This window comes from Zhihengliuella flava (assembly GCF_015751895.1).
Taxonomy (GTDB): Bacteria; Actinomycetota; Actinomycetes; order Actinomycetales; family Micrococcaceae; genus Zhihengliuella; species Zhihengliuella flava.
In genome coordinates, this window is sequence record NZ_JADOTZ010000001.1 from 2283788 (window position 1) to 2399130 (window position 115343).

The following is a 115343-nucleotide window of genomic DNA, read 5'->3' on the forward strand; positions in this document are numbered from 1 at the left end:
TCCTGCCGGGCGCCTCCGAGGGCCTGAACGCGTTCTTCACCCCGAACTGGGAGGCTCTGGGGGATCCCACCGTGTGGGCTGCCGCGTATGGTCACATCTTCTTCTCGCTCTCCATCGCGTTCGGCATCATGGTCACCTACTCGTCCTACCTGAAGCGCAAGACGGACCTGACCGGCTCCGGCATGGTGGTGGCATTCTCCAACTCGGCGTTTGAGATCCTCGCCGGCATTGGCGTCTTCGCGGCGATCGGCTTCATGGCCGTTGCCGCGGGAACCTCCGTGGAGGATTCCGCCGCTGGCGGTGTGGGTCTGGCCTTCATGGCCTTCCCGACCATCATTTCCGAGGCGCCGTTTGGCGCCATCTTGGGCGTGCTGTTCTTCGGTTCGCTCGTGTTCGCGGGCCTGACCTCGTTGACCTCCATCGTGGAAGTCATTATCTCGGCGGTAAAGGACAAGATGGGCTGGGGTCGCCGCGCTGCGGCGCTGGCGGTGACGCTGCCGCTGGCCGTCGTGTCCATTCTGCTGTTTGGTACGACCACCGGCCTGCACGTGCTGGACATCGCGGACGCCTTCGTGAACCAGTTCGGCATCCTCTTCGGCGCGTTCGTGACCGTGGTGATCGTGGCCTGGTTCGCCCGCAAGCTGCCGGTGCTCTCCGACCACCTGAACCTCTACGGATCGATCAAGATGCGCAAGGTCTGGATCGGCCTGGTCGGCATTGTGGCCCCGATTGTATTGGGCTACATCTCCTACCAGCAGTTCGACGCGTTCCTGTCCGAGCCGTATGGCGGCTACCCGGAGTGGATGCTGAACACCTTCGGTTGGGGCATGGCGGCCGGCTTGGTGATCGTCGCGATCCTCCTGACGCTCATTCCATGGTCCAAGCGGTCCATGCTGCATGACGATTCCGAGTACGAGGCCATCAAGGCGCATGAGGATCAGCTCACCGGTCAGATCCCGGTGGCCGATTCGGCACAGAAGGAGAACTGAGATGACTGCAACCGCGATTATCGTCATGATCATCGCCCTCGTGGTGGTGTGGGGTGGCCTCGTGGCCGCACTGGTTAACCTGTCCAAGCACCCGGAGGAAGAGGACGATCTGCCCGTAGCGGTCGCCCCCGAAAACTCGTGAGCCCGGCCCGGGCGGCACCGCCCGGGCACGTCGGGTCACCTGCAGGGTAGACGACGGCGCGGTTCCCCGTGATGCGTCACGGGGAACCGCGCCGTTGTCGTTTCTTGAAGCCCGGCCCACGAGGCCAACATCGGCCCCCTAGGTGCGGCTCCGTGGGCGTCGGCGGAAGAGATCCACGGTGAGGATGCCGATGGCCACCCAGACGAGCGCGAAGCCGGCCCACCGCTCCGGCGGCATTGGTTCATGGAAGACCAGCAGGGCGATGAGAAATTGGGCGGTCGGCGCGATGTACTGCAGGCTTCCGACGACGGAGAGGGGCAGGCGCGTTGCGGCGGCGCCGAAGAACAACAGCGGCGTCGCGGTGATGACGCCGAGGCCCAGCAGCAGCCAGAAGTGGCCAGGACCGAGGCTGAACGCCGTCGCCTGTCCGGTCGAGCCCAGGACGGCCAAGGTGATGAGAGCGGGGACCACGAGGACGGCGGTTTCCACGGTCAGCGACGCCACCGCCGTCGTGCCCCGACCGACGCGGTTCTTGGCGTAGCCGTACAGTGCGAACGTGGTGGCCAGCAGGAGCGATACCCACGGCACGGAGCCGTAGGCGATGGCCATGATGAGCACCGCCGCGATGGCGGCGCCGATGGCGGCGAACTGGAGGCGAGAGAGTTTCTCGCCCAGGATCAGGACGCCGAGGGCGATGGAGAGCAGCGGGTTGATGTAGTACCCCAGCGAGGCTTCGAGCGCATGACCGCTCAGCACGGCGAACGCGAACGTCAGCCAGTTGACGCCGATGAGCAGGGACGCAGCGGCCAACCACGCCAGCGCCCGGGGGCGGCGTACCAACGCGCCGAGCACGCGCCACTGCTTCAACAGGGTCACCAACAGCAGGCACACCACGAGGGACCACACGATGCGGTGGGCTAAGATCTCCACGGCGCCGGCGGCCGCCACGAGAGCGAAGTACAGGGGCAGCACGCCCCACAGCCCGTAGGCGGTGACCCCATACCAGAGGCCTTGGGTTCGCTCGTGGGGCGCGGACTGCATCGATGAACTCACCAGCGCATCATACGCCCTAGTCAGCGTCGGCCGTGCCGGGGTTTCGGTAGGTCTGTACCGTCTGGAGCGGCTTGCCCGTCTGGACCAGTTGGCCGCGCCCCGGGGGCAAGGACCGTGCGCGCACGCTGTTGACCAGCGCGCCCTCGGACCGGTCTCCGGACATGATCAGCGCTGCGGTTCCGGAGTCCTTCAGAGTCGAGAAGAAGGACTCGTACATCCCCCGGCTGGCGCCGCGCACCTTGCGCGTGATGATCACGTTGAAGTTGAGCTCCGCAGCCATGGGCAGGTAGTTCACCAAGCGGCTCATGGGGGAGTTGTTGCCCGCCGTCAGCACGTCGTAATCGTCGGCGAGGACCACGAGCCGGGCCGTGCCCGGCCGTTCCTTCTCCGTCCCACCCGTGGACCGCAGCTCCAGTTCCTTCACCAGCGCCGCGGTCAGCTGCTCGCCGACCGCTGCGCTGCCCGCGTATCCGCCCAAGTAGTCGTCTGGCACGACGTCGTCGAGATCCTTGCGGGGGTCGTACACGGCGAAGAGGAGCTCGTCGGGGCTGTGCTGGTCCACAAACGTGCTGATGAGGTTCCGCAGGACGTTGGACTTTCCGCAGCCCTCGTCTCCCATCACGATCAGATGGCGGTCCTTGGCCGTCATGTCCAGCACGTGATGCCCCAGATCGACCTCCCGCAGACCGATCGGGAAATGCCCCTGTACCGCGGAGGCCGGGGCGTCGCGCTGGGAGATTTCGGCCGGCAGGACGCGTACCTTCATGGCCGTCTCGCTGGTGGCCGCCGCCACCGCCTCCACGAGGTCCCGGAGGCCGTCCGAGAGCGTCTCCGGATTGTCCTCGCCGTCGATGCGCGGCAGGGCCACGTGGCCAATGAGCTTTTTGTCCGAGAGTCCGCGCCCCGGCACATCCGCGTTGACGCCAGCGGCCACCTTGCGGTCAATCGTTGAATCGCCCGGATCGGAGAGGGCCAACTCCACCTTGTTGCCAAAAAAGCCCTGCTGTGCCATGCGGATTTCCCCGCTGCGGTTCAGGGTGGTGACCACGTGGATGCCGTACCCGCCACCGCGCATGATGAGCGTGGTGACGGCATCTTGGATGTCCTCAAAGTCGTCGCTGATTTGCGCGTACCCATCGATGAACAGGAAAACGTCCGCGCTGGGCAACTCGGGCAGGTCCCCGGCGGCGTGCAAGCGCCGCATGGTGGTCAGCGAGTCGATCTGGCGCAGTTCGAACAACTGCTCGCGGTGCAGCAGCATGCCGAGGAGTTCCTCCACGGTGCGCCGCACGACCTCGCGGTTGGTGCGGATCGCGATGCCGCCCACGTGCGGAAGCCCGCCGAGGGGAAGCAGGGACGACCCCAGCAGGTCGAGGCCGTAGATGCCGACCTCGCTGGGCCGGTGGGTAAGCGAGAGCGAAGTGATGATGGTGCGCAACAGGGTGGACCGCCCGGACTGTGGCCCGCCGATCACCATGAGGTTGCCGCCGCCGGAGGCGAAATCGATCTCCCAGACGCCCTGCCACTGCTTGGCCGGGTCATCGAGGAGGCCGATCGGCACGCGCAACCGGCCGCCTTGTTCCAGACGGAGCCCGTGCTCGCTGGGGTGAATCTGGCCCACGCTCGCGTCCAGCGTGATGGCGGCCGGAAGCGGCGGCAACCAGATTTCCTGCACGGAACGGGGGAACGTCCGCAGCGTGTCCATGAGGGTGGACATCACCGTGGGGCCCGTCGTTCGCTTCGGGGCGGACTTCTTCGCCGGCGCGCCGCCGTCGTCCTGGCCCTGGTGGGCCGCCGCGGCGTCCGCGGCGTAGAAGCGCAGCGGGACGACGTCGGCGCTGACGTGAGCGACGGGGGCGTCGTCGCCACGCCGCTCGTCCTCCACCGGACCGGAGACGTAGCCGGACTTGAAACGGGTATAGACGGTGGTATCCACCTTCAAGTAGCCGTAACCGGGCACCGGGGGCAGGTGGAAGGCGTCGCCGGTGTCCAACACCGTGCGGGATTCTGCCTCGGAGAGGGTGCGCAGGCCGATGCGGTAGGACAGGTAGGTTTCGAGGCCCTTGAGTTTTCCCCCCTCGACGCGCTGGGAGGAGAGGAGCAAATGCACGCCGATGGAGCGGCCGATGCGCCCGATGGAGAGGAAGAGGTCGATGAAGTCCGGGCGCGCGGTCAGGAGCTCGCCGAACTCATCGATGATGATGACCAGATGCGGCAGCGGGTCCATGTGCTCCCCGCGGGCCAGCTTCTCCGCGCGGTGGACCTGATAGTCGGTGATGTTGGCGATGTTCCCCGCGGCCTTGAGGACTTCCTGGCGCCGGAGGATCTCCCCGTTGAGGGAGGCGTAGACGCGCTCGACGAGGGAGAGATCGTCGGAGAGATTGGTGATGATGCCCGTCACTTGGGGCGCGCCTTCGAACGGCGCAAACGTGGCACCACCCTTGAAGTCCACGAGGACCATCGAGAGCAGGTCGGGTGAGTGCGTAGCGAGTAGGCCAAAGACCATCGAACGCAGCATCTCGGACTTGCCGGAACCCGTGGCCCCCACACAGAGACCATGCGGGCCCATGCCGAACTGGGCCGCTTCCTTGAGGTCGAGGGTAGTGGGCTTGCCGCGATCGTCGGGGCCTAGCGGAACGCGCAGGAAATCGGCCTCCGAGCGAGGTTTCCACGTGCGTTCGATGTCCGCTCGGCTGAGCGCGGGAGTCAGGCCCAGCATCTCCAGGAAGGACTCGCCGGACTCGTTGCCGCCGCCGTGCTCCAGCGAATCAGCGGCGAGCCGCAAGGGCGCCATTTCGCGGGACACCGCGGACGCTGTGGCCACCGTCAGCGGATCGAGCACACCGTTGCGGGTCACCGGCGCTGCCGGGTCTTGACGGTAGTCCTCCAGCAGGAACCCGTCCTCGGTCTCCGTGATGCGCAGGGAGACCTCGGAGGGCTCGTCGCCGCGGGTCGCCACCAGATGTATGACCGAGAGCCCCAGCGAGGCGGCGTCGAGGTAACGGTCAACCAGCGGAAAGTCCTCAGCGGCGGTCCCGTACACATCGTTGATGATGACCAGCCGTGACATGACGGACAGCGCTCCGCCGTCCGACTTGCGGGCCTCGGCGGCGATTTTCGTGCGGTGCTGGATGTCTGCGGCCATGAGATCGGCGAGGTCATCGAGGCTGCCGGCGATCCGCCGCGCCGGCCCCGTCTCGGTGGCCTGCTGCTGGTCTGCCACGTGAGGCAGCCACTGTGCCCAGACGAAGTCCTCCTCCGCCTCGCGCGGGATGGCGAGGCCGAGCCCCACGTCCTCGGGGGAGTGGAGCGCGGCGGCGGAGACCACCACGTTTCGGGACACGGCGAGGGCAAACTCCCGCGAGCCGACGACGGAGACGTTGCCGACGGCGTTCAGGGGCACCGTTAAAGGCATGGACGGGCTCGTCGCGTAGCGGCGGCGGAGGATTTCCGCCTCGGCCGCCATGAAAGCATCCTCGAGCTGACCAGGCGAGCCGGCGTCGGCGACGGTCACGCTTCGTACCGGGCGCTCGCCCGTGCCGAGCCGGACGTGGAGGAAGTCCTCGCTGCTGCGCCGACGCTCCCACAGCCGGAGCGGGTTACGGACCACGTCGAACAGGGCGTCGGGATCTGGGCTGGCCACGCGGGCCGTCGCGAGAGCGTCCTGTTCGTCGGCGCGCAGCTTCACCCGCGTGCGCTCGAGGTAGCGCAGGTACTGATCCCGGGCTTGCCGGCGCTGCTTCTGTTGCTTGCCGCGCTGCGAAAACATCATGACGATGCCCATCACCACGGTCAGCACCATCATCATGGCTCCCACGGCGGCGAAGGGGGAATTACGGAACATCATCATGACCGTCATCGACACCGCGCCGCCGAGCATGGGCACGATCGCCATGAGGTTCATGCCGCCGGCCTCGCCCTCGACGGGCGGTGGCGCATCGATGGAAAAGGGGCGGAACTCGCGCAGCGGCGGCGTCGTGCGCGCCGGGCGGTGGATGATGCGCTGGCTCACGGGCGGCGCCCCGCCTTCAGCGAGGTCTGCGCCGCGTTGGCGTTGGTGACGAGCCGTCCAGCCAGCTGGGCCAGTGCCATGCGGCGCTCAGCACCCAAGAGATTCAAGCTCAGCCGCGCGCCCGCGGCCAAGTGGGCGTCGTAGTCGAGGGCGTGGGCCTCGTACCCCAGCGCGTGGAGCCGCTGCGCTTGGGCCGCCGCGGTGACGGGCGCCTTGCGGTCCAACTGCGTCACCAGCACGACGACGCGGCCTGCCGCGACGAGCTGACGCAGGTACGGGCCGGACAACTGGGCGAGCGCGTCTTCGACCCCGCTCATCGTCGCGGGGACGACCCAGAGGACGGCATGCGCGTCGGCCAAGGCGGAGGCGGTGGTGGATTGATTGATGCCGGCGGGGCAGTCCAACAACGTCAGGGGGAAGTACCGGGAGACGTTGGCACACGTTTCCCGGACCAGCGACCCGGCGGGAGGCGGCCCGGCAGCGGCCGGAGCGCTCGCCGTCGCGAGGAGGTTGTCCGTGATGGGAACCAACATCGCGTGGAGCTCGGCGGCCGTGGGCAGGCGTCCGCCCGTGGTGTCCGGCACCAGCTGGGCGAAGGAGCGTCCCGCTGCCGGATCCGCCCCCAACCGCAAGCCCAAGCTGCCGTGACCCAGCGAGAGGTCGAGCGCCGCCGTCGTATCCTGCCGCACGGCGGCAAAGACGCGGGCGAGCGCCGCCGTCGCCGTCGTGGTACCGGCGCCGCCGCGGGTGGAAAAGACGGCGATGCGGCGTCCGGTGGTGACCGCGGCCTGGGCCTCGTGGGCCGCGGCGGCGAGGTCCCCCGCGGAGGTGTCCGAGCCGAACATGGAGCGCAGCAAGCGGCCGAAACCACCGGAGGCACCGGAGACGTTCGACAGGCGGAGCAGCTCGTACGCCAGCGGCGCGCCAGCGCCGGGGTCCACGCGGGGAGCCGAAGCCGCGTTGCGCGAGGCCGGGGACTCCCGCCGAGCCTGCTGCCGCTGCGCGCGACGCGACGTCTGCGGGGCCCAGGGGTCAACGATCTGGCCGTACGGGGCGGAGTCGTCCTCGGGCCGCGGAGTGCTAGTCGGCATCACGAATCACTTTCGTCAAGGTCAAGGCATCCTGAACAACAACATAAGGGTCAGAAAGAGGACAGGAGGAGCGAAAACACGCCGCAGTAGCCGACGATCAGTGGGATCGACGCCACGATGGCGAGGGACTCGATCCGGCCCGCGATCTGCCGAAGCCGCGCCTGCACGTGATCCGCCAAACGCACCACCAGGCCCAAGCCGGCGCCGAGGGCGGCGGCCAGCAGGCCCACTGCGACGATCCAGGCCAAGGAACCGGCCAATTGCGTGAGCGTCAGCGAGAGGGACACCACGCCGAGGCCCGCCGCCGCATAGAGCGCGTAGCGCTCCACCGCCAAGGGGAAGGACCGGGCGCGCAGGGTGATCGCCAGCGCCAAGCAGGCCGTGAGCGGCAACGTCCACTGTGGTTGGTCCGTCTCCGGGATCAACCACAGCCCCACCCCCGCGGACAGAGCGGTGGCGACGGTACCGAAGCGCAAGGCGGCGTGGGCGCTGTGGACGGCCGCCACGGCGTCGTACCGCATGATCGCGGCCCCCTCCGCCCGTGCGTCGTCGAGCTTGGCCAACCCCGAGGCGTTGAGCGCAATCGAGGGCAGGAGGCCGAGGATGACCGCAGAGCCGAGCGTGCCGATGCCAGCGATGGCCGCGGCCGGATCGACGTCGTCCGCCGTTGCCCACTGTGCCAACGGGTAGGCGCCGGCCCAGAGGGCCGTCAAAGCGCCGGCGATGCCCGCCGTGGTGAGCACCGCGGACGGGCGCCTCGCCACGCCAGCCAGTGCAGCGATGAGGGCGACGACGACGGCGGCGGTGAGCAGCGCGAATCCGTAGCCCGGCAGCCACTCCCACTGGGCGAGCCCGAGGACGGCCAGTGCTGCGCCCGTGACCTGCAACGTGGCGGCGATGGGACGGGAGGCCGCAACCAGTGAGGCGCCGGCCGCCAGCAGTCCGCCGCCGCAGGCGAGCAGGATCCACCAGGCGGACTGCGGTGCGTAGTGGCCGGTGAGGAGCCAGAGGCCCAGCACCGCGGCGGCCCCGGCCGCGACGCCGGAGCCGATGATGACGTGGCGGGTCTGCCACGTGCCCCGAACGGACTCAGCCTCCGCGACGACGGCATCGGTGACGTCGTAGACCACGGCAGGTGGTGGCGCCTCGTGATTGTTCAGCAGACTCAGCGTGGCGCCGTCCACGATGCCCGCCTCGGCGAGTGTGGTGTTGGTGGGTAGGGGCTCGCCGGTATCCGTGAGCAACACCTTCGATGCGACGCGCTCGCCGGGAGTGTCTCCGAGTAGCCGCAAAATCTGCGGCATCAGCGTGCCGACCTCCGCCGTCGACGGCAGCAGCAGGTCGAGGCGGCGGCGGTCACCGGCCAGCGTGACGCGGGTGTACGGGTGGGTCACTGTCTCGCTCACGCGAAGACCTCCCCGGGGGCGCGCTGGTCCACGACGACGAGAACGGCGCTGGAGCGCAGTTCTTCCTGTTCGGCGGCGCGCTGTTCAAAAATATTCTTCACGAAGGAGACTCCCACGCAGACGGCCGCGATGAGGGCGGCGACGACGATGCTGATCAGAAACTGTTTGAGCGGTGAGGCCCAGCGGCGCTCGGTGGGGTTGGTGCCGTAGAGCAGGCCATCGGTCAGGCGAGCGCGGCGCACGGTCACCGATTCGATGAGCTGTGCGTCGAACTCTGATGACATCGTGGTCCCCTCTGGATTGATTTGGGAGGCAGCGGCCCCATGCCGCTGCCTCCCATCATGGCAGGTTGCGGCGCGAAGTGCCGCAGATTTCGCCTCCGATGGGGAGTTCTACCCATCGGGCGGCCTTGACCGGAGACCCGTTGCGCCGTTGGATGGATATATGCCCGTTGAGTGGGCAGCGGCGGCCGACGGCCGGCCGAAGACCAAGCGAAAGGAATCACGCCATGAGCGGTGAGTTCAAGGGCAAGATGAGCATTGGCGCCGTCTCTGACGCCTCGAAGCAGTCGGAAAACTCGGGTCTCGAGCTGGTGAAGCTCGTCGAGGAGATGCTCGACGGCGTGGAGGAATTGCAAAACACCTTCAAGGGGTCGGCCGCCAACGAGTTCGTCGCCGTGATTAACGAGGGCACGCGCGTGCAGGGCGAATTGATCGCCGCACTGGCCTCCATCTCCTCCGGTCAGGCGGACGCGGCGAAGGCCTACTTGGACATGGATTCCGAGATGGAGGGCGAGGGCCGCGATGCCAAGTCGGTGGCCGCAGCAGCCTCCGGCAACACCGGCTTCAACCTCGGCGGCCGCTAAGCCGTTTCCCCACGAGAACACAGGACCTAAAGGAGAACACCATGGGTAAGGGCAATAGCGACGTCATTCAGTTCGATGTCAACTCGGCGAGCCAGATGGAGGGCACGGTCCTTCGCATCGCGGGCCGGATCGAGCAGATCATTGGCGACCGCGAACAGCAGGCCAAGTTCGTCGCCGACAACTGGGAAGATGCCAACAACCGTGAGGGCTATGACGCCAAGGAAGCGGCCTGGGTGAGTGCCGGGCAGGACACCCTGGCCCTGGTCCAGCGCGTGCGGCGCCTTCTAGAACAGAATCAGGTCACCGCCGGCAATACGGGGCGCAAAGTCGGGAACATCATCGACTCCATTTGATCCGAGGCAGCAGTGCCCGGGTGTCCACGCGGCATCCGGGCCGGGGTGTGGACGCGGGCGCACACCGGAACGGGGACGGCGCCGCGCGGCCTGGCCGAGGAACGTGCCGAGGTGATGGACGGCGTCGTACAGGCAATTAGACTAGTGTGCTGTGCGCTAAATCCTCCGCGCCCACGCGAACTCTTCCGGAAGGAATCCCCGTGCCCCATTCTGCCGAGGTCGACACCGGCGCGGCTGCTGCCGCGCCGAACCGCCCGCTGCGCGTTGCCATCATCGGCGCAGGCCCCGCCGGCGTCTATGCCGCGGACATCCTGACCAAAGCCGAACGCGACTTCGAGGTATCGATCGACTTGTTCGACGCCTACCCGGCACCGTACGGGCTGATTCGCTACGGCGTGGCGCCCGATCATCCGCGCATCAAAGGCATCGTCAAGGCCCTGCACAAGGTCCTTGATCGCGGCGACATCAGGTTCCTCGGCAACGTCACCTACGGCCGGGACCTCCTCCTGTCGGACATCCGAGCCATGTACGACGCCGTGATCTTCGCCACGGGCGCCATCAAGGATGCCGCCATGAACATCCCGGGGATTGAGCTCGACGGCTCCCACGGCGCCGCCGACTTCGTCTCCTGGTACGACGGCCACCCGGACGTGCCGCGCGAGTGGCCGCTGGACGCCAAGGAAGTGGCCGTGCTGGGCAATGGCAACGTGGCCCTCGACGTGGCCCGCGTCCTCTCTAAGCACGCCGACGACCTGCTGACCACGGAAATTCCCGACAATGTCTATGCCGGTTTGAAGAGCTCTCCCGTCACGGACGTGCACGTGTTCGGCCGCCGTGGGCCGGCGCAGGTGAAGTTCACGCCCTTGGAATTGCGCGAGCTCTCCCACAGCCGCGACGTCGACATCGTGCTCTACCCGGAAGACTTTGAGTTCGACGAAGCCTCCGACGAGGCCATCAAGACCAACAACCAGGTCAAGACCATGGTCAACACGCTGGCCAACTGGATGGTGGAGCAGGACGAGCGTGAGGAAGACCCGAACTTCACGCCGGCCTCCCGCCGCCTGCACCTGCACTTCCTGCACTCCCCGGTAGAGATCACCGGCGAGGACGGCCGGGTCACGGGGATGACCTTCGAACGCCAAGAGCTGGATGGCACGGGCAACGTGCGCGGCACCGGCGAACTCGTCGAGTATCCGCTGCAGGCCGTGTACCGGGCCATTGGCTACTTTGGCTCCGAGCTGGCCGAGCTGGAATTTGATGCCCAGCGCGGCGTCCTGGTCAACGACGGCGGCCGCGTGCTGGACGCTGACGGCGCCGCGGTGCCGGGCATCTACACCACCGGATGGATCAAGCGCGGCCCCGTGGGCCTCATCGGCCACACCAAGGGAGATGCGCTGGAGACCATCGGCAACCTGCTGGAGGACCGCACCGAGTTGCCTCCGGCGACGGAGCCGTCCGAGTCCGCGATCCTTGATTTCCTCGAGGCTCGTGGCGTCGAATACACCACGTGGAATGGGTGGCTGAACCTCGACGCGCATGAGCGCGGTCTCGGCGAGGCCGCCGGCGAGCTCACCACGGAAGCCGGGGCCATCACCCGCGAACGCATCAAGGTGGTTGAGCGCGAGGATATGGTGCGCATCTCTCGCGGCACAGAAGCTGGCGCCGAGTGAGCGCGCCCGCACGCCGGCCGCTTTTTGAGGTCGTCGTCAACGTCTTGCGCGGCGGTCTGATCGGCGCCGTGGAGACCATGCCGGGCGTCAGCGGCGGCACGGTCGCGCTCGTGGTGATGGTCTACGAGCGCCTCATTGCCTCGGCCTCGGCCGCCATCTCTGGGGCCTTCTTGATGCTGACCGGCCTCTTTCGCGGCGCGGAGGTGCGCTCCCGGGGCGTGGCGAAGTGGCGCGAGGTCGAATGGCTGCTCATCATCCCGCTGGTGATCGGCATGGGGGCGGCCATTCTCACCATGTCCCGGGTTATGGAAAACCTCGTCGAAAACCACCCCGTGCAGATGCGGGCGGCCTTCTTTGGCATGGTGCTCGTCTCCTTGCTGATCCCCATCCGCCTCGCGGGGGCCTGGCGCGTGCGCGACGCGGCGTACGCCATCGTGGCGGCCGCGGCGACCGCCTTCGCGGTGTCTCTGCCGTCATCTCCGCTGGCGGTCACGCCGGTCACCATCATGGTGTGTGCGGCGATCGCCGTGTGTGCCTTGGCTCTGCCGGGGCTCTCCGGGTCGTTTCTCCTGCTCACGCTGGGCCTCTATGAGCCGACGTTGGGCGCGGTCAACAATCTTGACTTCGGCTACCTGGGGCTCTTCGTCGTCGGCGCGGCCACGGGTGGCGTGCTCATCATCCTCGGGCTGCGGCGCCTGCTGCGCACGCACCATCACGTCACGATGGTGGTTATTACCGGCCTCATGGCCGGCGGGCTCCGCGCGCTCTGGCCCTGGCAGGATGAGGCCCGCAACATCGTCCCGATCGAGGACGGGACCCTGGGTGGAGTGATGGCCTTGGCGGTGGCGGGCGCCGTCGTCGTTGGCATCGGTGTGTGGGCGGAGCGGCGCCTGACCGAGAAGTGAGCCGCTTCCTCGCGGACTTGACCCCGCTGCGTGTTAGCAGTGATTTCCGGCGCTTATGGGCCGGCAATGCCTTGTCCGCGGTGGGTAGCCAACTCACCCTCGTGGCGGTCAGCCTCGAGGTCTATCAGCTCACGCAATCCAGCCTGCATGTGGGCCTGCTCGGACTGTTTGCGGTAGTCCCGCTGATCGTGGCCGGGCTCTACGGCGGTGCGGTGGCCGATCACTTTGATCGGCGCAAGGTGGCGTTGGCCTCCTCCGCTCTCCTGTGGGGGACGACGGCGGTCATCGCCATTCAAGCGTGGGCTGGCGTAGAAAATGTCTGGGTTCTCTATGCGCTGATCGCGGTGCACTCCGGAGCCGGCGGGATCAATCAGCCCACCCGTGGCGCCATCATTCCGGCACTGGTGGGAGTCAAACTGCTCCCGGCAGCCAATGCGCTGAACATGGTCACCTTTGGCGTCGCCATGATGGTGGGTCCTTTGCTCGGCGGTGTGCTCGTCGCCACGGTCGGCTACGCGTGGACCTACACCATCGACGTCGTGACGTACGTTGCGGCACTGTGGGCGATCTACAAGCTGCCGCCGCTTCCCGTTGAGGGTGCGCCAGCGGGAACTGGTGGTCGCCGCCGGGTCGGCCTGTCCTCAGTGTGGGAGGGGTTCGCCTTCCTCGCCACCAGAGGCAACGTGCGCATGACCTTCGAGATCGACCTCGTGGCCATGGTGACGGCCGCGCCGCGGGCCCTCTTGCCCGCCATTGGTGCGGTCATGATCGGCGGGGGAGAGGCCACTGTGGGCATCCTTCTGGCCGCCAGCGCTCTCGGAGCCTTCTTGACCGGCCTGTTCTCGGGCCCACTGACGACGATCCACCGGCACGGGCTCGCCGTGTATGCGGCGGTCGTGGCATGGGGCGTTTTCATCGCTGGTTTTGGCGTGGTGGTGTTCTTGGCGCGTGGCCACATGCCGGCTGACGGGTCGGCGAGTGGGTGGATTTGGCCAGCTGCGGCCTTCATGGCGTTGGCTGGCGTGGCAGATTCTGTGAGTGGGGTCTTTCGAAACACGATTCTGCAATCCGCCACCCCGGATCGGCTGAGGGGCCGCCTCCAAGGGGTTTTCATCGTCGTCGTCGCCGGCGGACCGCGCGTGGGGGAAATGGTCTCCGGCGGCGCCGCAGCCGTGTTGACCGAACCGGTGACACTGGTGCTCGGCGGCATCCTCTGCGTCGTGCTGGCGACCGTTCTGCTGCGTCTTCGCCCCTCGTTCGTGAGCTACGACGCACGGAACCCGACCCCGTAGCCCGTAAGCTAGAGACGTGCATCATCACAACAATGGACTGAAAACCGCGCTGCTCCTGGGAGCCTTGTTTGGGCTGCTGGTGCTCTTGGGCTCGTTGATCGCTGCCGGCACGGGCCAATCGATGTTTATCTGGCTTTTCGCCCTGCTCGGCGTGGGGACGACGGCGTATGGCTACTGGAATTCGGACAAGCTGGCCATTCGTTCCATGCAGGCCTATCCGGTCACCGAGGAACAACAACCGCAGATGTACCGGATTGTGCGCGAGCTCTCCCATGCAGCGCAGAAGCCGATGCCCCGGCTCTACGTCTCTCCGACGCTCGCACCCAACGCCTTTGCCACGGGGCGCAACCCGGAGAACGCGGCGGTGTGTTGCACCGAGGGCATCCTGCAACTGCTCAATGAACGGGAGTTGCGCGGCGTCCTAGGGCACGAGCTCATGCACGTCTATAACCGGGACATTTTGACCTCGTCGGTGGCCGCCGCCGTGGCGGGCGTGGTGACGTCGGTGGGGCAGTTCTTGCTCTTCTTCGGCGGCGGTGGTGACCGGCGGCAGGTCAACCCCTTGGCCATGATCGCGATTGCGTTGCTGGCCCCGATCGCCGCGTCCCTGATTCAGATGGCCGTGAGCCGGACGCGCGAGTACGACGCCGACGAGGACGGTGCGCGGCTGACCAACGACCCGCTGGCCTTGGCGTCGGCGCTTCGCAAGCTGGAATCGGGTGTTCAAGCGGCGCCTTTGCCGGCCCATGATCAGCGCCTCGTCAACTCATCCCACTTGATGATTGCCAATCCCTTCCTCGGCGGAGCCAAGAAGCTCTTTGCCACGCACCCGCCGATGGCGGATCGGATTGCTCGGCTCGAGCGCATGGCGGGCCGCTAGCGACGACATGCAGCGGGGGCCGACACCGTGAGGTGTCGGCCCCCGCTGCATGTGGACCGCTTAGCGGAAATTCACGAATTGCAGGTCGGCGTCCTCGAAGTCTTTCAGCAGGGCGATGACCGTCTGCAGGTCGTCGCGAGACTTCGAGGAGACGCGCAGTTCGTCGCCCTGAATCGTCGCCTTGACGGACTTCGGGCCTTCGGCCCGGATGAGCTTAGTGATCTTCTTCGCCGTGTCTTGGGCGATGCCCTCCTTGATGGAGGCCTCGAGGCGGTACTCCTTGCCGGAGGCAAAGGGTTCACCAGCGTCGAGGGACTTCAGGGAGATATTGCGCTTGACCAACTTGGATTGGAAGACGTCCAGTACGGTCTTGACGCGCTCCTCGGTAGAGGCCTTCATGAGGATGTTTTCGCCGCTGAAGTCGATCTCTGCACCCACACCCTTAAAGTCGTAGCGCTGGGCGATCTCCTTCTGCGCCTGATTCAGCGCGTTGGAGACTTCCTGCTTGTCGACCTTGCTGACCACGTCGAACGTCGAGTCGCTTGCCATCGATATACCTCCGTTGCTGGTTTACGTCGGTGACCAGACTACCGGGAGCTGTCGATTCGATTCTTGCGGAAAAGTTCTGTAGAGTCTTTTCTCGTTCCGTTACGGAGCGTTCGGCAGATTACCCGAGCGGCCAAAGGGGGCTGACTGTAAATCAGCTGGCAATGCCTACGGGGGTTCGAATCCCTCATCTGCCACCAAACCAAGGGCCCGCATCACTGGATGCGGGCCCTTCTTTTATGCCGCGGATTCCTCGGCGACGCCCAGATCCCAGAGCGCCACGTAGCCGCCGCTAGGGCCCTGCTGGAGGGCTCGATAATGCGCCCATTGCCACGGGGTGGCGCCCCGGTGATCCGGCGGGGCGGCCGGGCAAGTGCCCGGCGTCAGCCACCGGCCCGCATCCCAGATGGCATGGATCGGGCCGTACTCCGTCGCGGCGGGATCATGCGAATTCAACGGTCGCGGCGGGCGCAGCGTCTTGCGTAGTCGCGAGACGCTGCTCACGGCATAGAGTTCTTGGTGCTCGATGTCGAGGTCACCAAAGGTGTCGACGTACTCGGCGGCGTGCTCGAGCACCCTCCCCATCGCGGTGTCGAGCACAGGTTCGTTGACGATGATGAGCAGTGAGCGGCGGGCCATGGTTTCCTCCGGGTTGTGGTCTCCACGACGCTAGGAGCAGCCGCCCGCCACTGTCCGGAGCCGGCGTCGTGCTGTGGAAAACCACTGGTTGTCCACCGAGAGCGGACGTGCCACCACGGATGCCGGGCCGTGGTTATCGTGGACGAATGGCTACTATCGACATCACTGAATCCGAACTGTCCCAGGTCCTAGCCGACAACGAGATCGTCCTGCTGGATTTTTGGGCCGATTGGTGCGGCCCGTGCAAGCAGTTCGCCCCGGTGTACGAGCAAACCTCCGAGCAGCACGACGACGTCGTCTTCGGCAAGGTGGACACGGAGGCTGAGCAGCAGTTGGCCGCAGCCGCCGGCATTACGTCCATCCCGACGCTCATGGCCTTCCGCGAGCAGGTTCTGGTCTACTCGCAGCCGGGAGCCGTGGGCGGCGCGCAGCTGAACCAGCTGGTCGATGCCGTGAAGGCCCTGGATATGGAGGAAGTCCATGCCAAGGTTGCTGAGCAGGCGCAGCAGGAGGGTTCGGCTTCCGACTAGCCCTGGCTCGGGGGCTTGGCGCGCCCTCTCGGGGCGCGGAAGATGCGCCGCCGTCGTTTCTGTGACTACTATCACGTTAATGAGCATTCACGCCGCGGTCGCGGTGTGTGGTTCGTCGCCGAACGACTAGCAGCTTCAGGAGCCCCAGATGCAGACTGACTCGTTGAGCCACCCCACAGCCCGCCCGGCCGATTCCTACACGGCCGGAGCAGGTGCGGGGATCGACGTCCTCGAGCAGACCATCGGCGAGAACTTTCGGGCGGTCGCTGCGCGAACGCCCGGTGCCCTCGCGATCGAGGAGGCCGCAACCGGGCGTTCGTGGACCTTCGCCGAGATGGACCGGGCCACCGACGATGTGGGCCGCGCCCTGATGGCCGCGGGCATTGCTCCCGGCGACCGGGTGGGCATCTGGAGCCCCAACTGTGCGGAGTGGACCCTGCTGCAGTACGCCACCAGCAAGATCGGCGCCATCCTCGTCAACATCAACCCGGCCTACCGCAGTCATGAGCTGGAGTACGTCATCCAGCAGTGCGGGATGAGCATGCTGGTGGCCGCTCCGAGCGACGAACGCAGCGATTACCGCGGCATGGCGCGCAAGGCCCTTGAAGCCTGCGGCCCACTGAGCCAGGTGGTCTTCTTGGAGGAGCCCGGGGAGGGGCCGGGCGCTGGCGAGCTTCGTCCAGGCGAGCTCGCGTGGACCGGCCTGATCGCCTTGGCCGACGACGTCTCTCACGCTGCACTCGAGCAGCGCCTCGCCTCGCTGCACCCCGATGATCCGATCAACCTTCAGTACACCTCGGGGACCACGGGATTCCCCAAGGGCGCCACGTTGACGCACAAGAACATTCTCAACAACGGGTTTCATATCGGCTCGCTCCTGTCCTATCGGGGAGCCGAGAGCGCGCAGGGTCAGGACAAGGTGGTCATCGCCGTTCCGTTCTTCCACTGCTTCGGGATGGTGATCGGCAATCTTGCGGCCCTCTCCCACGGGGCGAGCACGGTGATCCCGTCCCGCGTTTTCGCTCCCGATCAGGCCCTTGCCGCCGTCCAGCGGTACCGCGGTACCAGCCTCTATGGTGTGCCGACCATGTTCATCGCCGAGCTGAACCTGCCGGACTTCGATGACTATGACCTCTCCACCCTGCGGACCGGTGTCATGGCGGGGTCCCCGTGCCCCGAGGAGGTCATGAAGCAGGTCATCGGCCGGATGAACATGCGTGAGGTGGCGATTTGCTACGGCATGACGGAGACTTCTCCGGTGTCCACGATGACGCGAGTCGATGACTCCCTCGAGCGCCGCACGCGCACCGTTGGCCGGACCATGCCCCACGTCGAGTCCAAGATCATCGATCCCGCAACCGGCGACGTCGTGCCTCGGGGCGAGCGGGGCGAGCTCTGCACCCGCGGTTACGTCGTCATGCAAGGCTACTGGGATGACCCTGAGAAGACGGACGCCGCCATCGACGCTGAGGGCTGGATGCACACCGGTGACCTCGCCTCCATGGATGCGGACGGGTATGTGATGATCGAGGGCCGTATTAAGGACCTCATCATCCGCGGCGGCGAGAACGTCTCCCCGCGGGAAATCGAGGAGTTTCTGTACCAGCATCCGAGCGTTCAAGACGTTCAGGTCATTGGCGTCCCGGACCCGAAGTACGGGGAGGAAATCATGGCCTGCCTCATCCTTAAAGACGACGCCGAGGAACTCGACGTGGAGGCCGTGCGGGCCTACTGCCACGGCCGGATCGCCCACTATAAGATTCCCCGCTACGTCCAGATCCGCGGGAGCTTCCCCATGACGGTCTCCGGCAAAGTGCGCAAAGTGGAGATGCGGCAGGAAGCCGAGCAGCTGATCTCCCAGCAGGCGTAGCGCACGCCACGGGCTAGAAGCGGCGGTAGTCTCGCGGCGCCAAGCGGGGCCCGCGCGCTTGATGGCGGAAACCCGTGGCCGTGATGAGGCGGACCACGCGTTGGCGATGGCCAGTCCACGGCGCGAGCACCTCGAGCATGCCGGCGTCGTCCGTGCGGCGGCCCGTCAGGGCCTCGCCAATGAGGTGGGGCAGGTGATAGTCGCCCACGGAGACGCGGTCCGGGTCACCGTGGGTGCGCTGCAGGACTTCGGCGGCCGTCCACGGGCCGATTCCGGGCAGGCTCATCATGGCCTCGGCGGCTTCCTGCGTGCCCCGCACGCTGCCGAGTCGGTTCAGCCCGGAGGCCGATTCTGCGGCGCGCAACAGCGTCCTGCTCCGCGCCGCATCGACGCGCGCCTGGTGCCACCGCCACGAGGGGACGCGCCGCAGTTGCTGTGGGGTGGGCGCCAGCCGCATCTCGGCGGGCAGGTCCGGGTGCGCAGGCGCGGCGTCGCCGAAGTTCCTCACGAGGTACCGCCACGCAAAGCGGGCCTCGTCCGTGGTGACTTTTTGCTCGAGGACCGCCGGCATGAGCGCGTCGAAGACGCGGCCGGTCGCTGGCAGGCGCAGTCCGGGGCGCTCGCGGCGGGAGCGGCGCACCAGCGTCGGCAGGTCGAGCGCGTCGAAACCGTCCCAATCATCCTCGGCACCGAGGAGGCGTTCGACGGCGGCGGCGAGCCCGGGCGCCCTCGCCCCCTCGCCCCACGCGTGCCACGTGACGACGTCGTCTCTGACACTCACCCGCAGGGTGACGCCAGCCTCGCCATAGCGGAAGACGGCCCACGCGCCCGCCGGCGTGACGCGAAGCGTCGGATCGTGACGTCCGCGCTGCAGCACCCCGAGGGTTTGTGACAGCGAGTACGGCCCCGAGGGACGCCACTGCCCCTGGGCGATGGGAGCCGGTTCGCCACGTGTCATACCTCCCATTGTTCCCCTCTAGCCCCGAGAAATCAGGCCGCCCGTCCTCACGGACACGGCCCACATGACCGCAAGTTAACACTGCTTCATGAGGCGTAACGTTACGCCGGTAGAGTCGGGGCCATGAAATACGCCAACTCCGTCCTCGACCTGATCGGCGACACCCCGCTGGTCAAGCTGAACCGGGTCACCGAAGGCCTGAAGCCGACCATCCTCGTCAAACTCGAATATCTCAATCCGGGCGGCTCCATTAAGGACCGGATCTCCCTGAAGATGATCGAGGAAGCCGAGGCCTCGGGGCAGCTCGGCCCCGGCGGCACGGTGGTGGAACCGACGAGCGGCAATACCGGTGTGGGCCTGGCGATGGTGGCCCAGCAGAAGGGGTACCAGACCGTCTTCGTCACGCCGGACAAGGTGGGCGAGGAGAAGCGGGACGTGCTGCGGGCCTATGGTGCCCGCGTGGTTGTGACCAAAACGTCAGTGGCGCCCGATTCCCCCGAGTCCTATTACGGCGTCTCCGACCGCCTGACCCGCGAAATCGATGGTGCCTACAAGCCGGACCAGTTTTCCAACCCGGCCGCGCCGGCCAGTCACTACGAGTCCACGGGACCGGAAATCTGGCGCGACACCGACGGTCGGATCACGCATGCCGTCATCGGGGCGGGCACGGGCGGCACCATCACGGGCACGGGCCGCTACCTCAAGGACGTCTCGGCGGATCGGGCCAGCGGGCCGGTCCGGATCATCGGCGCCGATCCGGATGGGTCGGTCTATTCCGGCGGCACCGGGCGGCCGTACTTTGTCGAGGGGGTCGGCGAAGATATGTGGCCCGGGAACTATGACCAAACCGTTGCGGACGAGGTCCTGCCCGTCACGGACGCCGAGTCCTTCGCCATGACGCGGCGGCTGGCCCAAGAAGAGGGCCTGTTAGTGGGCGGATCCTCCGGCATGGCCGTGGTGGCGGCCTTGCGTGCCGCTGAGGGGCTCACCGAGGACGATGTCATGGTGGTCATCCTCCCGGACGGTGGCCGCGGCTACCTCGCCAAGATCTTCAACGATGGGTGGATGACCGAGCACGGCTTCCTGCCCGAGGCAGCCGACGCGACCGCCGCCGACGAGGCCGCGCGCGTGGGGAGCCTCTTGCACGACGCCGCCGGGAAGCGCCGGCCGATCGCGCACTTGTCGCCGGAGGCCACGGTTGGTCAAGCGCTCGCGGCACTGCAGGAGTCCGGTACGCCTGTGCTTCCCGTCCTCGCGGCGTCCAGCGAGACCGTGCACGCGGTCCGGCTCGGTGAGGTCAAGGGCGTGGTCACCGACCACGGGCTGGCCGAGGCCATCTTGACGGGGGCCGCCACGCAGGACGCCCCGGTCGCCGATCACGTGCACGAGTGGCCCGTGAAGCTCGGCGCGCGCCAGTCAATCGACGCTGCCCGCGAGGCCCTCGCCGATGCGCCAGCCGCCGTCGTCACTGAGGACGGCGACGTCGTCGGACTCATCACCCGTGCCGATCTGCTCGCCGCAGCGCGCCGAGCCTGAACTGCCAAGGAGACTCATGACTGACACCCAGAACACCGGATTCAATACACGCGCAATCCACGCCGGGCAGGCTTTCGAGCCGCATACCGGCGCCGTCGTGCCGCCCGTGCACTTCTCCACCACGTACGCCCAGGATGGCATCAGCGGTCTGCGCAACGGCTACGAGTATGGGCGCGGCACGAATCCCACGCGCGACTCCTTGCAGCAGCAGCTCGCCGCCCTCGAAGGGGGAAGCACGGGACTGACGTTTGGCTCCGGCCTCGCCGCCGAGGATGCCCTGATCCGCGCCGTGTTGCGACCGGGCGACCACATCGTGCTCGGCAATGACGCGTACGGCGGGACCTACCGCCTCATCAGCCGGATCTTCGGCGACTGGGGGATCGGCCACACGGCCGTTGACATGTCCGACGTCGGCGCGGTCCGCGACGCCGTGGCGGCCACGGGCGCCAAGCTCGTCTGGTTGGAGACGCCCTCCAACCCGATGATGAAGATTACGGACATTGCCGCGATCGCTGAGGTGGCCCACGCTGCCGGTGCCACCCTGGTGGTGGACAACACCTTCGCGACCCCGTACCTGCAGCAGCCGCTGGCGCTCGGCGCGGATGTGGTGGTCCATTCCACCACCAAGTACATCGGCGGCCACTCCGACGTCGTCGGCGGCGCCGTGGTGACGGCCGACGACGAACTCGCCGAAAAGATCGGCTTCATGCAGTTCGCCGCCGGCGCCGTGAACGGGCCGATGGACGCGTTCCTCACGACGCGGGGCTTGAAGACCCTTGGCGTGCGCATGGACCGGCACTCGGACAACGCCGAGCGCGTCGCCGAGTGGCTCCTGGGCCGCCCGGAAGTGGAGAAGGTGCTGTACCCGGGCCTGCCGGAGCACCCGGGGCACGAGCTTGCGGCCCAGCAGATGAAGCGCTTTGGCGGGATGGTATCCGTGCAGTTCGTCGGCGGCGAGCCGGCCGCGCGCGCCGTCGCGGAGGCCACCCGGGTGTTCACCTTGGCCGAGTCGCTCGGCGGCATTGAGTCCCTGATGAACTACCCGTCGGAGATGACCCACGCGTCGGTGAAGGGAACCGAGCTGGCGGTCCCGGAGAACCTGCTGCGCTTGTCCGTAGGCATCGAAGACGTCGAGGATCAGCTGGCCGACCTCGAACAGGCCTTCTCCCGCTTGGCCTAGGGGCTAAATGCGCTCCGCGACGCGCGCAGCACGCGCGACGTCGTCGTACTCCATGACCGTGCGCCCGCCGATCAACACACGGCGGGCGCGCTGCATGACGTCCAGCGGGTCGCCGGACCACAGCACGAGGTCCGCGTCCTTGCCCGGCTCGATGGAGCCGATCCGGTCGTCGAGCCCCAGGACGCGGGCCGGGTTGATGGTGAGGGCGCGCAGCGCGATCTCGGGGTCGAGGCCTTCCTTGACCGAGAGCGTCGCTTGGTGGACCAAGAAATTAATGGGAACCACCGGATGGTCCGTAATCAGCGAGATCTCCACGCCAGCGCGAGCCAGCTTGCCAGGGTTCGCCAACGAACGGGCGCGCAATTCGACCTTGGACTTGGTGGTGAAGAGGGGGCCGATCAGGACGGGGATCTCGCGTTCGGCGATGCGCTCGCCATGGACGTGGGCCTCGGTGCCGTGATCCAGCACCAGGTCGTAGCCGAACTCCTCAGCGAGGCGCAGCGCAGTGGCGATGTCGTCGGCGCGATGCGCGTGCTGCCGCCACGGAATTTCGCGCTGAAGCACTAGGGCGAGAGCTTCCAGCGTCGGGTCCACGTCCACGCGCTCACCGGCGGCTTGCTTAGCCAGATAGTTTTGAGCGTCCGTGAACGCCTGCCGGATGACCATCGCCGTGCCCAAGCGGGTCGACGGCGTCTGCTTTTTGTCCCCGTAGACGCGCTTGGGATTCTCTCCGAGCGCGGACTTCAGCCCACTGGGCGAGCGCAACACCATGTCGTCAATCAGTGCGCCGTGCGTGTGCAGGGCCACCGCGAGGCCACCGATGGGATTTCCCGAGCCGGGGTTGACGTTGACGGTGGTGATGCCCCCGGCCAGGGCGTCGTCGAAGCCCGGGTCGAACGGGTCCACCGCGTCGATCGCGCGCACGGCGGCCGTGACCGGGTCAGTCGTCTCATTAACGTCGGCGGTAGAGCCGACCTCACCCTCCGGGTGCATGCCCAAATGGACGTGCGCATCAATGAAGCCGGGCAGCAACCACTGGCCCTCGGCGTCCAGAATGGTCCCGCGCGGTGTCGCCTCCGGCCCCGCCTCCGCGATGCGACCCTTCTCGATGACGACGGCGCCGTCGAAGGGGGCGCCCTCGATCGGGACGACGTGGGCGTTGACGATGGTCAGCGTGCTCATGCAACAGTCCTTTCAGATCGGTTCTGTTGCTCAGCCTACTCTCCGAGTGGCACCGGTCACGGCCGGTGCGTCAGCGCAGCCCTTTCCGCCGCGCTGCGGCCGCCTTCGCCTGTGGCTTGAAGTAGCGGTAGGACGCCGGAAGCCACAACAAGACGACGCCGATGAGCAATCCGAGGGCCGGCAGAGCCAGCCGGGGGCCGCGCAGTAAGAGGGGTAACCCGCCGATAAGCCCGAAGGTCGTCAACAGCGTGCGGCCGGCCACATGCCCCAGCCACAGCCGTCCGGTGCCCCAACCGATGAGCAGCGTCAGCGCGGCCAGCAGCGCACCCAACAAGAGGAGGCCGCTGCGGTCGAGCGAGGTGGAAATGAAGGCGAAGTTGCCGAAGGCGGCGATCGCGAAGACCGCGACGATCGCTGTCATGGCACCCCACCACCAGATGCCGGCCTTCACGGTGCCGGGGAGCTGCTGCCACGCGCCGAGCTGTCTTTTCTGAGATGCCACGGCACGAGACTACCGCCGTTGGTAGCCTTGCCGTATGACAGCCAGTATCACGCGTGGCGGGACCCTCGAGGCCGTGTGCCGCGTGCACCAGTTGCTGCCGGATCCCGGAGTGTTTGGGGTGACGGCGATCGACAAGCGTCCCACCGACGCGACGGTCAAGGTCACCCCGTGGGGTCTCTACGCTGATGTGCAGGCTGATCGAGAGCACCACGGCGGCCGGGAGCAAGCGGTCTATGCGTACTCCCAAGAAGAAGCCGACGCGTGGTCCCAGCGCCTCGGGCGGGACATCCCGCCGGGTCTCTTCGGCGAGAACTTGAGGGTCAGTGGCGTTGCCGTGACGGACGCCCTCATCGGGGAGCAATGGAAGATCGGCTCCGCCCTGCTGGAGGCCACGATCCCGCGGCAACCGTGCGCCATTTTTGCCCGGCGCATGGGCGAGCAGTCGTGGGTGCGCCGGTTTACCGAGCAGGCAGATACCGGCGCCTACTTCCGTGTGCTACGCAAGGGGGCTGTCACCGCCGGCGACGCGGTGGAGGTGGTGCACCGGCCCAGTCACGGCATCAGCATCCGGGACCTCTTTGTGGGGCCCACGCCGGAGCAAGCGCGCACCCTGCTGGCCGGCCGTGAGGCCAGGGACTGGGAGTTGACCCCCAAGGTGGTGCGGGAGGTCGAGCGGGTCCTCGCGCCGTCGTCCCGGCCCAGCTCGTAGAGCTGTGCCGAAGGGCACAGGACTCGGGGAGGCGCAGGTCGGGGTGCAGCAGCTACAATGGAGTGTTCACTGATTCCGGTTTCCCTCGCATTCTGCCCAATATTTGAGGCAGAAGCCTTTCCGTGTCGTATGTGTCATCCGCTCGCTGCTTGAGATGTGTCTCGCGCGTTGCAGCCTCGCGGATCAGTGCCATAGGGGAGTCGCCGGGCCGAGGTGTTCGTGTCCCACTGTGCCGTGACGCTCGATCAATGCGTCACCTCCCCTATCTGAAGAGGTTTTACTCAGTGTCTTCTGAGCAGTCTTCCGTCATGCCCACCCACCAGTCCACCGAGAACTCCGCCGAGGATGCGGTGCCCACGTTCGCCGAGCTCGGTATCGACGGCCGCGTCCTCGCGGCCCTGACCGACGTCGGCTACGAGAAGCCGTCCCCGATCCAGGCCGCCACGATCCCGCTGTTGCTCGATGGGCACGACGTCGTCGGCGTCGCCCAAACCGGCACCGGCAAGACGGCCGCGTTCGCCGTCCCGGCCCTGTCCCGCCTCGCCGAATTGGCTGACCTGAATGGCCCGAGCAAGGCCACCCAGGTGCTCGTCCTCGCGCCGACGCGTGAGCTCGCCCTGCAGGTGGCCGAGGCGTTCAACTCCTACACCAAGCACATGGACGGCGTGACCGTGTTGCCGGTCTACGGTGGTTCGCCGTACGGCCCCCAGCTCAATGGCCTGCGCCGCGGAGCCCAGGTCGTCGTCGGCACGCCGGGCCGCGTGATCGACCACATCAACAAGGGGGCGTTGGACCTGTCCGACCTGCAGTACATGGTCCTCGACGAGGCCGATGAGATGCTGCGCATGGGCTTCGCCGAAGAGGTGGACCGTATCCTCGAGGCGACGCCGGAGACCAAGCAGGTGGTGCTGTTCTCGGCTACGATGCCGGGCTCCATTCGCCGCATCTCGAAGCAGTACTTGCGGGACCCGCAGGAAGTCACCGTGAAGTCCCAGTCCACGACGGGCAAGAACATCCGCCAGCGCTACGTGCAGGTCATGGGCGCCCACAAGCTGGACGCCATGACGCGCATCCTCGAGTCCGAGGAGCACGACGGCGTCATCACCTTTGTGCGCACCAAGATGGCCACCGAGGACCTCACGGACAAGCTCATTGCGCGCGGATTTACCGCGGCGGCGATCAATGGCGACATTCCGCAGCAGCAGCGCGAGCGCACCGTGGAGAATCTGCGCGCGGGCAAGATCGACATCCTGGTGGCCACCGACGTGGCCGCCCGCGGTCTCGACGTGGAACGCATTAGCCACGTCATTAACTACGACATCCCGCATGACACGGAGTCCTACGTCCACCGCATCGGCCGCACCGGCCGCGCCGGGCGCACGGGAGATGCCATTCTGTTCATGACCCCGCGCGAGAAGTACTTGTTGCGCGCCATCGAGAAGGCCACGCGCCAGCAGGTGGAGCTCATGCAACTGCCGAGCGTGGACATGGTGAACAACAAGCGTTTGGACAAGTTCGCCGGCCGCATCACCACCACGCTCGAGTCGGAGGACCTGACGGTGTTCCGCAACCTCGTCGAAAAGTACGTTGAGGAGCACAGCGTCACGGCCGTTGAGGCGGCGGCGGCGCTGGCCCACATGGCCCAGGGTGGCCGCCCACTGCTGATGGAGGAGCTGCCGACCCCGCCGGCCAAGCAGGCACGCATGTCTAAGGGCGCCAAGGATGGGTTCGGCTCGCGCGGCCCGTCCCGTCCGCTGACCGAGGGCAACGCCACGTATCGCATCGCCGTCGGGCGTCGCCAGCGCGTCATGCCCGGATCGATCGTCGGAGCCCTCGCCAATGAGGGCGGCTTCTCCGCGAATCAGATCGGCGGAATCGATATCCGCAGCGATCACTCGCTGGTGGAACTGCCGGCCGACCTCTCCAAGGACCAGTGGCGTTCCCTCTCCAAGACGCGTATCGGTGGCGAACTGATTCAGCTGGAACTGGACACGGGCCGCAAGCCGCGCCGCGACCGCGACGGCGGCGCTGGCGGTTTCAAGGGCAAGTCCGGCGGTTTCCGCAAGGGCGGCCGCAAGGACGGCTTCCGCAAGCCGCGCACCCCGCGGGGCTAGGCCCGCGGCTGGAGGTGGGTGCGTGGCGCGTTCATCGCGCACCCACCGGCCCGTGAGCCGCGGTGGCACAATAGCGGCATGAGCCTTGAACATGCTGCCGATTCCCATGACGTCATCCGCGTCCGCGGCGGACGCGAGAACAACCTCCGCGGCGTCGACATCGATCTGCCCAAGCGCCGGCTGACCGTCTTCACCGGGGTGTCCGGGTCCGGGAAGTCCTCCCTCGTCTTCGGCACCATCGCGGCCGAATCGCAGCGGATGATCAATGAAACCTACAGTGCGTTTGTCCAAGGCTTCATGCCGTCCGTCCCGCGCCCGGACGTGGACGTTCTGGAGGGGCTGACGACGGCGATCACCGTGGGCCAAGAACGGCTCGGCGCCAACCCGCGCTCCACGGTCGGGACCGTCACGGATGCCGATGCCATGCTGCGGATTCTCTTCAGCCGTTGCGGCGATCCGCACATCGGTGGGCCCACGGCCTTCTCCTTCAATATCCCCACGCAAAAAGCCAGCGGCGTCATGACCGGGGTCAAAGGCCAAAAGAAGATCGTCAAGGACATGGTGTACCTCGGCGGAATGTGCCCCGAATGTGAGGGCCGTGGCACCGTCTCTGACCTCGACTTGGCCGAAGTGATTGATGAGTCCAAGTCCTTGCTCGACGGCGCCATCAAGGTTCCGGGCTACACGCCCGACGGCTGGATGGTGAAGGGGTTCGCCGCCTCGGGCTTTTTCCCGGCGGATGAGCCGGTCTCCACGTTCACGGATCAGCAGCGGCACGACTTTCTGTACAAGGACGCGACGAAGATCCGTGCCCTCGACATGAACATGACCTATGAGGGCCTGATCCCGAAGATCACCAAGTCGATGCTCTCCAAGGACGTGGACTCGCTCCAACCACACATCCGTAGGTTCGTGGAACGCGTTGCCGTTTTTGTTCCCTGCCCGGCCTGCGCTGGCACGCGCCTGACGGAGGCGGCGCGGACCTCGATGATCGATGGCGTTTCTATCGCCGATGCCTCCGCGATGCAGGTTTCCGACCTCGCCGCTTGGGTGGGACAACTCGACCTTCCGCAAGCTGGCCCACTCCTGACGGGCCTGACGGACATGTTCGACTCCTTTGTGACCTTGGGGCTGGGCTACCTGAGTCTGAACCGGCCATCCGGCACGCTGTCCGGCGGCGAAGCCCAGCGCATCAAGATGCTGCGCCATCTGGGATCACCGCTGACGGATGTCACCTACGTCTTTGACGAGCCGACGACTGGCCTGCATCCGCACGACATCGAACGAATGAACACCCTGCTGCAGCAACTGCGGGACAAGGGCAACACGGTCCTCGTCGTTGAGCACAAGCCGGAAGTGATGGCCATCGCTGACCACCTCGTGGATCTCGGCCCGCGCGCTGGGCGGGACGGCGGCGAGATTTGCTTCGAGGGGGACCTAGCCGGCCTGAAGTCCAGCGACACCATCACCGGCCAGCACTTGGAGTACCGCGCGCAGCTGAAGGAGTCGCTCCGCACGGGCAGCGGGTCCCTGCAGATCCGGGATGCCCAAGCGAATAACTTGCAGGGCATCGACGTCGACATTCCGCGCGGCGTGCTGACCGCGGTGACGGGCGTCGCGGGATCCGGCAAGAGTTCGCTGATCCACCACTACGTTTCCACCCAGGACGGCGTGGTCGCGATCGATCAGAAGCCCATCAAGGGCTCCCGCCGCTCCAACCCGGCCACGTACACCGGGCTGCTGGAACCTATCCGGAAGGCTTTCGCCAAGGCCAACGGCGTCAAGCCGGCGCTGTTCAGTGCGAACTCGGCCGGGGCCTGCCCGTCGTGTAAGGGTGCCGGCGTGATCGTCACCGAGCTCGGGTTCATGGACACCGTGGAAACGCCCTGCGAGGACTGTGGCGGCAAACGGTTCATGGCCGAGGTCCTGCAATACACGCTCGGCGGTCAGGATATTACCGACGTTTTGGGCATGTCCGTCGAGACGGCCCGTGACTTCTTTGCCGCAGCGGAGACCAAGCTGCCGGCCGCGAAGAAGATCCTTGACCGGCTGCACGACGTCGGGCTGGGCTACCTGACGCTGGGGCAGCCGCTGTCGACGCTCTCGGGGGGTGAGCGCCAGCGCATTCGCCTCGCCAATCAGATGGGCGAGCAGGGCGAGGTCTACGTGCTGGACGAGCCCACCACCGGGCTGCATCTCGCCGATGTGGAAAACCTCCTCCGCCTCCTCGACCGGCTGGTCGATGCCGGGCGCACGGTGATCGTCATTGAGCACCACCTGGCCGTCGTCGCGCACGCCGACTGGGTCATTGATCTGGGCCCGGGGGCCGGGCACGACGGCGGTCGGGTGGTCTTCGAGGGCACCCCGGCGGCGTTGGCTGCAGCGACGGACACCCTGACGGGGGAGTATTTGGCGCGCTACGTCTCGGCGTAGCTGCACCACGTCAGAGGGGCCGGACGCCGCGCGGCGCCCGGCCCCTCTGTCTTGTCCGAGACCCTAGATGAGAGGGTTCTCATGTCGACCTCATGGTGACCTCATGGTGTTCATCCACGATGAATCCCAGAGGGACGACGAAAGGGAGACATCATGGCGATCGACGCTCATCAGCCCGGATTGCGGATCGTGTTGTATTCGCACGACTCGGTGGGGCTCGGACATACGCGCCGGAATCTGGCGATTGCCCACGCGCTCTCCGCCGCGCTGCCAGCGCTGACGGGACGCCGGGTTTCCGGCCTGCTCATCACCGGTGAGCGCACGGCCACGAGTTACGCGTGTCCCGAGGGGTGGGATTGGGTGGTGATGCCCGGGATCGCCAAGGGCGATGCCGGGTATACGCCCCGGACGCTGAATGTCGGGATGAGCCGCCTGATGGGCGTGCGTTCCGCGGTGATCGACGCGGCCCTGCGGACGTTCCGCCCGCACGTGATGCTGGTGGACCGCCATGCGTTCGGAGTCGATGGTGAGTTGCGCGGCCCCTTGGAGCGGCTCAAGAGCGAGCGGCCGCAGTGCCAGCTGGTCTTGGGTCTGCGGGACGTCTTGGACGCGCCGGAGGTGGCCCAGCGCGAGTGGGCCGGCGTCGGACTTGAGCGCGTCACAGCCTTGTTTGATCAGGTGTGGGTGTACGGGGACCCGGCGGTGCACGACGGCGTGAAAGCCGGCGAGCTGCCCGTGGAGCTGATCGAGAAAATCCGCTTCACCGGGTACCTCGCGCAGGGCCGTCAGGCGAGGACCACTCGGCGGTTGCAAGCCCTCGAACCGTACGTGGTCACGATGGCCGGCGGCGGCGCGGATGGCTTCGAGCTGACGGCCCGGGCGGCGCAGGCGCCCGTGCCGACCGGGTATCGGCACCTCATCGTCACGGGACCGCAGATGCCAGCTGAGAGCCGAGCCGAAGTGCGAGCGTTAGCCGGTGAGCGGACCGAGGTCCGCACGACGGTGCCGGACGGGCTGGCGTGCCTGCGCGCGGCGTCGGCCGCCGTCGTGATGGGCGGTTACAACACGGTATGTGAGGCTCTGAGCACGGGGACGCCGACCCTCGTCGTCCCGCGTGAAGTGCCGCGCACCGAGCAGTTGATCCGCGCCCGCTCGCTGCATCGCCGCGGCGCCATCGACCTGCTCCGCCAGGGCGAGGCGTCCCCGGAGCGGCTTGGTGCCTGGCTGGAGGCCGCCGTCGTGCGGGAGCCCGCCGCGGTCCGCACTCCTCGCGAAGGCCTCGACACCGGCGGGTTAGCCCGCGTCGTCGACTACGCGCAGAACCTCACCAGCCAGCCTCACCGAGAGGAGCTCAACCGTGTTAGCGCCTGAGCTGATGACGGGCCGCCGGACGGGCTACGTCGTGAAGGTCTACCCGCGATTTTCGGAGACGTTCATTGTCACCGAGATCCTGGCCCGCGAGGACGCCGGCGAGGAGCTGACGATTTTTGCGCTCCGTCCCACGACGGATACCAGATTCCACCCGGAGATCGCCCGGGTGCAGGCGCCCGTGCACTTCGTTCCGCGGTCCGTGAAGCTGAGCGAGGCGTGGTCCCAGATCGCGGAGGCGACGGCGGAGATCGATGGGTTTGCCGCGCGCTACGGGCGGTTGCTGCCGGAGCTGGCGGGCCTCGATCCGAGCGAGGCGCAACAGGCGGTGGCGCTCGCGATCGGCGCCCGCCGCGCGGGGTTGACCCATTTGCACGCTCACTTCGGGTCGATGGCCGGCCGGGTGGCGTGGATGGCTGCAGAATTGGCGGGTCTCGAGTTTTCCGTGACCACCCACGCGAAGGACCTCTTCCACGAGTCGGTCGACCGAGAGCGGCTGGGCCGGATGCTGGAGCGGGCCCACCACATGGTGACCATCAGCGAATTCAACCTTGAGTACTTGCGCGCTGCCTATCCGCGGCTCGCGCACAAGGTCCACCTGCTCTATAACGGGCTGGAGTTGGCGCGTTTTCCGTACCGGGACCCGGCCCCCACCGTGGGGCGGCTGCGCGTGGCCGCCGTCGGACGCCTCGTGGAGAAGAAGGGTTTTGCGCATCTGATCCGGGTGGCGGCACTCTTGCGCGCCCAGGGTTGCGATCTCGAGGTGCGGATCGCCGGCGACGGCGAGTTGGCCCATGACTTGCAGGCCCGGATCGAGCAGACCGGTGCGCCGGTGGCGTTGCTCGGGGCCCGCACGCAGGCTGAGGTTCGCGAGTTGCTCGACTGGGCCGACGTCTTTGCCGCCCCGTGCGTGGTGGGGGCGGACGGTAACGCGGATGGTTTGCCCACGGTCCTCTTGGAGGCCATGGCCATGGGTGTGCCGTGCGTCGCCACGGCGGTCACCGGTATTCCGGAGGCCATCATCGACGGGCACACGGGCGTTCTGCTGGAACCCGGGGACGACGACGGGCTCGCTGCGGCCCTGCGTTCTTTCGCTGCGCCCGCCGCCGCCGAACGGTCCGTGCGGCTAGCCCGTTCAGCCCGGGCCCTGATCGAGGAGAGATTCAACGCCGCGCGTCAGGGGCGGGCGCTGGCCGCGTTGGAAAGTCACCCGGAGGACGATCTGGCCGGACGCCGCGTGGCCTACGTGTGCGTCGATCCGGGGATCCCCGTCTTCGGCTCCAAAGGCGCCTCGGTCCACGTGCAGGAAATCATCAGAGCCCTGCGCGCTCGCGGAGCCGACGTGCGGCTGTATTGCACGCGGCGCGGCGACACCCGCGATGGCGGCGCACCCGCGGATCTTGCGGAGATCGACGTGACCGAAGTTCCCGTGGAACGGGCCGAGGCCGCGGGCGGACGCGAGCTCGCCCAGCGCGCCGCGGCGGCCACGCTGGCCACCGCGATCCGGCAAGATGGCGCGGATGTGGTGCTGGAGCGCTATAGCCTCTTCAGCACGGTGCTTGAGGATCTGGCGGCCGACGGCGTTCCCGGCATCCTCGAGGTGAACGCCCCGCTGATCGACGAACAACGCACGCACCGCGAGCTCATTCACGAGTCGCTGGCCCGTCAGACCCTCATCCGCCAGGTCCGCGCCGCGCGCCGCACCGTGTGTGTTTCCGAGCCGGTGGCTGCCTGGGTGAACGCGTCGGTGGAGGCTGCTGGCGACGTCCGCGTCGTCTCTAACGGCGTCAACACGGACCGTATCCGCCCCGCGGCAGACCGGGGCAGCCGTGCGCAGGTCGGTGCCGACGTCGAGGCGGTCTTCGTGGGGACTCTGAAGCCGTGGCACGGCGTCGAATCACTCATTGATGCCGTCGCGCGGTCGGCAGGCCAGTGGCGCCTGCGCATCGTCGGCGACGGCCCGCAGGCGCCGGCGCTGCGCGAACGCGCGGCAGCCCACGGCCCCGCCACCGCGGCGAGGATCACCTTCGTCGGCGCGGTACCGCCGTCGGACATGTGCGAGCAGCTCGCGGCCGCGGACCTGGCCGTGGCGCCCTATCCGGAGGCCGGCAGCGCTGAGTCCTACTTCTCCCCGCTGAAGATTTATGAGTACCTCGCGGCTGGCCTGCCGGTCGTTGGCAGCCGGGTGGGTCAGGTGCCCAACATTGTGGACGACGGCGTCACCGGCACCTTGGTGCCGCCCTCTGACGCCGACGCGCTCGCCGAGGCCCTCGACGCGCTCGCCGCGGATCCCGTGCGACGGGCAGCCATGGGCCGCGCGGGGCGCGCCCGTGCCGTGGCTGAACATGACTGGTCCCGGGTGCTGGATTCCGTGCTCTCCGGCGTCGACTTGCCGCGGCGGGAACTCTCGGGAATGGGTGAGCGGCGATGAGCGCGCCATCCGCTCCGGCCCGCGGCGCGCTGCGCCGCACGCTGGGGATCTTGCGCCCCCACGTTGGTGGCCAGCGCATGCTCATGTCCGGCGGCGTGACCGCGCTCTTGTTGGAGGTGGCCTTTCGGGTGGCCGAGCCGTGGCCGGTGAAGTTTGTCGTCGACGCCGTCACCGCGAGCCTCGGAGCCCAAGTCGAGGGCGCGGCGGCCGCGAGCATCCAGTTGCTCATAGCGTGCGGCGCGGCGGTCATCCTCATTGTGACCCTCCGCGCGGTGTCCAACTATCTGGCGACCGTCGCGTTCGCGCTCGCCGGCTCCCGGGTGGCCACGAAGCTGCGGCAGCACGTGTTTACCCACGTCCAGTCCCTGCCGAGGAGTTATCACTTCAACAGCCGCTCAGGAGACCTCGTCCAGCGCCTCGTGGGCGACGTGGGCAAGCTCCAGGACGTGGCGGTCACGGCCGGTCTCCCGTTGCTGGCAAATGTCATCACGCTCGTGGCCATGGCTGGCGTCATGCTGTGGCTGGATCCGCTGCTGACCATCATTGTGGTCCTCGCCATGGTGGCCTATGGGATGGTGTCCTCCGGGAGCCCCGGGGAAATCACCTCGGCCGCGCGGAAGACCCGACGTGGCGAGGGACAGCTGGCCAACATCGCCCAGGAAAGCATCGGGGCCATCGGGGTGGTGCAGGCCTATGGGCTGCAGCAGGAGCTGGAGGGCCGCTTCGGCTCCAGCAACCAGAAGACGCTCAAGGATGGGGTCAAGGCAAAGCGTCTGGCAGCCGGACTCGAGCGGCGCACGGACGTGCTCGTGGGCACCGCGACGGCGATGGTGCTGTTCGCCGGCGGTTGGCGCGTGATGCAAGCAGAGATGACGCCGGGGGACTTGGTGATTTTCTTGACCTATCTCAAGACGGCCATGAAGCCCTTGCGGGACATGGCCAAGTACACCGGGCGTATCGCTCGTGCCGCCGCGTCGGGCGAGCGCGTCGCCGACGTGCTCGACGTCGTTCCGGCCATTCGCGACGCCGAGGACGCCCGTGAGCTCACGCACGTGTGCGGCACGGTGGAGCTGGCCCGCGTGCGGGCCGGGTACGGGCAGTCCGCGCCGGTGTTGCAGGACTTCTCGCTCCGCATCCCGGCCGGGCAACGGGTCGCGCTCGTGGGGCCGTCCGGCTCGGGAAAATCGACGGTCTCGTTGCTGGTGGCCCGACTCCTCGACCCGGATCAGGGGCAGGTCCTCATGGATGGCCACGATGTGCGGTTTGTGACCCTCGCGTCACTGCGCGCCCACATTGCGTATGTGCCGCAGGAATCGGTGTTATTTACGGGCACGATCCGGGACAACATCCGCTTCGGCCGGCTGGAGGCGACCGACGCTGAGATCGAGGACGCGGCCCGCCGGGCCCAAGCCCACGACTTCATCATGGGCTTCGAACAGGGGTATGAAACGCCCGTGGGCGAGCGCGGCGGGACGTTATCCGGCGGCCAGCGCCAACGCATCGCGATCGCCCGTGCCATGCTGCGCGACGCGGCCGTCGTCATCCTCGATGAGGCCACCACGGGGCTGGACCCCGACTCGGCCGCCCACGTCCTGGAGGCCTTCAAGGAACTCACGGCCTCGAAGACAACGATCAGCATTACGCATGACGCGGCGACGGCCCTGAGCGCCGACCGGGTGATCTGGATTGACGGCGGGGCGATCTGGCTCGACGGATCGCCGCAGGAGCTGTTGCGGCACGACGCATTTGCCCGTTGGGTGAAGCAGCAGCGTGAGGACCCAGAGCACCCTGCCGATCCGGACCGGCTCAGCCGACCGACGGCGTCGCATCACGAGCGAAGGGATCCCGTCTCATGATCCGCGCAGCCGATGTGTTGCTGGCGGCCGGAGCCGGCGACGCGGCGGCCAGCGTCGAGCTGGCGTGGCTGGCGTCCCGCTGCGTCCCCGGCGCGGCCGACGTCCGTGCCTCACACCTGAGATTCAAGCCGGGCCGCTCGGTGATCGGGCGCCTCACCGGTGCCGGCGGCGTGCCCATCGGATGGGTCGCCGGGTATGGGCCGTCCGCGGCCGATAAGGCCGAGCGCCTCGTTCGCGCCGGTGACGCGGCCGGGATCACCGTATCCGTACTTCAGCTCGGCGGCGGCCACGTGCTCCTCGCCGCGCCCGTGGGACTGGATAAGCGGCTGCGGCGCCGGCTGCGCCAGACGTCGCTGGTGCGCGCTGATGGGTCCCTCCGTGGGCAGGCGCTGGCCTACAACCCGTTCCGGCGCCTGGTGCTTCGGCGAGCCGCGACCGGCAGTGGGGAGGGCAGCGCGCAGGGCGACGTCGTCCTCAAACTCTCCCAGGCCAGCGTTGCCCACGTGGTGCCTCTGACGACGGCGCTGCGCTCGGCCGGCGTGCCAGTCCTCGTCCCGCGGCCGGTTCCGGGGCATGAGCAGCATCTGCTCGAGTTCGAGCACTATGGCACCGGAGACTTGTCCACCGGAGCGAGCGCGGACGACGTCGCCGCGGCCGGGGACCTCTTGCGCCGCTGGCATGGCGCGGCTGATCAGGTGGCCAGCGCCGTGGACCTGCCTCAGGTTCAGGTGCGCGCCCGGCTGGAGGCGGTCGTCTCCGGCGTCGCGGGGCTGATGCCGGAATCCGCTGAGGTGGCGCGGGAGGCAGCTCGCGATCTGGGGATGGCACTGGAGCGCGTGGCCCCGGAGGGAGGGCTCGTTCCGGTGCATGGGGACTTTTCCGCCGATCAACTGCTGCGGGGTGCGAACGGTCTGCGAGTGATCGACCCGGACCGCGCGGCCTGGGGGTCGGCCGGGTGGGACGTGGGAAGCTTCGTGGCCGCAAGCCTCCTCGCCGACGGCGCCGAACCCGGCATCGCGGCCGGAGCGGCGTTGCTGGACGGATACGGTCAGGCCAGCGTGGCACCGGCGTACGTGGGAGCCCACATCTTCCTCCGCGCGTTGGAGCCATTCCGGGCCGCGCACGCCGGGTGGCGGGGCCTCGTCGCCGAGCGCCTGCGGGTCGCTGCGCGGTGTGCCGCGGCGCCCGCCGACGCGCCGCTCGCCGCGCTCGCCGAGGCCACCGCTGAACTGCGGCAGCCGGGGTGGTTGTCGTGAGTGCGGTGCCAGCCTCCGCCGCAGGGATTTCCGTTCGCCGGGCCTGGCCGGCCGGCCACGGCCGGCAGACTGTGGAGGGATACGACGCCGCCGGACGGCTGCGGGCCGGCGTGTGGGACGGCGAGGGGCCCGGCGCTCGCCTTGAGGTGTACCCGTACGGGCACGATCCCAAGCTTCCCGGCCTAGCCGGCGTGCTGGCCGCCGGCGGCCCTCAGCCCGCTGAGCTCCTGGTCCACCGCGCCGGGCGCCGCGCCGTGGTGCGAGTGCACGGCGCCGAGGCGGGGGAGCGATACGTCAAGCTGCTCCGCCCCGGAAAAGCGGACCGTGTGGCCGAGGCGTCGGCACGGTGGGGCGAGCTGGTGCGAGCCGCCGGGGGTGCTAGTGCGGCCCTCGTGGAGGTGGGAGCCGATCGCGTGGTGTTCGACGCGGTGCCCGGACAGTCCCTGCGCTCGTTGCCGCTGCGGTCGTGGCGCGCCGCGTGGGCGCAGTTCGCCCGACTGTGGCCGCGCCTCGCCGTCGTTCCCACCGCGGGGGCGAGCGATGGCACGGAAGCCGCCGCGGCGTGGGAGCGCCACAACGCGCACTCCGAGGCGGAAGTGGTCATGGCGTGGCTGAAGCGCCTGCAGGAGGACGACCCGTTGGCGCTCGATCCGGAGACCGCCGGGCGTCTACACGAGCGCGCCCGGACCGCGGTCCGTGAGTTGGTCGAGGGCGTGCCGCAGTCCCTGGTGCGGGCGCATCGTGACCTCCACGATGAGCAACTGTTGTACGATCCCGCCGCCGGGAGGCTAGGATTCCTCGATTTCGATACGGCCGCGTTGGCCGAGCCCGCCTTGGATCTGGCCAACCTCTGGGTGCATTTGGATTTACGGCGCGCCCAAGACCTGATTTCCGGCCCCATGCACGTCTCCGCTCGCGCCCAGGTCCGGCGGGCTGCCGTGCGCTGCGGAGTGACCGCACAGCGGTTCGAGGCCTACGCGGAGGCGACCCGACTTCGCCTAGTCGGGGTGTATGGTTTTCGCCCGCCGTGGCGCTCCTTGGCGCGGTCCTGGGCGGGGCCCGCGGGGCTGTGATGAGCACCTCATCGGGTGGGAGGTTTCTGATTTTGCGCGTACCGCGTGCGCTGGTAAAGTATTTCTTCGTTGCGCCCCCGTAGCTCAGTGGTAGAGCGCAGTCTTGGTAAGACTGAGGTCACGGGATCGATTCCCGTCGGGGGCTCTGAATGAGAGCCCGCGTCCGTGTCATGTCAACTGACGCAGACGCGGGCATTTTCTCATTCGTGGCGGTGTAGCTCAGCTGGTTAGAGCGCACGACTCATAATCGTGAGGTCCCGGGATCGAGTCCCGGCACCGCTACAGCGGCCAAGGCCCGGAATCACAGCGATTCCGGGCCTTGTGTGTTTCCCGGCGCTAGAGAGGCCCGCGGTGCGCGGGTCGCCGGGTCCCGAGGGCGCGCTGACCTGCGGCGATGCGCGGGTATCGCGTGATGCTCAAGGGGACTGGACTCTTGATCCTGTGGTGTGATCCGCATTACGTTCAGCGGTGCCCCTCATCAGCTCACACCGGAGGACCTTGTTCAATGATGAATCGTTTCACGCCCACCGTGACCGGCATGCGGTGCGCCGCCGCCGCAGCGGCGATCGCCGCGATCGCCGCCACCGGAACCGTCGCAGCGACGGCCGCCCCGCACACTGACGCCCACGCCCCCGTGACGCTCGGCGGGACCCAACTGGAGAACCTTGACCGCGGTCTTGTTGCGGTGGCCACCGGCGAGGCCGTGCACCTCTCGTGGCGGCTGCTGGCCACCGAGACACGGGGCTCCGATGCGTCCGGCATGACCGGCGCCGACTTCGTGGTGTACCGAGACGGCGAGCGCCTCGCCTCCGTGACGGACTCCACCACGTACACCGACACCGAGGGAAGCTCGGACGCGCGCTACGCCGTCGCACCGGTGGTCTCCGGCATCGAACAGGATCCCAGCGCGGCCGTGACGGCGTGGGAGCAGGGGCACTACGACCTGCCGCTGCAGAAGCCAGCCGATGGCGTGACGCCAGCGGGCGAGGCCTACACCTACTCGGCCAACGACGTCTCGGTGGGCGACGTCGATGGCGACGGTGAGTACGAGTACGTGGTCAAGTGGTACCCCTCCAATGCCAAGGATGTTTCCCAGAAGGGGTACACGGGCAACACCTACGTGGACACCTACAAGCTCGACGGCACGCTGCTGAACCGCATCGACCTCGGCGTGAATATTCGGTCCGGCGCGCACTACACCCAGTTCGTGGTCCAAGACTTTGATGGGGACGGTCGCAGCGAAATCATGCTCAAGACCGCGCCCGGAACCTCCACCACGCGGTACGACGACGGCGCTCCGGTTAGCACGGACTACGTGAGTCTGCCGGAGGAGGACGTCGCAGCCGGCGTCAGCCACGAGGACGACTACCGGATGAGCGCCGCCGACTATCGGGAACACCTCATCGGCATGTTTGCCGAGTGGGACGAGCATCCCGAGGTGGTCGCGGGGAACTGGCCGGAAACGATCGAGGCGGCGCTCGGGATTGAGCAGCGCCATGACTACCCCCTGGACCGTCAGGCCGCCACGGACCTCGCTGACTACTTCATCGACGAGTACGCGCCGGCACGCAGCAGCCGCAATGACCTGACGACGTTCGAAGGCTTTGTCATCACGGGGCCGGAATACCTGTCCGTGTTCGACGGGCAGACCGGCGCCGAGCTGGACACCGTGGACTATGCCCCGGGCCGCGGTGACGACGGCCTCCTCTGGGGAGACTACGCGATGAGCCGCATCGAACCCGGAAACCGGGTGGACCGCTTCCTGGCCACCAGTGCCTACCTGGGCGATGCACAACCATCCGCCGTCTTCGCGCGCGGCTACTACACTCGCACGGCCATCGCCGCGTACGACTTCGATGGCGAGCAACTGAGCCAGCGTTGGTTGGCGGACAGCGGCCACGTGCCCATGGACAACCCGTTCAACGCCGCGCCGCACGGTCACGACGGCAGCGACCCCGTCTTCGGCGAGATCGCCTCCCAAGGCTTCCATTCCCTGAGCGCGGCTGACGTGGACTCGGACGGGAGCCAAGAAATCGTCTACGGCGCGGTCACGCTCGAGGAGGACGGCTCCGTGCTGTACAGCTCCACCGACGTGCTGCCGGAGGGCAGCGCAGACCCGGGCGCGCAGGCCAAGCTGGGCCACGGTGATGCCATGCACGTCGGGGACCTCGATCCGAACCGGGAGGGGCAGGAGGTCTGGACCGTGCATGAGTCCGGAAGCTGGGCGCCGTACGGTTCGGTGATGCGGGATGCGGCCACGGGCGAGGTTCTCTTTGGCGCGTACTCGGGCCGGGATACCGGCCGCGGTATGGCGGGCGACGTGGATCCTCAGACCCCCGGGCTCGAGGTGTGGGCCTCCATGCCGGGTGGATCGGACGGGTCCGGACTGCTGTCCGCCACGGGTGAACGGCTCGGGGAAGAGACCCCCGGTACCAACGCCTCGATCCGCTTTGCCGGGGACGGCACCACCAGCATCGTGGACCGCGACGGCGCGTCCCAGCCGGTGGTGCGCCACGTCGCCGCGGGGACGGAATGGGTCGCCGAGGGGACGCAAACGAACAACGGGACCAAGGGCAACCCGTCGCTCGTGGCCGACGTCTTGGGGGACTGGCGTGAGGAACTGCTCGTGCGCACCGATGACTCGAGCGCCTTGCGGTTCTATACGAGCACGGACGCAACGGACATCAAACTGCCGGCCCTGATGCAGGACGCGCAGTACCGCTCCCAAGTCTCCGGGCAGCAGACGTCCTACAACCAGCCCGCGTACCCCAGCTACTACCTCGCGAGCGACGTGGACTACGCAGCGGTGCCGGTGCTGACCCAGGAAGCCACCCCTGCCGCCCCGCGCGTCAAGGACCGCGCCGGTAGCGACCGTGACGAGGTGCGGGTCAACCCGAACCGCCCGGAGTTCACCTACTACGTGGACGGCGTCAAGGTCGAGGCCGGCAACGGCAAGGTAGCGCTCGACGGCGAGGCCGACGTCGTCGCCGTACCCAACCCGGGCTACCGCGTGGCCGAGGGAGCCCAGAGTCAGTGGACGCTCTCCGCACGCGACTAACGTCCGCTACGCCCGCCACCGGGCCCGCCGCCATGCGCCGCGGGTCCGGTGGCGCGACGCCTCCCGACCTGACGCGGTAGGCTGGGAAATGCTGGGGGAGTAGGACATTCATTGAGGTGAGCCGAGAGGACGACGATGACGGATTCAGGCAACGAATTCCCTTCGCGTGCTCAGCTCCGCCGGGACCGGCAGCGCGCCATGGAAGAACAGCGCCACGAGCTCGAGCAGGAGCGAAAGCCCGCCGCCGATCAGACCTCGGAGGACACCACGATCTCGGTCCCGCCGCCACATCGCCCGGCCCGCGCAGCGCAGAACGAGGCCCCGCTGCCTCGATTCGACGCCGCTGAACGCCCTGCCGCCTCGGCAGCAGCTCAGCGCTACGATCAGTTTCCGCCGCTCAGTGAAGTGGCCCCATCCCTTGTTCCGAACGAAGCCGCCCCGGCCACGGCGGAGCCGGACTCCGACGTGCCGGAGTTCCGCGGAGCGGAGGAGCCGAGCACGTCTCCTGCCGCATCACGGCAGAAGGAGCCCGTCCCCTCCATGACTCCAGCCGAGCGCGACGACCGCTCGACGTTCCTGCGCAATAGCGACGACGCCGTCGTGCCAGCCCAGGAGGGATTCCGCGGGTTCCTGAACCGGCTGGGATTCAAGCTGGAACCGACGGGAGCCGAGTTGCAGGACCGGCAGTGGCGTGCCCAAGTCGGCCGCCGCGTGGGCCGGCCCACCACGGTCTCCATCGTCAACGGCAAGGGCGGCGCCAACAAGACCCCCACCACCGTCCTGCTGGCCTCGGTCTTCGGACGCAATTCAAGCCAATCCGTGCTCGCGTGGGACAACAACGGCACGCGGGGCACCCTGGGCTGGCGCACCGCCGCCGACCAGCACTCGTCCCACGTGATGAACTTGCTGCACGACGCCGACGATCTGCTGAGCGTGCGTCCCACGGAGCACAATATTGACGGTTACGTGCACTACCAGCCGGCCGACCGCTTTAGCGTTCTGAGGACCGAGCCCACCCTGTTGGCGTCCGAACAGTCGGTCTCCAGCGACGATTTCGACGCCCTGCACGCGGTGGTCAGTCGCTATTTTCAGATCACGTTTGTGGATTCCGGCAATGATGAGTCCGCCGAGCGGTGGCTGCGCATGATCGACCACACGGACCAACTCGTCATTGCTTCCACCACGGTCGAGGAGCACGCTGAGGCCGGTGCGCTGCTGCTCGAGGCGCTCACCAACCGCGGCGGCCGGTACGCCGAGTTGGCGCGCAACGCCGTCGTCATCGTCTCTGAACCGTCACCGAGCCCCAAACCGGGCCAGCTGCGCCGCATCACCAAGGGCTTCGAGCACCTCGCCCGCTCCGTGGTCACCATCCCGCACGACCCGCACCTTGTGAAGGGGCAAATCCGGTTTGACGCCCTCAAGCTGGAAACGAAGCGTGCCTGGTTGCGGGCCGCGGCGGCGGTCTCGGAGGGCGTGGCGGGCTGAGGTGTCCGCCCGCTGCCTGAGAAGTAGACTGGACGTATGCTTTCGATTCCGTGGGACGCACTGTCCACGCTCTACAAAGTCCTCGTCGCGAGCTCGATGGGGATCTCCGCCGTCGGGATCGTCTTAGCTCTGATCGGGGCCTTCAACCAAGCCACGGGCTTGATCTACGCGGGGAGCGCCATCATCGTCGTCGGTGTGCTGTTGCACGTCGCTGGCTTGATGGTGCGCGGCCGCGATGCCCGCGCCTACCGCATGATGCAGTCCAAGAGCTAACGTCCCCCACTCAACGCAAAGGACCAGAAGTGAGCATTAATCCAGAACTGGCCGGCCGCGTCTATCCGGCGGGCGAACCCTACGTCGTCGGTCGTGAAAAGATTCGCGAGTTCGCCACCGCTACGCAGGCCCAGCACCCAGCCCACTTCGACGTTGGCGCCGCCGCGCGCCTGGGGTACGCCGACGTCGTCGCCCCGCCGACCTTCGCCGTGATCATCGCTCAGCGCGCGGACGCGCAGCTCATTGCAGACCCCGCCTCCGGTATTGATTTCACGCGCGTGGTCCACGCCGATCAGCGTTTCACCCATCACCGCCCGATCGTTGGCGGCGATGAGCTGGTCGCCGAGCTCCACGTGGACAAGGTCCGCCAGATGGGTTCGGGCGCCATGATCACCACGCGCGCGGAAATTTCGACGACCGGGGGCACCGCCGTGGCCACCGCCGTCTCGTCCCTGCTCGTCCGCGGAGAGGACTGACCCATGCCTGACTTCACCACCCTCACCGTCGGAGATTCGATCGGTGAGCGCACCATCACCGTCAATCGGGCCGATCTGGTCCGGTATGCGGGCGCCTCCGGCGACTTCAACCCGATTCACTGGAACGAACGCTTCGCGCGCGAGGTGGAACTTCCGGGCGTGATTGCCCACGGCATGTTCACCATGGGGGCGGCCGTTCAGCTGGTCACGGACTGGGCGGGAGACCCCGGTGCGGTCATCGACTACCAAACGCGCTTCACGAAGCCGGTCGTGGTTGAAGACCTCGCGGGAGAGAGCCCGACCACCGCGCCAGGCACCGAGATCACCGTAACCGGCAAGATCGGCGCTAAGGACGATGCGGCCGGGACGGCCCGCGTGGACCTCACCGTCGAGGCGGGCGGCCAGAAGGTGCTGGTCAAGGCTCAGGCCGTCGTTCGGTTCGCATGAGCCCTTCTCTGGCAGAACTCACCACCACCGCTGTCGGAGGGCCAGCCGCTCGCTACGTGGAGGCCAGCACCGAGCGGGACCTGATCGCTGCCGTCACCGCCGCCGACGACGCCGGTGAGCCGCTGCTGCTCGTCGCTGGCGGTTCGAACCTTCTGGTGGATGACGCTGGCGTGACCGGGGTGGTCATCCGCGTCGGGACCTCGGGAACCACCCTCGACGACGTGGCCGCCTGTTCCGGCGGCATGGTCACGGTGCAGGCGGGTCACTCATGGGACGATTTCGTCGCGGAGACGCTGGAGCGCGGTTTGGTGGGCCTTGAGGCGCTCTCCGGAATTCCGGGCTCGGCGGGTGCAACCCCCGTCCAGAACGTTGGTGCGTATGGCACCGATGTCTCGCGGACCATCGCCCGGGTGCGCACGTGGGATCGCACCACTCGGCAAATCGTGTCCTTTGCCAACGCGGATCTCGGCTTCGCCTACCGGGACTCCCGGTTGAAGCAGACCACGGACAACGGGTCCCCACGCTACGTCGTCCTCCAGGTCACCTTCCAGCTCAAGCAGGGCACTCTGGGCGCCCCGATCGGCTACGCGGAGTTGGCGCGCGCGGTGGACGCCGAGGTCGGCGGCCGAGTCGAGGCCGGACGCATCCGGGAGGCCGTGCTGCGGTTACGTGCCTCGAAGGGGATGGTGCTGGACGCCGCGGACCGGGACACGTATTCCACCGGTTCGTTCTTCACGAACCCGGTGGTTGGTGAATCGCTGGCCGCGACGCTGCCTACGGACGCTCCGCGCTACCCGGTGCGCGGCGCCGAGGGAGAGCGCGTGAAGCTTTCCGCCGCCTGGTTGATCGAGCACGCCGGATTCTCCAAGGGGTATGGGCTGGAAGGCACCGCCGGGTTCGGGCTCGCGGACGGGCGGGCGTCGTTGTCCACCAAGCACACGCTGGCCATCACCAACCGCGGCGGTGCCACGAGCGGGGACGTGCTCGCCATCGCACGGGCGGTGCGCGACGGCGTCGAACGGGCTTATGGCATTCGCTTGCACAACGAACCCCTGCTGATTAACTGTTCCCTCTGAAACGCCGTCAAAACCCCTAGACAGGCGCCGGTTCACGGAGCACGATGGGGGTATGGGTACTCACGCACAGGAACCAGAGCACGAGACGAGCCTCGAGCGTGCCATGGACATGGCGGAGGGCAACGCAAAGGAAGCCAAACGCCTACTGGACAAGGCGCGCGCCTACTATGAGGCGGGCGAAATCGATCGCGAGCGGCTGACGCAGCTCGAGCGGCTATACGACGTCGCGCTGCAGGACCAGCAGCGCGCTGCGCACGACGTCTAACGAGGGCGCTGCGGCGCCCGCTCTTTAACGCAGTGTGTCCCGCTCGGACCCTCACGGTTCCGAGTGGGACACACTGCGTTCTAGACGCTGCTTAGAGGCGACCGAGCGCGATCGCCAGCATGCGGCGCAGGGGCTCCGCGGCACCCCAGAGCAGCTGGTCTCCAACGGTGAAGGCGGAGATGAAGTCGCCTCCCATCTCCAGCTTGCGGACGCGGCCTACCGGGATATTCAGGCTGCCGGAGGCGGCCACCGGTGTGAGCTGGTCCATGGTGGCGTCCTTGACGTTCGGCACCACGGTGGCCCACTCATTGTCCTGATCGATGATCCGCTCAATCTCGGAGACCGGTAGGTCCTCCGTGAGCTTGATGGTCAAGGCCTGGGAGTGGGAGCGCATGGCGCCAATGCGGACGCAGAGGCCATCCATGCCGATGTGGTTGGACTCGTTCGTCGCGAGAATCTTGTTGGTCTCGGCTCCGGCCTTCCACTCTTCCTTGGACTGGCCGTTACCGAGATCAGCATCGATCCACGGAATGAGCGATCCGCCGAGCGGGACGCCGAACTGCGCCGTGTCCAACCCGCCGCGCTGCGTCTCCAGGACCTGGCGATCAATGTCGAGGATGGCAGATGCCGGATCCGCGAGCTCGTCAGCCACGGCCGCGTTGATGGTGCCGAACTGCGTCAAGAGTTCGCGCATGTGGCGCGCGCCGCCGCCGGAAGCCGCCTGATAGGTCATGGAGGTGGCCCACTCCACCAACCCGTTGCGGAAGAGCCCGCCGAGGCCCATGAGCATGCAGGAGACGGTGCAATTGCCTCCCACAAAGTCCTTGACACCGGAGCCGAGCCCGCGATCAATGACGTCCCGGTTGACCGGATCCAAGACGATGATGGAGTCATCGTTCATGCGCAGGGTTGACGCCGCGTCAATCCACAAGCCGTCCCATCCGCGTGAGCGCAGATCAGCGTGGACGGCTTTGGTGTAATCCCCACCTTGGGCGGTGACGATGATGGGCAGCTTGGCCAGCGCGTCGAGGTCGTGGGCATCCTGCAGTGGCCCGGAGCCCTCGGCAAAGGACGGGGCGGGACCGCCCGGGTTGGACGTGGAGAAGAAGACGGGGTCGATCCCCGCGAAGTCGCCCTCGTCCAGCATGCGTTGCATGAGAACGGAGCCGACCATGCCGCGGTAGCCGACAAAACCAACGGAAGAAGTCATGCCTCCATGGTAAAGCGGCCTGACCGTCTGGCGCGGCCTCGGTTACGCGTTCGTGAGCTAGTCCTCCGTGCCCCGCTCCGGTTCGGCCTGTTCTGCCTCCATCACCCTGCGTCGCCGGCCGATCGCCCAGATGGCGCCCACCGCGAAGACCTGGGTGACCACCAGCAGGACGATCAGGCCGCCGACAGTTTGGTCGGTAAGGACCATCCACAGGCCCAGGGCCGCGCAGATGAGGGCGAGCAGCGGGAACAGCATGTAGCCGAGCAAGAACAAGGGCTCCTGCCGGTTCAGTGCGGCCTTCAGTGCAGTTTTCAGGTCATTCACCGTGCTCGTCCTTTCCGCGGCCCGCTTCCGTGTGGAGCCACGAGTCAATGCGGTAGCCCAGCCCGTTGGCGGCTCGGGCCGTGCCCGTGCCGGGCGTACTGCTGGCCAGTTCCCAGCCCGAGGCCAACGTCGGCGCGTGCGTGTCGCCGTCGTACTGGGCGTCGATGACGGTGACCACCGCGTGCGTGGCCAGGGGCTCGAACGCCGCGTAGACCTGGCCCCCGCCGATCACCCACACCGACTCCCCGCCCTCGGCTTGGGCCGCCTGAGTCAGGGCGTCCGCAGGGGAGGAGACGACGACGCCGCCCGCCGCCCGCACGTCGGCGGCGGTTGCCGCGTCAGAGGTGAGCACGATGTTGGTGCGCCCCGCGAAGGGCCGAAACGCGGCAGGAATCGAGTTCCACGTACTGCGGCCCATAATGACGGGGTGGCCCCACGTCGCGGACTTGAAGTGCGCTAAGTCCTCGGGCAGATGCCACGGCATGGCGCCGTCGCGGCCAATGACACCGTTCGTCCCTTGGGCCCAAATCATGGTGATGCGCTCACTCATACGGCGATGGGCGCCTTGATGGTGGGGTGGTGCTGATACCCGAGAACCTCGAAGTCGGTGAGCTCGTACTCAAAAATCGACTCGGGAACCCGGTGCATCAGCAACTGCGGGGACGCGTACGGCTCGCGGGAGAGCTGCTCACGCACCTGCTCGACGTGGTTGTCGTAAATATGCACATCGCCGCCGGTCCACACGAAGTCCCCGACGGCGAGCCCGGTCTGCGCGGCCACCATGTGGGTGAGCAGGGCATACGAGGCGATGTTGAACGGGACGCCGAGGAAGAGGTCCGCGCTGCGCTGATACAGCTGGCAGGACAGCTTGCCGTCGGCAACGTAAAACTGGAACAGGGCGTGGCAGGGCGGCAGGGCCATGTTGGAGATCTCCGAGACGTTCCACGCGGAGACGAGGTGCCGGCGCGAATCCGGGTTGGTGCGCAGCGATTCGATGACCTGAGTGATCTGGTCAATGTGCCCGCCGTCCGGGGTCGGCCACGAGCGCCACTGGACGCCGTACACAGGACCGAGGTCACCGTGTTCGTCAGCCCATTCGTTCCAGATTTTGACGCCCTGCTCCTGCAGCCACCGCACATTGGAATCGCCGCGCAAGAACCACAACAGCTCCGCGGCGACGGACTTAAAGTGCACGCGCTTGGTGGTGATGAGCGGGAAGGCCTCGGCAAGGTCAAACCGCAGTTGGCGGCCGAAGACGCTCCGGGTTCCGGTGCCGGTACGGTCCGATTTTGCCGTGCCGTGTTCTAAAACATCGGCCAGCAGGTCCTCATAGGGCGTAGGAGTGGACATGCTTCCAGTCTAGTCGAGCGCGCAGGCGCGCTGAGAAAGCCCGGGAGCCTAGGGCGAGGCTCGCATGGGGAAGCGGCGCCGGATCCATTCATTGAGGTGGCCCGTGGTCCGGAACGCGCCCACGAGCAGAGGAATGAGCAGCACCAGCGTCACGAGGGCCCAGGGGCTGCGCGTGGCGATGAGCAGCGCCGGCAGGAGGCAGAGGAGCCAATTGGTCCAGCACAGGCACAGACAACACGTCAGGCGCAGGAACCGCCCCTTGACGGCGTAGTAGGCGTCGGCCTCCTGAGCGTCGAGCCCTTGCGGATCACGAACGCCGTTGACGCGCACCGTCCGCGGATTCGCGAACCCCAACCCCACCAACAGGCCGGTGACGGCCGCGACCACCGCGAAGTAGCCGGCCAGCGGCCACGGTGACTTCGGGGCCCACGCATCGGGTTCACCCGCGGCGTTGAAATGGGTGGGCAGCGGATCGGGTAGCACCGGATAGGCCACAACCATGGCCACGGCCAACAGGCCGACGGGGAGGAGCCCGGCGATCAACCACGGGCGGGCCGATCCGGTGAAGGGCGGCTCCACCAGCTCCGCTGCGTCGGGGCGCTCGGGCGAGTTGTTCTCCGGCCTAGGCAAGGAGGTCGTCATACTCGGGGTATCGGCGGAGGAAGCCCGCGACGTAGGAGCATTCCGGCACAATACGCGCCCCCTGAGCGCGCACCTCATCCAGCACCAGGGTCACGAGGGCCCGCGCATAGCCTCGTCGACTGTAGGCCTCCGAGATGATCGTGTGTTGCAGCGTGAGGGTGTCCGCGTGGCGCGTGTACTCAAGAAACCCAATGAACGTCGCTCCTTGCCACAGGCTATAACGCCCCCGGTCTTCGTCATGGTCGAGGCGCAGGTCCTCGTGGACGATCTTCGCTGGCTGCTGGCTCATCCGGCCTCCTCATACACTCCATCGATGCCTCTCAGCCTAGCGCCGCCGCCGCGTGGCCGACAGGGCGCGGCGCCTAGTCCGTGAAGGGTGAAACGATCTCGAGGGAGACGATCTTTCGCGTGGTGCGGGATTGCTGGGCAACGAGCAGCGCCCCCGGCTCTAAGTAGGGGTTCTTGTGGGGCAGGAACGCGGCGATCCCGGGGGCACACCGGGAGGCCAGCACGTCAAAGGTGATGGGCAGGACCGGCCGGTGCGTGCACAGGGCAACGCACCGCTGCTTGTCGAGTTGCTTGATGACCTGTTTGGCCGTCTTGGCGGGCTTGCGCGTTGCGGCGTGCTCGGTCAGCGAGCCGGCAAGCTTGACGCCCATGTCCTGACGCTTGAGGTAGGGCGCCACCGTTTGGACGCAACGGACCCACGGGCTCGAGACCACTTTGTGCGGTCGCCACGCGCTGAGGAGCTCGGCCACGGCGATCGCCTGACGTTGTCCTGTGGCGGCCAGTGGTCGTTCGCCTTCTTCCTTGGTCCAAGTGGACCGTGGTTTGGCCTTGGCATGGCGGACGACGACGAAGGGTAGCGTGTCCAAGTCGCCAGCCTTGAAGGCCTGCTCGAGGGCGTCGAGCGGCACGATGTCCGAGCCGTTCGACAGCAGATGGCGGGCGGTGTCGACGCTGACCCACTTGACGGCGTCGACCTCCTTGCCATCCGGAATGATGCGCTGCTGCTCCACCTTGGCTGCCCAGTAGTACACCACTTTGGCGCCGGACTTCACCTGGTAGCGAATCGCCGGCAATGGGCGGCCCAGCGTGGTGACGAGCCCGATTTCCTCGCGCACTTCACGGACCGCGCACTCGGGTAGCGATTCACCGGCGTCGAGCTTTCCCTTGGGCCAGGACCAGTCGTCGTACCGGTCGCGGTGAATCAGCAGGACCTCGAGCCGGTGGTCCTTCCGGCGCCACGGGATGGCTCCGGCGGCCAGCACGGCAGCGGGTTCGTCGACCACCTTCGGATGGTCACACGAGCGGATCGGTCCCTTCATGAGCGCCGCAGGGAATTGCGCGTGCGCTGGCGAGACGCGAGGAGCCAGGACTGGATGTCGGACAACGGGTTCCCATCGTCATCGAGGTGATGGCGGGTCCACACGCCGTCGGCCCCCAAATGCCAGCTGGCAGTCGCGTCATCTAGATAACGGTCGAGGATTCCTACCAACTCACCGATGGATTCCCGGTTGGACAGCTTGACGAGCCCTTCCACCCGGCGGTCGAGGTTGCGGTGCATCATGTCGGCGGAGCCGATAAAGACCACCGGGTCCCCGCCATTGGCGAAGGCAAACACTCGAGAGTGCTCGAGGAAGCGCCCGAGCACCGAGCGCACGCGGATGTTCTCGCTCAAACCCGCGACGCCGGGGCGCAGGGCGCAAATCCCGCGGACGATCACATCCACTTGGACTCCCGCCTGCGAGGCGCGGTAGAGGGCATCGATGATCGCCTCATCCACAATGGAGTTCACCTTCAGGATGACGCGTGAGGCGCGGCCCGCCCGTTGATTGGCGATCTCCTGTTCGATCCGATCGATGAGCCCCGAGCGGAGCGAGCGGGGTGCCACCAGAAGACGCTTGTAGGTGGAGCGCGGTGCGTACCCGGAAAGCTGATTGAACAGCCGCGAGACGTCGTCGCCCACCTGATCGTCACACGTGAGGAGCCCGAGGTCCTCGTAGAACCGCGCCGTGGACGGATGGTAGTTGCCCGTGCCGATGTGGCAGTAGCGGCGCATCCGCTCGCCCTCGCGGCGGACGACGAGCGAAAGCTTGCTGTGGGTTTTGAGCCCGACGATGCCGTAGACCACATGCACGCCGGCCTGTTCCAGCTTGCGTGCCCAGGAGATGTTGGCCTGCTCATCGAACCGGGCCTTGATCTCGACGAGGGCCAGCACCTGCTTGCCGGCCTCCGCCGCGTCGATGAGTGCGTCGACGATCGGGGAATCGCCGGAGGTGCGGTACAGGGTCTGCTTGATGGCCTGAACCTTCGGATCCGCTGCGGCCTGCTCGAGAAAGGCCTGCACGGACGTGGAGAAGGAATCGTAGGGGTGGTGCAGGAGGATATCCCGCCGCCGCATGGCGGCGAACACGTTAGCCGCCTTGGAGGTCTCCGACTCATTGAGATGCCGGGACGTTTGGGCGATGTGCTTGGGGTAGTGGAGTTCCGGCCGGTCGATTTTGGCGATCGCCCCGAGCCCGCGCAAGTCCAGCGGGGCTGGCAGCTCGAAGACCTCATCCTCTTCGACACCGAGCTCGCGGACCAACAGGTCACGGACCGCAGGATTGATGTCGTCGACAACCTCGAGGCGCACCGGTGGGCCGAATCGGCGGCGGAGTAGTTCCTTCTCCAGCGCTTGCAGGAGGTTTTCGGCGTCGTCCTCTTCGACTTCGAGGTCTTCGTTGCGAGTGACGCGGAACATGTGGTGTTCGACCACTTCCATGCCGGGGAAGAGGTGTTCCAACTGCTCGGCAATGACGTGCTCCAGCGGGATGAAACGGGCCGGGGAGTCCGCATTCTTGCCCGGACGGCGGCCGCCGACCGCCACGAGGCGGGCCAGCGTGTCCGGGACCTTCAACCGCGCGAAGAGTTCCTTACCGCTGGTGGGATTGCGCACGATCACGGCGAGGTTCAACGACAGGCCGGAAATGTAGGGGAACGGGTGGGCCGGGTCGACGGCCAAGGGCGTGAGAATGGGAAAGACCTGGTCCACGAACCATTGGTGGAGCTTGCTCTGCTCCTCCTCTGTCAGCTCGTCCCACTGGCACAGGGTGATGTTCTCTTCGGCGAGCGCCGGGAGAATCGTCTCGGTGAACGCCCGCGCGTGGCGCTCTTGGAGCGCGTGGGCCGCCTCGAGAATCCGTTCGAGCTGATCGACGGGGCTGACGCCCGCGGCCGACGGCACGGCCAAGCCCGTCGCGATACGCCGTTTCAACCCGGCGACGCGCACCATGAAGAACTCGTCGAGGTTCGAGGCGAAGATCGACAGGAAATTCACGCGCTCGAGCAGCGCGAGCTGCGGATCCTCCGCCAGCTCCAGCACGCGGGCGTTGAAGTCCAACCAGCTGAGCTCCCGGTCCAAGAAGCGGCGCTCATTGGTGAAATCGCCATCGGGGCCCAGGGTTGGCTCGAATTCTGGGAGCTCGATGCGGTCCTGCGTGGCGCGTGCGGCCGGCATCTCGCTGTCGCCGAATGACGGCGTCGAGGTGGTATTCACTAACTCTGTCCTTTCGATCCCCGGAGGATCTGCGCGGGAGGATGACCGCTGCGGCTCTAGTATTTCCTGCTCACGCGCGGGTGCGTGCATACATGACGTCGACGTCCCACCGCGTGAACCCCAAGCGCTCGTAGAGCGCCACGGCCGCCGAATTGTCGGCGTCGACGTAGAGCATCACGCCGTGCAAGTCGAGGCTGCGCAGGTGGTTGATGCCGGCAATGGTCAGCGCCTTGCCCAGGCCCGTGCCCTGGGCCGTGGGGACGACGCCCACCACGTAGACCTCACCGATCGCCGCATGCTCGCCCGTCGCGTCGGCGCTGGCTGGATGGACCTTGGTCCAGTGGAAGCCCTGAATCTGGTCATTCATGTCCACGGCCAGGAAAAAGCCGTCCGGATCAAACCAGTCTTCCTCGAGCCGGGCGCTGAGGTCCGTCAGGGTCATGTCCCCTTGCTCCGGGTGGTGGGCAAACGCGGCCGCATTGGCCCGTAGCCACTGCTGCTCGTCGTGCCCGACGTTGAACGTGCGAATCTTCACGCCGCGCGGCAGGGCCGGGGTCTCGAGCTCTGCGTGCCCCGTCAGTCGCATGCGCCAGAGCTCGCGTACCGGGGCCATCCCGTGCGTCTGGGCCAGGCGGGCTGCGGCGGCATGGTTGCCGTGGGACCACGCCTGCAGTGCGTCGAGCCGGTGTTCGGAGGCAACGACGTCGGCGAGCGCGGTGCCGATTCCATCGTTGCGGAAGTGCGGATGGACCACGAGCTCGAGGGTGCCGATGGCCTCGGGGGAGTCCCCGGCGCGCGGCATGACCGCAACTGCAACGCCGACGAGCTCGCCGGACCCCGCGTCGGTCGAGGACTCGTCGAGGTAGGCGAGGGCCAGCCACGTGTCCGCCTCAGCAGAGCGCAGATCGACCACGGTCTGCTCGGACAAGGGGGGATTGCCGTCAGCGCTCTCGGCCGCTGCGGCCAGTTCTTCGATGGCTGCCACGTGGTCCGCGTTCGGGGCCGTCGCCAGCGTCGTAATGCTCCAGTCGGTGCTCTTCTCGGCCGTCATGCTTCAAATCTAGTCTGCCGCGCCGGGACTTGTCAGCCGATCCATCAGGTCGCGTCGGCGCTGGTCTCGGCCTCGGCGTGATTGCGGGGGCTCGCAAACCGGTAGCCGACGTTGCGCACGGTGCCGATGAGCTGCTCGTGGTCTGCGCCGAGCTTGGCTCGCAGGCGCCGCACATGCACGTCGACGGTGCGCGTGCCACCGTAGTAGTCGTAGCCCCAGACCTCGTGCAGCAGCTGGTCGCGCGTGAACACTCGGCCCGGGTGCTGCGCGAGGTACTTCAGGAGTTCAAATTCTTTGTAGGTCAGGTTCAGGGGTGTCCCGTGAACTTTGGCGGTGTAGCTGGCCTCATCGATGACGACGCCCGAGGCCCGAATCTCGCCCGGGTCGTTCTCGGGCTCCGCCGTGGAGCGGGTGGAGGCGAGGCGCAACCTCGCCTCGACCTCGGCCGGGCCCGCCGTGTCGAGGACGACGTCGTCCGCTTTCCACAGCGTGGACACGGCGGCCATGCCGCCCTCGGTGAGGACCAGGATGATCGGCGCTGAGCTGCCCGTCGTGTGCAGCAGTTGACACAAAGATCGTGATCCGGACAAATCGCGCCGGGCGTCCACCATGATCACGTCGGCCTTTTCGGCGTCGAGCAGGGCCGTGGCCGAGGCGGGGACGACCCGCGTCTCGTGCGCCAAGAGTTCCAGCGCTGGCAGCACGTCAACGGAGGAATCTGACGAGTTTGTCAACAGCATAATGCTGGCCATTCGGGTCTCCTCACGTCCTACCGGGCCGGCCGCGCCGTGGCCGGAGGGGGCCGGGCGGGTCGTTTTTCAGTATAGGAGCGCCTGGGTTTCCAACATGTTGCGCGCTTCATGAAATAGACACACGCCGTTCGTTTGCGCGTGAGTCTGGGAGGTGGACGACGACGCCGTGGGGTGCGGTGCCGTGCGGCGAGTTAAGGCAGGATGGGGTAGGTGAGTAGCAAAATGAGTGCAGCAGCAGCCGTCCTCGCGGCCGGAGCGCTCGCCGGGACCGTCGCCGTGGCCCTAGGCGCGGCGTGGCTGGGCGGCAGCTATGTGGTGGCGGCCGTCGTCGTGACGCTCGTGGCCGTCTTTGCCTACGGCTGGCCGCGCGTGCTGTCGCTGCCGGATCCGTGGCACCTGACGTGGCTGATCTTCGGAGCTGGCGCGGCCGCAACGCTCGCGGCATTGCTGACCGGGCTGCCGTCGCCGATGCAGTGGATGCCCATCTGCCTCGGGGTGGGGGTCCTGGGAGTATTTGGTGCCCAGCTGCTACGTGGCACTGGAGCAGAACGCCGTTTGGCGTCGACGATGGCCGGACTGTTTGGGCTCGTGGTGGCCACCTTCGCCAGTGGTTGGGTAGGAGTGGTGGGCTTCGGGCCGTTGGGGGCCAGCGCTCTCGTGACCTGGGTGGGTGGCGGCGCCGCGGCGCTGGCCACCGTCATCACGCTCGTGTTGGCGCGACGACGCCTGCCCGCTGGGGGCCTCACCGCGGCGATTGCGCTGGGCGCGGCGCCCATCCTGGCATCCGGCACGGTGCTGTACTTCGCCCAGCGGCTCATCCTGCAGTAGAGCGGTCCGTGCAGGGCCTTGACCGACGGAAGTAATGCTCACCACGATGGCGTGCGTGAGTCCTCGGCTTCGTTAGTATGGGTGTCATGGAAAACTACTTGGCACTGGAAATCTTTTTCGTCAGCCTGCTGGTCATTGCCGGGCTTGGCATGGCTGGCTTTGCCGGTCTGGTGGTCTCCCGCCTCTTCAAGGGCCAGAAGTAAGGGAGGCCGCCGCCTCTATGCCGATCGAGATCCCCACCGACCTCACTCCGGAACTCGTTCCTTTTGCGTGGCTGCTGGGTACCTGGGAGGGTATGGGCCGCCTCGGAGAGGGCGAGGTCGACGACGACTACTTCCTCCAGCGGGTGCAGTTCGCCAACGACGGCGCGCCGTACCTGCAGTACCGGTCTGAAAGCTGGCTGACGGACGAGAAGGGCAAGGTCCTGCGGCCCCTCTCCGTCGAGATGGGCTTCTGGCACCTGCAGCGTGAGCAGGTGGAGTCGGACTTCGGTCCCGGGATGACTCCCGGCGACGTCGTGCCCACGCTGCGCACGGCCGCAGATGTGGACCAGTACCGCGGTGAGGACGGGTTCGCCATCGAAGCGCAGATTGTTCATCCCGGCGGCATCACGGAGCTCTATTCGGGGACCATCAACGGCCCGCGCATCCAGCTCAGCACAGACCACGTAGCCCGCAGCGCCGGGGCGAAGGACTATGCACAGGCGAGCCGCATTTTCGGGTTGGTCAATGGAGACCTGTTCTGGCGGTGGGATGCTGCGGGTCAGGGCCAGGAGCTCTCCGCACACGCCTCCGCCGTGCTGAAGAAACTCGGCGCGTCGGCGGAGGAGACGGGTGCCGACGGCGGCTCGGGCGCCTCGTCATGAACGACACCACGTACCGTTCGCCGCTCCTCGCTCGCGACGGAGCGATCGCCGCCGACGGCGCTGACGCGGGCGTGGCTCTGCACTACGGGCAACCGCTCCCCGAGCAAAAGCGCCTCGCGGAAGGCAGTGCGCTGGCCGACCTGTCCCACCTCGGCGTGGTGACCGTGACGGGCCCGGATCGTTTGAGCTGGCTCAATACCCTGAGCTCACAGCAGGTGCAACACGTGGCTCCGGGACAGTCCGCTGAACTGCTGTTCCTCACCGTTCAAGGGCGCATTGATCACGACTGCCGCTTGGTGGACGACGGCGAGACGGCTTGGCTCATCGTCGAAGCCGGTGACGCCGCACCGCTTGCGGCGTGGCTGGACTCGATGAAGTTCATGCTGCGCGTCGAGATTGCCGACGTCAGCGCGGAGTGGGCCGTGGTGGCCTCCACCGCGGCGGTCCCCGAATGGGCCGAGCGGACGGTGTGGCACGATCCGTGGCCCGGGGTGACCGAGGGCGGCTTCGCCTACTCGGGGCCGGATCATCCTGGCGCGGAACGCACATGGTTCGAGTATCTGGTCCCCGCATCGGAGCTCGAAGCGGCCCTCGCGGGGCGCGATCTCGCCGGCACGTTGGCGGTCGAAGCCTTGCGCATCGCCGCGTGGCGTCCGCGCTTCGGTGCCGAGACCGACGAGAAGACCATCCCGCACGAGCTGGACCTGCTGCGCACCGCCGTTCACCTCAATAAGGGGTGCTACAAGGGTCAAGAGACCATTGCCCGCGTGCACAACCTCGGTCACCCTCCGCGCCGCTTGGTCTTCCTGGACCTCGACGGCAGCGAGCACACGCTCCCGGCCCCCGGTGCCGACGTCGTCTTTGAGGACCCCAAGAGGGGCCGTCGCGTGGTCGGTCAGGTGACCTCCGCGGCGTTGCATTACGAGGCCGGGCCGATCGCGCTGGCCGTGATCAAGCGCAACGTTGACGCCGAGGCGCCCCTGACCGTGGCCTCCGGTGACACCGAGTACGCTGCGGCCCAACAACTGATTGTGGCGACGGACGCCGGTCAGGTGGTTGGCCGACAAACCGGATTCCTCCGCGGACCGCGCTAGTCGCCGCGGCCTGAGGGAAGTCGCCTCTAGGTCAGCCGTGCGCTGGTCAGGGAACCCACCGAGACAAAGCCGACGTCTTCGGCGAGCCGATGGGCGGCAGCCGAACTCCGCGGCGCCCGCCACTGCGGAGTAAACCCCTGAGTTAAGGCATCGTCGGCGGCCACCGCTGTGATGTACGCGCCCAGCCCGTGCCGGCGAACGTCAGGAAGCGTCAGCGTGGCTAGGTCCGCCAGGAGCCCTTCCCAGAGGCCATAGGAGGCGGTGGCCACAGGAAGCTGTTGTTCGTCGGCCACGAGCGTAAACATATGCTCTCCGCGCGCCAGATCGAGGCCGATCGTGTCATCGCTGGGGCAGGACGCCACGAGCCGCTGGGCGTATGCCGGGTCCGCGGAGACGGCCACCTGCTCGGAGGGTTCCACCCCGGCGGGCTCGTCTAAGTAGTAGAGGGTGTAATCGCCGGCCGTGCGCAGTCCCTCCGCCTCGCTGCGGCCCGTGGCGCGCAGCGCCCGCACGAGGGCGGACTCGCCGGCGAGCGCTTCGTCGTCGTACCCCTCCAACGCGTCGAGCGCCCACTCGGGCCCGGCCAAGACGGAACCGGTGAGGTAGCGCAGGAGGAGGAGCGAGCCATCGTCGACCGGCACGTGAACCCGCACCGCGTCAGCACCCATCGCGGCCTTCTGCAGGGCGTCGTCGGGCAGCCCAAGGCGCCGAGCCCACGCGAGGGCGACAATCGCACGCGTTCCACTTTCCAGCTCCATGCCTTCAGCTTAGGTGCTCACGTCGTGCGCGCCACCTTAGCGCGGATCGGGCACGTCGCTGCGCGCGTTCCGGCCGGCCCGCCCAGGGCGGGACCGGCCGGAACGCGGTGGAGCGGACTCGCTAGCCGAACAGGATCGAGGCCTCGTCGTACCGTTGCTGCGGGACCTGCTTGAGGTTGCCGAGGGCGTCCTCGAAGCGAGCCCGTTCCACGGTGGTACCGCGGAGCGAGACCATTTCTCCCCACGCCTGATCCGCCACCGCGGCCACCGCGTGCATGCCCAAGCGCGTCGCCAGCGTGCGGTCAAACGCCGTGGGGACGCCGCCGCGCTGGATGTGGCCCAGCACGGTCGCTCGCGTCTCGATCCCCGTACCCCGTTCGATGTCGACGGCAAGGCGTTCACCGATACCGCCAAGGCGGGGGCGGCCATAGGCGTCGAGGCCGCGATCTGAGTACGCTGCATCGGCGCCCTCCGGGATCCAGCCTTCGGCGACGACGACGAGCGGCGCGCGGCCGCGTTCATTGGCCTGCAGAACCCAGTCGTTAACCTGCTCCATGGTGACCTTCTGCTCCGGGATCAGAATGGCGTGGGCGCCGGCCGCCATTCCCGAATGCAGCGCAATCCAGCCGACGTGGCGGCCCATCACCTCGGCCACCATGCAGCGGTGGTGTGACTCGCCCGTGGTCCGGAGGCGATCCATGGCTTCGGTGGCGATCGATACCGCCGTGTCGAATCCGAAGGTGTAGTCCGTGGCGTCCAGGTCATTGTCGATGGTTTTCGGGACACCGATGATCTTGAGTCCAGCGTCGGTGAGGCGCTTGGCGGCCGCCAACGTTCCCTCGCCACCGATCGCGATGATCGCGTCGACCCCTTCAGCATCCATCATGCGCTGAATATTCTCTGGTCCTCCGCGCTCGCCCTCGAACGGGTTGGTGCGGGAGGTGCCGATGATGGTTCCGCCTTGCTTGGAAATGCCGCGGACGGTGGAACGGGGCAGGTCGACGATGTCTGCGTCAACGACGCCGCGCCAACCGTCGCGGAAGCCGACGAACTCGTAACCATAGCTCTTGATTCCATTGAGGACGGCCCCGCGGATCACGGCGTTCAGGCCGGGGCAGTCGCCGCCGCTGGTCAAAATACCGATGCGCATGCGCTTCGCTTTCTGCTTGTGTAAAGCCGGCATAGCCGGATGGACAAGTCAGCACGACGCTGGGCCTACATCACAATGCTAGCAAGGACAGAGATGGCCACCACAGCCCGGGGGCTGTGGTGGCCATTCGTGACGGTCTCGGGCGTGCCTAGCGGGAGCCGTTGAGCAAGCGCTCCAGCGGGATGCTGCCGTCCTGCCATGGCAAGAGGAGCCAGGCGACGACGTAGGCGAGGATGCCGAGGACCGGCAGGAGGAAGGACAACAGGACGCCGATTCTCACGAGCGTCGGGTCCCAGCCCATCTGAGCCGCAATGCCGCCGGCAATCCCGCCGACCCAGCGGCTGGGGCCGCGCCGGAACGAGACGGAGCGCAGTGCGTCGAAGAACTTATTCATGGCGTCAGCCTTTCGTTTGCGTGTGGTCGGTGGTCGATCCCTTGCGAACTGCGGCGATGCCGCCCACCACCATGATCAGTCCGGCGCCGATCAGGATCGACACGGTGACGATCGCCGGGTTAATGACGACGTCGAGGTAGAGCTGGCCGAGCATCAACAGTCCAATGCTGAGCACGATCAGCCCGAACACCAGCGTACCTAACGGGACCGAGTTCTTGATCGGGCGCTCAAACCGCACCGTTGCGTCCGCAGACTCGGAACCGCGGGGTGTGCCCCAGTCTGGGCTGGGCCGCTGAAGCAGCGGTTCGGTGGGGGTCTCTGCCGTTCGGCCGGAGTGATCCTTGTTCGGTTCGTACTTCTCAGTCATCGTGCAGTCTCCATCAGAGTCGGGGCGTGGATAGTGGATGCGGCCACCGGCCGCGTGGTCTCACCCGTTGAGAGCGGTTCGTCGTCCCACGGCCAGTCGCCCTCGTCCCACGGCCAGTCGCCGCCATCGCGTCCGCTGTCGACGCCGGTGGGGGCAGCGTCCCCGTCGACGACGATTTGCACGGAGGTGAAGGCTCCGTTGACCTTGAGCGTGAGCGCTGGCCCGTCGGTGACGTCCGTGATGAGCTGGCGTTGGGGCGCGGAGACGCCACTGAATTCCACGACGTCTTCTCCGTCGGCCGTCTGTACTTCGACTTGCGCGAAGCCGGAGGCCGCGTCGAGATAGACGGGAATGTCGCCGGGAACCGTCACCGTGGTGTCGCTAAAGGCACTATTGATGAGGACACTGGTGTCCTCCGTGATTGAGGCCAAATGGCGCAGGTCCGTCTGCGTCGAGGAAAACACCTCCGTTTGCCACGGGCCGCGCACTTCGTTGGCCGAGAATCCGCCGATGAACACCGCAGGTATCAGGGTGACGACAGCCCAGCCGGTGAGCGCTCCGCCAGTGCGTTTCGAGGCGGCGGCAGCGACGAGGCCGACGCCCATGATGGCCAACGCCGCGGACAGCGCGGTAGTGATGGAGATCAGGCTGGTGGTGCCGTGTTGCAGTACGTCAAAGGCTAGGATCGCGCCGCCAGCCATGACCGCCACGCCGAGGACGATCGTGGTGGTGCCCGCCCCGAGCCGGTCGTGTTTCGGCCGCGGTGGAGTGCTCGGCTTCGGTTCTTTCGCTGGCTTGGGCTGGTGAGCGGCAGTTCCAGGGGAAGGGCGGTGCGCCGACGGCGCGTCGGGAGTCCACGCCGCTGAGACGCTGGCGGCGCGTGTGGTCTCTGGGCCCGGCTCCTCTGCTTGCTGCTCTGCATCGGGGTGCTCACCGCGCTGCCTGCCCCGGCTGCGCGAGATCACGAACCATAGCGCGCCGCCCACGAGGGCGAGCACGAGCAATCCGCCGAGATCCACGGAATCGCCCCGCCAGATCCTCGGACCAAACCAATCCACGGTACCCAGGATCAGCAGCACGAGCGCGCCAGTGAAGCCGACTGTCCACGATCCTCTGCCGACCTCCTGAAGGTGGATGCGGCCACTGGGCCCGGGCAGCAGCGCCCACGCGGCGCCGTAGAGAAAGAGCCCAACACCGGAGAAGATGATGACGATCAGGACAATTCCCCGGACCAGGATGGGGTCTAGGCCCGTTCGCGCGGCGAGGCCGGACGCGACGCCGCCAATCCACCGGTCCGAGCCGCGGCCCAGGCCCAGCGACCGCACCCAACGAAAGAAGGCGTGTTCAGCAGGTTGTTCGTTCATGACACCTATCCTTCCGGCACGCGGGTGCCCGCCGCTATTGGGGGCGACCCTGACTCATCCCTGATTCCGGCCCGGATCGCCCTGAATCGGGTCCCCGGCAGACCCTGAGCCGTGCTTTAGTGGACTCATGAGTACGCCCAGCCCCACCGTGCCGGCCGACGAGTCGAACTCGCGCCCTGCCTTGGTTCGCGCTGAGTCGCGCGTCATGGCGGGCGTCTGCGGCGGGCTGGCCGCTCACGTGGGCACGAGCGTGCGCACGATGCGGGTGCTTATGGTGTTGCTCGCGATTGCGGGCGGCGCCGGGCTCTTGCTGTATGCGTGGCTCTGGGTATTGGTGCCGAGCGCCACGGACGCGCGCCGCTCGGCCGAGGTGCTCGACGCCGGTCGCCGCCGCGGCTTGGCTGATGCCATGCGGGACTTGCCGCGCCCCGAGGGGCCCGCCGGCGCCTCCGTCAGGTACGTGCTCGCCGGTGCGGGCCTCCTGATCGCTGGCCTGTTGCTGTTTGCTCAAGTCAGCGGACTTGATTTCGCGTGGCAGCTCATTTGGCCGGCCATTTTCATCAGCGCTGGCGCCGTCGTGGTGTGGACGCAGATTGATACGCAGCGCTCGCTGGCCGAGGCGCGCACTGCTCGGCCAGCGAGTTCGGGAGCCCGGTGGCCCGCGGCGCTTCGGCTGGGCGTTGGCCTCCTGTTGGTCATCACCGGCCTCATCCTCCTCGTCGCCCAGTCACTCACCGTCGAGGCCTTGTGGGCCGGGGCGCTCGTCGCCGTCGTCGTCCTCGCGGGCCTCGTCGTCGTTCTCCTGCCGTGGGGGCTGAGGTTCTGGCGGGACTACACCACGGAACGCACTTCCCGCGTGCGCGCTGCCGAGCGGGCGGACATTGCGGCGCATTTGCACGATTCGGTGTTGCAAACGCTGGCCCTGATCCAGAAGCGGGCCGGCGACGAGGAACACGTCATTCGCCTCGCTCGCGCCCAGGAACGCGAGCTGCGGCAGTGGCTGTACGAGGATGACGACGTCGCCGCGAGCGACGTGGGGGAGGCCATCAAGGCTGAGGCCGCGGCCCTCGAGGCGGAGTATGCGGCAACGTTCGACGTCGTGACGGTGGGGCAGTTGGATGCCGGGGCCGGCCGCGATGCCTTGGTCGCTGCGGCGCGCGAGGCCATGCTCAACGCCGCCAAGCATGCCGGGGGCAGGGTCTCGGTCTTCGTCGAGGGCCGTGCCCCAGAGCGAGGCCCCGCCACCATCGACGTATTTGTGCGGGACCGTGGGGGTGGTTTCGACCTGAGCCAAGTGGCCGAGGACCGGCTCGGCGTGCGCGAGTCCATCGTCGGCCGTATGCGGCGTCACGGCGGCACCGCCACGATTCGTTCCAGTACGGACGGCACGGAGGTCGCCCTGCGGTTAGAGCTGCGCGGGCACGACGGCGCGCCGAGCGGTGGAGGGCAACAGCAGCAAACGGCAGATAAGGATCACGTATGAAGAGTTCCCCACAACATCTCATCGACGTCGTCGTGGTCGACGATCACGCGATTTTCCGGGCCGGGCTCAAGGCAGAACTCGACGGCAGGCTGCGCGTCGTCGGAGAGGCCGCCACGGTCGAGACGGCTGTTGAGGCGGTGACCGCGACCCGGCCGGCGGTGGTTCTCCTCGACGTGCATCTACCCGGTGGACGCGGGGGAGGCGGGGCGGAGGTGTTGGCGGCCTGCGCGCGTCTCCAGCCGGAGACGAGGTTTTTGGCGCTGAGCGTTTCCGACGCAGCGGAGGACGTTGTGACCGTCATCCGCGCGGGTGCCCGCGGGTACATCACCAAGTCGGCTTCCGGGCAGGACATCTCTGACGCCGTCGTGCGCGTGGCCGGCGGCGACGCCGTGTTTTCCCCGCGGCTGGCCGGGTTCGTCCTCGACGCCTTCGGCACGTCAGCGGCGGTGAGCGCGGACGATGAGCTGGATCTGCTCTCGGCGCGCGAGCTGGAAGTCATGCGTCTCATTGCCCGCGGCTACTCCTACAAGGAAGTCGCCAAGGATCTTTTTATCTCGATCAAGACGGTAGAGACCCACGTTTCGGCGGTCCTGCGTAAACTTCAGCTCTCCAACCGTCACGAGCTCACGCGCTGGGCTGTGGATCGCAGGATCCTGTAGCGAACGCGACGGCGGCGCGGCCACTGCCTTAACACACCAAGGGGCGGCCCGCTAGGAAAAGCAGGGCCGCCCCCAGGCTGCAATGAGGTGGCGGTTTAGCCGTTCAGCAGCGTCTGGATCCGGCCCACACCTTCGGCGAGATCCTCGTCGCCCAAGGCATAGGACAGCCGGATGAAGCCAGAGGGGCCGAACGCCTCACCCGGGACGACGGCGACCTCAGCGCGCTCGAGGATGAGAGCAGCCAACTCGGCAGAGGTTTGCGGTGTGGTGCCGGCGATGTTCCGCCCGAGGGCCTCGCGAACGTCAACGTAGGCGTAGAACGCTCCCTGGGGCGTGGGCGTGCTGAAGCCCTCGACCTGGCGCAGCCCGTCGACCATGGCCAGACGCCGCCGGTCGAAGGCCTTCTTCATCTCATGGACCGCATCCAGGGGACCGGCGACGGCGGCGAGTGCCGCCATCTGGGACACGTTGGAGACGTTGGAGGTCGCGTGCGACTGCAGGTTGGTTGCGGCCTTAATGACGTCGGCCGGGCCCGCCATCCAACCCACACGCCATCCGGTCATGGCGTACGTCTTCGCGACGCCGTTGAGGATCACGACCTTGTCGCCGAGCTCGGGGGCGGCCGTAGCGATGGACGTGAACTCGCTGCCCTCGTAGACCAAATGCTCGTAGATCTCATCGGTCACGACCCACAGGTCGTGCTCAGCAGCCCAGCGACCAATGTCCGCGACCTGCTCGGGAGAGTACACAGCGCCCGTCGGATTCGAGGGGGAGACGAACAGAAGGATCTTGGTCCGCTCGGTGCGGGCCGCCTCGAGTTGCTCAACCGTGGTCTTGTAGCCGGCCTCCGGCCCAGCGAACACTTCCACGGGGACGCCGCCGGCCAGCTGGATGGCTTCCGGGTAGGTGGTCCAGTAGGGGGTCGGGACGATCACCTCGTCGCCTGGATCCAGAAGGGTGGCAAACGTGTTATAGACAGCCTGCTTGCCGCCGTTGGTCACCAAAACCTGATTCGGTTCCACGGTGTACCCGGAGTCCCGCAGCGTCTTGGCGGCGATGGCCTCTTTGAGCTCGGGGAGCCCACCCGCGGGAGAGTAGCGGTGGAACCGCGGATTGCGCGCCGCCTCGATCGCGGCCTCCACCACATAGTCCGGGGTGGGGAAGTCGGGCTCGCCGGCGCCGAACCCAATGACCGGGCGTCCGGCGGCCTTTAGGGCCTTGGCCTTAGCGTCCACGGCCAAGGTGGCCGACTCCGCGATGGAACCGATGCGGCGGGAGATCCGTGACATGCGCGAGTATCTCGCTTTCCTAGCGTCTAATGGTGTGACTTCAGTTTAGTCACCACGGCGCTCGGTGACACCCCTGGGTGACACGTCGTGAAGGGTGGCCAAGACGACGCCGGTGCGGGCCGCCGTCGTGCCCGTCAGGACGGCCCCCGTGGCGCAGGGCAGGCCGGGGCCATCACCTCGGTTCGACTTGCGCGGCAGGATTGAGTAAACTCGATCCTCGGCGTGCACCACGCTTCGATCGTGACGATTTATCCCCGGGCCGGGGAGCACCGTATGATCGAGTGAAACGCACAAAGGGTAGTGGCGCAATTGGTAGCGCAGCGGTCTCCAAAACCGCAGGTTGCAGGTTCGAGTCCTGTCTGCCCTGCGCAGTGGCAATCACGGGCAACCGTGACGTGCTCAGCGAAATCCACGTTACGGTGTCTCGCGGGTCCGGCGGGACCAGCGAGGCACCGTGACTGTTTCACCTCACTTGATGGGAACGAGGAACTGTGTCCGACATCGCGACGAGCAGCTCGAAGGATCCGCAGTCGCCCAAGGCTGACCGGCGGGGGATTTTCGCTGGCATCGCGCTGTTCCTTCGACAGGTCATTTCCGAGCTGAAGAAGGTCGTCACGCCGACGCGGAAGGAATGGTTCAGCTACACGCTGTGGGTTCTGGGCTTCGTCGCCGTCGTGATGGTGATTGTCAGTGTGCTGGACTTCCTGTTCGGTCAGGCGTCGATCTTCGTCTTTACGAACCAGCTGGAACAGTAAGTCTCATACGCGAAAAGCAGAGGCCGGACGCGGTCTTTTCGCACCATGAATACTTCTGGTTAACCAGTCACAGAAAGCAGGAACCTAGTGTCCGATCAGGAACTCGAAGCCCAAGGCAACGACGAGCAATTCGTACCGGCACCCGAGGCCGACGCCGAGCAGGCGCCGGCCGATTCTGCTGTGCCGGAGACCGAGCAGCCGACCGCTGAATCCACCGAAGCGGCGGAGCCGGAGGTCGACCCGAAGGACGAGCTGCGGACGAAGCTTCGCCGCCAGCCGGGCGAGTGGTACGTGATCCACTCCTACGCCGGCTATGAGAACCGCGTGAAGGTCAATCTCGAGACGCGTGCCCAGACCCTCAACATGGAGGATTTCATTTACGAGATCCAGGTCCCCATGGAAGAGGTCGTGGAAATCAAGAACACCACAAAGAAGATTGTTCGCCGCGTGCGCATCCCCAGCTACGTGCTGGTGCGGATGGACCTGACCGACGAGTCTTGGGGTGTTGTCCGCCACACGCCGGGCGTCACCGGCTTTGTGGGCAATGCGCATGATCCGACTCCGCTCAGCCTCGATGAAGTGTTCTCCATGCTGGAGCACACGGTGGTGGCTGAAGAGAACGACAAGTCCGACTCGAAGCCGGGCCGGGCTCCAATCTCCGAGGTCAACGTCGACTTTGAGGTCGGGGAGTCCGTGACCGTCAACGATGGCCCGTTCGAGACGCTGCCCGCCACGATCTCCGAGATCAAGCTGGAGACGCAGCAGCTGGTGGTACTCGTCTCGATCTTCGAGCGGGAGACGCCCGTGACCCTGTCGTTCAGCCAGGTCACGAAGATCCAGTAGCATTAAAGCTTCGGCCCCTTCCGGACCGCTTTGACCGGATGGGGCCGTTCGGCTGCCGCGCCACGGCAGTCAACCCCCTGTGGCACGCTCCTGTGCGCCAGGGAAACGCAATGAGAAGAAGGACCCGACATGGCCCCCAAGAAGAAGGTCACCGGCCTCATCAAGCTGCAGATCCAGGCAGGCGCCGCTAACCCGGCCCCGCCGATCGGTCCGGCGCTTGGTCAGCACGGTGTCAACATCATGGAGTTCTGCAAGGCGTACAACGCCGCGACTGAGTCCCAGCGTGGAAACGTGATCCCTGTGGAGATCACGGTCTACGAGGACCGCTCCTTCACCTTCGTCACCAAGACCCCGCCGGCCGCTGAGCTGATCAAGAAGGCTGCGGGCGTGCAGAAGGGCTCCGCTACCCCGCACACCGTCAAGGTCGCCAAGTTGACTCAGGCACAGTGCGAGGAAATCGCCGAGCAGAAGATGGCAGACCTCAACGCCAACGATGTCCAGGCCGCGGCCAAGATCATCGCCGGCACCGCCCGCTCCATGGGCATCACCGTCGAGGGCTAAGTCCCTCTAACGTTCCGGTACGCACTGGAACAACCCCCATTCAAAACGCACACCGGCCGTGGGCCGGATGGGCACAGTGGCAGGGTCGAGCGCGATCCACGAGACCACGACTGCATAAGGAGAACACGCAGATGGCAAAGCGCAGCAAAGCATACGAGGCAGCTGTAGCCAAGATTGAGGCTGGCAAGGTCTACAGCCCGGCCGAGGCCGTGGCACTGGCCAAGGAGACCAGCTCCACCAAGACCGACGCGACCGTCGAGGTGGCCTTCCGTTTGGGCGTTGACCCGCGCAAGGCTGACCAGATGGTCCGCGGCACGGTGAACCTGCCTCACGGTACCGGCAAGACAGCCACCGTCGTGGTCTTCGCCGCTGGCGACAAGGCTGAGGCGGCCAAGGCCGCTGGCGCCGACTTCGTGGGCACCGACGAGCTGATCGAGAAGATCCAGGGCGGCTGGACAGACTTCGACGCCGCCGTCGCAACCCCAGACATGATGGGCAAGGTCGGCCGCTTGGGCAAGATCCTCGGCCCACGTAACCTGATGCCGAACCCGAAGACCGGCACCGTGACCATGGACGTGACCAAGGCTGTGGGTGACATCAAGGGCGGCAAGATCGACTTCCGCGTTGATAAGCACTCCAACCTGCACTTCATCATCGGTAAGGCGTCCTTCGGTGCCGAGCAGCTGGCAGAGAACTACAGCGCAGTGCTGGAAGAAGTTCTGCGTCTGAAGCCGTCCTCCTCGAAGGGCCGCTACATCAGCAAGGCGACCGTGGCCACCACCTTCGGCCCCGGCATCCCGGTGGACCCGAACGTCACCAAGGTCGGCTAGTTTTCGACTCGTGCTGTGGCCGTCACCTGTTCGCAGGTGGCGGCCACGCTCGTTTCCGGGCTCGTTTTGCGTCAGGGCGCCGAAGGGGAGTAAGCTGGTTCTACCAAAGACCGTCGGTCGATGTGTGCCCAGAAGCTTGTCGAGCTGATGGTTCATGTCTGAAGGATCCTCGTAGAGGGCGGCCCACGCAGGTGACCTTGAACTTCCCACATCCGGGACGCCTTCGGGCCTCCGGATACAGTGGACGAAGCCCTGTGCGCCTGCACGGGGCGTTTTTTATGTCTAGCCCATCCGGGCTGGGGCTCTGACCGACTCTCAGACTCACCCCGGAAGGAGGGTTATGGCAACGCCGAACAAGGTCGCCGCTGTTGAGGAGACCATTGCTGACTTCAAGGAGTCGTCCGCCGCTGTCCTGACCGAATACCGTGGGCTCTCTGTTGCGCAGCTCAAGGAATTGCGCCGTTCGCTTGGTGCAGACACCAAGTACTCGGTCGTCAAGAACACCCTGACTGACATCGCTGCAAAGGAAGCCGGCGTCGACGCGTTCGATGGCCAGCTCACCGGCCCCACCGCCATCGCCTTTATCAAGGGCGACGCAGTGGCTGCAGCCAAGGGCCTGACTGAATTCGCCAAGGCTAACGACAAGCTGGTCATCAAGACCGGCTACTTCGAGGGCAAGGCCATGACGGCCGAAGAGGTTGCTAACTTGGCAGCGCTCGAGTCCCGCGAGCACCAGCTGGCTCGCGTTGCAGGTGTGCTGAAGGCTCCGGCCTCGGCAGCAGCCCGCATCATCGAAGCCCTGCGCGCCAAGCAGGAAGAAGAAGGCGGCGCTTCCGCTGCCCCGGCCGAGGCTCCCGCCGCCGAGGCCACTGAAGAGGCCTAAGCCTCCTCGGTACCCCACCAGCAAACGTGTGTGGCACCCGTGTGTGTCACCATCAGAGAAAGGACGCCAACCATGGCGAAGCTCACCCAGGAAGAGCTGCTCGAAGCTTTCAAGGAAATGACCATCGTCGAGCTCTCCGAGTTCGTGACCGCATTCGAGGAGACCTTCGAGGTCACCGCAGCAGCAGTGGCCGTTGCCGGCCCGGCTGGCGGCGGCGACGCTGCCGGTGCTGCTGAAGAGCAGACCGAATTCGATGTCATCCTCGAGTCGGCTGGCGACAAGAAGATCGGCGTCATCAAGGAGGTCCGCGGCCTGACCTCGCTCGGCCTGAAGGAAGCCAAGGAGCTCGTTGACGGCGCTCCGAAGGCAGTCCTCGAGGGCGTTGACAAGGATGCCGCCGAGAAGGCCAAGGAGGCCCTCGAGGGCGCCGGCGCCACGGTGACCCTCAAGTAAGCTCCCTGAGAGCTTTCCGAGAATTCTCTCGGTTCGGCCGGCCCCGTCCCTCCGCGTCCCGCGGGAGGACGGGGCCGGTCCCGTTTAACGCCCAGCCAACGCCCAGCGGATCTTACGGGGCATACAGGTCCGGTTCGTAACCTCATCGTTATGAACACGCGATTGGCCCTGCTCGACGGCCTCCGGCTTCTGGCCGCACTTTTCGTCGTCCTGTATCACTACACGGCCTGGAATCATTCGAACTGGGGGCCTGAGGGGGCACGCCAAGCGTGGGCGCCCATCAGCCACCTCACCGCCTTCGGCAACATCGGTGTTCCCTTGTTCTTCGCGATCAGCGGCTTCGTCATCCTGCTGTCGTGTTACGGCAAGACGCCGGCTCGGTTTATCGGCTCGCGCGTAGGCCGGCTCTTTCCCGCCTACTGGGTGGCCGTCATCCTGACCGGCGTGCTCCTCTTCTTCCTGTGGCCAGCACAGGCTGAGGACCTCACGGTGGGTGATTGGGCGGTCAATCTGACCATGATTCAGTCGGCCTTCGATGTGAAGAGCATCGACGGCGTGTACTGGACTCTGTGGGTCGAGATGCGCTTCTACCTGCTCATCTTGTTTCTGATGCTCTTCCGTGGAATGACGCCGAACCGCCTACTCGGCTTTGCGGCCCTCTGGCCGACGGCTGCCATCTTGGCCGACGCAGCCGGAGTCGAATGGCTCGACGTCGTCCTGATGAAGCAGCACGCCCCGCTCTTTGCTGGCGGCATGGTCCTGTTTCTGATCTTCCGCTTCGGCCATACCCCACTACGCTGGATCATTTTGGGCCTCAACGTGGCCCTCTCGGCCTACTTCACGGGCGTGCGCTTGAGCGGGGAGGTCGATTGGCTGGTGGGCTACGAAATCCCCGCTCAGGCCTACTGGCCCATCGTCGTGGCGATCTTCGCCGTGCTTGCGGCGGTGACCTTGACGCCCGCCGCACGGTGGAACGTGAGGGGGTTGGCACTGGCTGGCGCGCTGACCTATCCGGTGTACCTGCTGCACCAGATGTGGGGCTGGTGGGGCATCAACCAGCTCAACGAGTGGCTACCTCGGCCACTCACGCTGGTGGTGGTTTTGACCGTTGTCTTGGTGGCGGCCTACGCAGTGCATCGCGGGATCGAGCAACCTTTTGGCCGCCCACTCGGCGCGGCGGTCACGCGCGGCGTCGAGTGGGCCGGCCGTCAAGCTAGCGGTGCAGCAGCAGCGCTTCGCCCTGCCCTCCGCCGCCGCACAAGCTGACAGCCGCCGTCCCGCCCCCTCGGCGATCAAGCTCGAGGGCCGCGTGCAGGGCAAGCCGAGCCCCCGAGGCCCCAATCGGGTGACCGAGGGCGATCGCGCCGCCGTGAATGTTGGTCCGCTCCAGCGGAAAGTCCAAGTCCCTGAGCGACTGGCACGCCACGGCCCCGAACGCCTCGTTGATCTCGACGAAATCGAGGTCGCCCACGCGCAGGCCGGCACGGTGCAGGGCCGCGTCGATCGCGCGCGCCGGTTGGGAATGCAGGGAATTGTCAGGGCCTGCAACCTGGCCGGCCACACCGATTTCCGCCAGAACGGGTAGGCCGTGCTTCTCGGCGTACGCACGGGAGGTGACGACGACGACGGCGGCGCCGTCGGAGAGCGGCGACGAATTTCCGGCCGTGATGGTCCCGGTGGGATCAAAGGCCGGACGCAGAGCGGCGAGGGTCTCGACCGTCGTTTCGGCCCGGACCCCTTCGTCCGCGGAAATGACCACGGGTTCGCCCCTGCGTTGAGGGACGTTCACCGGAATAATTTCCGCGTCAAAGACGCCTGATGCCGCCGCGGCAGCGGCCCGCTGGTGTGAGTGGGCGGCGACGTCGTCTTGCTCGGCGCGGTTCAAGCCCAATTCTGCATTCTTGCGCTCGGTACTGAGCCCCATGGAGACCGCATCAAAAGCATCGGTCAGTCCGTCGTGAGCAAGGGAGTCTATCGCCGAAATGTCGCCGTAGGTCCATCCGGAGCGGCTGCCCGGAAGCAGGTGCGGGGCTTGGGTCATGGATTCTTGCCCACCGGCAATGACCACGTCGGCTTCTCCGAGCCGGATCATGCGCGCGGCGTCGGTCACGGCCGCGAGTCCGGAGAGGCAGACCTTATTGATGGTCACCGTGGGGATGCTCCAGTCGAGGCCGGCGGCGATGGCGGCCTGTCGTGCAGGGTTCTGCCCGGCACCGGCCTGAACGACCTGGCCCATGATGACCGCATTGATGTCCGCTGCCTGCACCCGCGAGCGGGAGAGTGCCCCGGCGATCGCGGCGGCGCCGAGCTGAGCGGCACTGAGGGAGGCTAGGCCTCCTTTGAATCGAGCGAATGGGGTGCGCGCGCCGGCGACGAGGACGGCATCGTGCTGCGAATTCATGGGGGCTCCAGTTCGTCGTGCTGCGGCCACGGGGCCATGCAAGTTAACAGTCACTAACTTAGGCCATCACCTCAGTGGTGTCGACGCCTAAGTGTGACTCCTTGCACAGAGGTGGGGACGCGCCTAAGATAGGTGTAGCGATAATAGAACAGGCCGTTCGTTTATAGAACACTCGTCTGAGGGTGCGGCCGTCACGATGAAGTGAGGACACACGTGCATTTCCACCACCACGGCTACGTTTCGGAGGACCCGCGGATCCATGCTGCTGCTGGCTCGGGTATCGACCGGCCAACAGAGCTTCCGGAAACCATGGATGTGCTCATCGTCGGCACCGGGCCGGCCGGCATGATTACGGCGGCGCAGTTGGCCCAATTCCCTGACGTGACGACTCGCATCGTGGAGCGCCGCGGCGGGCGGCTCGAGCTCGGACAAGCGGATGGCATTCAGGCGCGCAGCGTGGAGACGTTCCAGGCCTTCGGGTTTGCCGAGCGCATCATTCAAGAGGCCTACCGGATCACGGAGACCTCGTTCTGGCGGCCGGACCCGGACAACTCCTCCCACATCGTGCGCACTGCGCGGACACCTGACGATCCGCACGGTATTAGCGAGTTTCCGCATCTCATCGTTAACCAAGCCCGCGTGTTGGACTACTTTGCCGAGTCCATGGCGCTGGCGCCGACCCGCATGGCCCCGGACTACGGTTGGGAGTTCGTCGCCCTCGAGGAAACGGGCCAGGGGGAGTATCCCGTGCAGGTCACGCTGCGCCGCACCGTCGGCGAGGACGCGGGGAGCGAGCGCGTCGTGAAGACCAAGTACGTGGTGGGCTCCGACGGCGCACGCAGTCAGGTCCGCCAAGCGATCGGATGCAAGCTCACGGGCGACAAGGCCAATCACGCGTGGGGCGTCATGGATGTGCTGGCGGAGACCGATTTTCCGGACATCCGCATGAAGTGCGCCATTCAATCTGGGTCGGGCGGCAGTATTTTGTTGATCCCGCGCGAGGGCGGCCACCTCTTCCGCATGTACGTAGACCTTGGCGTGGTTCCTGAGGACGACAACGGCGCAGTGCGCCAAACGACCATCGATCAGATCATCGCCAAGGCCAATGACATCATTGCGCCGTACTCCCTCGACGTGAAGGAAGTGGCGTGGCACAGCGTGTATGAGGTCGGGCACCGGCTGACGGAGCGCTTCGACGACGTCGTCGAATCCGAGCGTGGCCAGCGCACGCCGCGGGTGTTCATCACGGGAGACGCGTGCCACACGCACAGCGCCAAGGCAGGTCAGGGCATGAATGTCTCCATGCAGGACGGCTTTAACCTAGCGTGGAAGTTGGGCCATGTGATCTCTGGCCGGGCGAATCCGCAGCTTCTGGACACGTACTCGCAAGAGCGTCAGGTCATCGCGCAGAATCTCATTGACTTCGACAAGCAGTGGTCCACGTTGATGGCGAAGAAGCCGGAAGAGTTCGAGAGCCCGAGCGAGCTCGAGGACTTCTACGTGCGCACCGCCGAATTCCCTGCTGGGTTCATGACGGAGTACCCGGAGTCGCTCATCATCGGCGGCACGGACCACCAGGACTTGGCGACGGGCTTCCCGGTGGGCAAGCGCTTCAAGTCCTCGCCAGCTGTTCGCGTGTGCGATGCCAACCCGCTGGAGCTTGGTCACCTTGCCGAGGCTGACGGCAAATGGCGCATCTATGTGTTCGCCGACGAACAGGAAGCAGCGGCGAACTCGGCCACACGGCGCTTCGCCGATTGGCTGACGACGGCGCCGCAGTCGCCTCTGGCGGCGACTCCGGCTGGCGCCAGCGATGATGCGTTCGTCGATGTTAAGGTCATCTACCAGCAGCCGTACGATTCGATCGACCTGAACGACGTCCCCGAGGCCTTCCGGCCCAAGGTTGGCCGGTACCGATTGACGTTCCTCCAGAAGGTCTTCGGCACGGGGATGGACACGGACATCTTCGCGGCCCGCGGCATCTCCCGTTCGGGCGCCGTCGTCGTCGTCCGTCCGGACCAGTACGTCGCTCAGGTCCTCCCGCTGGACGCGACGGACCAGCTCGGCGAGTTCTTCGCGCCACTGCTGACGCACTAGCAGCACGGCACTCCAGCCGTCAGGGCCGGGTTCACGAGGTTCAGCCTCGCGAACCCGGCCCTTTCGTGCTTGAAAACCTCCGCAGAATCAGCGGCTCGGGATCTCTTCCACTACTGACGGGCAGGTGCTTATACTCAGAGTGTCGCCTCCCTCGGGAGGTGGCACGCCATGCATCGGGGGGGAACCTTTTCTAAGGACCCGAAGGCCATGGAAGATTTTTCGATCGGGGAGTACGCCCGAATCGCGGAGATCGCATTTGTTCGACGGCGGTGCGCCATGTTGGCGCGCCGCCGTCTTTTTGTTGTGCCGTCATCACGACGCGCGCCCCTCACCTAGCTGCTGCTGGACCAGGCCCATCGAGGCCACCGGTCGAGGCAGCAGCACACCACACGTCGCGCTGCCGCAAGGCGCCACCCGTCGTGTCTGCACCTCCTCTCGGTGACTCGGTTCGTCCTTCGTCTCTCCCGCCAGTGCGCGCTCAGAGCACCTACGTCACTGGCGAGCCATCATTCACTCGCTTTCTTATGAGGACGACATGTCACGACATCTCTCCCGCGTCCGCCCCGCGTGGCACCGCGGCATCAAATCACTACTGGCTATGGGGGTCGCCGCGGGACTGATGTTCTCCGGAAGCGTGGCCATGGCAACGTCAGCAGGCCTTGAATCGCCGGCCCCTGCCGAGGAAACTGCTGCCACTGAGCCGGCCGAGAGCTCGGCCGCCGAAGTCTCTGCGCGGCAAGCCCCGGCCGAGGAATCGGCCCCGGACGCAGCGCCCGAGCCCGCGCCAGCGGTCGAGGAACCACCGGCTGAGGAGCCGGCGCCGTCGGAACCTGTCGCCGAGCCGGCCCCCGAGCCTGCGCCCATCGAAGGGCCAGCCATCACGGACGCCCCAGAGCCTCCGGCCGCCAAGACGAAGCAGCAGAGCGAGGCGAAGAAGGCCCCCGAGACCACCGAAGCGGCCGAAGAGTCCGAGGCCGCGCCCGAGGCCTCTGCCGTTGAGATGTTTGCCTCGCCCAGCCAGTTCCTCCTGGACTGGCCCGCTGACATCGATCAGGCAACGGATCCCATCGGTAACGCCGACACCACCGTCTACAGCCAAGGTTCCAAGGAGAATGATCCGTCGTCGTGGCAGTACAACGGCTCGGCGGGTGCGCCGGATTCGGGCGACGTCGGGGATACCTGGGTTGCTGCCGAATATGACAGCTCGGGGGATGCTTGGCTCTGGTTGGCGTTTGAACGGACCACGGCCAACGGTCAGATTGGCTACTTCCTCGAACTGAACCAAGCGCCCGCCACGACGAACAGCAACGGGGCAACCGTGCCCCAGCGAACGGTGGGCGATCTGCGGATCACCTTCCCGGCGAACGGAAGCAACTTCTCGACGCCGCAAATTCAGGAATGGAACGGGTCGACGTGGGTCTCGAAGTCACTGCCCGCTGGCTCGTGGGATCAGGCCATCAGTCAGGGATCGACTCTGGTCGAGTTCAAGTTCAACCTGTCCGCCATCTTCGGCGGTGCGGACGGGATCCTCGATTGTGGGCAGTTCGACTTCGCGAGCCTCATGCTGCGCTCCGCGGCCTCGGCCAGCCCATCGTCCCAGCTCAAGGACTTTGTCGGCGGGTCGATCAACATCGATCTGTGCGCCGGCCTGACGATTCTCAAGACGGACGCTTCAGGAAACCCGTTGGGCGGAGCGAGCTTTGAGGTCTCGCCGAACCCGCTGCCCGGGGAGTCCGGCACGCTGTCCGTCACGGACAATGACAGCAACGATGCGAACCCGGCGGCTGGCACCATCGAATTGGCCGAAGTGAACCCGGGCACCTACACGGTGACGGAGACCGCTGCGCCGGCGGGCTACCTGCTGCCGGCAGACCGGGATCAAGGTCCTCAGACGGTGTCACCGGGTGGTTCTGTGACCTTTACCTTTGCGGATCCGCGGGCGTGGCAACCGCTGACGGTGACCAAGACGATCCAGGCGTCCTACACGGCGACGCACGCGTGGGACATCGAGAAGACGGTGGACCGGACTCGGGTTGAGCAATCTGCGACGACGGCGGACTTCAACTATGTGGTGACGGTGACCGAGGGGGAGCGGACGACGTCGGACTACGTGGTGAGTGGCCAGATCACCGTCAACAACCCCAACCCTGCCCCGATGGTAGCCACCGTCGAGGACGTGCTCAGCGATGGGACCGTCTGCGTGGTCGACGCGGCGGACGCCTCACCGGCGGACGGGCTCCAGGTGCAGTTTGCGGCCGGGACCAATGTCCTGAGCTACGAATGTGAGGTCGCGACGGAGCCGGCTGACGCGTCCGGATCCAACGAGGTGACGCTGACGTGGAACCGCGGGGATTACCCGCAGACGCAGTCGGACGTCGACGACCCTGAATCTGCGCCTGTGGCTACCGCATCCGATGAGGAGAGCTACGAGTGGCAGGTCAATAACGTCGATCGGACGATCACGGTCGAGGACAGCCAGTACCAGTTCGATCCGGCGTGGGAAATCACCTGGTCTTCGGCGGGCACGGAGCACGTCAAGAGCTACACGCTCACGCGGAGCGTCACCGCCGGTGAGTGCCAGACGTTTGACAATACGGCGACGATCGTCGAGACCGGTCAATCCTCGTCGACGCAAGCCACGCTCTGTGTCGGCGCAGATCTTGTGGTGGAGAAGAACGTGATCCACAGCTTTGACCGCACGTATCTTTGGGAGATTGAGAAGTCCGCCCTCGGCGAGCAACCGTTTGCTGCGGACCCGGCGACCGGCGATGTGACGGTGGAATATGAGGTCACGGTCGGCCCCGACTCCTCCGGCCCGGGTTTCCAAGATTCGGGCTGGGCCATGAGCGGCGGGATCGAAGTCTTCAATCCCAACACGTGGCAGGACATTGAGGTCACGGTCACGGATGTTGTCGATATCGGCGGCGGAGCCGAGTGCACGGTCCTTGACTCGACGCGGGTTGTCGCCGCGGGAGAGAAGGAGACCTTCGACTACACCTGCACCTTCACGAGTGAACCGGAGTACGAGGGCGAAAACGTGGCCACGGCCACGTGGGACGCCGAAGCGGCGTTGACCCCGAACGGCTCTGACACGGGGAGCGCCCCTGTGGAGATCGACGAATGGTCGGTGACACCGATCAATCAGACGATCACCGTGGTGGACGATCATTTCACGTTCGATCCAGCGTGGACCATCACGTGGTCTGACGGGATGCAGCCGCAAACCCGGACGTACGAGCTGACGTGGAACGTGGGCGAGGCCGGGCAGTGCCAAGAATTCGTCAATACTGCCACGGTCCTCGGCGACAACGGGCTGCCCTTGACCGGTTCAGAGGCCTCCGCGCAAGCGTGTCGTGAGGCGGCTTTGGTGGTGGATAAGTCGATTGATGGGTCGTTTGATCGGTTGTATCTGTGGGATATCACTAAGGGTGTTGATCCGGAGCGGGTGATGGTTGGTCAGGATGATGCTGTGCCGGAGGTTGAGTATTCGGTGGTGGCTGTTCCTGGTGGTGTTGTTGATAGTGGGTTTGTGTTGGGTGGTTCGATCACGGTGTCGAATCCGAATACCTACGAGTCCGGTTGGATCGTGGCGGAGGTGGAGGATCAGATTTCGGTTGATTCTTTGGTCTGCACGGTGGCTGATGATGATTTGAATCCGGATGGGACGGTGACGATCGCGCCGAGTAGTTCGGTGGTGCTGGATTATTCGTGCACGACTGATGGGGTCACGGCTGAGACCACGGGTGAGAACGTGGCGGTGGTTTCGTGGGCTGATGGTGCGCGTGAGTCGATGAGTGATCCGGTTCCGGTTGAGTTTGTGCTCGATGGTGAGACGGATCGGGTCGTTGAGGTCTATGACGATCAGACGGATCCGGAGGCGGAGCCGGTGTTGTTGGGTTCTGCTGAGTGGAACGCTGACGGGGTGGGTATTCCGTTTGAGTACCCGTTGGCTGTTGATGCGCCGGTGGGTGAGTGTGCGACGTTCACGAACACGGCGTGGGTTGTGGTCACTGGTCAGGATCCGGAAGCCTCGGCTGAGGTGACGGTGTGCCGTGAGGCGGCTTTGGTCATCGAGAAGACGGTCGAGGCGTCGTTTGATCGGACGTATCTGTGGGATGTGCTCAAGGATCGTGCCGACGGTGGCGAGGACTTCGTCGAGGCTGATGAGACTGGTGAGGCGACGGTCCCTTACGCGATCACGGTGTTGTCTGAGGGCTATGTTGATTCCGGGTTTGAGTTGGGTGGGGTTATTACCATCACGAATCCGAATGTGTATGCCGAGGGTGTCATTGATGCCGTGGTTTCTGATGCGCTCTCGGTTGAGGGTGCGGTGTGTACGGTCTCTGGTTTGGGTGAGGGTGGGTCGTTGACCCTGGAGCCTGAGCAGTCGGTGGAGTTGGAGTATTCCTGCACGACCGAGGGGATGACGGCTGATTCCACGGGTGAGAATACGGCGATGGCTTCGTGGCATAACGGTGAGCGTTCGGCCAGTAGTGATCCGGTTCCGTTCGCTTTCGCGGTGGATACGGAGACGGATCGGACGGTTGAGGTCTTCGATGATCAGGCGGTCCCAGGCGCTGCTGGTGAGCTGTTGGGCACGGTGTCTTGGGATGACGTGACCGAGCCGGTGGATGAGTGGTCTGAGCAGTTCGCTCAGGAGTTGGTGTTCCAGGTCGAGGCCGGCACGTGTGAGACGTTTACGAACACGGCGTGGGTCGAGGTCACGGGTGAGAATCCGCAGGATGACGCGGTGGCGACGGTGTGTAATGAGGCTGATTTGATGGTCTCGAAGTCGTCGGTGGCTTCCTTTGACCGGTTGTATCTCTGGGATGTCAGCAAGGACGTGAATCGGACTACGGTGACCGTGGGTGCTGATGATGTGGCTCCTGAGTTTGATTACACGATTCTGGCGACTCCGGATGGTTTCGAGGATTCGGGTTGGGTGATGTCGGGTGAGATCACGATCATGAATCCGAACTCCGCGCAGCAGGGTCCGATCACGGCGACGGCTGTTGATCTTCCTGAGGTCGAGGGTGTTGAGTCCTGCACGGTCACCGGTGGTGACGAGGTCGTGATCGAGGCCGGGCAGACGCGCACGTTGGAGTATGAGTGCGTGGTGTCGGGTCAGCCGGCGTACGAGGGCTCGAACACGGTGGAGGTTACGTGGGATGGCGGTTTCGTAACCGCTAGTGCCGACGTCGTGTTTGAGCTGGCTGGTGAGACGGACAAGACGGTTGAGGTCTTCGATGATCAGACCGATCCGGAGGCCGAGCCGGCGTTGTTGGGCACCGCGACCTGGAATGAGGCCGGGGAATCCACGGAGTTCGGGTACACGATGGCGTTGGACGCTCCGGCGGGTCAGTGCACTGAGTACACGAATACCGCGTGGGTGGATGTTGCGGGGGAGAACCCGCAGGATTCGCAGACCGTGATGCCGTGTCGTGAGGCGGCTTTGGTGGTGGATAAGTCGATTGATGGGTCGTTTGATCGGTTGTATCTGTGGGATATCACTAAGGGTGTTGATCCGGAGCGGGTGATGGTTGGTCAGGATGATGCTGTGCCGGAGGTTGAGTATTCGGTGGTGGCTGTTCCTGGTGGTGTTGTTGATAGTGGGTTTGTGTTGGGTGGTTCGATCACGGTGTCGAATCCGAATACCTACGAGTCCGGTTGGATCGTGGCGGAGGTGGAGGATCAGATTTCGGTTGATTCTTTGGTCTGCACGGTGGCTGATGATGATTTGAATCCGGATGGGACGGTGACGATCGCGCCGAGTAGTTCGGTGGTGCTGGATTATTCGTGCACGACTGATGGGGTCACGGCTGAGACCACGGGTGAGAACGTGGCGGTGGTTTCGTGGGCTGATGGTGCGCGTGAGTCGATGAGTGATCCGGTTCCGGTTGAGTTTGTGCTCGATGGTGAGACGGATCGGGTCGTTGAGGTCTATGACGATCAGACGGATCCGGAGGCGGAGCCGGTGTTGTTGGGTTCTGCTGAGTGGAACGCTGACGGGGTGGGTATTCCGTTTGAGTACCCGTTGGCTGTTGATGCGCCGGTGGGTGAGTGTGCGACGTTCACGAACACGGCGTGGGTTGTGGTCACTGGTCAGGATCCGGAAGCCTCGGCTGAGGTGACGGTGTGCCGTGAGGCGGCTTTGGTCATCGAGAAGACGGTCGAGGCGTCGTTTGATCGGACGTATCTGTGGGATGTGCTCAAGGATCGTGCCGACGGTGGCGAGGACTTCGTCGAGGCTGATGAGACTGGTGAGGCGACGGTCCCTTACGCGATCACGGTGTTGTCTGAGGGCTATGTTGATTCCGGGTTTGAGTTGGGTGGGGTTATTACCATCACGAATCCGAATGTGTATGCCGAGGGTGTCATTGATGCCGTGGTTTCTGATGCGCTCTCGGTTGAGGGTGCGGTGTGTACGGTCTCTGGTTTGGGTGAGGGTGGGTCGTTGACCCTGGAGCCTGAGCAGTCGGTGGAGTTGGAGTATTCCTGCACGACCGAGGGGATGACGGCTGATTCCACGGGTGAGAATACGGCGATGGCTTCGTGGCATAACGGTGAGCGTTCGGCCAGTAGTGATCCGGTTCCGTTCGCTTTCGCGGTGGATACGGAGACGGATCGGACGGTTGAGGTCTTCGATGATCAGGCGGTCCCAGGCGCTGCTGGTGAGCTGTTGGGCACGGTGTCTTGGGATGACGTGACCGAGCCGGTGGATGAGTGGTCTGAGCAGTTCGCTCAGGAGTTGGTGTTCCAGGTCGAGGCCGGCACGTGTGAGACGTTTACGAACACGGCGTGGGTCGAGGTCACGGGTGAGAATCCGCAGGATGACGCGGTGGCGACGGTGTGTAATGAGGCTGATTTGATGGTCTCGAAGTCGTCGGTGGCTTCCTTTGACCGGTTGTATCTCTGGGATGTCAGCAAGGACGTGAATCGGACTACGGTGACCGTGGGTGCTGATGATGTGGCTCCTGAGTTTGATTACACGATTCTGGCGACTCCGGATGGTTTCGAGGATTCGGGTTGGGTGATGTCGGGTGAGATCACGATCATGAATCCGAACTCCGCGCAGCAGGGTCCGATCACGGCGACGGCTGTTGATCTTCCTGAGGTCGAGGGTGTTGAGTCCTGCACGGTCACCGGTGGTGACGAGGTCGTGATCGAGGCCGGGCAGACGCGCACGTTGGAGTATGAGTGCGTGGTGTCGGGTCAGCCGGCGTACGAGGGCTCGAACACGGTGGAGGTTACGTGGGATGGCGGTTTCGTAACCGCTAGTGCCGACGTCGTGTTTGAGCTGGCTGGTGAGACGGACAAGACGGTTGAGGTCTTCGATGATCAGACCGATCCGGAGGCCGAGCCGGCGTTGTTGGGCACCGCGACCTGGAATGAGGCCGGGGAATCCACGGAGTTCGGGTACACGATGGCGTTGGACGCTCCGGCGGGTCAGTGCACTGAGTACACGAATACCGCGTGGGTGGATGTTGCGGGGGAGAACCCGCAGGATTCGCAGACCGTGATGCCGTGTCGTGAGGCGGCTTTGGTGGTGGATAAGTCGATTGATGGGTCGTTTGATCGGTTGTATCTGTGGGATATCACTAAGGAGCGCCTCGGGACGGAGGAGCTCGTGGAGGCGGACCGCCAGGGTGAGGCCGACGTCCCCTACCTGATCTCCGTCACGAGCGCCGGCGTGGCCGACAGCGGTTTTGCGCTGGGTGGCTCGCTGACGGTCGTGAACCCGAACACCTACGAGTCCGGTTGGATCGTGGCCGCTATTGAACATGAGATCTCTATCGAGTCTCTCCTGTGCACGGTGGCTGATGATGATTTGAATCCGGATGGGACGGTGACGATCGCGCCGAGTAGTTCGGTGGTGCTGGATTATTCGTGCACGACTGATGGGGTCACGGCTGAGACCACGGGTGAGAACGTGGCTGTGGTCTCGTGGGCGGACGGAGACCGGTCCGTACGCACGGCGCCAGCAGCCGTCGAGTTTGTGCTCGATGGTGAGACGGATCGGGTCGTTGAGGTCTATGACGATCAGACGGATCCGGAGGCGGAGCCGGTGTTGTTGGGCACGGTCTCGTGGGACGAAGTGGACCCCTCCGACGATGAGTGGTCGAAAGACTTCGAACAAGAGTTGACCTTCACCGTCGACCCCGGCACATGCCAGGGCTTCGTGAACACCGCGTGGGTCGAGGTCACCGGGGAGAACCCCGAGGACAACGCCTCGGTGACCGTCTGCCACGAGGCGGAGCTCTTGGTTTCGAAGTCCGCTCAGGCGACCTTTGACAGGACGTATTTGTGGGAGATCGACAAGGACGTGGAGCGCGAGCACATCACCGTCGCGCACGACGGCGACGCGCCACAGTTCAACTACGCCGTGACGGCGACCCCCGACGGGCACGAGGACTCCAACTGGATGCTCTCCGGTCAGATCACCGTGACGAACCCGAACTCCGCCGAGCAAGGGCCGATCGTCGCAAGCATCGCGGATCAACCGGGCGTCGAAGGCGTGCAATCCTGCACGATTGCCGAGGGCGAGACCATCGACATCCAGCCGGGGGAGACCCTGACGCTGAATTATGAGTGTCGCATCGACGGCGAGCCGGCGCTGCGTGGCGAGAACGTCGTCGTCCTCACCTGGGACGGCGGTGCCGTCACGGCGACGGCCGACGTCGTCTTCGAGGTGGCGGCCGAAACCAACAAGTCGGTTGACGTCGTCGATGACCAGGCGAACCCGGACGCCGCGCCCACCGCGTTGGGAACGGCTGAGTGGAACGACGCTGGCGAGCCGACAACGTTCGAGTACGTCCTGACACGTGATGTGGCGGTCGGTGACTGTGAAACCTTCACCAACACCGCCACGCTCGTTGAAACCGAGGCGGAAGCTACAGCGGACGCCGAGGCCTGCCGCGAGGCAACGCCTCCGGTCAAGCTGCCGCCAACCGGACTCAACGCGGGGTGGATGTCCGCCCTGGGATTCGGGATGCTGCTCTTCGGCGCTGCGGCGCTGATCATGCGCCATCGCCGGAGCTAGCGGGTGACCGGGGCGTTGTGAGGACACGACGCCGTAGCGAACGGGCCGCGTTCCCTGACGGGAGCGCGGCCCGTTGTGTGGCGTGTGGGCTACCTTCCGCCGGAGGAATTCTGGCCGACGACGTTTGTCAACCAGCCGCTAGACATGCTAGGTGAGCCGATGTACTATGGAGCTTTGCGTCTTCCCTCTCTACGTTCTGGCCTTCATATAGCGGTGGGCCCGAAATCCATTGAGTAGCCCGGGGCAATCGTCGATCATCGCGAATGCTCTGGGCTGTACGTCATGGACGAGGGCGGCGCTCGGAAACCTGACGGTCTGTGGAAGGATCCATCTTGGTCGCCTCGAGCACCTCTGAAAACGTAACCGCTAGTTCGGCGCGGTCCGCGGAAGCGGCTGGCCGAATCTCATTCGCAAAGATCCATGAGCCTCTGGACGTTCCCAATCTCTTGGCACTCCAGACGGAGAGCTTTGATTGGCTCATCGGCAACCAGCGCTGGAAGGACCGGGTCATGGCGGCCCAGGCCATCGGCGATGACAGTGTCGCCGAAGTCTCCGGCCTGTCCGAGATCTTCCACGAGATCTCCCCGATCGAAGACTTTCAGGAGACCATGTCCCTGAGCTTCTCGGAGCCGGAGTTCGCCGACCCGAAGTACACCGAGGCTGAGTGCAAGGATCGCGACGCGACCTACTCGGCTCCGCTGTACGTCAAGGCCGAGTTCATGAACAACAACACGGGCGAGATCAAGCAGCAGACCGTGTTCATGGGCGATTTCCCGTTGATGACCCAGAAGGGCACCTTCATCATCAACGGCACGGAGCGCGTCGTCGTCTCCCAGCTGGTCCGTTCCCCGGGTGCGTACTTCGAGCGCACTCCGGATAAGACTTCCGACAAGGACATCTTCACCGCCAAGGTCATCCCGTCCCGCGGTGCCTGGCTTGAGCTCGAGATCGACAAGCGCGATCAGGTCGGCGTTCGCCTGGACCGCAAGCGCAAGCAGTCGGTGACCGTCCTGCTGAAGGCGCTCGGCTGGTCCGAGGGCCAGATCCTCGAGGAGTTCGGCAACTACGAGTCCATCCGCGCCACGCTCGAGAAGGACACCACGGAGACGCAGGAGGAAGCCCTCCTCGACATCTACCGCAAGCTCCGTCCGGGAGAGCCGCCGACGGTCGATGCGGCGCAGTCGCTGCTGGACAACCTCTACTTCAACCCCAAGCGCTACGATCTGGCCAAGGTTGGCCGCTACAAGATCAACCGCAAGCTGGGTCTCGACAAGCCACTGTCCGGCCCCACCGCGTCCGTTCTGGGCAACGATGACATCGTCGCCATGATCAAGTTCCTCGTCGCGCTGCACGCTGGTGAGCAGACGATCCCGGGCCAGCGCAATGGCGAAGACGTTGACGTGCACGTCGAGGTCGATGACATTGATCACTTCGGCAACCGCCGTATCCGCGCCGTGGGCGAGCTCATCGAGAATCAGGTCCGGACCGGCCTGTCTCGCATGGAACGCGTCGTCCGTGAGCGGATGACCACGCAGGACGTCGAGGCCATCACGCCGCAGACCCTGATCAACATCCGCCCCGTCGTCGCTGCGATCAAGGAGTTCTTCGGAACGTCCCAGCTCTCGCAGTTCATGGATCAGAACAACCCGCTGGCCGGCTTGACGCACAAGCGTCGCCTCTCCGCGCTGGGTCCGGGCGGCCTCTCCCGTGACCGTGCCGGCATGGAAGTGCGTGACGTTCACCCGTCGCACTACGGCCGCATGTGCCCGATCGAGACGCCCGAAGGCCCGAACATTGGTCTGATCGGCTCGCTCGCTACCTACGCCCGCATCAACGCCTTCGGCTTCATTGAGTCCCCGTACCGCAAGGTCGTGGACGGTCAGGTCACCGAAGAGGTCCATTACCTCACGGCTGACGACGAGCTGCAGGCGCTCATCGCTCAGGCCAATGCGCCGTTGACCGAGGATCAGCGCTTCGCTGAGGACCTCGTGCTGGCTCGTGAGCGTGGCGGCGGTGGCGAGCCGGTGCTCGCCACTCCGGCGGAAATCGACTACATGGACGTCTCCCCGCGTCAGATGGTGTCGGGTGCGACGGCCCTGATTCCGTTCCTTGAGCACGACGACGCCAACCGCGCGCTCATGGGCGCCAACATGCAGCGTCAGGCGGTCCCGCTGCTGCAGTCCGAGGCCCCGCTGGTGGGTACGGGCATGGAGAAGTACGTCGCGGTCGACGCCGGCGATTCCATCACGGCGGAGAAGCCGGGCGTGGTGACGGATGTTTCCGCTGACCTCGTGATCGTCATGAACGACGACGGCACCGAGTCGGCGTACCCGATCATGAAGTTCGCCCGCTCGAACCAGGGCAACGCGTACAACCAGCGCGTCATGGTCTCGGAGGGTGACCGGGTCGAGTACCAGTCGCTCATCGCCGACGGCCCGTCCACCGATCAGGGCGAGCTGGCCCTCGGTAAGAACCTGCTGGTGGCCTTCATGTCCTGGGAGGGACATAACTTCGAGGACGCCATCATCCTGTCCCAGCGCATGGTCTCCGATGACGTGCTGACCTCGATCCACATCGAGGAGCATGAGGTCGATGCCCGTGACACGAAGCTGGGCGCGGAGGAAATCACCCGCGATATCCCGAACGTGTCCGAGGACGTGCTGAGCCAGCTGGATGAGCGCGGCATCATTCACATCGGTGCTGAGGTTGAAGCTGGCGACATCCTCGTCGGCCGTGTCACCCCGAAGGGCGAGACCGAGCTCACCCCGGAGGAGCGCCTGCTGCGCGCCATCTTCGGCGAGAAGTCCCGCGAGGTCCGCGACACCTCCTTGAAGGTGCCCCACGGCGAATCCGGAACGGTCATCGGCATCCGCATCTTCGATCGCGATAACGACGACGAACTGCCCCCGGGCGTGAATCAGCTGGTCCGCGTGTACGTGGCGCAGAAGCGCAAGATCACCGATGGTGACAAGCTAGCCGGCCGTCACGGCAACAAGGGTGTTATTTCCCGCATCTTGCCCGTGGAAGACATGCCGTTCCTCGAGGACGGTACCCCGGTCGACGTGATCCTCAACCCACTGGGTGTGCCGGGCCGTATGAACATCGGCCAGGTCTTGGAAATTCACCTGGGTTGGGCTGCCAAGCAGGGCTGGAAGATCGAGGGCGAGCCCGAGTGGCTGAAGAATCTTCCGAACCTGCCGCGCGAATCCGGCCCCACGACGGTGGCGACCCCGGTGTTCGACGGCGCGGAAGAGGACGAAGTCCGCGGCCTGCTGGATCACACGAGCCTCACCCGTGATGGCGACCGCCTGATCAACAACACCGGCAAGGCCCGGCTGTTCGACGGCCGCTCCGGTGAGCCGCTGCCGGATCCGATCTCGGTCGGCTACATGTACATCCTGAAGCTGCACCACCTGGTTGACGACAAGATCCACGCTCGTTCCACTGGTCCGTACTCGATGATCACCCAGCAGCCGCTCGGCGGTAAGGCCCAGTTCGGTGGCCAGCGCTTTGGTGAGATGGAGGTGTGGGCTCTCGAGGCGTACGGCGCTGCCTACACCCTCCAGGAGCTGCTGACGATCAAGTCGGATGACATCCACGGGCGTGTGAAGGTCTACGAGGCCATCGTGAAGGGCGAGAACATCCCGGAGCCGGGCGTTCCGGAGTCGTTCAAGGTGCTCATCAAGGAAATGCAGTCGCTCTGCCTGAACGTTGAGGTCCTGTCCTCGGACGGCCAGGCTGTTGAAATGCGTGACTCGGACGAAGAAGTCTTCCGGGCTGCGGAAGAACTCGGTATCGACCTGTCCCGGGCCGAGCCGAACTCCGTCGAAGAGGTCTAGCACGTCGGCGGGTCCCGGCATTGCCTGCCGGGCACCCGCCGTCGTACCCGATCTTTTTCCTAACCCTGAGGTGGCCACGCCACCTCGAGAAGACTTCAGAGAACAAGAGAGATAGGGACCATATGTCCAGCGAATCCTCCTTCGGCAACATGCGCATTGGCCTGGCCACCGGCGAAGAAATCCGCGAGTGGAGCTACGGCGAGGTCAAGAAGCCGGAAACCATCAACTACCGCACCCTCAAGCCAGAGAAGGACGGCCTCTTCTGCGAGAAGATCTTTGGCCCGTCCCGCGACTGGGAGTGCTACTGCGGTAAGTACAAGCGCGTGCGCTTCAAGGGCATCATCTGTGAGCGCTGCGGCGTCGAGGTGACCCGCGCCAAGGTCCGCCGCGAGCGCATGGGCCACATTGAACTGGCTGCACCCGTGACCCACATCTGGTACTTCAAGGGCGTTCCATCGCGCTTGGGCTACCTGCTTGATCTGGCCCCGAAGGATCTTGAAAAGATCATCTACTTCGCCGCCTACATGATCACCTCCGTGGATGAGGAGCGTCGTCACGCCGAGCTGCCGAATCTGCAGGCTCAGCACGACCTCGAGCGCAAGAACCTCATGGAAACCCGCGACTCGGACATCGCCGCCATCGCCAAGGACCTCGAGGACGATCTGGCGCGCCTCGAGTCCGAAGGTGCCAAGGCCGCCGAGAAGAAGAAGGCACGCGACGCCGCCGATAAGACGATGGCGCAGATCCGCAAGCGGGCCGATGCCACGATCGAGCGTCTCGATCAGGTCTGGGACCGCTTTAAGAACCTGAAGGTCGCCGACCTTGAGGGTGACGAGGGCCTGTTCCGCTCTATGCGGGAGAAGTACGGCTTGTTCTTCGAGGGCCACATGGGCGCCGAGGCGATCCAGAAGCGGCTGCAGAGCTTTGATATGCAGGCTGAGGCAGAGATGCTTCAGGAGATCATCCAGAACGGCAAGGGCCAGCGCAAGACGCGCGCTCTGAAGCGCCTGAAGGTTGTCAACGCCTTCCTGACCACGGACAACAGCCCGCTGGGCATGGTGCTGGACGCCGTTCCGGTGATCCCGCCGGAGCTGCGCCCGATGGTCCAGCTCGACGGCGGCCGCTTCGCGACGTCCGACCTGAACGATCTGTACCGCCGCGTGATCAACCGCAACAACCGCCTGAAGCGTCTGCTGGATCTCGGTGCCCCTGAGATCATCGTCAACAACGAAAAGCGCATGCTCCAGGAAGCTGTTGATTCGCTCTTCGACAACGGCCGTCGCGGCCGTCCGGTCACGGGTCCGGGCAACCGCCCGCTGAAGTCGCTCTCCGACATGCTCAAGGGCAAGCAGGGCCGCTTCCGTCAGAACCTGCTGGGCAAGCGCGTCGATTACTCCGGCCGTTCGGTCATCGTGGTCGGCCCGCAGCTGAAGCTGCACCAGTGCGGCCTGCCGAAGCAGATGGCGCTGGAGCTCTTCAAGCCGTTCGTCATGAAGCGTCTGGTGGACTTGAACCACGCGCAGAACATCAAGAGCGCCAAGCGCATGGTGGAGCGTTACCGTCCGCAGGTGTGGGACGTGCTTGAGGAGATCATCACCGAGCACCCGGTGTTGCTCAACCGCGCACCGACCCTGCACCGTCTCGGCATCCAGGCCTTCGAGCCGCAGCTGGTTGAGGGCAAGGCCCTGCAGCTGCACCCGCTCGTGTGTGCCGCGTTCAACGCCGACTTCGACGGTGACCAGATGGCAGTTCACCTGCCGCTGTCGCCGGAGGCTCAGGCCGAGGCCCGCATCCTGATGCTGTCCTCGCACAACATCCTGAAGCCTTCGGATGGCCGCCCGGTGGCCCTGCCCTCGCAGGATATGATCATCGGCCTCCACCACCTCACGACCAAGCGAGAGGGTGAGGTCGGTGAAGGCCGCGTGTTCACCTCGGTTGCCGAGGCGATCATGGCGTTCGACGCCGGTGAGCTCCACCTGAATGCGGTCGCCAAGATTCGCGTCGAGAGCTTCACGCCGTCCGCTGAGCAGCCTGCGCCCGAGGGGTGGGAGCCGGGGCAGCCCGCGCTTCTCGAAACCTCGCTGGGGCAGATCATCTTCAATGAGACGCTGCCGGCCGACTACCCGTGGGTTGAGCACGTGGCCGGCAAGGACGCGCTGTCCGAGATCGTCAATGATCTGGCCGAGCGCTATCCGAAGGTCGAGACCGCTCAGGCGCTGGATAACCTGAAGGACGCTGGCTTCTACTGGGCCACGCGTTCCGGCGTGACCGTGGCCATCTCCGACGTGTCCTCGAACATGGACAAGGCCGCAATCCTGGCCCCCTACGAGGAGCAGGCGCGCAAGGTGCAGGGCCAGTATGACAAGGGCCTGATTGCCGATGACGAGCGTCGTACCGAGCTGGTGGATATCTGGTCGAAGGCTACCGACGAGGTCGCCGAGGCCATGAAGAACGGTATGGAGAAGCTGAACACCATTAACCGCATGGTCACCTCGAAGGCCCGCGGTAACTGGCTGCAGCTGCGTCAGATCGCGGGTATCCGTGGTCTCGTGTCCAACCCGCGTGGCGACATCATCCCGCGTCCGATCAAGTCCTCCTACCGTGAGGGTCTGACCGTTCTCGAGTACTTCATCGCGACCCACGGCGCCCGTAAGGGTCTGGCCGATACCGCGTTGAAGACCGCCAACTCCGGTTACCTGACCCGTCGACTCGTCGACGTGTCTCAGGACGTCATCGTTCGGGAACAGGACTGCGGCACCGAACGCGGCCTCACCGTCGCCGTGGCCACCGTCGACGAGCTCGGCACCGTGCGTAAGCACGAGACCGTGGAGAACTCGGCGTACACCCGCACGCTCGCGGTGGACGTGACCGACGACGACGGCAAGGTGCTTGCCGAGGCTGGCTCCGACGTCGGCGATGTCCTGATCGATCAGCTGTTCAATGCTGGCGTCCAGGAGATCAAGGTCCGCTCCGTGCTCACGTGTGAGTCCGCTGTCGGTACGTGCGCCCTGTGCTACGGCCGGTCGCTCGCCACCGGTAAGACGGTGGACATCGGCGAAGCCGTGGGTATCATCGCGGCCCAGTCGATTGGTGAGCCGGGTACTCAGCTGACTATGCGTACGTTCCACACCGGTGGTGTCGCTTCTGCGGATGACATCACGCAGGGTCTGCCCCGTATTCAAGAGCTCTTCGAGGCCCGTACCCCCAAGGGTGTGGCCCCGATCTCCGAGGTCGCCGGTCGCGTGACGATCGAGGATGGCGAGAAGCAGCTTCGGATCGTCGTGACCCCGGATGACGGAACCGAGGACGTGGCCTACCCGATCCTGCGTCGTGCCCGCATGTTGGTCGTCGATGGCGATCACGTGCAGGTGGGCCAGCAGCTGGTCGCGGGTGCCATTGACCCCAAGCAGGTGCTGCGCGTGCTTGGCCCGCGTGAGGCTCAGAAGTTCTTGGTCCGCGAGGTTCAGGACGTCTACCAGTCGCAGGGTGTGGGCATTCACGACAAGCACGTCGAGGTCATCGTGCGCCAGATGCTGCGTCGCATCACGGTCATCGAACAGGGTGGCACCGACCTGCTTCCGGGCGAGTTGGCTGACCGCATCCGCTTCACGACGCAGAACCGCAAGGCGGTCTCCGAGGGTAAGTCGCCGGCTTCCGGCCGTGACGAGCTGATGGGCATCACCAAGGCGTCCCTCGCCACCGATTCGTGGCTGTCGGCGGCTTCCTTCCAGGAGACCACGCGTGTTCTGACGCAGGCCGCGATGGAGGCGAAGTCCGATTCGCTCATCGGCCTGAAGGAGAACGTGATCATCGGTAAGCTCATCCCGGCCGGTACCGGCCTGGATCGCTACACCAAGGTCAATGTTGAGCCGACCGAGGAAGCCAAGGCCAACCTGTTCACGGGACCGAGCGCCTTCACTGGCTTCGACTACGAAGGCGTCGACGCCGGCCTGAGCCCTGAGTTCACGGCCATCCCGATGGACGATTACGACATGGGGTCTGACTTCCGCTAAGGAACGACGAAGCCCGGCATTCCGGGCTGACTCGTCGGAAGGCAACGCCGGAGGGCGGTGCTGCGCTCACGCGTGGCACCGCCCTTCGGCGTAGGCGGCACCGGTGTCGCAAACGCCGTTAGCGCGGCCAATTGGGCGCGACCAAATGGGCGTGCTAGGATAAGATTAATTGTTTTTCTGTGTGGCAAAGGGACTCGGTCCGGGTTGCGGGTAAGGTGCGCAACGAATGCCACACTTTTGCACGCCTACGGTCGATTCCGCTTCCGTTGCGTTGCGAGGAAACGACCACAAAGCGGCTCCGACGTGAACGTAGGTTGTCGGTGCTGCATGTTCACAGAAACTGAGAGGACACGAAAGTGCCTACTATTCAGCAGCTGGTCCGTAAGGGCCGCTCGCCGAAGGTCAATAAGACCAAGGCTCCCGCCCTTCAGGGCGACCCGATGCGCCGTGGCGTGTGCACCCGTGTGTACACGACCACCCCGAAGAAGCCGAACTCCGCCCTGCGTAAGGTTGCCCGTGTGCGCCTGTCCGGTGGCGTTGAGGTGACGGCCTACATTCCGGGCGTCGGCCACAACCTGCAGGAGCACTCCATCGTGCTCGTTCGCGGCGGCCGTGTGAAGGATCTCCCGGGCGTGCGCTACCGCATCGTTCGCGGTGCCCTCGATACCCAGGGTGTCAAGGACCGTAAGCAGGCTCGTTCCCGCTACGGCGCAAAGAAGGAGAAGAAGTAATGCCTCGTAAGGGTCCTGCGCCGAAGCGCCCCCTCGTTGCTGACCCGGTCTACGGGTCCCCGCTCGTCACTCAGCTGATCAACAAGGTTCTGGTCGACGGCAAGAAGTCCACCGCCGAGCGCATCGTCTACGGTGCTCTGGCCGGTGCCGAAGCCAAGACTGGCTCTGATCCGGTGGCGACTCTCAAGAAGGCTATGGACAACGTCCGCCCGGCCCTTGAGGTTCGCTCGCGCCGCGTCGGTGGCGCCACCTACCAGGTCCCGGTCGACGTGAAGCCGGGCCGCTCCACCGCCCTGGCACTGCGCTGGCTGGTCGGCTACTCCAAGGACCGCCGCGAGAAGACGATGATCGAGCGTCTCATGAACGAGATCCTCGACGCGTCGAACGGTCTCGGTGCCGCTGTGAAGCGTCGCGAAGACACTCACAAGATGGCCGAGTCCAACAAGGCCTTCGCTCACTACCGCTGGTAAATATGATGTGAGGAGGGCGGCGGCCCCCATGCCTCCGGGCTGGAGCCGCCGTCGTCCCCAGATCGACCGACAAAGGGAGACAACGTGGCACAGGATGTGCTCACCGACCTCAAGAAGGTCCGCAACATCGGCATCATGGCCCACATCGATGCCGGTAAGACCACCACGACGGAACGCATCCTTTTCTACACGGGTGTGAACCACAAGATCGGCGAGACGCACGACGGTGCTTCGACGACCGACTGGATGGAGCAGGAAAAGGAACGCGGCATCACCATCACGTCTGCCGCCGTGACCTGCTTCTGGGACAACAACCAGATCAATATCATCGACACCCCGGGTCACGTTGACTTCACGGTCGAGGTCGAGCGCGCGCTGCGCGTCCTCGACGGCGCCGTTGCCGTCTTTGACGGTAAGGAAGGTGTTGAGCCGCAGTCGGAGACCGTGTGGCGTCAGGCCGACAAGTACAACGTCCCGCGCATCTGCTTCGTCAACAAGATGGACAAGATGGGCGCCGACTTCTACTTCACGGTGGATACCATCATCAATCGCCTGGGCGCGACGCCTCTGGTGATGCAGCTGCCGATCGGCGCCGAGAACGACTTCGTCGGCGTCGTTGACCTGCTGTCGATGAAGGCCCTCGTCTGGCCGGGCGACTCCAAGGGTGACGTCACCATGGGTGCTGCCTACGAGACGCGCGAGATCCCGGAGGATCTCCAGGAGCGTGCCGAGGAGTACCGCGCCAAGCTCATCGAGCAGGTTGCGGAGTCTGACGAGGCGCTGATGGAGAAGTTCTTCGAGGGTGAGGAAATCACCGTCGACGAGCTCAAGGCTGCGATCCGTCAGATGACGATCAACTCCGAGGCCTACCCGGTCTTCTGCGGCTCGGCGTTCAAGAACCGCGGCGTGCAGCCGATGCTCGATGCCGTGATCGACTTCCTGCCGGCGCCGTTCGACGTGCCGCCGATGATCGGCCACGACCCGGCCGACGAGGAGAAGGAAATCACGCGTAAGCCGAGCAAGGACGAGCCGTTCTCGGCTCTGGCCTTCAAGATTGCTGCGCATCCGTTCTTCGGCCAGCTGACCTTCATTCGCGTGTACTCCGGCGTGGGTACGCCTGGCATGCAGGTGTTGAACACCACGAAGGGCAAGAAGGAACGCATCGGCAAGATGTTCCAGATGCACTCCAACAAGGAGAACCCGGTTGAGGAGGTCGTGGCTGGTCACATCTACGCCGTGATCGGTCTCAAGGACGTCACCACCGGCGACACCCTGTCCGCGACGGACGCCCCGATCGTTCTCGAGTCGATGTCCTTCCCGGAGCCCGTGATCTCCGTGGCCATCGAGCCGAAGACCAAGGGCGACCAGCAGAAGCTCTCCACCGCGATCCAGAAGCTCGCGGCCGAGGATCCGACCTTCACCGTCTCGCTCAACGAAGAGACGGGCCAGACCGAGATCGGCGGCATGGGCGAGCTTCACCTGGACATCCTGGTGGACCGCATGAAGCGTGAGTTCAAGGTTGAGGCTAACGTGGGTAAGCCGCAGGTTGCTTACCGCGAGACCATCAAGAAGGCTGTCGAAAAGGTCGACTACACCCACAAGAAGCAGACGGGTGGTTCCGGCCAGTTCGCCAAGGTTCAGGTCTCCTTCGAGCCGCTGGATACGCAGGACAGCGAGGGTGAGCTCTACGAGTTCAAGAACGCCATCACCGGCGGTCGCGTGCCGCGTGAGTACATCCCGTCCGTTGACGCTGGTATCCAGGACGCCATGCAGTTCGGCATCCTGGCCGGATACCCGGTCGTTGGTGTCAAGGCCACCTTGGTCGACGGCGCATACCACGACGTCGACTCCTCGGAAATGGCGTTCAAGCTCGCCGGTTCCCAGGTCTTCAAGGAAGGCGCTCGCCGCGCCAACCCGGTGATCCTGGAACCGGTCATGGCCGTTGAGGTCCGTACTCCCGAGGAGTACATGGGCGACGTCATCGGTGACCTGAACTCCCGCCGTGGGCAGATCCAGTCCATGGAGGATGCTCAGGGCGTCAAGGTGGTCAAGGCTCAGGTGCCACTGTCCGAGATGTTCGGCTACATCGGCGACCTGCGCTCCCGTACGCAGGGCCGCGCTGTCTACACCATGACGTTCGACAGCTACGCCGAGGTCCCGAAGGCCGTTGCTGACGAGATCATCCAGAAGTCCCGCGGCGAGTAATTCGTCCAACGGATCAACGACGAGCCCAAGGCTTCATGAGGAGCTACGGGTATCGTGGTGGGGCGGTCGGCTAGGCCGCCCCACCACGGGGCAGACTGAAGGGCCCGGGCATTGACGCGGGCGCTGACGGAAACCAGAAATTTAGCGAAATAAACAAGCCCACAGTAGACTTGCATGAGATTCGTCCACGAACCGCGTGGGCGGGGTAAGTCTTCTGAAAACGTTCTAGGAGGAACCTGTGGCGAAGGCAAAGTTCGAGCGGACTAAGCCGCACGTCAACATCGGCACCATCGGTCACGTTGACCACGGTAAGACCACGTTGACTGCTGCCATTTCCAAGGTGCTGGCTGACAAGTACCCGGATCTCAACGAGCAGCGCGATTTCGGCATGATCGACTCCGCTCCGGAGGAGCGCCAGCGCGGCATCACGATCAACATCGCCCACATCGAGTACCAGACGGACGCCCGTCACTACGCTCACGTGGACGCCCCGGGTCACGCTGACTACGTCAAGAACATGATCACCGGTGCTGCTCAGATGGACGGCGCCATCCTCGTTGTCGCCGCGACCGACGGCCCGATGGCTCAGACCCGCGAGCACGTGCTGCTGGCCCGCCAGGTTGGCGTTCCGAAGCTCCTCGTTGCGCTCAACAAGGCTGACATGGTCGACGATGAAGAGCTTCTCGACCTCGTCGAGATGGAGGTTCGCGAGCTGCTGTCGGACCAGGAGTTCGACGGCGATGACGCTCCGGTCATCCGCGTCTCCGGCCTCAAGGCTCTTGAGGGCGACGCACAGTGGGTCAAGGCTGTTGAGGACCTCATGGAGGCCGTCGACGAGTACATCCCGACCCCGGTGCGTGACACCGACAAGCCGTTCCTGATGCCGATCGAGGACGTCTTCACGATCACCGGTCGCGGCACCGTCGTCACCGGCCGCGCCGAGCGCGGTACCCTGAAGATCAACTCGGACGTCGAGATCGTCGGCATCCGTCCGCTGCAGAAGACCACGGTCACCGGCATCGAGATGTTCCACAAGCAGCTCGACGAGGCCTGGGCCGGCGAGAACTGCGGCCTGCTGCTTCGCGGCATCAAGCGCGAGGACGTCGAGCGCGGTCAGGTTGTTGTGGCTCCGGGTTCCATCACCCCGCACACCAACTTCGAGGCGAACGTCTACATCCTGTCCAAGGATGAGGGCGGCCGTCACAACCCGTTCTACTCGAACTACCGTCCGCAGTTCTACTTCCGTACCACGGACGTCACCGGCGTTATCACGCTGCCGGAGGGCACCGAAATGGTCATGCCGGGCGACAACACTGAGATGACCGTTGAGCTCATCCAGGAAATCGCCATGGAAGAGGGCCTCGGCTTCGCTATCCGCGAGGGTGGCCGCACCGTGGGCTCCGGCCGCGTTGTGAAGATCCTGAAGTAAGGTTCTGACCTTAAGGATCTAGCCGTCAGGCTTTTCGAAGGCCCCCGCCGTCTCACGACGGCGGGGGCCTTCGTCGTGGGTGAGCGGGACTTTGCCCTGCGCAGTGGTGTAGCCAAGCGCACAGCGCCTGCGATTGGCGTCAGCCTCACCATCCGTGCGATACTAGACAAGTTGTTCAAGCGCCGCTCTGTGTCTTGGGTCATTCACGGCCGCCCCTTGGGTAGCTGACCGCTCGAGGCTAGACCAACAGAGATTGCGTCCCGCCCGGGATAATGCCCGGGGCAGGGTCGAATCCAACCGGCAGAGCGGACCAACGTCACACGATCCCCAGGGCGGTCATTGTTTGCGAATTCGTTCGCAAAGGATGCGCGACACGCCCGACTACGGGGGTCGGACCTCGGCGGGGTGAGGAACCCGGATCATGTTTCCGGATTCAGCCCGTGCGAGGCGTGCCGATCCGTTGGAGGATCACGTCGAGGGCACAGCAACTGTACAGAGAGTGCTATCAGAAAGAGGCATGACGCCATGGCGGGACAGAAAATCCGCATCCGGCTGAAGTCGTATGACCACGAGGTCATTGACGTTTCTGCCCGGAAGATCGTTGAGACGGTCACGCGCGCAGGCGCAACCGTAGTCGGCCCCGTGCCGCTGCCAACGGAAAAGAACGTGTACTGCGTTATCCGTTCGCCCCACAAGTACAAGGACAGCCGCGAGCACTTCGAGATGCGCACTCACAAGCGCTTGATCGACATCGTCGATCCGACTCCGAAGGCCGTCGACTCGCTCATGCGTCTCGACCTGCCGGCTGATGTCAACATCGAAATCAAGCTTTAAGGGGAGGTGCTGAGAGACTATGACCGCAACCCGTAATGTCAAGGGTCTGTTGGGCACGAAGCTCGGCATGACCCAGGTGTGGGACGAGAACAACAACCTCATCCCGGTTACCGTCGTCCAGGCCGACTCGAACGTTGTCACCCAGCTGCGCAACGCCGACCGCGATGGCTACGCCGCCGTGCAGATCGGCTACGGCCAGATCGACCCGCGCAAGGTCACCAAGCCGCTGGCCGGCCACTTCGAGGCCGCAGGCGTGACGCCTCGCCGCCACGTCGTCGAGCTGCGCACCGAGGACGCCGAGTCCTACGAGCTCGGCCAAGAACTGACCGTCGAGGCTTTCGAGGCCGGCCAGAAGGTCGACGTCGTGGGCAAGACCAAGGGTAAGGGCTTCGCCGGTGTGATGAAGCGCCACGGCTTCTCCGGCGTCGGCGCCTCGCACGGCCAGCACAAGAACCACCGCAAGCCGGGTTCCATCGGTGGAGCTTCCACCCCGGGCCGCGTCTTCAAGGGCCTGCGCATGGCTGGCCGTATGGGCAACGTCCGTCAGACCACCTTGAACCTCACGGTTCATGGCGTGGATGCCGACAAGAACCTCCTCTTGATCAAGGGTGCCGTTCCGGGCGCCCGCGGCCAGGTCGTCCTCGTGCGCTCTGCCGTGAAGGGAGCATAAGCAAATGGCTAACTCTGCACTGAAGGTTGATCTCCCCGCTGAGATCTTCGACGTCCAGACCAACGTTCCGCTGCTGCACCAGGTCGTCGTCGGCCAGCTGGCCGCCGCCCGCCAGGGCACGCACAAGGTGAAGACCCGCTCCGAGGTTTCGGGCACGGGTAAGAAGCCGTTCAAGCAGAAGGGCACCGGCCGCGCCCGTCAGGGCTCCATGGTGGGCCCGCATATGGCCGGCGGTGCAATTGTGCACGGACCGACCCCGCGCGACTACTCGCAGCGTACGCCGAAGAAGATGAAGGCAGCTGCTCTGCGTGGCGCCCTGTCTGATCGCGCTCGCCACGATCGCGTCCACGTCATCGAGTCCTTGGTCTCCGGCGCGAAGCCGTCCACCAAGGAAGCGCTGGCAACCCTGCGTGCTCTCACTGAGCGCAAGAACCTGCTCGTAGTCATCGATCGTGCCGATGATGTTGCCGCGCTCTCCGCGCGCAACCTCGAGAACATCCACGTCATCTACGTCGACCAGCTCAACACCTACGATGTGCTGGTTGCCGACGATGTGGTGTTCACCAAGGCTGCCTTCGATGCCCTGGTTAACAAGGAGGAAGCCAAGTGAGCGCCGCCTTCACCAAAGCTCCGCACGACGTGATCATTGCTCCCGTCGTCTCGGAAAAGAGCTACGGCTTGATCGACGAAGGTAAGTACACCTTCTTGGTCGACCCGAACTCGAACAAGACCGAAATCAAGTACGCCGTGGAGAAGATCTTCGGCGTGAAGGTTGCTTCGGTCAACACCAATAACCGTGCCGGGAAGCGCAAGCGCACCCGCTTCGGCTGGGGCGAGCGCAACGCTACCAAGCGTGCCATCGTCTCGCTGAAGGAAGGCACGATCGACATCTTCGGCGGTCCGCTTTCCTAAGCGGAGACCACTTTAACGAGGAATAAACATGGCAATCCGTAAGTACAAGCCGACGACGCCGGGCCTGCGTGGCTCGTCCGTCGCCGACTTTGCAGAAATCACTCGGACCACTCCGGAAAAGTCGCTGGTTCGCCCGCTGACGAAGACCGGTGGTCGTAACAGCAGCGGCAAGATCACCACCCGGCACAAGGGTGGCGGCCACAAGCGCGCCTACCGTCTGATCGACTTCCGTCGTCATGACAAGGACGGCGTGCCGGCCAAGGTCGCTCATATCGAGTATGACCCGAACCGTACGGCTCGTATCGCTCTGCTCCACTACGTGGACGGCACCAAGCGGTACATCATCGCCCCGAACAAGCTGGTTCAGGGTGCCACCGTTGAGGCTGGCCCCAACGCTGACATCAAGCCAGGCAACAACCTGCCGCTGCGCAACATCCCGGTCGGTACCGTGATTCACGCAGTGGAGCTCCGCCCGGGTGGCGGCGCCAAGATGGCTCGTTCCGCTGGCGCTTCGATTCAGCTGGTGGCCCGTGAGGGCAAGTACGCGCAGCTGCGTCTGCCGTCCGGCGAAATCCGCAACGTTGACGTGCGCTGCCGCGCCACGGTCGGCGAGGTCGGCAACGCCGAGCAGTCGAACATCAACTGGGGTAAGGCTGGCCGTAACCGCTGGAAGGGCATCCGCCCGACCGTCCGTGGTGTGGTGATGAACCCGGTTGATCACCCGCACGGTGGTGGTGAAGGCAAGACGTCCGGCGGCCGTAACCCGGTCAACCCGAACGGTAAGAAGGAAGGCCGCACGCGCCGTCCGAACAAGGAAAGCGACAAGCTCATTGTGCGCCGTCGCCGTACTGGCAAGAACAAGCGATAGGAGCCTGGAAACATGCCACGCAGCCTGAAGAAAGGCCCCTTCGTCGATCAGCACCTTTACCTGAAGGTTGTTGCTGAGAACGAAAAGGGCACCAAGAACGTCATCAAGACGTGGTCCCGCCGTTCGATGATCGTGCCCGACATGCTCGGCCACACGATCGCCGTACATGACGGACGCAAGCACGTGCCGGTGTTCATCACCGAGTCGATGGTCGGGCACAAGCTCGGCGAATTCGCTCTGACGCGGACTTTCCGCAGCCACGTGAAGGACGACAAGAAGGGCAAGCGCCGCTAATCCCGCAAGGGACTAGCTGCACTGCACTTCTTCGATAGACGAGAGAAGGAAAGCAATGGAAGCCAAGGCTATTGCGCGTCACATCCGCGTAACGCCTATGAAGGCCCGGCGCGTCGTCGACCTTGTTCGTGGCAAGCAGGCGAACGAGGCGCTCGCGATTCTGAAGTTCGCCCCGCAGGGCGCTTCGGAGCCGGTCTACAAGGTTGTCGCTTCGGCCGTCGCCAACGCTCGCGTTGCCGCCGACCGTGCCGGGGTTGCGTTCAACGAGGATGACCTGGTGATCAGCCAGGCCTTCGTGAACGAGGGCGCGACCATGAAGCGGTTCCAGCCGCGTGCCCAGGGCCGCGCGTACCGCATCAACAAGCGCACCAGCCACATCACCGTGGTTGTTTCAACCTCGGAGAAGGGTGGGGAGAACTAAATGGGTCAGAAGATCAACCCGAATGGATTCCGACTCGGCATCACCACCGACCACGTGTCGCACTGGTTCGCCGATTCGAACAAGGCGGGTCAGCGCTACAAGGATTTCGTCCGCGAGGACGTCAAGATCCGCGAGCTGATGACCACCGGCATGGAGCGCGCCGGCATCGCGAAGGTGGAGATCGAGCGTACGCGTGACCGCGTTCGCGTTGACATCCACACCGCCCGCCCGGGCATCGTGATCGGCCGTCGCGGCGCGGAGGCCGAGCGCATCCGCGGCGAGCTCGAGAAGCTCACGGGCAAGCAGGTTCAGCTGAACATCCTCGAGGTCAAGAACCCGGAGATCGAAGCTCAGCTGGTGGCCCAGGGCATCGCCGAGCAGCTCGCTTCCCGCGTGGCGTTCCGTCGCGCGATGAAGAAGGCCATGCAGTCCGCCATGCGCGCCGGCGCCAAGGGCATTCGTGTCCAGTGCTCCGGCCGTCTGGGTGGCGCCGAAATGTCCCGTAAGGAGTTCTACCGCGAGGGTCGCGTGCCGCTGCACACCCTGCGCGCGAACATCGATTACGGCAAGTTCGAGGCCAAGACCACCTTCGGCCGCATCGGCGTGAAGGTGTGGATCTACAAGGGCGACGTGACCGCCAAGGAGCTCGCAGCCCAGGCTGCCGCCGCTCCGGCACGTGGCCGCGGCGACCGCGGTGGTCGCGGCGGTGGCGAACGCCGTCGTCGTAACGACCGCAACACCGGCGCCAAGGTGAACACCGAGGCTAAGGCTGAGGCACCGGCTGCTGCAGAAGGAGGACAGGCGTAATGCTGATCCCACGCCGAGTTAAGTTCCGCAAGCAGCATCACCCGAAGCGTTCGGGCGCTGCTAAGGGCGGTACCACGGTGTCCTTCGGCGAGTACGGCATTCAGGCTGAAACTCCGGCCTACGTGACGAACCGCCAGATCGAGGCCGCTCGTATTGCCATGACCCGCCACATCAAGCGTGGCGGTAAGGTCTGGATCAATATTTATCCGGACCGCCCGCTGACCAAGAAGCCGGCCGAAACCCGCATGGGTTCCGGTAAGGGTTCGCCGGAGTGGTGGGTTGCCAACGTCAAGCCGGGACGCGTGATGTTCGAGCTCTCCGGTGTCAGTGAAGAAGTGGCACGCGAGGCCCTGCGCCTGGCGATCCACAAGCTGCCGTTGAAGGCACGCATCGTGCGCCGTGAGGGTGGTGAATAAGAATGGCAATTGGATCCAAGGATCTTGCTATCGAGAAGCTGGAAGGCCAGAACAATGAGGCCCTCGTCGAGGAGCTGAAGAAGGCCAAGGAGGAGCTGTTCAACCTCCGTTTCCAGTCGGCCACCGGCCAGCTGGAGAACCACGGTCGTCTCAAGGCTGTCAAGCGCGACATCGCCCGCATCTACACGGTGCTGCGCGAGCGCGAGCTGGGCATCCGCGAAGACGCATCCGCAGAGGACGCCAAGTAATGAGCGAGAAGGAGAACGCAGTGGCTGAGCAGGCAGAAGCCCGCGGTTACCGCAAGACCCTTCGCGGGTACGTGGTTTCCGACAAGATGCAGAAGACCATCGTCGTGGACGTGGAGGATCGCGTGAAGCACTCCCTCTACGGCAAGGTCATGCGCCGCAACAAGAAGGTCAAGGCTCACGACGAGCAGCAGACCGCCGGCATCGGCGATCTGGTGGTTATCGCCGAGACCCGTCCGCTGTCCGCGGATAAGCGCTGGCGCTTGGTCGAGATCGTCGAGAAGGCTAAGTAAGGCCTCCCGACACCTCGATTTTTTCAGAGACGACGCCGGTCCCAACCCTCAGGGGATGGGGCCGGCGTTGTTCTATATCACGGGTTTGGTGATGGAAGCCAACATCGTCTAGACTTGTAAATCTGTGCGTTCTGCGTGCCCGGACTATCCACCCTGGTGCGCAGACATTCGTGTGAGAGCCGATTTTCGGTGAACCCACGGCATGGCCCTGGGGCATTCGCCTCGGCCCTGCCTCACTCATAGCAGCTGCCACTGAAGGCGTGCCGCGCTGTTTCGAGGTGGGGGTAAGCGCTAGTCCCGGGTGGTACATATCCGTTCCGCAAGGCTCTATTCGAGAACCAGCGAGACGACAGGAGCAAATAGTGATTCAGCAGGAGTCGCGACTCAAGGTTGCTGACAACACGGGTGCCAAGGAAATCTTGACCATCCGCGTTCTCGGTGGCTCTGGCCGTCGCTACGCAGGCATCGGCGACACGATTGTCGCCACCGTCAAGGATGCAATTCCTGGCGGCAACGTTAAGAAGGGCGACGTCGTCAAGGCCGTCATCGTCCGCACGAAGAAGGAACGCCGCCGTGCGGATGGTTCCTACATCAAGTTCGACGAGAACGCAGCTGTGATCCTCAAGAATGAGGGCGAGCCGCGCGGTACCCGTATCTTCGGGCCGGTCGGGCGTGAGCTTCGCGACAAGAAGTTCATGAAGATCGTTTCGCTCGCTCCGGAGGTGCTGTAACTCATGGGTGCAAAGATCAAGAAGGGTGACCTCGTTCAGGTCATCACCGGTGCCAAGCAGGACCGGGGCGGCGACCTCGGCAAGCAGGGCAAGGTCCTGAAGGTGTTCACGGCTGAGAACCGCGTTCTCGTCGAGGGCATCAACATCATCACCAAGCACGTCAAGGCTGGTCAGAACGCCTCGGGTGCCGCCACCGGCGGCATCGAGAAGGTTGAGGCACCGCTGCACGTTTCCAACGTCGCGGTCGTTGACCCGGAGACCAACAAGCCGACCCGCGTCGGTTTCCGCGAGGAGACCGTTGAGAAGGACGGCGTGCAGAAGACCGTGCGTGTTCGCTACGCCAAGGCTTCCGGAAAGGCTCTCTAATGACTGATGCAGCTGTGAAGATCCAGCCGCGCCTGAAGGCCAAGTACCTCTCCGAGGTCCGCGAGGCACTCCAGGGCGAGTTCAACTACGCGAACGTCATGCAGGTTCCTGGCCTGACCAAGGTCGTTGTGAACATGGGTGTCGGCGAGGCCGCCAAGGACTCCAAGCTCATTGAGGGCGCCGTCCGCGACCTGACCGCCATCACCGGCCAGAAGCCCGTGGTGACCCGTGCCCGCAAGTCCATCGCTCAGTTCAAGCTGCGTGAGGGCATGCCGATCGGTACCCACGCCACGCTGCGCGGCGACCGCATGTGGGAATTCGTTGACCGTCTCGTGACTCTGGCCCTGCCGCGTATTCGCGACTTCCGTGGCCTGAGCCCGAAGCAGTTCGACGGCAACGGCAACTACACCTTCGGTCTGACGGAGCAGGTTATGTTCCACGAGATCGACCAGGACAAGGTTGACCGCACTCGTGGTATGGACATCACCGTGGTGACCACCGCCAAGACTGACGACGAAGGCCGTGCGCTGCTGCGCGCCCTGGGCTTCCCGTTCAAGACCGAAAACTAGAAACACTACGTTGCAGGTCCGCCGCAGTAGCGGATACCACAACGAGGAAGGGCAGAAGCCCACATGACTATGACAGATCCTGTCGCAGATATGCTGACTCGTCTGCGCAACGCCAACTCGGCTTTCCACGACTCGGTGACCATGCCGTCGTCGAAGCTGAAGATTCGCGTTGCGGAGATCCTGAAGCGTGAAGGCTACATCGCCGAGTACGTGGAAGAGGCAGCAGAGGTTGGCAAGAAGCTGACCATCACCCTGAAGTTCGGCCCGAACCGCGAGCGTTCCATCGCTGGCCTGCGCCGCATTTCGAAGCCGGGCCTGCGCGTGTACGCGAAGTCCAATAACCTCCCGCACGTATTGGGCGGCCTCGGCATTGCCATCCTGTCCACGTCCTCCGGTCTGCTCACGGACCGCCAGGCAGCCAAGAAGGGTGTGGGTGGGGAAGTCCTCGCCTACGTCTGGTAACGGGAAGGGAGAACAGACACATGTCGCGTATTGGAGTACGTCCAATCACCATCCCGTCCGGCGTTGAGGTCAAGGTTGACGGCAATGACGTCACCGTGAAGGGCGCGAAGGGCGAGCTGGTCCAGACGATTTCGCCGATCATGTCGATCGAAATCGAAGACACCACCCTGACGGTCCGCCGTCCCGACGAGACCCGCGAGGCTCGTTCGCTGCACGGCCTGACTCGCACCTTGATCTTCAACATGATCCAGGGCGTGACCGAGGGCTACAGCAAGAAGCTGGAAATCCACGGCACGGGTTACCGCGTGGTCGCCAAGGGTACGGACCTGGAGTTCGCGCTCGGCTACTCGCACCCGATCACGATCAAGGCTCCGGAGGGCATCCAGCTCGCCGCGGAGGGCACCAACAAGGTGATCGTGTCCGGTATCAGCAAGCAGCGCGTCGGTGAGGTTGCAGCCAGCATCCGCAAGCTGCGCCGCCCCGATCCCTACAAGGGCAAGGGCATCCGCTACGAAGGCGAACGAATCCGCCGCAAGGTCGGAAAGGCTGGTAAGTAATCATGGCTATCGGAATTAAGGGCAAGAGCAAGTCGGCCGCTCGCGGTCGTCGCCACCTGCGCCTCCGCAAGAAGGTTACGGGTACCGCCGTCCGTCCGCGCCTCGTCGTGAACCGTTCGGCCCGCCACATGTTCGTCCAGATTGTCGACGACAACAAGGGCATCACCGTGGCCTCGGCCTCCACCATGGAAGCCGACCTGCGTGCGCTGGACGGTGACAAGACCGCCAAGGCCAAGCGCGTTGGCGAGCTCGTCGCCGAGCGCGCCAAGGCTGCCGGCGTTGAGACTGTCGTGTTTGACCGCGGCGGTAACAAGTACCACGGCCGCGTGGCCGCGGTTGCCGACGGCGCACGGGAAGGTGGTCTGGCACTGTGAGCGAAGCAACTAACGAGAAGGAAACCCAGGTGTCTGAAGCTACTGAGCAGACCGCCCAGGCGGAGAACACCGGTGGACGTCGCGGCGAGGGCCGCGGCCGTGGCGAAGGCCGTGGCCGTGGTGAGGGTCGTGGCCGTGGCCGCGATTCCCGCGATAACCGCAACGATGACAAGGACAAGTTCCTTGAGCGCGTTGTGACCATCAACCGCGTTTCCAAGGTCGTCAAGGGCGGCCGTCGCTTCAGCTTCACCGCACTCGTGGTGGTGGGCGACGGCAACGGCCTCGTCGGCGTTGGCTACGGCAAGGCCAAGGAAGTTCCCTCGGCCATCGCCAAGGGTGTCGAGGAAGCGAAGAAGAACTTCTTCCGTGTTCCGCGCGTCGGCACCACCATCCCGCACTTGGTGCAGGGCGAGGCCGCTGCCGGCGTCGTACTGCTGCGCCCGGCTGCACCGGGTACCGGCGTGATCGCCGGCGGCCCGATTCGCGCCGTGCTCGAGTGCGCTGGTATCCACGACGTCCTGTCCAAGTCCATGGGCTCGGCCAACCAGATCAACATGGTGCACGGCACCATCGCTGCTCTGAAGGGTCTCGAGGAGCCGGCGTCCGTCGCCGCTCGCCGTGGTCTGGCCATGGACGAGGTTGTGCCGGCCCCGATGCTGCGCACCCTCAACGAGAAGGCAGGTGCTTGAACCTCATGGCGAAGAACCTGGTCCCCAGCGACGCAAAGCTGGAAATCACCCAGATCAAGTCCACCATTGGTGGCAAGCAGAACCAGCGCGATACCCTGCGTTCGCTCGGTCTGAAGCGAATCGGCCACACCGTGGTCCGCGACGCCGACGCCGTGACCGTGGGCATGGTCAATACGGTTCCGCACCTCGTGAAGGTTGAGGAGGCGAAGTAATCATGGCAGAGAAGGACAACGCACTAAAGGTTCACCACCTGCGTCCGGCCGAAGGCGCCAAGACCGCAAAGACCCGCGTGGGTCGCGGTGAGGCGTCGAAGGGTAAGACGGCAGGCCGCGGTACCAAGGGCACCAAGGCCCGTTACCAGGTGAAGGCAGGCTTCGCGGGCGGACAGTTGCCGCTGCACATGCGCCTGCCGAAGCTGCGCGGCTTCAAGAACCCGTTCCGCGTCGAGTTCCAGGTCGTGAACCTGGACAAGATCGCGGAGCTCTTCCCGGAGGGTGGCGACGTGACCGTCGAGGCCCTCGTGGAGAAGGGTGCGGTTCGCAAGAACCAGCCGGTCAAGGTGCTCGGCACCGGCGAGATCTCCGTCAAGGTGGACGTGAAGGCTGACGCCTTCTCCAAGTCCGCTGCGGAGAAGATCGCTGCTGCTGGCGGATCCACGACCGCGCTCTAAGGTCTTGGACCTCAGCTAGACGAAAGGCCCTCGGGCTCATGGACAATGTCCTGAGTCTGGGGGCCTTTTCTCGTCCGGCGAACATTTCAGGAAGTTTTTCATACCTCGGCCGTCTGACGTGAGTGACAGCTCACGGTTACCGGTAGACTCGAGTAGTCCATTCGGCCGAAGCCGGTTCACTGTTTTCAGGAGGACGCTTGTTTAGCGCCATTGCCCGGGTATTCCGGACGCCTGACTTGCGACGCAAGTTGTTGTTCACGCTAGGGATCATTGTGATCTATCGCATCGGAGTCTTCATCCCGACTCCCGGTGTCGACTACGGCAATGTGCAGCAATGCCTCGCGTTGGGTAATACCACCGGAGGCGTGTACGACTTCGTCAACCTCTTCAGTGGCGGCGCACTGCTCCAAGTCTCCATCTTTGCGATGGGCATCATGCCGTACATCACCGCAGCGATTATCGTGCAGCTGCTGCGTGTGGTGATCCCGCGCTTCGAGGAGCTCCACAAGGAAGGCTCGAGCGGGCAGGCCAAGCTGACCCAGTACACGCGCTATCTGACCATCGCGCTCGCCCTGCTGCAGGCCACCACTTTGGTTTCCCTGGCCCGCAGCGGCTTGCTGTTCGCGGGATGCCAGTTGCCGGTGGTTCCCGACGACAGCCTCGTGGTGATCCTCTTGATGATCCTGGTGCTGACCGCAGGTACCGTCACCATCATGTGGATGGGTGAGATGGTCACCGAGAAGGGCATCGGCAATGGCATGTCCATGATGATCTTCGTGTCGATCGCGGCCGGCTTCCCGGCGTCCATGGGCAATATCTTCCGTGCGCAGGGATGGGCCATCTTCCTCGCCGTCATCTTGATTGGCCTGGTCACCATCGCCGCCGTCGTCTTCGTCGAGCAGTCCCAGCGCCGGGTTCCAGTCCAATACGCCAAGCGCATGGTGGGCCGCAGGACCGTGGGCGGCTCGTCGACGTACATCCCGATCAAGGTCAACATGGCCGGCGTCATTCCCGTCATCTTCGCCTCGTCGATGCTGGCGCTGCCGACGATGCTGGTTCAGTTCAACACCAACGACGACGGCACGCTGCCGGGCTGGGCGGAATGGGTTTCAGTCAACCTCAGCACCTCGAGCCCGCTGTACATGGCGATCTATGTGCTGATGGTCATCGGTTTCACCTACTTCTATGTTTCGATCACCTTTAACCCCACTGAGGTGGCGGAGAACATGAAGAAGTATGGTGGTTTCATCCCTGGTATCCGCGCCGGGCGTCCGACCGCGGAGTATCTGCAGTACGTCATCAGCCGAATCACGTTCCCAGGTTCCATCTACTTGGGCATCATTGCGCTCACCCCGCTACTCGCGATCGTGCTGATCAATGCAGACCAGAACTTCCCATTTGGTGGTATTTCGATCCTCATCATGGTGGGTGTGGGTCTTGAAACCGTCAAGCAAATCAATGCTCAGATGCAGCAGCGACACTACGAAGGACTTCTGCGATGACACGACTTCTCATTGTGGGCCCCCCAGGCTCGGGCAAGGGCACCCAGGCAGAACGCATCTCCGAGAACTTGGGCGTGGTGGCCATCTCCACCGGCGACATCTTCCGCGCGAACGTCAAGGGCGGGACCCCGCTGGGCCTCGAGGCCAAGAAGTACATTGACGCTGGCGACTTCGTCCCGGACTCCGTGACCAACAACATGGTCCGCGATCGTCTGGCGCAGGAGGACGTCGCCGATGGATTCCTCCTCGATGGCTATCCGCGGACGTCGGCCCAAGTGGACGAACTGGACTCCATCCTCCAGGACAACGGTCAGCAGCTCGACGCGGTCCTCATGCTCACGGTGGACGATGAAGAACTGGTCACGCGCCTGCTGAAGCGTGCCGAGATCGAGGGGCGTGCCGACGACACCGAGGACGTCATTCGCCACCGTCTCGCCCTCTACCATGAGCAGACGGCGATCGTCGTCGATCGCTACCGGGAACGCGGGATTGTGCGCGAGGTCAACGGCCTCGGTGAGGTCGACGAGGTCACCACCCGTCTCGTCAACGCGCTGGGCAACGACGCCTAAGCAACATCCGTGTCACAGCCGGCAGCTCCCGCTCCCACCAGCGGGGGCTGCCGCCGTCGTTCCGCCACCTATTGCCGCACCGCGGCAGGGGAGCGGCGAGTAACTAGTGAAGGGCCCACAGCATGAGCTTCCGCTCGTCCAAGATTGAATACAAGACCAACGCGCAGATCCTCAAAATGCGCGAGGCAGGCCTGGTGCTTGCCGAGGCGTTGGATACGACCGTCGCCGCCGCGGCGGCGGGGATGACGACGGCCGAGCTCGACGCGATCTTCGAATCCGTCATCACCAAGCACGGCACGACGAGTAACTTCAAGGGATACCACGGCTTTCCGGCGACCATCTGCGCGTCCGTCAACGAGGAAGTCGTGCACGGGATCCCGGGCAGTCGGGTGCTCCGTGACGGAGACGTCCTGAAGATCGACGGCGGCTGCATTGTGGACGGGTGGCACGCCGATTCGGCGCGCACCGTGATCATCGGTGAGGCCGACCCGGCCGATCAGCGCCTGTCTGAGATCACCCAAGAAGCCATGTGGGCCGGGATCGCTGCACTCGCCAACGCACGGTTTGTCGGTCAGATCGGCGAGGCGATTGACGACTTCGTCTCCGGCCAGCCGGGCGAGCCGCTCGGCATCCTCGAGGACTACGTGGGCCACGGCATCGGCTCCGAAATGCACATGCCGCCGGATGTGCTCAACTACCGTTCGGGTCATCGGGGCCCTCGCGTGAAACCGGGCATGGTTCTGGCCATCGAGCCGATGCTGGTGCGCGGCAGCATCGAGACCGCTGTGCTGGACGATGACTGGACGATTGTCACCACCGACGGTTCCCGCGCCTCCCAGTGGGAGCATTCCGTTGCGGTGACCATGGGCGGCATCTGGGTGCTCACGGCACACGACGGCGGTGCCGAGCGCCTGGCGAAGTACGGGGTCACGCCTTCGCCGATCCTCACCTAGATCCCGTTGGTCCGAGGCTCGTGTTGGCCTGTGGCGGAGGTCGCAGACATTGGATTTCTGTTTAACGTCTGAAAACGGTAGGCTTGATTGTTGGTTGTCTCTATGTCTGTGCCCAAAAATGTTGCGGTTCGCCTGCGGCTGGGGCAGAGGCGGGGAGGGCCAGTAACTATCAGCGCCGGGAGCACCTGCCACCGGCACAAACGTTAGCGGAGGATATGGCCAAGAAAGAGGGTGTCATCGAGGTAGAGGGCACCGTGTCGGAAGCTCTTCCCAACGCGATGTTCCGCGTTGAGCTGCCGAACGGACACGTCGTGCTTGCCACTATCTCGGGCAAGATGCGTCAGCACTACATTCGAATCCTTCCCGAGGACCGGGTCGTGGTTGAACTCAGCCCATACGACCTGAACCGCGGCCGCATCACCTACCGCTACAAGTAAAGACTTCCCGCACCCGCGAAGGGCGCTCACCACCTCGGTGGAGGGCGAGATTCGCGGGCGCGGTTCGTGTTTACTGCTCCACTTCTAACCACATCGCAAAAGGAAGATGCCTTGAAGGTCAACCCTAGCGTGAAGCCGATCTGCGAAAAGTGCAAAGTGATCCGCCGTCGTGGCGTGGTCATGGTGATCTGCGACAACCCGCGCCACAAGCAGCGCCAGGGCTAATTCCCCTCACGGGAACCCTGCGCGTAGTCAGTACATCGGCAGCACAGCATCCACTACGCGGGATGCACACCCCCGGCACGGAGGCCGGGGACCGGGAAACCGGGCCGTGCTGCTCCACACCTCCGAATTCAAGAACAGGAAGACAACCACTATGGCTCGTCTCGCTGGCGTAGACATCCCGCGCGAGAAGCGCGTGATCATCGCGCTCACCTACATCTACGGCGTGGGTAGCACCCGTGCAGCACAGACCCTGGACGCTACGGGAATTGACCCGAGCATCCGCGTTAAGGACCTCGACGACGATCAGCTGCTCAAGCTGCGCGAATACATCGAAGGCAACTTCACCGTCGAAGGCGACCTCCGCCGCGAAGTGGCAGCCGACATCCGCCGCAAGGTGGAAATCGGCTCCTACGAGGGCATCCGCCACCGCAAGGGCCTTCCGGTCCGCGGTCAGCGCACCAAGACCAACGCGCGCACCCGCAAGGGCCCGAAGCGCACCGTCGCCGGTAAGAAGAAGTAAGACCGCGCTCTCGCGGCACACTTAAGCCAAAGATTTCGTAGGAGTAATCAATGCCCCCTAAGACTCGTGGAGCGGTGCGCAAGCCGCGTCGCAAGGACAAGAAGAACATCACCCTGGGCCAGGCCCACATCAAGTCGACCTTCAACAACACCATCGTGTCCATCACGGATCCGACCGGTGCTGTTATCTCCTGGGCTTCCGCCGGTGAGGTTGGCTTCAAGGGTTCGCGTAAGTCGACTCCGTTCGCCGCGCAGACCGCAGCGGAGTCCGCTGCCAAGCGCGCTCAGGAGCACGGCATGAAGAAGGTTGACGTCTTCGTCAAGGGCCCGGGTTCGGGCCGCGAGACGGCGATCCGCTCGCTTCAGGCCGCTGGCCTCGAGGTCGGCTCCATTCAGGACGTGTCCCCGAGCGCTCACAACGGCTGCCGCCCGCCGAAGCGCCGCCGCGTCTAAGTTGCTTCTCAGCGGCGGGTGCCCCGCCGTCGTCGTACCGTGCACACGGAACGACGACGGCTGGCACCGGCCGGAGCGTCAACTCACTTCAAAGACGGACGCCGGCCCACGGCAGACGTCGTTTCCACCCACATGTGTTGCGTCATATAGCGGACGCTCGCTGAAAGGAAATGTAAGTGCTTATTGCACAGCGCCCCACCCTCACTGAAGAAGTAGTCTCAGACAACCGTTCCCGGTTCACGATTGAGCCGCTGGAGCCGGGCTTCGGCTACACCTTGGGCAACTCGCTCCGCCGCACGCTGCTGTCCTCGATTCCTGGTGCCGCTGTCACCAGCATCCGGATCGACGGCGTGCTGCACGAGTTCACCACCGTTCAGGGTGTGAAGGAGGACGTCACCGAGCTGGTCCTCAACGTCAAGAACTTGGCCGTGTCCTCGGAGCACGACGAGCCGGTCGTCGCCTACCTGCGCAAGCAGGGTCCGGGTGTCGTGACGGCAGCTGATATCACCCCGCCGGCCGGCGTCGAGTTCCATAACCCGGACCTGCACATCGCGACCCTGAACTCCGATGGCAAGTTCGACATGGAGCTGACGATCGAGCGCGGCCGCGGCTACGTCTCGGCAGCCCAGAACAAGAGCGTTGACTCGGAGATCGGCCGTATTCCGGTCGACTCGATCTACTCTCCCGTTCTGAAGGTCACCTTCCGCGTGGAGGCGACCCGTGTTGAGCAGCGCACCGACTTCGACAAGCTGATCGTCGATGTGGAGACCAAGGAGTCGATCGTCCCGCGTGACGCCGTCGCTTCCGCCGGCACCACCTTGGTGGAGCTGTTCGGTCTCGCCCGCGAGCTGAACTCGGCCGCCGAGGGCATCGAGATCGGTCCGTCGCCAAGCGATCAGGCCCTGGCCGCTGACATGCAGCTGCCGATCGAGGACCTGGACCTGACCGTCCGCTCCTACAACTGCCTCAAGCGCGAGGGCATCCACACTGTGGGCGAGCTCGTGGCGCGGTCCGAGGCGGACTTGATGGACATCCGGAACTTCGGTGCCAAGTCCATCGACGAGGTCAAGGCGAAGCTGATCGACCTGGGTCTGAACCTGAAGGATTCCCCTCCCGGTTATGACCTCGCCGCGCACGCTGCTTCGATCGAAGAAGACGACGCCGAACACGGTGACGAAGAGGCCTAAGGCCCTTCACCCCCATTAGTAGTTTTTCGTCCGATGCTCCCGCCGCGAGGCGCGGGTATGCGGACATCACTTGAGGAGAAATACCATGCCTACCCCCGCTAAGGGCCCGCGTCTCGGCGGCGGTGCCGCACACGAGCGCCTGATGCTCGCCAACCTGGCAGCCCAGCTGTTCGAGCACAAGCAGATCACCACCACGGTGCACAAGGCCAAGCGCCTGCGCCCCTACGCAGAGCGTCTGGTCACGTTCGCCAAGCGCGGCGACCTGGCCTCGCGCCGCCGCGTGCAGGGTGCCATCGCGTCCCGCAGCCGCACCAACAAGTCGATCGTTCACGAGCTGTTCGAGAACATCGCACCGGTCATGGCTAACCGCGACGGCGGCTACACCCGCATCACCAAGATTGGCAACCGTAAGGGCGACAACGCCCCGATGGCCGTCATCTCCCTGGTGATGGAGCCGGTGTCCCCGAAGCAGGCCGTCGTGGCCGAGGCCGAGAAGGCCGCTGAGAAGGCCGCTCCGGCCTCCGAGGCTCCGGCACAGGAGACCGCGGAGACCAAGGAGGACTAAGTCCCTCCGGTACGTCGCCCGCTGGCCCGTGCCGTTGTTCCCGACAGGGAGCGGCGGCACGGGCCAGGGTCGTTAACGGAGCTTTTAGAATGGCAGTCATGACTTCGCACGATGCCCTGCACTCGGCCGGTTTCACCGTGGCCGAGGGCGCTACTGAGCCGGCGCTGGTGCGCCTCAAGGTGACCCTCGCCTACGATGGCTCCGAGTTCTCCGGCTGGGCTCGCCAGCCCGGCTTGGCCACGGTCCAGGGGCGCGTCGAGGACGGGCTGGAGCTCCTCATTCGCCGGCCCGTGCGGATCACCGTGGCCGGGCGGACCGACGCGGGGGTCCACGCGCGCGGTCAGGTGATCCACTTCGACCTCACCTCAGCCGAATTCGAGGGGCTCTCCCGCGGCCGCGACTTGCCTCCGGCACAGGCGCTGACCCGCCGACTCAGGGGCGTGCTGGCCCGGCACGGACAGGCCATTCTGATTCGGAGCGCCGAGGTGGCGGATCCGGGCTTTGACGCGCGCTTCTCCGCCCTCGCGCGGCGTTATTCCTACCGGATCGCCGATGGAACCGAGCAGTGGGACCCCCTCACCCGGGGACTGACCTTGTGGCACCCCGAGAAACTGGACGTCGCGGCGATGAACGAGGCGACCGCCTTGGTCCTCGGCCGGCACGATTTCCTGTCCTTCTGTAAACCCCGAGCGGGGGCGACGACGATCCGCACGCTCGAATCTTGGGGCTTCGAACGCGCTGGGGACGGCATCATCACGGTGCGTCTCGAGGCTGATGCGTTTTGCCACAACATGGTCCGCGCACTCATCGGCGCGAGCCTCAAGGTCGGCTCCGGGGCTCAGGATCCGGCGTGGCTCCGGCAACGCCTCGTGGCCCAAGTGCGCGATTCGCATACCGTGCTGGCTCCTCCGCATCCCCTCGTCCTCGAGGACGTCCTGTATCCGGAGGCGGCGGAACTCGCCCGCCGGGCGGAACAGACCCGCGCCCGCCGGTCGCCGGGGGACACGCAGCCGCTGTAGGCCTCGGAGCGCCGGGCGGGTTAGGGGCCCAGCCGGGCGGAGTCGAGAATGCCGCTCTCAAGAATATTAATCACGGCCGGCCCCATCACCACGATGAAGATCGTGGGAAAGATGAAGAACAGCAACGGGAAGAGGATCTTCACGGGCAGCTTCATGGCCTTCTCTTCCGCGCGTTGGCGCCGCTTGACGCGCATCTGCGCGGCCTGAGTGGCCAGCACCCGGCTGATCCCGATGCCGTAGCGGTCCGCCTGGGTCACCGCCCGGACGAAGGACGCCAGATCTTGGCAGGTGCTGCGGTCGGCCATGGCTTGATAGGCCTCGCTGCGCGACCGCCCAACCTGCATTTCCTGAAGCGTACGGGACATCTCCTCGGCCATCGGCCCCGTGCCCCGCGCAGCAACGCGTGACATAGCCTGCTCGAGTCCCAGCCCGGCCTCGACGGAGATCAGTAACTGGTCCAGCACGTTCGGTAGCTCCAACTGCAAGGCTTCTTGGCGCTTGAGCGCAGCGTTGAGCAGGAGCAGGTCCGGCAAGAAGTATCCGAGCGCCACGAGCAGGATCCACGCCAACACCGTGGCCGGGGCGGGAGAACTCCAGACGACGAGCCCGCCGAGGCCGAAGCCCGCGATGGCCAAGAGCGGCTTGGCGCTGAGGATCCGCTCCAGCGGCCATGCGGCGGGCCGTCCAGCGCGTGCGAGCTGCCGGTCCAAGCCAGCAGCGTAGGTGCCCGGCGTGAGCCGGCGAGCCAACGCGAGGAATTCACCGCCCCGGGCCGCGGGCGCCGCGTCAGGCGAGCTGACGCGCGTGAGGTTTTGTTGGACCAGTGAGACTGACCGTCGGTCGACGGCGATCAGCCCGTACGTGAGGACCGCTACGGGCACCACCGTTAGCACTAGGGCCAGCCATCCAAACCACGTCATCGTTGTCACGCCCCTAAAACTCGATCCGAATCATCCGATGCAGCACGATCGAGCCGATGATGATCAGCAGCGCGCCGACGACCAGCAGCAGGATCCCGATCGGGTGGCTGACCAACGTCCCGACGTAGTCGGGGTTCATCACGGACATGATGGCGGCGAGGGCGAAGGGCAGCGCGATGAGGATGTAGGCGGAGATGCGCCCTTCGGCCGAGAGGGCCCGGACCTGCCCCTTGATCTCGGCCCGTTCGCGAATCGTTTGACCGACCTGATCGAGGACGCGGGCTAGATCCCCACCGACCTCACGGTTGATGCGGATGGCCTCAGCGACCCACGCGAAGTCCTCCGAACGCATGCGCGCAGCGGCTTCCTGCATCGTGATTTCCAGATTCCGGCCCACCCGGGCCTCGTTGACGACGCGGCTGAGGACTTCGTTCATCGGAGCAGCGAACTCGCGGGCCGCGCCGTCGAGTGCGCGTACCACCGAGTGCCCTGCGCGGAGGCTGCCAGCGAGCGTCATGAGGAGGTCCGGCAGCTGATCGTCGAACGCGGAGCGCCGCCGTTCGGCACGCACCCGGAGGGTGACGAGCACGGCGACCGGAGCCGCGGCGACACCGAGGAGGGCCGCGATGAAGCCGCCCAGCACCCATCCGGCTGTGCCCGCCACGACGGACGCGATGATCGTCAAAACCATCATTTCCGCTGGCGCCCGGCGGATCCCAGCGTCCTCCAGCGCATCGGCGCCCAGCCAGCCACCGCCGTTGGCCCCGATCCGGGTGTCCACGGCGGTCACGGCGGCCTGGCCCAGCCGGGCCATCGGCGAGGAGGAACCCACCGTCGCCGTGGGACGCCGTCGTTCCCTAGGGACCAACGAGGTGGCGGGTCGTAGCAACACGAGCACCGCGAGCGCGAGGGCCGCCACGGAGCTCGCGAGCCCGCCGAGCAGGAACCACGCTGCGCCGTTCATCGCGGGCCCGCCTCGAACAGGCCCATCGGCAGCCGCACGCCAACGTCCTTGAAGTGCTCCACGAACCGTGGCCGGACACCCGTGGAGATGGGGCGGCCCAGAAAGCGGCCCTGCTGGTCCACGCCGGCCGAGAAGTCGAACACGAAGGCGTCCTGCAGCGTGACGACGTCGCCCTCCATGCCCTGGACTTCCGTCACATGGGTGACGCGGCGGCTGCCGTCGCGCAGGCGGGCGAGGTGGACCACCACGTCGACGGCGGAAGCGATCTGCTCACGGATGGCGCGCAGCGGCAGGTCCATTCCGGCCATGAGGACCAGTGTTTCTAGGCGGGCGATGGCATCCCGCGGCGCGTTCGCGTGGACCGTGGAGATGGAGCCGTCGTGGCCGGTGTTCATGGCCTGCAGCATGTCGAGTGACTCGCCGCCGCGCACCTCGCCGACAACGATTCGGTCCGGCCGCATGCGCAGCGAGTTCCGCACCAGGTCGCGGATGGTGACGGCGCCGCTGCCCTCAATGTTGGGGGGCCGCGATTCCAGCCTGACCACGTGGTCTTGTTGCAGTTGGAGCTCGACGGCGTCCTCGATGGTGACGATCCTCTCGTCGTTCGGGATGAAGGAGGACATGACGTTCAGCAGCGTGGTTTTGCCTGTGCCGGTCCCGCCGGAGATGACGATGTTCAGTCGGGCCTGGACACACGCGCGGAGCAGGTCCGCGATCTCCGGGCTCACGGTCCCGTAGCCGATGAGGTCCGACACCGTGAGCGGCACCGCGCCGAACTTGCGGATGGTCAGGCTGGGGCCGTTGACAGCCAGCGGCGGGATGATGGCGTTGACGCGGGACCCGTCCTCGAGCCGGGCGTCCACCAAGGGCGAGGACTCATCGATGCGGCGCCCGACGCGGGAGACGATCCGCTCGATCACGCGGCGCAGGTGATCATCGGTGCTGAAGGACTCGTTCACTGCGGACAATCGGCCGTGGCGCTCCACGAAGATCTGTTCGTGGTGGTTGACCATGATCTCCGTGACGGTGGGGTCATCGAGCAGGGCCTGCAGCGGGCCGAGGCCCAGGACCTCGTCGCCCACCGTGCGGATGAGTCGCCGCCGCTCCTCAGGCGTCAGTGGAACTTGTTCGGCATCGATGGCCCGGCTGAGTTCGTCCCGGGCGAGGGCGCGCAGGGCGTCCTCGCTCAGGCTTGGGTCGCTCATGCGCGAGCCGAGGCGCTGGAAAAGCGTCTCAGCCACCCGCGCCTTGAGGCCGGAGAGCGCGTCGGGCGCCCGCGGGCCAGAAGCCCGGGGCTCAACAGGGGAGACCGAGGCGGATTCCTGGGCCGAGAACGCCGAGGCTGGGGACGCGGGGGAGCCGGGGCCAGGATCGGTTGGTTGCAGCGGGCTGGCAGCGGAGGGCAGCGCCGCCTCGTCGGACCCGGCCGTGTGGTGGGAGGGTGCGACGCCGTCGGCTGGGCCGAGCGGGTCGGGCGCGCCCTGCGCGGTGGGCTGGATGGGGTCCGTTGTGCCCCGGATGGTCTTCAGCCGGTCGGAGAGTTTCATGAGATGACCTCCCGTCGATGCTGTTGGCGCAGTTGCGCCCGTTCTTCCGTGTCGAAGCGCTTGACCAGCTTGGTCAGGCCCCGCCAGGCGCCGTCGTGCCGCCCCTCGGCCACGTGAGGTACGCCGCGATTCGTGCTCAGCGGCAGGGTGCGGGACCGCGGGATCACCACGTCAACGGGCGTTCCGAGGCTGGACTCAATGTCAGCGACCGTCAGACCGCTGCGCTTGTCCGCGAAGTTCAGGACGGTGTGCCGGCCTCGGGGGAGTAGGTCCAATTCGCGGAGCACGGACTGCGCCTCGGCCATGCCCCGGACGCTGGGCACGTCCATGCCGCACACCCACACCGCCGCCGTCGCCCGTTCTAGAGCGGTGAGGAGGTGTTCTCCGAGGCCAGGTGCCGTGTCAACGACCACGAACTCGAACTCGGTGGTCAGCTGATCGATCAGGTTGCCGATCTGCGTAGTGCTTAGTTGATCCCCATCGCTCGGCGTGCGCGGTCCGCACAGCGCGTAGATGCCCTGTTCCGTCCGGCTCAGGTACGCCTTCAGGACCATCGTGTCGTGCGCCGCCGAGTTGTAGACGGCATCGGTGATGACGTGCTTCGGGTCGATATTCAGCGCGGTGGCCACATCGCCGAACTGCAGGTCGAGATCCACGATGACGACCTTTTGCGGGGTGAGGCTATTCAGCCCCACCGCGAGGTTCGTGGAGAC

General features: G+C 65.5%; 107 protein-coding genes, 4 tRNA genes and 2 pseudogenes (2 of these 113 running past the window's edge). 81 read left to right on the forward strand and 32 right to left on the reverse strand.

The features are described from left to right. Together IW252_RS10505 and IW252_RS10510 are read left to right on the forward strand one after the other, a co-directional pair. Positions 1-989 carry the 3' portion of a sodium-dependent transporter gene (locus tag IW252_RS10505; RefSeq protein WP_196836504.1) on the forward strand. The gene continues 613 nt to the left of window position 1, outside the view, so only the last 989 of its 1602 coding nucleotides appear in the window; the start codon falls outside the window, past its left edge; its stop codon occupies positions 987-989. Between the two features lies 1 nt (position 990). Beyond that, positions 991-1131: a methionine/alanine import family NSS transporter small subunit gene (locus IW252_RS10510; protein ID WP_196836505.1), complete on the forward strand. Its 141-nt coding sequence runs from the start codon at positions 991-993 to the stop codon at positions 1129-1131. A gap of 138 nt (positions 1132-1269) precedes the next feature. Here the strand turns inward: IW252_RS10510 and rarD are convergent, their stop codons facing one another. The 5 genes from rarD to IW252_RS10535 are packed head-to-tail and all read right to left on the reverse strand — an operon-like array spanning position 1270 to position 8977. After that, on the reverse strand, positions 1270-2184 hold the full coding sequence (gene rarD / locus IW252_RS10515; RefSeq protein WP_331271515.1) for an EamA family transporter RarD: 915 nt from the start codon (positions 2182-2184) through the stop codon (positions 1270-1272). Positions 2185-2200: 16 nt separating this feature from the next. Then, positions 2201-6196 carry a type VII secretion protein EccCa gene (gene eccCa / locus IW252_RS10520; RefSeq protein ID WP_196836506.1) on the reverse strand — a complete coding sequence of 1332 codons (3996 nt, stop codon included), beginning with the start codon at positions 6194-6196 and terminating at the stop codon, positions 2201-2203. Continuing rightward, positions 6193-7287, reverse strand: coding sequence for a MinD/ParA family ATP-binding protein (locus IW252_RS10525; RefSeq protein WP_196836507.1), 1095 nt, complete (start codon positions 7285-7287; stop codon positions 6193-6195). The genes eccCa and IW252_RS10525 overlap by 4 nt, the downstream gene beginning before the upstream one ends. A gap of 50 nt (positions 7288-7337) precedes the next feature. Continuing rightward, the gene (gene eccD / locus IW252_RS10530; protein ID WP_196836508.1) at positions 7338-8693 is read right to left on the reverse strand and encodes a type VII secretion integral membrane protein EccD; all 1356 of its coding nucleotides are present in this window, start codon (positions 8691-8693) and stop codon (positions 7338-7340) included. After that, entirely contained in the window at positions 8690-8977 is a 288-nt protein-coding gene (locus IW252_RS10535) for a hypothetical protein (protein ID WP_196836509.1), read from the reverse strand. Before IW252_RS10535 ends, eccD begins: the two co-directional genes overlap by 4 nt. Positions 8978-9201: 224 nt before the next feature. Here IW252_RS10535 and IW252_RS10540 point away from each other — a divergent pair, with 224 nt between their 5' ends. The 6 genes from IW252_RS10540 to htpX all read left to right on the forward strand — a co-directional run bounded on the left by IW252_RS10540 (position 9202) and on the right by htpX (position 14658). Beyond that, on the forward strand, positions 9202-9558 hold the full coding sequence (locus tag IW252_RS10540; protein ID WP_196836510.1) for a WXG100 family type VII secretion target: 357 nt from the start codon (positions 9202-9204) through the stop codon (positions 9556-9558). Positions 9559-9599: 41 nt separating this feature from the next. Further along, positions 9600-9911: a hypothetical protein gene (locus IW252_RS10545; protein WP_196836511.1), complete on the forward strand. Its 312-nt coding sequence runs from the start codon at positions 9600-9602 to the stop codon at positions 9909-9911. A gap of 200 nt (positions 9912-10111) precedes the next feature. Next, positions 10112-11581 (forward strand): FAD-dependent oxidoreductase, encoded by a 1470-nt coding sequence (locus IW252_RS10550; protein ID WP_196836512.1) that lies wholly within the window; start codon positions 10112-10114, stop codon positions 11579-11581. Further along, positions 11578-12486: a DUF368 domain-containing protein gene (locus IW252_RS10555; protein WP_196836513.1), complete on the forward strand. Its 909-nt coding sequence runs from the start codon at positions 11578-11580 to the stop codon at positions 12484-12486. The genes IW252_RS10550 and IW252_RS10555 overlap by 4 nt, the downstream gene beginning before the upstream one ends. Beyond that, positions 12483-13778 carry an MFS transporter gene (locus IW252_RS10560; protein ID WP_196836514.1) on the forward strand — a complete coding sequence of 432 codons (1296 nt, stop codon included), beginning with the start codon at positions 12483-12485 and terminating at the stop codon, positions 13776-13778. Before IW252_RS10555 ends, IW252_RS10560 begins: the two co-directional genes overlap by 4 nt. 16 nt (positions 13779-13794) lie before the next feature. Then, positions 13795-14658 carry a zinc metalloprotease HtpX gene (gene htpX / locus IW252_RS10565; RefSeq protein WP_196836515.1) on the forward strand — a complete coding sequence of 288 codons (864 nt, stop codon included), beginning with the start codon at positions 13795-13797 and terminating at the stop codon, positions 14656-14658. A gap of 60 nt (positions 14659-14718) precedes the next feature. On the opposite strand, the gene IW252_RS10570 is transcribed toward htpX, so the two are convergent. Beyond that, positions 14719-15207, reverse strand: coding sequence for a YajQ family cyclic di-GMP-binding protein (locus IW252_RS10570; RefSeq protein ID WP_196836516.1), 489 nt, complete (start codon positions 15205-15207; stop codon positions 14719-14721). Positions 15208-15319: 112 nt separating this feature from the next. On the opposite strand from IW252_RS10570, the gene IW252_RS10575 reads away from it, so the two are divergent. Then, positions 15320-15404 (forward strand) — tRNA-Tyr (locus IW252_RS10575). Positions 15405-15441: 37 nt separating this feature from the next. Here the strand turns inward: IW252_RS10575 and IW252_RS10580 are convergent. Further along, on the reverse strand, positions 15442-15843 hold the full coding sequence (locus IW252_RS10580) for a hypothetical protein (RefSeq protein ID WP_196836517.1): 402 nt from the start codon (positions 15841-15843) through the stop codon (positions 15442-15444). 146 nt (positions 15844-15989) lie between these two features. On the opposite strand from IW252_RS10580, the gene IW252_RS10585 reads away from it, so the two are divergent. Beyond that, a complete protein-coding gene (locus tag IW252_RS10585) occupies positions 15990-16373 on the forward strand; it encodes a thioredoxin family protein (protein WP_196836518.1) in 384 nt (127 codons plus the stop codon). A 148-nt stretch (positions 16374-16521) separates the two neighbouring features. Beyond that, positions 16522-18243: an AMP-binding protein gene (locus IW252_RS10590; RefSeq protein WP_196836519.1), complete on the forward strand. Its 1722-nt coding sequence runs from the start codon at positions 16522-16524 to the stop codon at positions 18241-18243. Positions 18244-18256: 13 nt separating this feature from the next. Here the strand turns inward: IW252_RS10590 and IW252_RS10595 are convergent, their stop codons facing one another. Continuing rightward, on the reverse strand, positions 18257-19201 hold the full coding sequence (locus IW252_RS10595; protein WP_196836520.1) for a DNA-3-methyladenine glycosylase family protein: 945 nt from the start codon (positions 19199-19201) through the stop codon (positions 18257-18259). A 123-nt stretch (positions 19202-19324) separates the two neighbouring features. On the opposite strand from IW252_RS10595, the gene IW252_RS10600 reads away from it, so the two are divergent. Both IW252_RS10600 and IW252_RS10605 read left to right on the forward strand, forming a co-directional pair. Then, a complete protein-coding gene (locus IW252_RS10600) occupies positions 19325-20737 on the forward strand; it encodes a cystathionine beta-synthase (RefSeq protein WP_196836521.1) in 1413 nt (470 codons plus the stop codon). Between the two features lie 16 nt (positions 20738-20753). Further along, a complete protein-coding gene (locus tag IW252_RS10605) occupies positions 20754-21917 on the forward strand; it encodes a cystathionine gamma-synthase (protein WP_196836522.1) in 1164 nt (387 codons plus the stop codon). Between the two features lie 3 nt (positions 21918-21920). On the opposite strand, the gene IW252_RS10610 is transcribed toward IW252_RS10605, so the two are convergent. Both IW252_RS10610 and IW252_RS10615 read right to left on the reverse strand, forming a co-directional pair. Continuing rightward, positions 21921-23099 carry an amidohydrolase gene (locus tag IW252_RS10610; protein WP_196836523.1) on the reverse strand — a complete coding sequence of 393 codons (1179 nt, stop codon included), beginning with the start codon at positions 23097-23099 and terminating at the stop codon, positions 21921-21923. A 70-nt stretch (positions 23100-23169) separates the two neighbouring features. Then, complete coding sequence (locus IW252_RS10615) at positions 23170-23601, reverse strand: hypothetical protein (protein ID WP_196836524.1); 432 nt, start codon at positions 23599-23601, stop codon at positions 23170-23172. Between the two features lie 34 nt (positions 23602-23635). On the opposite strand from IW252_RS10615, the gene IW252_RS10620 reads away from it, so the two are divergent. The 17 genes from IW252_RS10620 (at position 23636) to IW252_RS10700 (ending at position 43921) form a co-directional block, all read left to right on the forward strand. Further along, positions 23636-24310, forward strand: a complete 675-nt coding sequence (locus IW252_RS10620; protein WP_196836525.1) for an MOSC domain-containing protein — start codon at positions 23636-23638, stop codon at positions 24308-24310. A gap of 308 nt (positions 24311-24618) precedes the next feature. Further along, positions 24619-26424 carry a DEAD/DEAH box helicase gene (locus IW252_RS10625; protein WP_196836526.1) on the forward strand — a complete coding sequence of 602 codons (1806 nt, stop codon included), beginning with the start codon at positions 24619-24621 and terminating at the stop codon, positions 26422-26424. Between the two features lie 78 nt (positions 26425-26502). Next, positions 26503-28857 (forward strand): ATP-binding cassette domain-containing protein, encoded by a 2355-nt coding sequence (locus IW252_RS10630; protein WP_196836527.1) that lies wholly within the window; start codon positions 26503-26505, stop codon positions 28855-28857. Between the two features lie 153 nt (positions 28858-29010). Continuing rightward, complete coding sequence (locus IW252_RS10635; protein WP_196836528.1) at positions 29011-30228, forward strand: glycosyltransferase family protein; 1218 nt, start codon at positions 29011-29013, stop codon at positions 30226-30228. Continuing rightward, the gene (locus IW252_RS13665) at positions 30215-32656 is read left to right on the forward strand and encodes a glycosyltransferase (RefSeq protein WP_331271516.1); all 2442 of its coding nucleotides are present in this window, start codon (positions 30215-30217) and stop codon (positions 32654-32656) included. The genes IW252_RS10635 and IW252_RS13665 overlap by 14 nt, the downstream gene beginning before the upstream one ends. Then, positions 32653-34512: an ABC transporter ATP-binding protein gene (locus tag IW252_RS10645; protein ID WP_196836529.1), complete on the forward strand. Its 1860-nt coding sequence runs from the start codon at positions 32653-32655 to the stop codon at positions 34510-34512. Before IW252_RS13665 ends, IW252_RS10645 begins: the two co-directional genes overlap by 4 nt. Further along, positions 34509-35768: a phosphotransferase family protein gene (locus IW252_RS10650; RefSeq protein WP_196836530.1), complete on the forward strand. Its 1260-nt coding sequence runs from the start codon at positions 34509-34511 to the stop codon at positions 35766-35768. Before IW252_RS10645 ends, IW252_RS10650 begins: the two co-directional genes overlap by 4 nt. Then, on the forward strand, positions 35765-36841 hold the full coding sequence (locus tag IW252_RS10655) for a phosphotransferase (protein WP_196836531.1): 1077 nt from the start codon (positions 35765-35767) through the stop codon (positions 36839-36841). The genes IW252_RS10650 and IW252_RS10655 overlap by 4 nt, the downstream gene beginning before the upstream one ends. Before the next feature lie 73 nt (positions 36842-36914). Next, positions 36915-36986: transfer RNA gene (locus IW252_RS10660), tRNA-Thr, on the forward strand. Positions 36987-37049: 63 nt separating this feature from the next. After that, a tRNA-Met gene (locus IW252_RS10665) sits at positions 37050-37123 on the forward strand. 226 nt (positions 37124-37349) lie between these two features. After that, positions 37350-39899: a rhamnogalacturonan lyase gene (locus IW252_RS10670; RefSeq protein ID WP_408065787.1), complete on the forward strand. Its 2550-nt coding sequence runs from the start codon at positions 37350-37352 to the stop codon at positions 39897-39899. Between the two features lie 135 nt (positions 39900-40034). Next, positions 40035-41384, forward strand: coding sequence for a MinD/ParA family ATP-binding protein (locus IW252_RS10675; protein ID WP_196836532.1), 1350 nt, complete (start codon positions 40035-40037; stop codon positions 41382-41384). A gap of 36 nt (positions 41385-41420) precedes the next feature. Beyond that, complete coding sequence (locus IW252_RS10680; RefSeq protein ID WP_196836533.1) at positions 41421-41657, forward strand: DUF3188 domain-containing protein; 237 nt, start codon at positions 41421-41423, stop codon at positions 41655-41657. Positions 41658-41686: 29 nt separating this feature from the next. Then, positions 41687-42133: an FAS1-like dehydratase domain-containing protein gene (locus IW252_RS10685; protein WP_196836534.1), complete on the forward strand. Its 447-nt coding sequence runs from the start codon at positions 41687-41689 to the stop codon at positions 42131-42133. A gap of 3 nt (positions 42134-42136) precedes the next feature. Next, positions 42137-42580, forward strand: coding sequence for a MaoC family dehydratase (locus IW252_RS10690; RefSeq protein ID WP_196836535.1), 444 nt, complete (start codon positions 42137-42139; stop codon positions 42578-42580). Continuing rightward, complete coding sequence (locus IW252_RS10695) at positions 42577-43656, forward strand: UDP-N-acetylmuramate dehydrogenase (RefSeq protein ID WP_196836536.1); 1080 nt, start codon at positions 42577-42579, stop codon at positions 43654-43656. Before IW252_RS10690 ends, IW252_RS10695 begins: the two co-directional genes overlap by 4 nt. A 52-nt stretch (positions 43657-43708) precedes the next feature. After that, positions 43709-43921 carry a hypothetical protein gene (locus IW252_RS10700; protein WP_196836537.1) on the forward strand — a complete coding sequence of 71 codons (213 nt, stop codon included), beginning with the start codon at positions 43709-43711 and terminating at the stop codon, positions 43919-43921. 91 nt (positions 43922-44012) lie between these two features. Here the strand turns inward: IW252_RS10700 and asd are convergent, their stop codons facing one another. From asd to IW252_RS10750, 10 genes are all read right to left on the reverse strand, one after another. Continuing rightward, on the reverse strand, positions 44013-45131 hold the full coding sequence (gene asd, locus IW252_RS10705; RefSeq protein WP_196836538.1) for an aspartate-semialdehyde dehydrogenase: 1119 nt from the start codon (positions 45129-45131) through the stop codon (positions 44013-44015). Between the two features lie 57 nt (positions 45132-45188). Continuing rightward, complete coding sequence (locus IW252_RS10710) at positions 45189-45455, reverse strand: NF038396 family protein (protein ID WP_331271517.1); 267 nt, start codon at positions 45453-45455, stop codon at positions 45189-45191. Then, the gene (locus tag IW252_RS10715) at positions 45448-46005 is read right to left on the reverse strand and encodes a dihydrofolate reductase (protein ID WP_196836539.1); all 558 of its coding nucleotides are present in this window, start codon (positions 46003-46005) and stop codon (positions 45448-45450) included. Before IW252_RS10715 ends, IW252_RS10710 begins: the two co-directional genes overlap by 8 nt. Next, positions 46002-46805, reverse strand: a complete 804-nt coding sequence (locus IW252_RS10720; protein WP_196836540.1) for a thymidylate synthase — start codon at positions 46803-46805, stop codon at positions 46002-46004. The genes IW252_RS10715 and IW252_RS10720 overlap by 4 nt, the downstream gene beginning before the upstream one ends. A 48-nt stretch (positions 46806-46853) precedes the next feature. After that, a complete protein-coding gene (locus IW252_RS10725) occupies positions 46854-47447 on the reverse strand; it encodes a DUF1648 domain-containing protein (RefSeq protein WP_196836541.1) in 594 nt (197 codons plus the stop codon). Beyond that, complete coding sequence (locus IW252_RS10730; RefSeq protein WP_196836542.1) at positions 47428-47736, reverse strand: GNAT family N-acetyltransferase; 309 nt, start codon at positions 47734-47736, stop codon at positions 47428-47430. Before IW252_RS10730 ends, IW252_RS10725 begins: the two co-directional genes overlap by 20 nt. 73 nt (positions 47737-47809) lie before the next feature. Then, positions 47810-48775: an NUDIX hydrolase gene (locus IW252_RS10735; RefSeq protein ID WP_196836543.1), complete on the reverse strand. Its 966-nt coding sequence runs from the start codon at positions 48773-48775 to the stop codon at positions 47810-47812. After that, positions 48772-50949: an RNA degradosome polyphosphate kinase gene (locus IW252_RS10740; protein ID WP_231366428.1), complete on the reverse strand. Its 2178-nt coding sequence runs from the start codon at positions 50947-50949 to the stop codon at positions 48772-48774. Before IW252_RS10740 ends, IW252_RS10735 begins: the two co-directional genes overlap by 4 nt. Before the next feature lie 109 nt (positions 50950-51058). Then, positions 51059-52039, reverse strand: coding sequence for a mycothiol synthase (gene mshD, locus IW252_RS10745; protein WP_196836545.1), 981 nt, complete (start codon positions 52037-52039; stop codon positions 51059-51061). Between the two features lie 44 nt (positions 52040-52083). Next, a complete protein-coding gene (locus IW252_RS10750; RefSeq protein ID WP_196836546.1) occupies positions 52084-52791 on the reverse strand; it encodes a winged helix-turn-helix transcriptional regulator in 708 nt (235 codons plus the stop codon). Positions 52792-53013: 222 nt separating this feature from the next. Here IW252_RS10750 and IW252_RS10755 point away from each other — a divergent pair, with 222 nt between their 5' ends. The 3 genes from IW252_RS10755 to ygfZ all read left to right on the forward strand — a co-directional run bounded on the left by IW252_RS10755 (position 53014) and on the right by ygfZ (position 55578). Next, positions 53014-53619 (forward strand): hypothetical protein, encoded by a 606-nt coding sequence (locus IW252_RS10755; RefSeq protein ID WP_196836547.1) that lies wholly within the window; start codon positions 53014-53016, stop codon positions 53617-53619. Between the two features lie 220 nt (positions 53620-53839). After that, the gene (locus tag IW252_RS10760) at positions 53840-54484 is read left to right on the forward strand and encodes a nitrobindin family protein (protein WP_196836548.1); all 645 of its coding nucleotides are present in this window, start codon (positions 53840-53842) and stop codon (positions 54482-54484) included. Beyond that, entirely contained in the window at positions 54481-55578 is a 1098-nt protein-coding gene (gene ygfZ, locus IW252_RS10765) for a CAF17-like 4Fe-4S cluster assembly/insertion protein YgfZ (RefSeq protein ID WP_196836549.1), read from the forward strand. Before IW252_RS10760 ends, ygfZ begins: the two co-directional genes overlap by 4 nt. A gap of 26 nt (positions 55579-55604) precedes the next feature. Here the strand turns inward: ygfZ and IW252_RS10770 are convergent, their stop codons facing one another. The 5 genes from IW252_RS10770 to IW252_RS10790 all read right to left on the reverse strand — a co-directional run bounded on the left by IW252_RS10770 (position 55605) and on the right by IW252_RS10790 (position 59611). Next, entirely contained in the window at positions 55605-56336 is a 732-nt protein-coding gene (locus IW252_RS10770) for a GNAT family N-acetyltransferase (protein WP_196836550.1), read from the reverse strand. Between the two features lie 121 nt (positions 56337-56457). Continuing rightward, a complete protein-coding gene (locus tag IW252_RS10775) occupies positions 56458-57486 on the reverse strand; it encodes a 6-phosphofructokinase (RefSeq protein ID WP_196836551.1) in 1029 nt (342 codons plus the stop codon). 148 nt (positions 57487-57634) lie between these two features. Then, on the reverse strand, positions 57635-57880 hold the full coding sequence (locus tag IW252_RS10780) for a PspC domain-containing protein (RefSeq protein WP_196836552.1): 246 nt from the start codon (positions 57878-57880) through the stop codon (positions 57635-57637). Between the two features lie 4 nt (positions 57881-57884). Then, positions 57885-58247 (reverse strand): phage holin family protein, encoded by a 363-nt coding sequence (locus tag IW252_RS10785; protein ID WP_196836553.1) that lies wholly within the window; start codon positions 58245-58247, stop codon positions 57885-57887. After that, positions 58244-59611: a PspC domain-containing protein gene (locus IW252_RS10790; protein WP_196836554.1), complete on the reverse strand. Its 1368-nt coding sequence runs from the start codon at positions 59609-59611 to the stop codon at positions 58244-58246. Before IW252_RS10790 ends, IW252_RS10785 begins: the two co-directional genes overlap by 4 nt. Before the next feature lie 127 nt (positions 59612-59738). Between IW252_RS10790 and IW252_RS10795 the strand changes: the two genes are divergently transcribed. Further along, positions 59739-61094 (forward strand): ATP-binding protein, encoded by a 1356-nt coding sequence (locus IW252_RS10795; protein ID WP_196836555.1) that lies wholly within the window; start codon positions 59739-59741, stop codon positions 61092-61094. After that, entirely contained in the window at positions 61091-61753 is a 663-nt protein-coding gene (locus IW252_RS10800; RefSeq protein WP_196836556.1) for a LuxR C-terminal-related transcriptional regulator, read from the forward strand. The genes IW252_RS10795 and IW252_RS10800 overlap by 4 nt, the downstream gene beginning before the upstream one ends. A 95-nt stretch (positions 61754-61848) precedes the next feature. Here the strand turns inward: IW252_RS10800 and IW252_RS10805 are convergent, their stop codons facing one another. Beyond that, positions 61849-63042 (reverse strand): pyridoxal phosphate-dependent aminotransferase, encoded by a 1194-nt coding sequence (locus IW252_RS10805; RefSeq protein WP_196836557.1) that lies wholly within the window; start codon positions 63040-63042, stop codon positions 61849-61851. Between the two features lie 45 nt (positions 63043-63087). Continuing rightward, a complete protein-coding gene (locus tag IW252_RS10810; RefSeq protein WP_196836558.1) occupies positions 63088-63273 on the reverse strand; it encodes a hypothetical protein in 186 nt (61 codons plus the stop codon). A gap of 63 nt (positions 63274-63336) precedes the next feature. Between IW252_RS10810 and IW252_RS10815 the strand changes: the two genes are divergently transcribed. The 8 genes from IW252_RS10815 to IW252_RS10850 all read left to right on the forward strand — a co-directional run bounded on the left by IW252_RS10815 (position 63337) and on the right by IW252_RS10850 (position 68633). Then, positions 63337-63409, forward strand: a tRNA-Trp gene (locus IW252_RS10815). Between the two features lie 124 nt (positions 63410-63533). Then, on the forward strand, positions 63534-63797 hold the full coding sequence (gene secE, locus IW252_RS10820) for a preprotein translocase subunit SecE (protein WP_196836559.1): 264 nt from the start codon (positions 63534-63536) through the stop codon (positions 63795-63797). Positions 63798-63884: 87 nt separating this feature from the next. Continuing rightward, positions 63885-64640, forward strand: a complete 756-nt coding sequence (gene nusG / locus IW252_RS10825) for a transcription termination/antitermination protein NusG (RefSeq protein ID WP_196836560.1) — start codon at positions 63885-63887, stop codon at positions 64638-64640. Between the two features lie 129 nt (positions 64641-64769). Next, positions 64770-65201 carry a 50S ribosomal protein L11 gene (gene rplK, locus IW252_RS10830; RefSeq protein ID WP_196836561.1) on the forward strand — a complete coding sequence of 144 codons (432 nt, stop codon included), beginning with the start codon at positions 64770-64772 and terminating at the stop codon, positions 65199-65201. A 131-nt stretch (positions 65202-65332) separates the two neighbouring features. After that, complete coding sequence (gene rplA / locus IW252_RS10835; RefSeq protein WP_196836562.1) at positions 65333-66031, forward strand: 50S ribosomal protein L1; 699 nt, start codon at positions 65333-65335, stop codon at positions 66029-66031. 340 nt (positions 66032-66371) lie between these two features. Then, on the forward strand, positions 66372-66914 hold the full coding sequence (gene rplJ / locus IW252_RS10840) for a 50S ribosomal protein L10 (protein ID WP_196836563.1): 543 nt from the start codon (positions 66372-66374) through the stop codon (positions 66912-66914). 72 nt (positions 66915-66986) lie between these two features. Then, positions 66987-67367 carry a 50S ribosomal protein L7/L12 gene (gene rplL / locus IW252_RS10845; RefSeq protein ID WP_196836564.1) on the forward strand — a complete coding sequence of 127 codons (381 nt, stop codon included), beginning with the start codon at positions 66987-66989 and terminating at the stop codon, positions 67365-67367. A gap of 150 nt (positions 67368-67517) precedes the next feature. Beyond that, complete coding sequence (locus IW252_RS10850) at positions 67518-68633, forward strand: acyltransferase family protein (protein WP_196836565.1); 1116 nt, start codon at positions 67518-67520, stop codon at positions 68631-68633. Here IW252_RS10850 and IW252_RS10855 read toward each other — a convergent pair. Then, the gene (locus IW252_RS10855; RefSeq protein WP_196836566.1) at positions 68581-69768 is read right to left on the reverse strand and encodes an acetyl-CoA C-acetyltransferase; all 1188 of its coding nucleotides are present in this window, start codon (positions 69766-69768) and stop codon (positions 68581-68583) included. The genes IW252_RS10850 and IW252_RS10855 overlap by 53 nt on opposite strands. Before the next feature lie 213 nt (positions 69769-69981). Between IW252_RS10855 and IW252_RS10860 the strand changes: the two genes are divergently transcribed. The 38 genes and pseudogenes from IW252_RS10860 (at position 69982) to truA (ending at position 111199) form a co-directional block, all read left to right on the forward strand. Next, entirely contained in the window at positions 69982-71865 is a 1884-nt protein-coding gene (locus IW252_RS10860) for an FAD-binding monooxygenase (RefSeq protein WP_196836567.1), read from the forward strand. Between the two features lie 535 nt (positions 71866-72400). Further along, complete coding sequence (locus IW252_RS10865; protein ID WP_196836568.1) at positions 72401-80905, forward strand: prealbumin-like fold domain-containing protein; 8505 nt, start codon at positions 72401-72403, stop codon at positions 80903-80905. A 332-nt stretch (positions 80906-81237) separates the two neighbouring features. Further along, a complete protein-coding gene (rpoB, locus tag IW252_RS10870; RefSeq protein ID WP_196836569.1) occupies positions 81238-84744 on the forward strand; it encodes a DNA-directed RNA polymerase subunit beta in 3507 nt (1168 codons plus the stop codon). Between the two features lie 122 nt (positions 84745-84866). Next, positions 84867-88757: a DNA-directed RNA polymerase subunit beta' gene (locus tag IW252_RS10875; RefSeq protein ID WP_196836570.1), complete on the forward strand. Its 3891-nt coding sequence runs from the start codon at positions 84867-84869 to the stop codon at positions 88755-88757. A 356-nt stretch (positions 88758-89113) separates the two neighbouring features. Next, on the forward strand, positions 89114-89488 hold the full coding sequence (gene rpsL, locus IW252_RS10880) for a 30S ribosomal protein S12 (protein ID WP_196836571.1): 375 nt from the start codon (positions 89114-89116) through the stop codon (positions 89486-89488). Next, positions 89488-89958 carry a 30S ribosomal protein S7 gene (gene rpsG, locus IW252_RS10885; protein WP_102159523.1) on the forward strand — a complete coding sequence of 157 codons (471 nt, stop codon included), beginning with the start codon at positions 89488-89490 and terminating at the stop codon, positions 89956-89958. The genes rpsL and rpsG overlap by 1 nt, the downstream gene beginning before the upstream one ends. Before the next feature lie 84 nt (positions 89959-90042). Further along, positions 90043-92163 (forward strand): elongation factor G, encoded by a 2121-nt coding sequence (fusA, locus tag IW252_RS10890; protein ID WP_196836572.1) that lies wholly within the window; start codon positions 90043-90045, stop codon positions 92161-92163. Positions 92164-92401: 238 nt separating this feature from the next. Next, complete coding sequence (gene tuf, locus IW252_RS10895; protein ID WP_196836573.1) at positions 92402-93592, forward strand: elongation factor Tu; 1191 nt, start codon at positions 92402-92404, stop codon at positions 93590-93592. Between the two features lie 525 nt (positions 93593-94117). Further along, a complete protein-coding gene (rpsJ, locus tag IW252_RS10900; RefSeq protein ID WP_013349689.1) occupies positions 94118-94426 on the forward strand; it encodes a 30S ribosomal protein S10 in 309 nt (102 codons plus the stop codon). A gap of 19 nt (positions 94427-94445) precedes the next feature. Next, positions 94446-95096: a 50S ribosomal protein L3 gene (rplC, locus tag IW252_RS10905; protein WP_196836574.1), complete on the forward strand. Its 651-nt coding sequence runs from the start codon at positions 94446-94448 to the stop codon at positions 95094-95096. 4 nt (positions 95097-95100) lie between these two features. Next, a complete protein-coding gene (rplD, locus tag IW252_RS10910) occupies positions 95101-95706 on the forward strand; it encodes a 50S ribosomal protein L4 (RefSeq protein ID WP_196836575.1) in 606 nt (201 codons plus the stop codon). After that, positions 95703-96008, forward strand: a complete 306-nt coding sequence (rplW, locus tag IW252_RS10915; protein WP_196836576.1) for a 50S ribosomal protein L23 — start codon at positions 95703-95705, stop codon at positions 96006-96008. The genes rplD and rplW overlap by 4 nt, the downstream gene beginning before the upstream one ends. A 28-nt stretch (positions 96009-96036) precedes the next feature. Then, positions 96037-96876: a 50S ribosomal protein L2 gene (rplB, locus tag IW252_RS10920; protein WP_196836577.1), complete on the forward strand. Its 840-nt coding sequence runs from the start codon at positions 96037-96039 to the stop codon at positions 96874-96876. Between the two features lie 12 nt (positions 96877-96888). After that, complete coding sequence (gene rpsS / locus IW252_RS10925) at positions 96889-97170, forward strand: 30S ribosomal protein S19 (protein WP_102159530.1); 282 nt, start codon at positions 96889-96891, stop codon at positions 97168-97170. Between the two features lie 55 nt (positions 97171-97225). Then, positions 97226-97591, forward strand: coding sequence for a 50S ribosomal protein L22 (gene rplV, locus IW252_RS10930; protein ID WP_196836578.1), 366 nt, complete (start codon positions 97226-97228; stop codon positions 97589-97591). Then, positions 97592-98398 carry a 30S ribosomal protein S3 gene (gene rpsC, locus IW252_RS10935; protein ID WP_196836579.1) on the forward strand — a complete coding sequence of 269 codons (807 nt, stop codon included), beginning with the start codon at positions 97592-97594 and terminating at the stop codon, positions 98396-98398. Further along, positions 98398-98814, forward strand: coding sequence for a 50S ribosomal protein L16 (gene rplP / locus IW252_RS10940; protein ID WP_196836580.1), 417 nt, complete (start codon positions 98398-98400; stop codon positions 98812-98814). The genes rpsC and rplP overlap by 1 nt, the downstream gene beginning before the upstream one ends. A gap of 2 nt (positions 98815-98816) precedes the next feature. After that, a pseudogene (rpmC, locus tag IW252_RS10945) lies at positions 98817-99047 on the forward strand (50S ribosomal protein L29); the annotation flags it as partial. Between the two features lie 14 nt (positions 99048-99061). Beyond that, positions 99062-99352: a 30S ribosomal protein S17 gene (gene rpsQ / locus IW252_RS10950; protein WP_196836582.1), complete on the forward strand. Its 291-nt coding sequence runs from the start codon at positions 99062-99064 to the stop codon at positions 99350-99352. A 362-nt stretch (positions 99353-99714) separates the two neighbouring features. Beyond that, complete coding sequence (gene rplN / locus IW252_RS10955) at positions 99715-100083, forward strand: 50S ribosomal protein L14 (RefSeq protein WP_196836583.1); 369 nt, start codon at positions 99715-99717, stop codon at positions 100081-100083. A gap of 3 nt (positions 100084-100086) precedes the next feature. Further along, the gene (rplX, locus tag IW252_RS10960; RefSeq protein ID WP_196836584.1) at positions 100087-100449 is read left to right on the forward strand and encodes a 50S ribosomal protein L24; all 363 of its coding nucleotides are present in this window, start codon (positions 100087-100089) and stop codon (positions 100447-100449) included. Continuing rightward, positions 100449-101018 (forward strand): 50S ribosomal protein L5, encoded by a 570-nt coding sequence (gene rplE / locus IW252_RS10965; protein WP_196836585.1) that lies wholly within the window; start codon positions 100449-100451, stop codon positions 101016-101018. The genes rplX and rplE overlap by 1 nt, the downstream gene beginning before the upstream one ends. A gap of 63 nt (positions 101019-101081) precedes the next feature. Further along, a complete protein-coding gene (gene rpsH, locus IW252_RS10970) occupies positions 101082-101480 on the forward strand; it encodes a 30S ribosomal protein S8 (protein ID WP_196836586.1) in 399 nt (132 codons plus the stop codon). Positions 101481-101500: 20 nt separating this feature from the next. Next, positions 101501-102037, forward strand: coding sequence for a 50S ribosomal protein L6 (rplF, locus tag IW252_RS10975; protein ID WP_196836587.1), 537 nt, complete (start codon positions 101501-101503; stop codon positions 102035-102037). A 2-nt stretch (positions 102038-102039) separates the two neighbouring features. After that, positions 102040-102411, forward strand: coding sequence for a 50S ribosomal protein L18 (gene rplR, locus IW252_RS10980; RefSeq protein ID WP_196836588.1), 372 nt, complete (start codon positions 102040-102042; stop codon positions 102409-102411). Next, positions 102408-103100 (forward strand): 30S ribosomal protein S5, encoded by a 693-nt coding sequence (gene rpsE, locus IW252_RS10985; RefSeq protein WP_331271519.1) that lies wholly within the window; start codon positions 102408-102410, stop codon positions 103098-103100. Before rplR ends, rpsE begins: the two co-directional genes overlap by 4 nt. 5 nt (positions 103101-103105) lie before the next feature. Continuing rightward, a complete protein-coding gene (rpmD, locus tag IW252_RS10990) occupies positions 103106-103312 on the forward strand; it encodes a 50S ribosomal protein L30 (RefSeq protein WP_196836590.1) in 207 nt (68 codons plus the stop codon). A gap of 2 nt (positions 103313-103314) precedes the next feature. Continuing rightward, positions 103315-103770, forward strand: coding sequence for a 50S ribosomal protein L15 (rplO, locus tag IW252_RS10995; protein WP_196836591.1), 456 nt, complete (start codon positions 103315-103317; stop codon positions 103768-103770). A gap of 197 nt (positions 103771-103967) precedes the next feature. Then, a complete protein-coding gene (gene secY, locus IW252_RS11000) occupies positions 103968-105272 on the forward strand; it encodes a preprotein translocase subunit SecY (protein WP_196836592.1) in 1305 nt (434 codons plus the stop codon). Continuing rightward, the gene (locus IW252_RS11005; RefSeq protein WP_196836593.1) at positions 105269-105841 is read left to right on the forward strand and encodes an adenylate kinase; all 573 of its coding nucleotides are present in this window, start codon (positions 105269-105271) and stop codon (positions 105839-105841) included. The genes secY and IW252_RS11005 overlap by 4 nt, the downstream gene beginning before the upstream one ends. A gap of 122 nt (positions 105842-105963) precedes the next feature. Further along, a complete protein-coding gene (gene map / locus IW252_RS11010; RefSeq protein ID WP_196836594.1) occupies positions 105964-106794 on the forward strand; it encodes a type I methionyl aminopeptidase in 831 nt (276 codons plus the stop codon). A gap of 215 nt (positions 106795-107009) precedes the next feature. Further along, positions 107010-107231 (forward strand): translation initiation factor IF-1, encoded by a 222-nt coding sequence (gene infA, locus IW252_RS11015; RefSeq protein ID WP_102159551.1) that lies wholly within the window; start codon positions 107010-107012, stop codon positions 107229-107231. Between the two features lie 111 nt (positions 107232-107342). Then, a complete protein-coding gene (rpmJ, locus tag IW252_RS11020; protein ID WP_102159552.1) occupies positions 107343-107456 on the forward strand; it encodes a 50S ribosomal protein L36 in 114 nt (37 codons plus the stop codon). A gap of 151 nt (positions 107457-107607) precedes the next feature. Beyond that, entirely contained in the window at positions 107608-107976 is a 369-nt protein-coding gene (gene rpsM, locus IW252_RS11025) for a 30S ribosomal protein S13 (protein WP_196836595.1), read from the forward strand. 50 nt (positions 107977-108026) lie between these two features. Beyond that, positions 108027-108428, forward strand: coding sequence for a 30S ribosomal protein S11 (gene rpsK, locus IW252_RS11030; protein ID WP_196836596.1), 402 nt, complete (start codon positions 108027-108029; stop codon positions 108426-108428). Between the two features lie 176 nt (positions 108429-108604). After that, positions 108605-109615 (forward strand): DNA-directed RNA polymerase subunit alpha, encoded by a 1011-nt coding sequence (locus IW252_RS11035; protein ID WP_196836597.1) that lies wholly within the window; start codon positions 108605-108607, stop codon positions 109613-109615. Between the two features lie 85 nt (positions 109616-109700). Further along, positions 109701-110171: pseudogene (gene rplQ, locus IW252_RS11040) on the forward strand (50S ribosomal protein L17); the annotation flags it as partial. Positions 110172-110278: 107 nt separating this feature from the next. Beyond that, complete coding sequence (gene truA / locus IW252_RS11045) at positions 110279-111199, forward strand: tRNA pseudouridine(38-40) synthase TruA (RefSeq protein WP_196836599.1); 921 nt, start codon at positions 110279-110281, stop codon at positions 111197-111199. 20 nt (positions 111200-111219) lie between these two features. On the opposite strand, the gene IW252_RS11050 is transcribed toward truA, so the two are convergent. The 4 genes in view from IW252_RS11050 to IW252_RS11065 are tightly spaced (at most 13 nt apart) and all read right to left on the reverse strand, a layout consistent with a single transcriptional unit that may run on beyond the window. Further along, positions 111220-112119: a type II secretion system F family protein gene (locus IW252_RS11050; protein WP_196837240.1), complete on the reverse strand. Its 900-nt coding sequence runs from the start codon at positions 112117-112119 to the stop codon at positions 111220-111222. 13 nt (positions 112120-112132) lie between these two features. Further along, positions 112133-113083, reverse strand: a complete 951-nt coding sequence (locus IW252_RS11055; RefSeq protein WP_196836600.1) for a type II secretion system F family protein — start codon at positions 113081-113083, stop codon at positions 112133-112135. Beyond that, on the reverse strand, positions 113080-114630 hold the full coding sequence (locus IW252_RS11060) for an ATPase, T2SS/T4P/T4SS family (RefSeq protein WP_196836601.1): 1551 nt from the start codon (positions 114628-114630) through the stop codon (positions 113080-113082). The genes IW252_RS11055 and IW252_RS11060 overlap by 4 nt, the downstream gene beginning before the upstream one ends. Continuing rightward, a protein-coding gene (locus IW252_RS11065; RefSeq protein WP_196836602.1) for an AAA family ATPase crosses the window boundary here: on the reverse strand, positions 114627-115343 show its 3' portion. 480 nt of this gene lie beyond the right edge of the window; the window shows 717 of its 1197 coding nt (coding positions 481-1197); the start codon falls outside the window, past its right edge; the stop codon is at positions 114627-114629. Before IW252_RS11065 ends, IW252_RS11060 begins: the two co-directional genes overlap by 4 nt.

Coding starts and splice junctions, on each gene's coding strand:
- IW252_RS10510 (WP_196836505.1), top strand. CDS start 991: ATGACTGCAACCGCGATTATCGTCATGATCATCGCCCTCGTGGTGGTG.
- IW252_RS10525 (WP_196836507.1), bottom strand. CDS start 7,287: ATGCCGACTAGCACTCCGCGGCCCGAGGACGACTCCGCCCCGTACGGC.
- IW252_RS10535 (WP_196836509.1), bottom strand. CDS start 8,977: ATGTCATCAGAGTTCGACGCACAGCTCATCGAATCGGTGACCGTGCGC.
- IW252_RS10540 (WP_196836510.1), top strand. CDS start 9,202: ATGAGCGGTGAGTTCAAGGGCAAGATGAGCATTGGCGCCGTCTCTGAC.
- IW252_RS10545 (WP_196836511.1), top strand. CDS start 9,600: ATGGGTAAGGGCAATAGCGACGTCATTCAGTTCGATGTCAACTCGGCG.
- IW252_RS10570 (WP_196836516.1), bottom strand. CDS start 15,207: ATGGCAAGCGACTCGACGTTCGACGTGGTCAGCAAGGTCGACAAGCAG.
- IW252_RS10580 (WP_196836517.1), bottom strand. CDS start 15,843: ATGGCCCGCCGCTCACTGCTCATCATCGTCAACGAACCTGTGCTCGAC.
- IW252_RS10585 (WP_196836518.1), top strand. CDS start 15,990: ATGGCTACTATCGACATCACTGAATCCGAACTGTCCCAGGTCCTAGCC.
- IW252_RS10590 (WP_196836519.1), top strand. CDS start 16,522: ATGCAGACTGACTCGTTGAGCCACCCCACAGCCCGCCCGGCCGATTCC.
- IW252_RS10595 (WP_196836520.1), bottom strand. CDS start 19,201: ATGACACGTGGCGAACCGGCTCCCATCGCCCAGGGGCAGTGGCGTCCC.
- IW252_RS10600 (WP_196836521.1), top strand. CDS start 19,325: ATGAAATACGCCAACTCCGTCCTCGACCTGATCGGCGACACCCCGCTG.
- IW252_RS10605 (WP_196836522.1), top strand. CDS start 20,754: ATGACTGACACCCAGAACACCGGATTCAATACACGCGCAATCCACGCC.
- IW252_RS10610 (WP_196836523.1), bottom strand. CDS start 23,099: ATGAGCACGCTGACCATCGTCAACGCCCACGTCGTCCCGATCGAGGGC.
- IW252_RS10620 (WP_196836525.1), top strand. CDS start 23,636: ATGACAGCCAGTATCACGCGTGGCGGGACCCTCGAGGCCGTGTGCCGC.
- IW252_RS10625 (WP_196836526.1), top strand. CDS start 24,619: ATGCCCACCCACCAGTCCACCGAGAACTCCGCCGAGGATGCGGTGCCC.
- IW252_RS10630 (WP_196836527.1), top strand. CDS start 26,503: ATGAGCCTTGAACATGCTGCCGATTCCCATGACGTCATCCGCGTCCGC.
- IW252_RS10635 (WP_196836528.1), top strand. CDS start 29,011: ATGGCGATCGACGCTCATCAGCCCGGATTGCGGATCGTGTTGTATTCG.
- IW252_RS10645 (WP_196836529.1), top strand. CDS start 32,653: ATGAGCGCGCCATCCGCTCCGGCCCGCGGCGCGCTGCGCCGCACGCTG.
- IW252_RS10650 (WP_196836530.1), top strand. CDS start 34,509: ATGATCCGCGCAGCCGATGTGTTGCTGGCGGCCGGAGCCGGCGACGCG.
- IW252_RS10670 (WP_408065787.1), top strand. CDS start 37,350: ATGAATCGTTTCACGCCCACCGTGACCGGCATGCGGTGCGCCGCCGCC.
- IW252_RS10675 (WP_196836532.1), top strand. CDS start 40,035: ATGACGGATTCAGGCAACGAATTCCCTTCGCGTGCTCAGCTCCGCCGG.
- IW252_RS10680 (WP_196836533.1), top strand. CDS start 41,421: ATGCTTTCGATTCCGTGGGACGCACTGTCCACGCTCTACAAAGTCCTC.
- IW252_RS10690 (WP_196836535.1), top strand. CDS start 42,137: ATGCCTGACTTCACCACCCTCACCGTCGGAGATTCGATCGGTGAGCGC.
- IW252_RS10695 (WP_196836536.1), top strand. CDS start 42,577: ATGAGCCCTTCTCTGGCAGAACTCACCACCACCGCTGTCGGAGGGCCA.
- IW252_RS10700 (WP_196836537.1), top strand. CDS start 43,709: ATGGGTACTCACGCACAGGAACCAGAGCACGAGACGAGCCTCGAGCGT.
- asd (WP_196836538.1), bottom strand. CDS start 45,131: ATGACTTCTTCCGTTGGTTTTGTCGGCTACCGCGGCATGGTCGGCTCC.
- IW252_RS10715 (WP_196836539.1), bottom strand. CDS start 46,005: ATGAGTGAGCGCATCACCATGATTTGGGCCCAAGGGACGAACGGTGTC.
- IW252_RS10720 (WP_196836540.1), bottom strand. CDS start 46,805: ATGTCCACTCCTACGCCCTATGAGGACCTGCTGGCCGATGTTTTAGAA.
- IW252_RS10725 (WP_196836541.1), bottom strand. CDS start 47,447: ATGACGACCTCCTTGCCTAGGCCGGAGAACAACTCGCCCGAGCGCCCC.
- IW252_RS10730 (WP_196836542.1), bottom strand. CDS start 47,736: ATGAGCCAGCAGCCAGCGAAGATCGTCCACGAGGACCTGCGCCTCGAC.
- IW252_RS10735 (WP_196836543.1), bottom strand. CDS start 48,775: ATGAAGGGACCGATCCGCTCGTGTGACCATCCGAAGGTGGTCGACGAA.
- IW252_RS10740 (WP_231366428.1), bottom strand. CDS start 50,949: ATGCCGGCCGCACGCGCCACGCAGGACCGCATCGAGCTCCCAGAATTC.
- mshD (WP_196836545.1), bottom strand. CDS start 52,039: ATGACGGCCGAGAAGAGCACCGACTGGAGCATTACGACGCTGGCGACG.
- IW252_RS10750 (WP_196836546.1), bottom strand. CDS start 52,791: ATGGCCAGCATTATGCTGTTGACAAACTCGTCAGATTCCTCCGTTGAC.
- IW252_RS10755 (WP_196836547.1), top strand. CDS start 53,014: ATGAGTGCAGCAGCAGCCGTCCTCGCGGCCGGAGCGCTCGCCGGGACC.
- IW252_RS10760 (WP_196836548.1), top strand. CDS start 53,840: ATGCCGATCGAGATCCCCACCGACCTCACTCCGGAACTCGTTCCTTTT.
- ygfZ (WP_196836549.1), top strand. CDS start 54,481: ATGAACGACACCACGTACCGTTCGCCGCTCCTCGCTCGCGACGGAGCG.
- IW252_RS10770 (WP_196836550.1), bottom strand. CDS start 56,336: ATGGAGCTGGAAAGTGGAACGCGTGCGATTGTCGCCCTCGCGTGGGCT.
- IW252_RS10775 (WP_196836551.1), bottom strand. CDS start 57,486: ATGCGCATCGGTATTTTGACCAGCGGCGGCGACTGCCCCGGCCTGAAC.
- IW252_RS10780 (WP_196836552.1), bottom strand. CDS start 57,880: ATGAATAAGTTCTTCGACGCACTGCGCTCCGTCTCGTTCCGGCGCGGC.
- IW252_RS10785 (WP_196836553.1), bottom strand. CDS start 58,247: ATGACTGAGAAGTACGAACCGAACAAGGATCACTCCGGCCGAACGGCA.
- IW252_RS10790 (WP_196836554.1), bottom strand. CDS start 59,611: ATGAACGAACAACCTGCTGAACACGCCTTCTTTCGTTGGGTGCGGTCG.
- IW252_RS10795 (WP_196836555.1), top strand. CDS start 59,739: ATGAGTACGCCCAGCCCCACCGTGCCGGCCGACGAGTCGAACTCGCGC.
- IW252_RS10800 (WP_196836556.1), top strand. CDS start 61,091: ATGAAGAGTTCCCCACAACATCTCATCGACGTCGTCGTGGTCGACGAT.
- IW252_RS10805 (WP_196836557.1), bottom strand. CDS start 63,042: ATGTCACGGATCTCCCGCCGCATCGGTTCCATCGCGGAGTCGGCCACC.
- rplK (WP_196836561.1), top strand. CDS start 64,770: ATGGCCCCCAAGAAGAAGGTCACCGGCCTCATCAAGCTGCAGATCCAG.
- rplA (WP_196836562.1), top strand. CDS start 65,333: ATGGCAAAGCGCAGCAAAGCATACGAGGCAGCTGTAGCCAAGATTGAG.
- rplJ (WP_196836563.1), top strand. CDS start 66,372: ATGGCAACGCCGAACAAGGTCGCCGCTGTTGAGGAGACCATTGCTGAC.
- rplL (WP_196836564.1), top strand. CDS start 66,987: ATGGCGAAGCTCACCCAGGAAGAGCTGCTCGAAGCTTTCAAGGAAATG.
- IW252_RS10850 (WP_196836565.1), top strand. CDS start 67,518: ATGAACACGCGATTGGCCCTGCTCGACGGCCTCCGGCTTCTGGCCGCA.
- IW252_RS10855 (WP_196836566.1), bottom strand. CDS start 69,768: ATGAATTCGCAGCACGATGCCGTCCTCGTCGCCGGCGCGCGCACCCCA.
- IW252_RS10865 (WP_196836568.1), top strand. CDS start 72,401: ATGTCACGACATCTCTCCCGCGTCCGCCCCGCGTGGCACCGCGGCATC.
- IW252_RS10875 (WP_196836570.1), top strand. CDS start 84,867: ATGTCCAGCGAATCCTCCTTCGGCAACATGCGCATTGGCCTGGCCACC.
- rpsG (WP_102159523.1), top strand. CDS start 89,488: ATGCCTCGTAAGGGTCCTGCGCCGAAGCGCCCCCTCGTTGCTGACCCG.
- rpsJ (WP_013349689.1), top strand. CDS start 94,118: ATGGCGGGACAGAAAATCCGCATCCGGCTGAAGTCGTATGACCACGAG.
- rplC (WP_196836574.1), top strand. CDS start 94,446: ATGACCGCAACCCGTAATGTCAAGGGTCTGTTGGGCACGAAGCTCGGC.
- rplD (WP_196836575.1), top strand. CDS start 95,101: ATGGCTAACTCTGCACTGAAGGTTGATCTCCCCGCTGAGATCTTCGAC.
- rplB (WP_196836577.1), top strand. CDS start 96,037: ATGGCAATCCGTAAGTACAAGCCGACGACGCCGGGCCTGCGTGGCTCG.
- rpsS (WP_102159530.1), top strand. CDS start 96,889: ATGCCACGCAGCCTGAAGAAAGGCCCCTTCGTCGATCAGCACCTTTAC.
- rplV (WP_196836578.1), top strand. CDS start 97,226: ATGGAAGCCAAGGCTATTGCGCGTCACATCCGCGTAACGCCTATGAAG.
- rpsC (WP_196836579.1), top strand. CDS start 97,592: ATGGGTCAGAAGATCAACCCGAATGGATTCCGACTCGGCATCACCACC.
- rplP (WP_196836580.1), top strand. CDS start 98,398: ATGCTGATCCCACGCCGAGTTAAGTTCCGCAAGCAGCATCACCCGAAG.
- rpsQ (WP_196836582.1), top strand. CDS start 99,062: ATGAGCGAGAAGGAGAACGCAGTGGCTGAGCAGGCAGAAGCCCGCGGT.
- rplX (WP_196836584.1), top strand. CDS start 100,087: ATGGGTGCAAAGATCAAGAAGGGTGACCTCGTTCAGGTCATCACCGGT.
- rplE (WP_196836585.1), top strand. CDS start 100,449: ATGACTGATGCAGCTGTGAAGATCCAGCCGCGCCTGAAGGCCAAGTAC.
- rpsH (WP_196836586.1), top strand. CDS start 101,082: ATGACTATGACAGATCCTGTCGCAGATATGCTGACTCGTCTGCGCAAC.
- rplF (WP_196836587.1), top strand. CDS start 101,501: ATGTCGCGTATTGGAGTACGTCCAATCACCATCCCGTCCGGCGTTGAG.
- rplR (WP_196836588.1), top strand. CDS start 102,040: ATGGCTATCGGAATTAAGGGCAAGAGCAAGTCGGCCGCTCGCGGTCGT.
- rpmD (WP_196836590.1), top strand. CDS start 103,106: ATGGCGAAGAACCTGGTCCCCAGCGACGCAAAGCTGGAAATCACCCAG.
- rplO (WP_196836591.1), top strand. CDS start 103,315: ATGGCAGAGAAGGACAACGCACTAAAGGTTCACCACCTGCGTCCGGCC.
- IW252_RS11005 (WP_196836593.1), top strand. CDS start 105,269: ATGACACGACTTCTCATTGTGGGCCCCCCAGGCTCGGGCAAGGGCACC.
- map (WP_196836594.1), top strand. CDS start 105,964: ATGAGCTTCCGCTCGTCCAAGATTGAATACAAGACCAACGCGCAGATC.
- infA (WP_102159551.1), top strand. CDS start 107,010: ATGGCCAAGAAAGAGGGTGTCATCGAGGTAGAGGGCACCGTGTCGGAA.
- rpsM (WP_196836595.1), top strand. CDS start 107,608: ATGGCTCGTCTCGCTGGCGTAGACATCCCGCGCGAGAAGCGCGTGATC.
- rpsK (WP_196836596.1), top strand. CDS start 108,027: ATGCCCCCTAAGACTCGTGGAGCGGTGCGCAAGCCGCGTCGCAAGGAC.
- truA (WP_196836599.1), top strand. CDS start 110,279: ATGACTTCGCACGATGCCCTGCACTCGGCCGGTTTCACCGTGGCCGAG.
- IW252_RS11050 (WP_196837240.1), bottom strand. CDS start 112,119: ATGACGTGGTTTGGATGGCTGGCCCTAGTGCTAACGGTGGTGCCCGTA.
- IW252_RS11055 (WP_196836600.1), bottom strand. CDS start 113,083: ATGAACGGCGCAGCGTGGTTCCTGCTCGGCGGGCTCGCGAGCTCCGTG.
- IW252_RS11060 (WP_196836601.1), bottom strand. CDS start 114,630: ATGAAACTCTCCGACCGGCTGAAGACCATCCGGGGCACAACGGACCCC.